Source organism: uncultured Stenotrophomonas sp. (assembly GCF_963519125.1).
In the GTDB taxonomy this organism is placed as follows: Bacteria; Pseudomonadota; Gammaproteobacteria; order Xanthomonadales; family Xanthomonadaceae; genus Stenotrophomonas.
The window spans coordinates 171105-282446 of the sequence record NZ_CAUQLJ010000002.1; the positions used below are offsets into that span (position 1 = coordinate 171105).

General features: G+C 64.3%; 113 protein-coding genes, 2 tRNA genes and 1 pseudogene (1 of these 116 cut by a window edge). 51 read left to right on the forward strand and 65 right to left on the reverse strand.

What is annotated here, in order from left to right; genetic code table 11:
- From RYM47_RS02215 to RYM47_RS02255, 9 genes are all read left to right on the forward strand, one after another.
- Positions 1-235: the 3' portion of a PTS sugar transporter subunit IIA gene (locus RYM47_RS02215; protein WP_315385810.1), read on the forward strand. It extends 218 nt beyond the left edge of the window; the window shows 235 of its 453 coding nt (coding positions 219-453); the start codon falls outside the window, past its left edge; it ends in the stop codon at positions 233-235.
- Entirely contained in the window at positions 232-1182 is a 951-nt protein-coding gene (hprK, locus tag RYM47_RS02220) for an HPr(Ser) kinase/phosphatase (RefSeq protein WP_315385811.1), read from the forward strand. The genes RYM47_RS02215 and hprK overlap by 4 nt, the downstream gene beginning before the upstream one ends.
- Positions 1179-2063: an RNase adapter RapZ gene (rapZ, locus tag RYM47_RS02225; RefSeq protein ID WP_315385813.1), complete on the forward strand. Its 885-nt coding sequence runs from the start codon at positions 1179-1181 to the stop codon at positions 2061-2063. The genes hprK and rapZ overlap by 4 nt, the downstream gene beginning before the upstream one ends.
- A 48-nt stretch (positions 2064-2111) precedes the next feature.
- Entirely contained in the window at positions 2112-2504 is a 393-nt protein-coding gene (locus RYM47_RS02230; protein WP_070206687.1) for a PTS sugar transporter subunit IIA, read from the forward strand.
- Positions 2497-2766 carry an HPr family phosphocarrier protein gene (locus RYM47_RS02235; RefSeq protein WP_315385816.1) on the forward strand — a complete coding sequence of 90 codons (270 nt, stop codon included), beginning with the start codon at positions 2497-2499 and terminating at the stop codon, positions 2764-2766. Before RYM47_RS02230 ends, RYM47_RS02235 begins: the two co-directional genes overlap by 8 nt.
- 2 nt (positions 2767-2768) lie before the next feature.
- Positions 2769-4538: a phosphoenolpyruvate--protein phosphotransferase gene (ptsP, locus tag RYM47_RS02240; RefSeq protein ID WP_315385818.1), complete on the forward strand. Its 1770-nt coding sequence runs from the start codon at positions 2769-2771 to the stop codon at positions 4536-4538.
- A gap of 125 nt (positions 4539-4663) precedes the next feature.
- Positions 4664-6025 carry a magnesium transporter gene (mgtE, locus tag RYM47_RS02245; RefSeq protein ID WP_068849782.1) on the forward strand — a complete coding sequence of 454 codons (1362 nt, stop codon included), beginning with the start codon at positions 4664-4666 and terminating at the stop codon, positions 6023-6025.
- A gap of 11 nt (positions 6026-6036) precedes the next feature.
- Positions 6037-6303, forward strand: a complete 267-nt coding sequence (locus RYM47_RS02250; protein ID WP_315385820.1) for a hypothetical protein — start codon at positions 6037-6039, stop codon at positions 6301-6303.
- Between the two features lie 67 nt (positions 6304-6370).
- A complete protein-coding gene (locus RYM47_RS02255; protein WP_315385821.1) occupies positions 6371-7171 on the forward strand; it encodes a prolyl oligopeptidase family serine peptidase in 801 nt (266 codons plus the stop codon).
- 10 nt (positions 7172-7181) lie between these two features.
- On the opposite strand, the gene RYM47_RS02260 is transcribed toward RYM47_RS02255, so the two are convergent.
- From RYM47_RS02260 to RYM47_RS02270, 3 genes are read right to left on the reverse strand one after another with little or no spacing between them, the layout of a single operon-like run.
- Entirely contained in the window at positions 7182-8132 is a 951-nt protein-coding gene (locus RYM47_RS02260) for an aspartate carbamoyltransferase catalytic subunit (RefSeq protein ID WP_315385822.1), read from the reverse strand.
- 17 nt (positions 8133-8149) lie between these two features.
- Positions 8150-8617 carry a Holliday junction resolvase RuvX gene (ruvX, locus tag RYM47_RS02265; RefSeq protein WP_070206694.1) on the reverse strand — a complete coding sequence of 156 codons (468 nt, stop codon included), beginning with the start codon at positions 8615-8617 and terminating at the stop codon, positions 8150-8152.
- Complete coding sequence (locus RYM47_RS02270) at positions 8610-9176, reverse strand: YqgE/AlgH family protein (RefSeq protein WP_315385824.1); 567 nt, start codon at positions 9174-9176, stop codon at positions 8610-8612. The genes ruvX and RYM47_RS02270 overlap by 8 nt, the downstream gene beginning before the upstream one ends.
- A gap of 79 nt (positions 9177-9255) precedes the next feature.
- Between RYM47_RS02270 and RYM47_RS02275 the strand changes: the two genes are divergently transcribed.
- Both RYM47_RS02275 and RYM47_RS02280 read left to right on the forward strand, forming a co-directional pair.
- Positions 9256-11046 (forward strand): DUF4153 domain-containing protein, encoded by a 1791-nt coding sequence (locus RYM47_RS02275; RefSeq protein ID WP_315385825.1) that lies wholly within the window; start codon positions 9256-9258, stop codon positions 11044-11046.
- Positions 11043-11585, forward strand: a complete 543-nt coding sequence (locus tag RYM47_RS02280; RefSeq protein ID WP_315385827.1) for a DNA-3-methyladenine glycosylase I — start codon at positions 11043-11045, stop codon at positions 11583-11585. The genes RYM47_RS02275 and RYM47_RS02280 overlap by 4 nt, the downstream gene beginning before the upstream one ends.
- Positions 11586-11628: 43 nt before the next feature.
- On the opposite strand, the gene RYM47_RS02285 is transcribed toward RYM47_RS02280, so the two are convergent.
- The 5 genes from RYM47_RS02285 to RYM47_RS02305 form a co-directional block, all read right to left on the reverse strand.
- The gene (locus RYM47_RS02285) at positions 11629-12336 is read right to left on the reverse strand and encodes a YitT family protein (RefSeq protein WP_315385829.1); all 708 of its coding nucleotides are present in this window, start codon (positions 12334-12336) and stop codon (positions 11629-11631) included.
- Between the two features lie 115 nt (positions 12337-12451).
- On the reverse strand, positions 12452-12667 hold the full coding sequence (locus tag RYM47_RS02290) for a DUF4287 domain-containing protein (RefSeq protein ID WP_315385830.1): 216 nt from the start codon (positions 12665-12667) through the stop codon (positions 12452-12454).
- Between the two features lie 106 nt (positions 12668-12773).
- On the reverse strand, positions 12774-13238 hold the full coding sequence (locus tag RYM47_RS02295) for a hypothetical protein (RefSeq protein ID WP_315385832.1): 465 nt from the start codon (positions 13236-13238) through the stop codon (positions 12774-12776).
- A gap of 251 nt (positions 13239-13489) precedes the next feature.
- Positions 13490-14632: a PilT/PilU family type 4a pilus ATPase gene (locus tag RYM47_RS02300; RefSeq protein WP_315385833.1), complete on the reverse strand. Its 1143-nt coding sequence runs from the start codon at positions 14630-14632 to the stop codon at positions 13490-13492.
- 100 nt (positions 14633-14732) lie between these two features.
- Positions 14733-15770, reverse strand: a complete 1038-nt coding sequence (locus RYM47_RS02305) for a type IV pilus twitching motility protein PilT (protein WP_315385834.1) — start codon at positions 15768-15770, stop codon at positions 14733-14735.
- Between the two features lie 119 nt (positions 15771-15889).
- Here RYM47_RS02305 and RYM47_RS02310 point away from each other — a divergent pair, with 119 nt between their 5' ends.
- Positions 15890-16567 carry a YggS family pyridoxal phosphate-dependent enzyme gene (locus tag RYM47_RS02310; protein ID WP_315385937.1) on the forward strand — a complete coding sequence of 226 codons (678 nt, stop codon included), beginning with the start codon at positions 15890-15892 and terminating at the stop codon, positions 16565-16567.
- Positions 16564-17385 (forward strand): pyrroline-5-carboxylate reductase, encoded by an 822-nt coding sequence (gene proC / locus RYM47_RS02315; protein ID WP_315385836.1) that lies wholly within the window; start codon positions 16564-16566, stop codon positions 17383-17385. Before RYM47_RS02310 ends, proC begins: the two co-directional genes overlap by 4 nt.
- Before the next feature lie 21 nt (positions 17386-17406).
- Here the strand turns inward: proC and soxR are convergent, their stop codons facing one another.
- A complete protein-coding gene (gene soxR, locus RYM47_RS02320) occupies positions 17407-17841 on the reverse strand; it encodes a redox-sensitive transcriptional activator SoxR (RefSeq protein WP_315385838.1) in 435 nt (144 codons plus the stop codon).
- A gap of 89 nt (positions 17842-17930) precedes the next feature.
- Between soxR and RYM47_RS02325 the strand changes: the two genes are divergently transcribed.
- The gene (locus RYM47_RS02325) at positions 17931-19292 is read left to right on the forward strand and encodes an MFS transporter (RefSeq protein WP_315385839.1); all 1362 of its coding nucleotides are present in this window, start codon (positions 17931-17933) and stop codon (positions 19290-19292) included.
- Between the two features lie 69 nt (positions 19293-19361).
- Here the strand turns inward: RYM47_RS02325 and RYM47_RS02330 are convergent, their stop codons facing one another.
- From RYM47_RS02330 to RYM47_RS02340, 3 genes are all read right to left on the reverse strand, one after another.
- Positions 19362-21302, reverse strand: a complete 1941-nt coding sequence (locus tag RYM47_RS02330; RefSeq protein WP_315385841.1) for an alpha/beta fold hydrolase — start codon at positions 21300-21302, stop codon at positions 19362-19364.
- Entirely contained in the window at positions 21299-22276 is a 978-nt protein-coding gene (locus RYM47_RS02335) for a DUF4105 domain-containing protein (RefSeq protein ID WP_315385939.1), read from the reverse strand. The genes RYM47_RS02330 and RYM47_RS02335 overlap by 4 nt, the downstream gene beginning before the upstream one ends.
- Positions 22277-22380: 104 nt before the next feature.
- On the reverse strand, positions 22381-22602 hold the full coding sequence (locus RYM47_RS02340) for a hypothetical protein (RefSeq protein WP_315385843.1): 222 nt from the start codon (positions 22600-22602) through the stop codon (positions 22381-22383).
- Positions 22603-22842: 240 nt separating this feature from the next.
- On the opposite strand from RYM47_RS02340, the pseudogene RYM47_RS02345 reads away from it, so the two are divergent.
- The 4 genes and pseudogenes from RYM47_RS02345 to RYM47_RS02360 all read left to right on the forward strand — a co-directional run.
- A pseudogene (locus RYM47_RS02345) lies at positions 22843-23181 on the forward strand (TonB-dependent receptor plug domain-containing protein); the annotation flags it as partial.
- A gap of 95 nt (positions 23182-23276) precedes the next feature.
- Positions 23277-24869 (forward strand): TonB-dependent siderophore receptor, encoded by a 1593-nt coding sequence (locus RYM47_RS02350; RefSeq protein WP_315385845.1) that lies wholly within the window; start codon positions 23277-23279, stop codon positions 24867-24869.
- 39 nt (positions 24870-24908) lie between these two features.
- Entirely contained in the window at positions 24909-26045 is a 1137-nt protein-coding gene (locus RYM47_RS02355; RefSeq protein WP_315385846.1) for a PepSY-associated TM helix domain-containing protein, read from the forward strand.
- Complete coding sequence (locus tag RYM47_RS02360) at positions 26042-26224, forward strand: hypothetical protein (protein ID WP_315385847.1); 183 nt, start codon at positions 26042-26044, stop codon at positions 26222-26224. Before RYM47_RS02355 ends, RYM47_RS02360 begins: the two co-directional genes overlap by 4 nt.
- A gap of 10 nt (positions 26225-26234) precedes the next feature.
- Here the strand turns inward: RYM47_RS02360 and RYM47_RS02365 are convergent, their stop codons facing one another.
- The 8 genes from RYM47_RS02365 to RYM47_RS02400 form a co-directional block, all read right to left on the reverse strand.
- A complete protein-coding gene (locus RYM47_RS02365) occupies positions 26235-27107 on the reverse strand; it encodes a LysR substrate-binding domain-containing protein (RefSeq protein WP_315385849.1) in 873 nt (290 codons plus the stop codon).
- 25 nt (positions 27108-27132) lie between these two features.
- Complete coding sequence (locus RYM47_RS02370; RefSeq protein ID WP_315385851.1) at positions 27133-28014, reverse strand: SDR family NAD(P)-dependent oxidoreductase; 882 nt, start codon at positions 28012-28014, stop codon at positions 27133-27135.
- 87 nt (positions 28015-28101) lie between these two features.
- Positions 28102-28482 carry a YbjQ family protein gene (locus RYM47_RS02375; protein WP_315385852.1) on the reverse strand — a complete coding sequence of 127 codons (381 nt, stop codon included), beginning with the start codon at positions 28480-28482 and terminating at the stop codon, positions 28102-28104.
- A gap of 49 nt (positions 28483-28531) precedes the next feature.
- Positions 28532-28993: a nuclear transport factor 2 family protein gene (locus tag RYM47_RS02380; RefSeq protein WP_315385853.1), complete on the reverse strand. Its 462-nt coding sequence runs from the start codon at positions 28991-28993 to the stop codon at positions 28532-28534.
- A gap of 117 nt (positions 28994-29110) precedes the next feature.
- Complete coding sequence (locus tag RYM47_RS02385; RefSeq protein ID WP_315385941.1) at positions 29111-29953, reverse strand: alpha/beta hydrolase; 843 nt, start codon at positions 29951-29953, stop codon at positions 29111-29113.
- Between the two features lie 213 nt (positions 29954-30166).
- A complete protein-coding gene (locus RYM47_RS02390; protein WP_315385855.1) occupies positions 30167-33190 on the reverse strand; it encodes a two-component regulator propeller domain-containing protein in 3024 nt (1007 codons plus the stop codon).
- A gap of 63 nt (positions 33191-33253) precedes the next feature.
- Positions 33254-33607, reverse strand: coding sequence for an AraC family transcriptional regulator (locus RYM47_RS02395; RefSeq protein ID WP_315385858.1), 354 nt, complete (start codon positions 33605-33607; stop codon positions 33254-33256).
- A 79-nt stretch (positions 33608-33686) separates the two neighbouring features.
- Complete coding sequence (locus tag RYM47_RS02400) at positions 33687-34079, reverse strand: hypothetical protein (protein ID WP_315385860.1); 393 nt, start codon at positions 34077-34079, stop codon at positions 33687-33689.
- A gap of 178 nt (positions 34080-34257) precedes the next feature.
- Here RYM47_RS02400 and RYM47_RS02405 point away from each other — a divergent pair, with 178 nt between their 5' ends.
- The 4 genes from RYM47_RS02405 (at position 34258) to RYM47_RS02420 (ending at position 39216) form a co-directional block, all read left to right on the forward strand.
- Positions 34258-34620 (forward strand): H-NS family nucleoid-associated regulatory protein, encoded by a 363-nt coding sequence (locus tag RYM47_RS02405; protein WP_315385861.1) that lies wholly within the window; start codon positions 34258-34260, stop codon positions 34618-34620.
- A 27-nt stretch (positions 34621-34647) separates the two neighbouring features.
- Positions 34648-35553: a hypothetical protein gene (locus RYM47_RS02410; protein WP_315385942.1), complete on the forward strand. Its 906-nt coding sequence runs from the start codon at positions 34648-34650 to the stop codon at positions 35551-35553.
- A 15-nt stretch (positions 35554-35568) separates the two neighbouring features.
- The gene (locus tag RYM47_RS02415; RefSeq protein ID WP_315385863.1) at positions 35569-36798 is read left to right on the forward strand and encodes a VCBS repeat-containing protein; all 1230 of its coding nucleotides are present in this window, start codon (positions 35569-35571) and stop codon (positions 36796-36798) included.
- A 111-nt stretch (positions 36799-36909) separates the two neighbouring features.
- Positions 36910-39216 carry an arylsulfatase gene (locus RYM47_RS02420; protein WP_315385864.1) on the forward strand — a complete coding sequence of 769 codons (2307 nt, stop codon included), beginning with the start codon at positions 36910-36912 and terminating at the stop codon, positions 39214-39216.
- Positions 39217-39307: 91 nt separating this feature from the next.
- Here the strand turns inward: RYM47_RS02420 and RYM47_RS02425 are convergent, their stop codons facing one another.
- The 16 genes from RYM47_RS02425 to RYM47_RS02500 all read right to left on the reverse strand — a co-directional run bounded on the left by RYM47_RS02425 (position 39308) and on the right by RYM47_RS02500 (position 52787).
- On the reverse strand, positions 39308-40246 hold the full coding sequence (locus RYM47_RS02425; protein WP_315385865.1) for an alpha/beta hydrolase: 939 nt from the start codon (positions 40244-40246) through the stop codon (positions 39308-39310).
- A gap of 222 nt (positions 40247-40468) precedes the next feature.
- Complete coding sequence (locus tag RYM47_RS02430) at positions 40469-41557, reverse strand: DUF5694 domain-containing protein (RefSeq protein WP_315385866.1); 1089 nt, start codon at positions 41555-41557, stop codon at positions 40469-40471.
- 166 nt (positions 41558-41723) lie between these two features.
- A tRNA-Val gene (locus tag RYM47_RS02435) sits at positions 41724-41798 on the reverse strand.
- Positions 41799-41863: 65 nt separating this feature from the next.
- Entirely contained in the window at positions 41864-42217 is a 354-nt protein-coding gene (locus RYM47_RS02440; protein ID WP_070208345.1) for a PilZ domain-containing protein, read from the reverse strand.
- Positions 42214-43170: a DNA polymerase III subunit delta' gene (locus RYM47_RS02445; protein WP_315385868.1), complete on the reverse strand. Its 957-nt coding sequence runs from the start codon at positions 43168-43170 to the stop codon at positions 42214-42216. Before RYM47_RS02445 ends, RYM47_RS02440 begins: the two co-directional genes overlap by 4 nt.
- Positions 43163-43831 carry a dTMP kinase gene (gene tmk / locus RYM47_RS02450; protein ID WP_315385869.1) on the reverse strand — a complete coding sequence of 223 codons (669 nt, stop codon included), beginning with the start codon at positions 43829-43831 and terminating at the stop codon, positions 43163-43165. Before tmk ends, RYM47_RS02445 begins: the two co-directional genes overlap by 8 nt.
- On the reverse strand, positions 43828-44895 hold the full coding sequence (gene mltG / locus RYM47_RS02455) for an endolytic transglycosylase MltG (RefSeq protein WP_315385870.1): 1068 nt from the start codon (positions 44893-44895) through the stop codon (positions 43828-43830). Before mltG ends, tmk begins: the two co-directional genes overlap by 4 nt.
- A 136-nt stretch (positions 44896-45031) precedes the next feature.
- A complete protein-coding gene (locus tag RYM47_RS02460; RefSeq protein WP_315385871.1) occupies positions 45032-46387 on the reverse strand; it encodes an aminodeoxychorismate synthase component I in 1356 nt (451 codons plus the stop codon).
- 100 nt (positions 46388-46487) lie between these two features.
- A complete protein-coding gene (gene fabF, locus RYM47_RS02465) occupies positions 46488-47750 on the reverse strand; it encodes a beta-ketoacyl-ACP synthase II (RefSeq protein WP_315385872.1) in 1263 nt (420 codons plus the stop codon).
- A 143-nt stretch (positions 47751-47893) separates the two neighbouring features.
- The gene (gene acpP / locus RYM47_RS02470; protein ID WP_005415509.1) at positions 47894-48133 is read right to left on the reverse strand and encodes an acyl carrier protein; all 240 of its coding nucleotides are present in this window, start codon (positions 48131-48133) and stop codon (positions 47894-47896) included.
- A 153-nt stretch (positions 48134-48286) separates the two neighbouring features.
- A complete protein-coding gene (gene fabG / locus RYM47_RS02475) occupies positions 48287-49030 on the reverse strand; it encodes a 3-oxoacyl-ACP reductase FabG (protein ID WP_070207938.1) in 744 nt (247 codons plus the stop codon).
- 25 nt (positions 49031-49055) lie between these two features.
- The gene (gene fabD / locus RYM47_RS02480) at positions 49056-50000 is read right to left on the reverse strand and encodes an ACP S-malonyltransferase (RefSeq protein ID WP_102944271.1); all 945 of its coding nucleotides are present in this window, start codon (positions 49998-50000) and stop codon (positions 49056-49058) included.
- Positions 50001-50082: 82 nt separating this feature from the next.
- Positions 50083-50865 carry a serine/threonine protein phosphatase gene (locus RYM47_RS02485; RefSeq protein ID WP_315385878.1) on the reverse strand — a complete coding sequence of 261 codons (783 nt, stop codon included), beginning with the start codon at positions 50863-50865 and terminating at the stop codon, positions 50083-50085.
- 66 nt (positions 50866-50931) lie between these two features.
- Entirely contained in the window at positions 50932-51909 is a 978-nt protein-coding gene (locus RYM47_RS02490) for a beta-ketoacyl-ACP synthase III (protein ID WP_315385879.1), read from the reverse strand.
- A gap of 55 nt (positions 51910-51964) precedes the next feature.
- Positions 51965-52162 (reverse strand): 50S ribosomal protein L32, encoded by a 198-nt coding sequence (rpmF, locus tag RYM47_RS02495; RefSeq protein WP_070207941.1) that lies wholly within the window; start codon positions 52160-52162, stop codon positions 51965-51967.
- Between the two features lie 115 nt (positions 52163-52277).
- The gene (locus RYM47_RS02500) at positions 52278-52787 is read right to left on the reverse strand and encodes a YceD family protein (protein ID WP_315385880.1); all 510 of its coding nucleotides are present in this window, start codon (positions 52785-52787) and stop codon (positions 52278-52280) included.
- A gap of 82 nt (positions 52788-52869) precedes the next feature.
- On the opposite strand from RYM47_RS02500, the gene RYM47_RS02505 reads away from it, so the two are divergent.
- The gene (locus RYM47_RS02505) at positions 52870-53442 is read left to right on the forward strand and encodes a Maf family nucleotide pyrophosphatase (RefSeq protein WP_315385881.1); all 573 of its coding nucleotides are present in this window, start codon (positions 52870-52872) and stop codon (positions 53440-53442) included.
- Positions 53443-53445: 3 nt separating this feature from the next.
- Here RYM47_RS02505 and RYM47_RS02510 read toward each other — a convergent pair whose 3' ends face one another.
- Positions 53446-55140 carry a hypothetical protein gene (locus tag RYM47_RS02510; RefSeq protein WP_315385882.1) on the reverse strand — a complete coding sequence of 565 codons (1695 nt, stop codon included), beginning with the start codon at positions 55138-55140 and terminating at the stop codon, positions 53446-53448.
- A gap of 33 nt (positions 55141-55173) precedes the next feature.
- Positions 55174-57015: a glycosyltransferase family 39 protein gene (locus RYM47_RS02515; protein WP_315385883.1), complete on the reverse strand. Its 1842-nt coding sequence runs from the start codon at positions 57013-57015 to the stop codon at positions 55174-55176.
- A gap of 40 nt (positions 57016-57055) precedes the next feature.
- Between RYM47_RS02515 and RYM47_RS02520 the strand changes: the two genes are divergently transcribed.
- From RYM47_RS02520 to RYM47_RS02535, 4 genes are read left to right on the forward strand one after another with little or no spacing between them, the layout of a single operon-like run.
- Positions 57056-58009: a MoxR family ATPase gene (locus RYM47_RS02520; protein WP_315385884.1), complete on the forward strand. Its 954-nt coding sequence runs from the start codon at positions 57056-57058 to the stop codon at positions 58007-58009.
- A gap of 36 nt (positions 58010-58045) precedes the next feature.
- Complete coding sequence (locus tag RYM47_RS02525) at positions 58046-58981, forward strand: DUF58 domain-containing protein (RefSeq protein WP_315385943.1); 936 nt, start codon at positions 58046-58048, stop codon at positions 58979-58981.
- Complete coding sequence (locus RYM47_RS02530; RefSeq protein ID WP_315385885.1) at positions 58974-60920, forward strand: DUF3488 and transglutaminase-like domain-containing protein; 1947 nt, start codon at positions 58974-58976, stop codon at positions 60918-60920. Before RYM47_RS02525 ends, RYM47_RS02530 begins: the two co-directional genes overlap by 8 nt.
- The gene (locus tag RYM47_RS02535) at positions 60917-61441 is read left to right on the forward strand and encodes a Slp family lipoprotein (protein WP_315385886.1); all 525 of its coding nucleotides are present in this window, start codon (positions 60917-60919) and stop codon (positions 61439-61441) included. Before RYM47_RS02530 ends, RYM47_RS02535 begins: the two co-directional genes overlap by 4 nt.
- A 41-nt stretch (positions 61442-61482) precedes the next feature.
- Here RYM47_RS02535 and RYM47_RS02540 read toward each other — a convergent pair whose 3' ends face one another.
- From RYM47_RS02540 to dnaX, 4 genes are read right to left on the reverse strand one after another with little or no spacing between them, the layout of a single operon-like run.
- Positions 61483-61833, reverse strand: coding sequence for a histidine triad nucleotide-binding protein (locus tag RYM47_RS02540; protein ID WP_315385887.1), 351 nt, complete (start codon positions 61831-61833; stop codon positions 61483-61485).
- An 11-nt stretch (positions 61834-61844) separates the two neighbouring features.
- Positions 61845-62441, reverse strand: a complete 597-nt coding sequence (recR, locus tag RYM47_RS02545) for a recombination mediator RecR (protein ID WP_102944192.1) — start codon at positions 62439-62441, stop codon at positions 61845-61847.
- A 2-nt stretch (positions 62442-62443) separates the two neighbouring features.
- Entirely contained in the window at positions 62444-62764 is a 321-nt protein-coding gene (locus tag RYM47_RS02550; protein ID WP_068849611.1) for a YbaB/EbfC family nucleoid-associated protein, read from the reverse strand.
- A gap of 6 nt (positions 62765-62770) precedes the next feature.
- On the reverse strand, positions 62771-64732 hold the full coding sequence (gene dnaX, locus RYM47_RS02555) for a DNA polymerase III subunit gamma/tau (RefSeq protein WP_315385945.1): 1962 nt from the start codon (positions 64730-64732) through the stop codon (positions 62771-62773).
- Between the two features lie 143 nt (positions 64733-64875).
- Between dnaX and RYM47_RS02560 the strand changes: the two genes are divergently transcribed.
- The 3 genes from RYM47_RS02560 to RYM47_RS02570 all read left to right on the forward strand — a co-directional run bounded on the left by RYM47_RS02560 (position 64876) and on the right by RYM47_RS02570 (position 68229).
- Positions 64876-64968, forward strand: a tRNA-Ser gene (locus tag RYM47_RS02560).
- 85 nt (positions 64969-65053) lie between these two features.
- Positions 65054-66529 (forward strand): site-specific integrase, encoded by a 1476-nt coding sequence (locus RYM47_RS02565; RefSeq protein ID WP_315385889.1) that lies wholly within the window; start codon positions 65054-65056, stop codon positions 66527-66529.
- 161 nt (positions 66530-66690) lie between these two features.
- The gene (locus RYM47_RS02570) at positions 66691-68229 is read left to right on the forward strand and encodes a restriction endonuclease (protein ID WP_315385890.1); all 1539 of its coding nucleotides are present in this window, start codon (positions 66691-66693) and stop codon (positions 68227-68229) included.
- Positions 68230-68421: 192 nt separating this feature from the next.
- On the opposite strand, the gene RYM47_RS02575 is transcribed toward RYM47_RS02570, so the two are convergent.
- Together RYM47_RS02575 and RYM47_RS02580 are read right to left on the reverse strand one after the other, a co-directional pair.
- The gene (locus RYM47_RS02575) at positions 68422-68595 is read right to left on the reverse strand and encodes a hypothetical protein (protein WP_311183976.1); all 174 of its coding nucleotides are present in this window, start codon (positions 68593-68595) and stop codon (positions 68422-68424) included.
- 208 nt (positions 68596-68803) lie between these two features.
- Positions 68804-70327 carry a MobA/MobL family protein gene (locus RYM47_RS02580; protein ID WP_311183975.1) on the reverse strand — a complete coding sequence of 508 codons (1524 nt, stop codon included), beginning with the start codon at positions 70325-70327 and terminating at the stop codon, positions 68804-68806.
- A 291-nt stretch (positions 70328-70618) separates the two neighbouring features.
- On the opposite strand from RYM47_RS02580, the gene RYM47_RS02585 reads away from it, so the two are divergent.
- Together RYM47_RS02585 and RYM47_RS02590 are read left to right on the forward strand one after the other, a co-directional pair.
- Entirely contained in the window at positions 70619-71314 is a 696-nt protein-coding gene (locus RYM47_RS02585) for a hypothetical protein (protein ID WP_311183974.1), read from the forward strand.
- On the forward strand, positions 71311-72204 hold the full coding sequence (locus RYM47_RS02590; RefSeq protein WP_311183973.1) for a hypothetical protein: 894 nt from the start codon (positions 71311-71313) through the stop codon (positions 72202-72204). Before RYM47_RS02585 ends, RYM47_RS02590 begins: the two co-directional genes overlap by 4 nt.
- A 327-nt stretch (positions 72205-72531) precedes the next feature.
- Here RYM47_RS02590 and RYM47_RS02595 read toward each other — a convergent pair whose 3' ends face one another.
- The 5 genes from RYM47_RS02595 to RYM47_RS02615 form a co-directional block, all read right to left on the reverse strand.
- On the reverse strand, positions 72532-73365 hold the full coding sequence (locus RYM47_RS02595; protein ID WP_315385892.1) for a hypothetical protein: 834 nt from the start codon (positions 73363-73365) through the stop codon (positions 72532-72534).
- 79 nt (positions 73366-73444) lie between these two features.
- Positions 73445-73909, reverse strand: coding sequence for a hypothetical protein (locus RYM47_RS02600; protein ID WP_311183971.1), 465 nt, complete (start codon positions 73907-73909; stop codon positions 73445-73447).
- 498 nt (positions 73910-74407) lie between these two features.
- Positions 74408-76177: an anti-phage-associated helicase HerA gene (herA, locus tag RYM47_RS02605; protein ID WP_315385893.1), complete on the reverse strand. Its 1770-nt coding sequence runs from the start codon at positions 76175-76177 to the stop codon at positions 74408-74410.
- Complete coding sequence (locus RYM47_RS02610; RefSeq protein WP_311183969.1) at positions 76174-77472, reverse strand: SIR2 family anti-phage-associated protein; 1299 nt, start codon at positions 77470-77472, stop codon at positions 76174-76176. The genes herA and RYM47_RS02610 overlap by 4 nt, the downstream gene beginning before the upstream one ends.
- A gap of 433 nt (positions 77473-77905) precedes the next feature.
- The gene (locus RYM47_RS02615; RefSeq protein ID WP_315385894.1) at positions 77906-78640 is read right to left on the reverse strand and encodes a hypothetical protein; all 735 of its coding nucleotides are present in this window, start codon (positions 78638-78640) and stop codon (positions 77906-77908) included.
- Positions 78641-79201: 561 nt separating this feature from the next.
- On the opposite strand from RYM47_RS02615, the gene RYM47_RS02620 reads away from it, so the two are divergent.
- The 3 genes from RYM47_RS02620 (at position 79202) to RYM47_RS02630 (ending at position 82286) form a co-directional block, all read left to right on the forward strand.
- A complete protein-coding gene (locus RYM47_RS02620) occupies positions 79202-80593 on the forward strand; it encodes a site-specific integrase (RefSeq protein ID WP_311183967.1) in 1392 nt (463 codons plus the stop codon).
- Positions 80594-80778: 185 nt separating this feature from the next.
- Positions 80779-81246: a hypothetical protein gene (locus RYM47_RS02625; protein ID WP_311183966.1), complete on the forward strand. Its 468-nt coding sequence runs from the start codon at positions 80779-80781 to the stop codon at positions 81244-81246.
- 35 nt (positions 81247-81281) lie between these two features.
- Positions 81282-82286 (forward strand): hypothetical protein, encoded by a 1005-nt coding sequence (locus RYM47_RS02630; RefSeq protein WP_315385895.1) that lies wholly within the window; start codon positions 81282-81284, stop codon positions 82284-82286.
- 461 nt (positions 82287-82747) lie between these two features.
- Here the strand turns inward: RYM47_RS02630 and RYM47_RS02635 are convergent, their stop codons facing one another.
- From RYM47_RS02635 to RYM47_RS02650, 4 genes are all read right to left on the reverse strand, one after another.
- Entirely contained in the window at positions 82748-83308 is a 561-nt protein-coding gene (locus RYM47_RS02635) for a DUF488 domain-containing protein (RefSeq protein ID WP_311183964.1), read from the reverse strand.
- Positions 83309-83404: 96 nt separating this feature from the next.
- Entirely contained in the window at positions 83405-83914 is a 510-nt protein-coding gene (locus tag RYM47_RS02640; RefSeq protein ID WP_311183963.1) for a DUF2867 domain-containing protein, read from the reverse strand.
- Positions 83915-84866: 952 nt separating this feature from the next.
- Entirely contained in the window at positions 84867-85268 is a 402-nt protein-coding gene (locus RYM47_RS02645; RefSeq protein ID WP_315385897.1) for a cupin domain-containing protein, read from the reverse strand.
- A gap of 477 nt (positions 85269-85745) precedes the next feature.
- On the reverse strand, positions 85746-86180 hold the full coding sequence (locus tag RYM47_RS02650) for a hypothetical protein (RefSeq protein ID WP_315385899.1): 435 nt from the start codon (positions 86178-86180) through the stop codon (positions 85746-85748).
- A gap of 159 nt (positions 86181-86339) precedes the next feature.
- On the opposite strand from RYM47_RS02650, the gene RYM47_RS02655 reads away from it, so the two are divergent.
- The gene (locus tag RYM47_RS02655) at positions 86340-87002 is read left to right on the forward strand and encodes a YoaK family protein (RefSeq protein ID WP_311183961.1); all 663 of its coding nucleotides are present in this window, start codon (positions 86340-86342) and stop codon (positions 87000-87002) included.
- A 108-nt stretch (positions 87003-87110) separates the two neighbouring features.
- The gene (locus RYM47_RS02660) at positions 87111-87566 is read left to right on the forward strand and encodes a hypothetical protein (protein WP_315385900.1); all 456 of its coding nucleotides are present in this window, start codon (positions 87111-87113) and stop codon (positions 87564-87566) included.
- 72 nt (positions 87567-87638) lie between these two features.
- Here the strand turns inward: RYM47_RS02660 and RYM47_RS02665 are convergent, their stop codons facing one another.
- Positions 87639-87806: a hypothetical protein gene (locus RYM47_RS02665; protein WP_315385902.1), complete on the reverse strand. Its 168-nt coding sequence runs from the start codon at positions 87804-87806 to the stop codon at positions 87639-87641.
- A 1593-nt stretch (positions 87807-89399) separates the two neighbouring features.
- Here RYM47_RS02665 and RYM47_RS02670 point away from each other — a divergent pair.
- The 5 genes from RYM47_RS02670 (at position 89400) to RYM47_RS02690 (ending at position 95482) form a co-directional block, all read left to right on the forward strand.
- Positions 89400-91175: a sensor domain-containing phosphodiesterase gene (locus RYM47_RS02670; RefSeq protein WP_311183958.1), complete on the forward strand. Its 1776-nt coding sequence runs from the start codon at positions 89400-89402 to the stop codon at positions 91173-91175.
- Positions 91176-91944: 769 nt separating this feature from the next.
- Entirely contained in the window at positions 91945-92238 is a 294-nt protein-coding gene (locus tag RYM47_RS02675; protein ID WP_315385904.1) for a hypothetical protein, read from the forward strand.
- 204 nt (positions 92239-92442) lie between these two features.
- Positions 92443-94161 (forward strand): diguanylate cyclase, encoded by a 1719-nt coding sequence (locus RYM47_RS02680; protein ID WP_315385906.1) that lies wholly within the window; start codon positions 92443-92445, stop codon positions 94159-94161.
- 781 nt (positions 94162-94942) lie between these two features.
- The gene (locus RYM47_RS02685; protein ID WP_311183954.1) at positions 94943-95197 is read left to right on the forward strand and encodes a cyclase; all 255 of its coding nucleotides are present in this window, start codon (positions 94943-94945) and stop codon (positions 95195-95197) included.
- Positions 95198-95203: 6 nt separating this feature from the next.
- Positions 95204-95482 (forward strand): hypothetical protein, encoded by a 279-nt coding sequence (locus RYM47_RS02690; protein WP_311183953.1) that lies wholly within the window; start codon positions 95204-95206, stop codon positions 95480-95482.
- 178 nt (positions 95483-95660) lie between these two features.
- On the opposite strand, the gene RYM47_RS02695 is transcribed toward RYM47_RS02690, so the two are convergent.
- Positions 95661-96656, reverse strand: a complete 996-nt coding sequence (locus RYM47_RS02695) for a CorA family divalent cation transporter (RefSeq protein ID WP_311183952.1) — start codon at positions 96654-96656, stop codon at positions 95661-95663.
- A gap of 159 nt (positions 96657-96815) precedes the next feature.
- Between RYM47_RS02695 and RYM47_RS02700 the strand changes: the two genes are divergently transcribed.
- The 5 genes from RYM47_RS02700 (at position 96816) to RYM47_RS02720 (ending at position 99649) form a co-directional block, all read left to right on the forward strand.
- Positions 96816-97097 (forward strand): hypothetical protein, encoded by a 282-nt coding sequence (locus RYM47_RS02700; RefSeq protein WP_311183951.1) that lies wholly within the window; start codon positions 96816-96818, stop codon positions 97095-97097.
- Positions 97098-97418: 321 nt separating this feature from the next.
- Entirely contained in the window at positions 97419-97811 is a 393-nt protein-coding gene (locus RYM47_RS02705; protein WP_311183950.1) for a hypothetical protein, read from the forward strand.
- 93 nt (positions 97812-97904) lie between these two features.
- Positions 97905-98402: a ferritin-like domain-containing protein gene (locus tag RYM47_RS02710; protein WP_070206328.1), complete on the forward strand. Its 498-nt coding sequence runs from the start codon at positions 97905-97907 to the stop codon at positions 98400-98402.
- Positions 98403-98445: 43 nt separating this feature from the next.
- A complete protein-coding gene (locus tag RYM47_RS02715; protein WP_311183949.1) occupies positions 98446-99084 on the forward strand; it encodes a DUF6766 family protein in 639 nt (212 codons plus the stop codon).
- A 1-nt stretch (position 99085) separates the two neighbouring features.
- Complete coding sequence (locus RYM47_RS02720) at positions 99086-99649, forward strand: isochorismatase family cysteine hydrolase (RefSeq protein WP_311183948.1); 564 nt, start codon at positions 99086-99088, stop codon at positions 99647-99649.
- A 42-nt stretch (positions 99650-99691) separates the two neighbouring features.
- Here the strand turns inward: RYM47_RS02720 and RYM47_RS02725 are convergent, their stop codons facing one another.
- The 6 genes from RYM47_RS02725 to RYM47_RS02750 all read right to left on the reverse strand — a co-directional run bounded on the left by RYM47_RS02725 (position 99692) and on the right by RYM47_RS02750 (position 105417).
- The gene (locus RYM47_RS02725) at positions 99692-100504 is read right to left on the reverse strand and encodes an OBAP family protein (RefSeq protein WP_315385909.1); all 813 of its coding nucleotides are present in this window, start codon (positions 100502-100504) and stop codon (positions 99692-99694) included.
- Between the two features lie 39 nt (positions 100505-100543).
- Complete coding sequence (gene ligD / locus RYM47_RS02730; protein ID WP_311183946.1) at positions 100544-103111, reverse strand: DNA ligase D; 2568 nt, start codon at positions 103109-103111, stop codon at positions 100544-100546.
- Positions 103112-103120: 9 nt separating this feature from the next.
- Positions 103121-103297 (reverse strand): DUF3606 domain-containing protein, encoded by a 177-nt coding sequence (locus tag RYM47_RS02735; RefSeq protein ID WP_315385910.1) that lies wholly within the window; start codon positions 103295-103297, stop codon positions 103121-103123.
- 108 nt (positions 103298-103405) lie between these two features.
- Positions 103406-103909, reverse strand: a complete 504-nt coding sequence (locus RYM47_RS02740) for a hypothetical protein (RefSeq protein WP_315385911.1) — start codon at positions 103907-103909, stop codon at positions 103406-103408.
- Positions 103910-103950: 41 nt separating this feature from the next.
- A complete protein-coding gene (locus tag RYM47_RS02745) occupies positions 103951-104853 on the reverse strand; it encodes a manganese catalase family protein (protein ID WP_070206334.1) in 903 nt (300 codons plus the stop codon).
- A gap of 54 nt (positions 104854-104907) precedes the next feature.
- On the reverse strand, positions 104908-105417 hold the full coding sequence (locus RYM47_RS02750) for a DUF892 family protein (RefSeq protein ID WP_311183943.1): 510 nt from the start codon (positions 105415-105417) through the stop codon (positions 104908-104910).
- A 206-nt stretch (positions 105418-105623) separates the two neighbouring features.
- Between RYM47_RS02750 and RYM47_RS02755 the strand changes: the two genes are divergently transcribed.
- Positions 105624-107411, forward strand: coding sequence for a YbhB/YbcL family Raf kinase inhibitor-like protein (locus tag RYM47_RS02755; RefSeq protein ID WP_311183942.1), 1788 nt, complete (start codon positions 105624-105626; stop codon positions 107409-107411).
- Positions 107412-107527: 116 nt separating this feature from the next.
- Here RYM47_RS02755 and RYM47_RS02760 read toward each other — a convergent pair whose 3' ends face one another.
- Positions 107528-107962, reverse strand: a complete 435-nt coding sequence (locus RYM47_RS02760; RefSeq protein WP_311183941.1) for a BLUF domain-containing protein — start codon at positions 107960-107962, stop codon at positions 107528-107530.
- 165 nt (positions 107963-108127) lie between these two features.
- Here RYM47_RS02760 and RYM47_RS02765 point away from each other — a divergent pair, with 165 nt between their 5' ends.
- The gene (locus RYM47_RS02765) at positions 108128-108376 is read left to right on the forward strand and encodes a hypothetical protein (RefSeq protein ID WP_311183940.1); all 249 of its coding nucleotides are present in this window, start codon (positions 108128-108130) and stop codon (positions 108374-108376) included.
- A 23-nt stretch (positions 108377-108399) separates the two neighbouring features.
- Here the strand turns inward: RYM47_RS02765 and RYM47_RS02770 are convergent, their stop codons facing one another.
- Positions 108400-108768 carry a response regulator gene (locus tag RYM47_RS02770; protein ID WP_311183939.1) on the reverse strand — a complete coding sequence of 123 codons (369 nt, stop codon included), beginning with the start codon at positions 108766-108768 and terminating at the stop codon, positions 108400-108402.
- Positions 108769-108922: 154 nt separating this feature from the next.
- On the opposite strand from RYM47_RS02770, the gene RYM47_RS02775 reads away from it, so the two are divergent.
- Together RYM47_RS02775 and RYM47_RS02780 are read left to right on the forward strand one after the other, a co-directional pair.
- Positions 108923-110065 (forward strand): PAS domain S-box protein, encoded by a 1143-nt coding sequence (locus RYM47_RS02775; RefSeq protein WP_311183938.1) that lies wholly within the window; start codon positions 108923-108925, stop codon positions 110063-110065.
- A 1-nt stretch (position 110066) separates the two neighbouring features.
- Positions 110067-110417 (forward strand): response regulator, encoded by a 351-nt coding sequence (locus RYM47_RS02780; protein ID WP_311183937.1) that lies wholly within the window; start codon positions 110067-110069, stop codon positions 110415-110417.
- A gap of 42 nt (positions 110418-110459) precedes the next feature.
- Here the strand turns inward: RYM47_RS02780 and RYM47_RS02785 are convergent, their stop codons facing one another.
- Complete coding sequence (locus RYM47_RS02785; RefSeq protein WP_315385916.1) at positions 110460-110894, reverse strand: hypothetical protein; 435 nt, start codon at positions 110892-110894, stop codon at positions 110460-110462.
- Positions 110895-111036: 142 nt separating this feature from the next.
- Positions 111037-111333, reverse strand: coding sequence for a transcriptional regulator (locus tag RYM47_RS02790; RefSeq protein ID WP_311184639.1), 297 nt, complete (start codon positions 111331-111333; stop codon positions 111037-111039).
- Positions 111334-111342 lie beyond the last annotated feature (9 nt).

The following is a 111342-nucleotide window of genomic DNA, read 5'->3' on the forward strand; positions in this document are numbered from 1 at the left end:
GCGCGGCGCCCTGCTGCGGCTGGAGCGTCCGGTGGACTTCGGCGGCGACGAGCCGGTGGACCTGGTGTTCGCGATCGCCGTACCGAGCCATTACACGCATCAACACCTGATGCTGCTGTCCGAGCTGGCCGAGCTGTTTTCCGAACCGGCCATCCGCCAGGCGCTGCGCGAAGCGCGCGACGCGGCGACCCTGCGCCAGGTCATCGAATTCCCTCCGCCGGCGAGCGCCGCATGAATACCAGCATCACCGCCCGTGAACTGTTCGAACAGCAACGCGACCGCCTCAGCCTTCGCTGGGTAGCCGGGCAGAAGGGCGAGCGGCGCGAGCTGGAGGCCGGCAATACGGTCTCACGGCGCCCTTCGCTGGCCGGCTACCTCAACGCGATCTACCCCAACAAGGTGCAGATCCTGGGCACCGAAGAGCTGTCCTGGCTGGACTCGCTGGACTCGCGCCAGCGCTGGGAAACCATCGAACGGATCATGCAGTCGCATCCGCTGGCCCTGGTGATCACCCGCAACCAGCCCTGCCCGGAAGACCTGCGCGCGGCCGCCGACGAGTCGCAGACGCCGCTGTGGATCTCGCCCAAGCGCGGCCACGAGCTGCTCAACCACCTCTCCTACCACCTGGCCCGGACGCTGGCGCCGCGGGTGATCCTGCATGGCGTGTTCATGGAGATCTACTCGATCGGCGTGCTGATCACCGGTGAAGCGGGGTCGGGCAAGAGCGAGCTGGCGCTGGAGCTGCTCAGCCGCGGCCACCGGCTGGTGGCCGACGACGCCCCCGAATTCACCCAGATCGCCCCGGACGTGCTCGACGGTACCTGTCCCGAACTGCTGCAGGACCTGCTCGAAGTCCGTGGCCTGGGCGTGCTCAACGTGCGCGAGATGTTCGGTGACACGGCGGTAAAGAAGAACAAGTACCTTCGGCTCATCGTGCACCTGACCAAGCCCATGACCGAACCCACCCCCCATGGCTACGAGCGCCTGACCGGCGATTCCGGCACCCGCCATGTGCTGGACCTGGATGTGCCGCTGATCACCCTGCCGGTGATGCCCGGGCGCAACCTGTCGGTGCTGACCGAAGCGGCCACCCGCCTGCACATCCTGCGCACCAAGGGCATCGACCCGGCCGCGATGTTCATCGCGCGGCACAGCAATCTGCTGGAGCGCCGCAGCCCGTGAACACCCCGCCCCCCACCGCCGCCACCCTGATCATCGTCAGCGGGCTCTCCGGATCCGGCAAGACGGTCGCGCTGAAGACCTTCGAAGACCTGGACTACTACTGTTCGGACAACCTGCCGATCAACCTGCTGCCCGACTTCGTGCGCAGCCTGCTGGCCGGCCATGAGGCCGACGCCCCGCGCCGCCTGGCGGTGGGCATCGACGTGCGCGGCCAGAGCGACCTGAGCCAGCTGTCGCACTGGCGCGAAGACGCCTTGGCGGCCGGACTGGACGCGCAGCTGCTGTTCTTCGACGCCACCGATGAGGCCCTGCTCAAACGCTATGCCGACACCCGCCGTCGGCACCCGCTGAGCCAGCTCGGCCTGTCGCTGCCCGAAGCGATCGCGCGCGAACGCGAACTCACCGCGCCGCTGCGCCGCGCCGCCGACGCGGTCATCGACACCACCGCGCTCAACGTGCACCAGCTGCGCCGCAAGGTGGTGACCGAATTCGCGCTGAGCCACGGCAACAAGCTGTCGCTGCTGTTCGAATCATTCGCCTACAAGCGGGGCGTGCCGGCAGAAGCCGACTTCGTGTTCGATGCCCGCGTGCTGCCCAATCCCCACTGGAACCCGGAGCTGCGGCCGATGTCCGGGCGCGAAGCCGGGGTGCGCGAGTACCTGGATGAGCAGCCGGACGTGCAGCGTTATGTGGCCCAGCTGGTCGACTTCCTCGATACCTGGCTGCCCCGCCTCGGCAACGACACCCGCAGCTACGTCACCGTGGCGTTCGGCTGCACCGGTGGAAAGCACCGTTCGGTGTACCTGGCCGAGCGCCTGGCCCGGCATGCGCGGGACCAGGGCTGGCCGGAAGTGGCCACGTTCCATCGCGAGCTGGATTAGCCCGGACAGGTGTATCCCCAATTCATGTTGGGATGTTAACGTTCGACAATGACCTGTGGCATTCTCCTTGTAACTCATCCCGGTGTAGGTACGTCCCTGCTGGACGTGGCTACCCGGCTGCTGCGGCACCTGCCGCTGAAGACCGAAGCTTTCGAAGTACCGTTCGACGCAGACCTGGATGTCCTGCTCCCGCTTGCCTCGGCCGCGTTGCGCCGGGTGGACAGTGGAGACGGCGTGCTGATCCTGACCGATCTGTATGGCGCCAGCCCGAGCAATCTGGCAGCGCAGCTGGCCCGCCTGGGTACCCCGGCACGCCGGGTCTCGGCGCTGAGCCTGCCGATGTTGTTGCGAGTGATGAATTATCCGGAACAGGGACTGGATCAACTGCCCGCCACTGCGGCGGCGGGCACTCGCAATGGAGCGATTGTCGACGATGCTTGAACGTGAACTCACCGTATCCAACCGCCTGGGGCTGCACGCCCGCGCCACCGCAAAGCTGGTGCAGGTGCTGGCCCCCTTCCGCTGCAACGTGACCATGGCCGCCAAGGGCCGCGAGATCAACGCCAAGAGCATCATGGGCGTGATGCTGCTGGCTGCCGGCCAGGGCACACCGGTCACCGTGCGCATCGACGGCGAAGACGAAGTCGCCGCCATGGAGGCCGTGGTGGCCCTGTTCGAGCGACGCTTCGACGAGGACAGCTGAGCATGCCGGGGCCACCGTCGCGCGCTGGCGCCAGCAGCACGGCACGGACCGCGTCCGGGGCCCTGCTGTTGACCGGCCACGGGGCCTCGCGTGGCAATGCCCTGGGCCGCGCGCATGTGCGACTGCCGCACGCGCTGGAAGTGGCCGAGCAGCGCATCCCCCCGGCCCAGGTGCCGGCCGAACTGCAGCGACTGAACCAGGCAGTGGAAGCCGCCCGCGCCGAAATGCACGACCTGCGCAGGCGCCTGCACGGTGCGCTGAACCAGGAAGCCGGTGAATTCCTCGACCTGCACGCGCTGCTGCTGGACGACCCGGAGCTGTTGTTCGGGCTGGATGAGCTGATCCGCAGCGGACCGTACAGCGCCAGTTACGCGCTGCGCGTGCAGCGCGACCGGCTGGCCAAGGTCTTCGATGGCATGGACGATGCCTACCTGAAGAGCCGCATGGACGACCTGGACCATGTGATCGGGCGCATCCATGCCTTCCTGCACAAACGGCCACCGGACGTGAAGGGACTGGCAGGTGAAATCCTGGTCTGCGACAACATCGCGCCGTCCGAGCTGGCCCAGCTGCAGGCACACGGCGTGGTTGGCATCGTGACCGCCGCCGGCAGTGCGCTCTCGCACAGTGCGATCCTCGCGCGCAGCCTGCACCTGCCGCTGATCGTCAACATACCGAACGTGCTGCAGAAGATTTCCGACGGTGACGTGCTCGGCATCGACGGCAGCACCGGCCAGATCACGATCAACCCGCTGCCGCTGGACCTGCGCGACTACCGCGCGCGCCTGCGCGATCAGGCCCGCGAGCAGCGCGAACTGGGTCGCCTGCGCAGCAAGCCCAGCCGCACCCGCGACAACGTCACCATCGCGCTGCTGGCCAATGCCGAATCGCGCGAGGACGTCACCGAAGCGCATGCGCTGGGCGCCCACGGCCTGGGCCTGTACCGCACCGAGTTCCTGTTCCTGCAGCGCGACGAGCTGCCCGACGAACAGGAACAGTTCGAGACCTACCGGGATGCGGCGCTCGGCATGAGCGGGCGGCCGGTGACCATCCGCACCCTGGACCTGGGCGCGGACAAGGCCGACCGCACCGGGTTGACCTTGAGCAACGAAGAAAACCCCGCCTTGGGACTGCGCGGCGTGCGCCTGTCGCTGGCCCGGCCGAAAGTGGCAGATACCCAGCTGCGCGCGATCCTGCGTGCGTCGGCGTACGGCAAGCTGCGCATCCTGCTGCCGATGGTCAGTACCCGCGAGGAACTGCTCTCGGTCCGCCGGCGCCTGGCGAAACAGACCGAGCTGCTGCGCGCCGAGGGCCACGAGGTGGCCGAGCACATCCCGTTCGGCGCGATGATCGAAGTGCCGGCCGCGGCGATCGCACTGGAGAGCTTCATCGACCTGGTCGACTTCCTGTCGGTCGGCACCAACGACCTGGTGCAGTACCTGCTGGCCGCCGACCGCAACAACGAAGCGGTCGGCGAGCTGTATTCGCCACTGCACCCGGCGGTGCTGCGCCTGCTCGCGCACATCCTGCGCACCGGCCGCGAGCACGACGTGCCGGTGGCGGTCTGCGGCGAGATCGCCGGCGACCCGCGCATGACCCGGCTGTTGCTGGCGTTGGGCCTCACCGAGTTCAGCCTGCACCCGGGCACCCTGCTGGAAGTGCGCCGTGCCGTACGCGACAGCGACCTTGCCGCATTGCAGGCAGCCGCGCCGAAGCTCCTTGCCGCCCGCGACCGACGCGGCATCGAACGCTGGATCGAAAGCAACCTGTAGGGTCGCGAATACGTCTTCGAGGCTGTGCACTGAAACAATGCCGCGCGATAATGACGCGCTGACCACCCCCTCTGCCGCATCCTGTCCGGAATAGCGGCTTTCATCTTTTGCCGCGGGAGCTGTGCATGGCCGAAGCCGTACGCCACGACAAGACGGCGCGCCAGTTGCGCCTGTTGTCCGATGCACTGGACAGCGGGCGGCTTGGGCCGGTGCGCCGTCTGGTCAACACGCTGGCGCCGGCCGAGATCGGCAACCTGCTCGAGTCGCTGCCTCCCGGCAAGCGCGAGGTGGTGTGGGGCCTGGTCGACCCGGAAGACGACGGTGAGGTGCTGGTCCACGTCGGCGAGGAAGTGCGCGAAAGCCTGCTGGCCGACATGGACCCGGACGAGATCATCGCCGCGGTCGAAGACCTGGACATCGACGACCTGGCCGACCTGGTCGAAGACCTGCCGGACACGGTCATCGACGAAGTGCTCAAGTCGATGGACCGCGAGAACCGCGAGCGGCTCGAGCAGGTGCTGTCCTATCCCGAGGACAGCGCCGGCCGCCTGATGAACCCGGACGTGGTGACCGTGCGTGCCGACGTCAACGTCGATGTGGTGCTGCGTTACCTGCGCCTGCGCGGCGAGCTGCCCGACCACACCGACCACCTGTTCGTGGTCAGTCGTCGCCACCAGTATCTCGGCCGACTGTCGCTGGCCTCGCTGGTCACCCACGAAGACAGCACCCCGATCAACCGCCTGATCGACGACGAACAACCGGCCATCGACGTGGGCGAAAGTGCCGACGAAGTGGCCCGGCAGTTCTCCGACCATGACTGGGTATCGGCACCGGTGGTGGACGACAACAACATCCTGCTCGGCCGCATCACCATCGATGACGTGGTCGACATCATCCGTTCGCAGGCCGAGCACCAGGCGCTGGGCGCGGCCGGCCTGGACGAAGAGGAAGACCTGTTCTCGCCGATCAAGCGCGCCGTGCGCGGCCGCGTGGTGTGGCTCGGGATCAACCTGTGCACCGCGTTCCTGGCGGCCACGGTGATCGGCCAGTTCGAGCTGACCCTGCAGAAGGTGGTGGCGCTGGCGGTGCTGATGCCGATCGTGGCCGGCGTCGGCGGCAACGCGGCGGTACAGGTACTGACCCTGATGGTGCGCGGCATCGCGCTTGGCCAGGTCGGCCAGAGCAACGCGCGCATCCTGCTGTGGAAGGAATCGCGGGTGGCGTTGATCAACGGCACCCTGATCGGCACCGTGGTCGGCATCATCGCCTACCTGTGGTTCCACAGTTTCCTGCTGTCACTGGTCATCACCCTGGCGCTGATCATCAACTTCTGCGCTGCGGCACTGGCCGGCGTGCTGCTGCCGCTGCTGCTCAAACGCATGAACGTCGACCCGGCCGTGGCCGGTACCGTGGTGGTCACGGCGGTCACCGACGTAATGGGCTTCTTCAGCTTCCTGGGCCTGGCCACCCTGATCCTGCTGCACTGAGCGGAGCTTGCATGGCACTGACCTTGGACAATTATTTTGCCGCCGGCTGGCGCGACCAGCCGCATACCTGCGCTGCCTGCGAGTGGAAAGGCACGGCACGCCAGATGGCGATGGAGCTGCACGAAGACGAGGCCGAGTTCGACTGCCCCGTGTGCGAAAACCCGATCCTGCTGGTGGTGCATCCCAGCCTGGCCCAGGTGCAGGCGGCCGCCGCCGACGGTCACCCGGAAGCGATCGAGCAGCTCGAGATCCTGGGGTCGGCGCCACGCCCCGACTGATGCACTGCAAGATGCCTGCATGCCCGCGCGCGCCTAGACTGAAAACGATTCCAGTCGAGGACAGGCCATGGTGCGAAAAGCGAGCGGTTGGTGGTGCGCGGTGCTGGCGATGCTCGTGTTGAGCGCATGCGCCTCAACCGGCACAGCGGACAGGGGCCACTTCGTGGAGCGCTCGGTCACGGTCGAGGGGCATACCTCGCATTACCAGGTGTTCGTGCCGCGCAACGCCGCTGCGCAGCGCGGCTCCTTGCCGGTGGTGCTGTTCCTGCACGGTTCGGGCGAACGCGGCAGCGACGGCGTCAAGCAGACCGAGGCAGGCCTGGGTCCGCACCTGCGCAGCCATGCCCGCGACTTCCCCGCCCTGGTGGTACTGCCGCAGGTGCCGGAAGACGAGGAGTGGTCCGGCATCAACAACCGCATCGCGCTCGCCGCGCTGGACGCAACCATCGCCGAATTCGGCGCCGACCCGCGCCGCCAGTACCTGACCGGCATGTCGATGGGCGGCTACGGCAGCTGGAACATCGCCCTGGACCACCCCACCCGCTTCGCCGCGATCGTACCGGTCTGCGGCGCGGTGCTGGCCCCACGTGCAGTGCGGGCGAGCCTGCTGGTGGAATCGGTGGCCAATGAAGCCGACCCGTACGCCGCCATGGCCGCACGGCTCAAGGGCACGCCGATCTGGATGTTCCATGGCGCCAAGGACGACGTGGTGCTGCCCGAAGACGACAGGCGCCTGAAGACGGCATTCGACCAGGCCGGTGCCGCCGACGTGCGCTACACCGAGTACCCGCAGGGCAACCACAACGCGTGGGACGCGACGTATGCGGACGCCGTGATGTGGGAATGGCTGTTCGCGCAGCGGCGGTAACGCCGGCGCCTCAACCCAACAGCGTTTCCAACACCGCCATCCGCACCGCGACGCCGTTCGCCACCTGGCGCAGTACCCACGACTGCGGACCGTCGGCAACCTCGTCGGTGACTTCCACGCCACGGTTGATGGGACCCGGGTGCAGCACCGCCGCGTCCTGGCCAGCACGCTTGAGGCGCGCAACGTTCAAACCGTACTCGGCGTGGTACTGCTCGATCGACGGTACCAGCCCTTCTTCCATGCGCTCGCGCTGCAGGCGCAGCATCATCAGCGCGTCGACGCCTTCCAGCATCTGGTCGAAGTCCTGGCCGACGATGCAGCCCTTGAGGGTCTCATCGTCCGGCAGCAGCGACTGTGGGCCACACACGCGGATTTCGCCCACGCCCAGCGTGCGCAGTGCGTGCAGGTCGGTGCGGGCCACGCGCGAGTGCTTCACGTCGCCGACGATCACCACCTTCATCTTCGAAAAATCGCTGCCCTTGGCCTGGCGCAGGGTCAGCATGTCGAGCAGGCCCTGGGTGGGATGCGCGCTGCGACCATCGCCGGCGTTGATCAGCGCCGTGCCCTCGCCCGCCGCAGCGGCCAGCTCGGCGACCGCGCCGTCGTCCGGGTGCCGCACCACGAAGCCGCGCACGCCCATCGCTTCCAGGTTCTTCAGCGTGTCGCAGGCGGTTTCGCCTTTGCGCGTGGACGAGGTGGACGCGTCGAAGTTCAGCACGTCCGCGCCCAGCCGCTGCGCGGCCAGCTGGAACGAGCTGCGGGTGCGGGTGGACGGCTCGAAGAACAACGTGCACACCGCCGAACCGGCCAGCACATGGCGCTTGTTGCCGACCCGGCCGACCGCCGCGTCGCGGATCTGGCCGGCGCGGTCGAGCAGCTGCAGCAGGGTTTCGCGGGGCAGACCTTCCAGGGTCAGCAGGTGGCGCAGGCGTCCGTCGGAATCGAGTTGCGAGGCGGTCATGGCTAGGGTCTGGGGGGTCAGGAAACGGGAGTGGCGTCGTCCGGCGAGGAGAGCCAGCGTTCGATGATGACCGCGGCGGCCACCGCATCCAGCGTGGCCGCGTCGCGGCGACGCTTGCGGCCTTCGGCGCGCTCGACGGCGAACCGGCGCGCGGCTTCGACCGAGCTGGAACGCTCGTCGACCAGCACCACCGGCAGTTTGAAACGTTCCCGCAGCTGGCGGGCAAAGCCCTGCGCACGCTTGCGGTTGGGCTGGTCCTGGCCGTCCAGGGTGAGCGGGTCGCCCACCACCAGGCCGTCGGGCCGCCACTCCTTGATCAGGCGTTCGACGGCAGCCCAGTCCGGCCCGTTGCCGTGCACGTCCACCACTGCGATGGCGCGGGCGTGGGTGCCGAACGAGCTGCCGATGGCCACGCCGATCCGGCGGGAACCGACATCGAAGCCCAGCACGGTGCCGTCGCGCCGGATGGTGGCCGGCTCAGACATGGCCGCTGTAGTCGGTGTGGCGGAACAGGTCCACGCCGATGCGTGAGGCCGCGCCCTGCCACCGCTCGTCCAGCGGGGTGTCGAACAGCAGCTCGGCATCGGCCGGCACGGTCAGCCAGCTGTTGTCGGCGATCTCCGCTTCCAGCTGGCCTTCGGTCCAGCCGGCGCAGCCCAGCGTGACCAGCGCGTGGCGCGGACCTTCGCCGCGGGCCATGGCTTCGAGGATGTCGCGCGAGGTGGTCAGGAACACGCCCTGCCCCACCTGCAGGCTCGAATCCCAGCCGCTGGCATCATCATGGATGACGAAGCCGCGCTCGGGATGGACCGGCCCGCCGTTCAGCACGACCTGGTCGCGCAGCACCACGTCGTCGGTCTGGATCTCCATCTGTGCCAGCACATCGCCCAGCGTGTACTCGGACGGCTGGTTGACCAGCACCCCCATGGCGCCGTTTTCGTCGTGCTGGCAGATCAACGCCACCGTGCGCGCGAAGGTCGGATCGGTCAGCGAAGGCAGCGCGACCAGAAGATGATGGGCAAGCGTGGTGGGCAGCGTGGACATGGGCCCATTCTAACCGCTGCGTCCGGACACGGGCGTGAGCCTGGGCTAGGATGCCTGCACTCAAGCAGGGATGCGCATGATGAACCACCACCCGTCATTGCCGCTGGCTTCGCGCAGCGCCATCGTACTGATCGCGCTGTTGCAGGGCCTGATGATGTACGCCGTGCAGGAAGCCGCCGGTCACTGGCCGTTCCACGAGTTCGGCAACCGTCTGTGCTGGTACGCCTGGGTGCTCACCGTGCCCACCGCGATCGCGCTGACCCTGGTCGAGCTGCGCGATCGCCGCCTGTGGCTGCATGCGGGGCTGGCCACCGTGCTGGTGCTGGGGCTGGCCGGATGGATCGGCTGGAACCTGGGCGGTCCTACGGGCGACCTGCGTCAGGGACCGTTGCTGGTGCCATTCTCGTTCTGCCTCGCGATCGCGGTGTTCGTAGCGTTGCCCTGGTGGCAGTTCCGGCTGCGCCACGGGCACTGGCGCGCACCGTACGAAGCGCTGTTCCAGCATGCATGGCAGAACGGCCTGACGCTGGCACTGGCGGCGGCGTTCACGGGGCTGACCTGGATGCTGCTGTGGCTGTGGGCGGCGCTGTTCGACCTGGTGGAGATCGAATTCTTCAGCGACCTGTTCCGCGAACACGCGTTCATCGCGCTGGCCACCGGAATGCTGGCGGGGTTCGGCGTGCTGATCGGGCGCACCCAGCACCGCGCGATCCAGGTCATCCGCCAGGTGCTGTTCGCGGTCGCTCGCGGGTTGCTGCCGCTGCTGGCCTTCATCGCGGTGATCTTCGTGGTGTGCCTGCCGTTCACGGGTCTGGAACCGCTGTGGCGCACCCGCTCTGCGGCCACCGTGCTGCTCACCCTGGTGCTGCTGCTGGTGGTGTTCAGCAATGCGGTGTACCAGCATGAAAGCGATCGTCCGGCGTATCCGCTCTGGCTGCGCCGACTGGTCGAGGCCAGCCTGCTCACGCTGCCGGTCTATGCAGCGCTGGCGTTGTACGCGCTGGGACTGCGCATCAGCCAGTACGGCTGGACCCAGGAACGCTTCTGGGGCCTGCTTGCGGCGCTGCTGGTGTGCGGCTATGCGGTGGGCTACGCGCTTGCCGCGCTGCGCGGACGCGGCCGTTGGCTGCAGCGGATCGAACCGGTCAACCGCTGGATGTGCTGGGTGGTCATGGCAGTGGCCGTGCTGGCCAACACCCCCGTGCTGGATCCGGTGCGGATCAGCCTTGCCAGCCAGCTCGCGCGAATCGAGGCCAAGGCGCCGGCCATCACCGCCGATACGGCCACCGAACTGCGCTTCAACTATGGCCGACGCGGCGTGCAGGCCCTGAAAAGCCTGCAGCAGGATCCACGCTTCAGCAGCGACAAACGCGCCCGCGCCCTGATCGCTGGCGTGCTGGACGTGGACGGGCGGCAGGTCCGCTACGGACGCTACACGGACCGCATCGGCGACGTGGACGTGCTGCGCCAGCAGGTCAAGCTGGCCAAGGGCAGCCCAGCCCCGGAGCTGGACTGGTGGCAGGCCGTGGTGGCCGGAAAGATCGAGGGCGGCAGCTGCCTGGAGCTCGACGAGCGCTGTATTGCCCTGCGCCGCGACCTGGATGGCGACGGCGTGGACGAGGTGCTGCTCTGCCACGAACCGCAGTGGGGCGGCGCGCAGTGCCGGTTGCATGCGCGCGAGGGCGCCGCATGGGCGAACGCCGGCAAAGTGGACTTCCCACTGCCCGCCGAGGCCAGCGGGAATCCCGACCGCGACCCGCTGCTTCAGGGTGAACTGAAGGTGCATGCCTCGCGCTGGCCGCAGTTGTCGCTGGGCGGCGGCCGTAAACTGGGCATCGACGAGCCCCTTGCCGAAGACGAGTCCCCATGAGCGGTTACTGCATCATTGCGCCGGGCCACCCGGTGCACGGTCACTACCATGACCATGAATATGGCTTTCCGCAGCGCGACGAACGCGAGCTGTTCGAGCGCCTGCTGCTGGAGATCAACCAGGCCGGGTTGAGCTGGGAAACCATCCTGAAGAAGCGCGAAGGTTTCCGTGCGGCCTACGACCAGTTCGACGTGGACACCGTGGCGGCCTACGGCGAGCGCGAGGTGGAGCGCCTGCTCAACGACCCGGGCATCATCCGCAACCGGCTCAAGGTGCATGCGGCGATCCACAACGCCCAGGTGATCCAGCAGCTGCGGGCCAGCCATGGCAGTTTCGCGGCCTGGCTGGACGCGCACCACCCGCGCGACAAGGCCGAGTGGGTGAAGCTGTTCAAGAAGACCTTCCGCTTCACCGGCGGCGAGATCACCGGCGAATTCCTGATGAGCCTGGGGTACCTGCCGGGCGCGCATGCCAAGGATTGCCCCGTGTATGCGCGGCTGGCGGAAATTCCGCCTCCCTGGGCTGTCTGCACGCGTTGATCGCACACACCGCCTGGGCCGGCCAGCGGCCAGCGCTACCGGCTCAGACGCCCATGTAACGGCCGGGGCGGTGGTTGAACATCAGCACCAGGCTCAGCACCACCGCGCCGATCGCCGAGTACAGCACCTTGTCCGGCGAGAGCACGAAGAACGCCACGCCCATCAGCAGGGTGTCGAACGACATCTGCACCTTGCCGGCGCTCCAGCCGCGGGTGCGCTGCAGGTACACCGCCAGGATGCCGATGCCGCCCAGGCTGGCGCGGTGGCGGATATAGAACAGGATGCCCAGCCCGGCCAGCGCGCCGCCGACCAGTGCCGAATACAGCGAGCTCATATGGGCGAAGTCGGCCCAGCGCGGCAGCAGGTCGACGAGCACGCCACGGGCGGTGACCGCGGCGAAGGTCTTGAGCGTGAACTCCCAGCCCATGCGGCGCACTGCCACCCAGTAGAACGGCAGGTTGACCAGCACGAACACGACGCCGAAGTTCCAGCCGAAGGCGTAGTGGGCCAGGAACGCCAGCCCGGCCATGCCGCCGATCATCAGGCCGCCCTTGGCGAAGATGGCCAGGCCCAGCGAGGCCACCAGGGTGGCCAGGATCATGCCCTGCACGTCTTCGACCACCGAATGGCGCAGCGCTTTCTCGTCGGCCAGGGTGCCCGCGCTGTCCGGTGGCGGGGTCAGCGGGCCGGCAGTGACCAGATGGCCGTCAGCGTCGTCGCACGGCGCGGGGCCATGGGATTCAAGGGACATGGGGGTGGGGCCAGACTCGTGGGGAGCGGTATTAGACACGATTGGCGTGACAGTTGCAGGTGAAATGATTCAGTTCCGCAACAATCGGCCGTATCTGGCCCGCTTCGGCCGGACCTCAGCCCCGCTGCCCCTTCAGGTGATGGGCCACCAGCGCGTTGGCATGACCGTGGCCCAGACCGTGCGCCTCCTTCAGGAAGCCGACCAGCGCCATGTGCTTCAGCCCGCCCTGGGTGGCCAATAGAGCCAGCCAATGACCAACCGGCTGACCATAGGTCTTTTCAATAGATGGGAAGTACGACGCGGGGCCTTTGACCGGGGCGGTGTCGTTCATGTCCGTTCCTCGCAGGTGGGTTCATCTGGTACGACGAACCCGGACGCTGGAAATCGACACGCCCCGGGGGCAGCGCACGACCGGGGGTCGTGCGGCCAACGATCGACTAGCGCCTGACGTCCGGGTTCATCGCCATGGCGATGAACACCAGCAGCAGGAACAGACCGCCGACGACCGTCACCAGGATGTGCAGCGCGCTGAACCGGTCCATCTGCGCCATGTCCACCCGTTCGTCCTGGTGGTAGCGACGCACCAGGCTGTTGACCGGCAGCAGCGGCACGAAGGCGAACAAGGCCAGCAACCACCCGGCGTTGGGCAGGCGGCTGGCAAGGTTGAGCAGGAAGTAGGCCAGCGCCAGCAGGCCCGGCGCAAACGCGAGGTCGCGCCGACGGTTGCTGGCGGCGTCGCGCAGTTGGCTGAAGCACAGGTACGCCCAGAGCGGCGAGAACAGCGCGCGCGCCCACGGCCATTGGGTGCCCCCGGTCTCACGTTTGATCGCCTGCCAGTTGCGCCAGAACCAGTACACGGGATACAGCCCCAGCGTGGTCAGCGACAGCGTCACCATCTTCATGGACGAGGGGGAGTAGTACGCAGCCGCGTCGGAGATCGGCTGTGCGTGAGGCCCCGCTTGGGGCAAGGCGCGCGGCAAGGCAGGAGGCGTCGGAAACGTGGCCGGCGCGCGGTACGGATCATGCAATTCCATGTGCATTTTTCTCTACGGTAACAGTGCTACCGGCACGGTGCCGGCCCCTTGAAGCACCACGTACAGCAAGGGCGCGCCGGCATTGCACCGCGCGCGCCCCGTTTTCCGGATCCGCCGTGTCAGCGGACTTCGGAAATCTCCACTCCGTCCAGGCCCTGCGACAGGGTGCGCGCGTCGCCGCCCTGGGACAGCTTGATGCGCAGGCGCACTTCGTTCTGCGAATCGGCGTAGCGCAGCGCGTCTTCGTAGCTGATCTCGCCGGCCTGGTAGAGCTCGAACAGGCTCTGGTCGAAGGTGCGCATGCCCAGCTGCACCGATTCCTTCATCACTTCCTTGAGCTTGTGGATCTCACCGTCGCGGATGTAATCCTGCACCAGCGGCGTGCCCAGCATGATTTCCATGGCGACCTTGCGCGACTTGCCATCCGGCGAAGGCACCAGCTGCTGCGCGACCACGCCCTTGAGGTTCAGCGACAGGTCCATCAGCAGCTGGTTGCGGCGGTCTTCCGGGAAGAAGTTGACGATGCGGTCCATCGCCTGGTTGGCGTTGTTGGCATGCAGGGTGCACAGCACCAGGTGGCCGGTTTCGGCGAACGCGATGGCATGGTCCATGCCTTCGCGGGTACGCACTTCGCCGATCATGATCACGTCCGGCGCCTGGCGCAGGGTGTTCTTCAGCGCCGCTTCCCAACTGTCGGTATCGATGCCGACTTCGCGCTGGGTGATGATGCAGCCCTCGTGCTTGTGCACGAATTCGATCGGGTCTTCGATGGTGATGATGTGGCCGGTCGAGTTCTGGTTGCGGTAACCGATCATCGCCGCCAGCGAGGTCGATTTACCGGTACCGGTGGCACCGACGAACAGGATGATGCCGCGCTTGGTCATTGCCAGCGTCTTGATGATCGGCGGCAGGCTCAGTTCTTCCACGGTCGGAATACGCGTCTCGATGCGACGCAGCACCATGCCGACCTGGTTGCGCTGGTAGAAGCAGCTCACGCGGAAGCGGCCGACACCGGACAGGCCGATGGCGAAGTTGCATTCGTGGGTCTTCTCGAATTCCTCGCGCTGTGCCGGGGTCATCACGTTGAGGACCAGGTCGCGGCTCTGCTGCGGCGTGAGCGGGGTCTGCGTGATTGGCGAGATCTTGCCGTTGACCTTCATCGCCGGCGGCATGCCCGCAGTGATGAACAGGTCCGAGGCGCGCTGGTGCGCCATCAGCTTGAGGAACGAAGTGAAATCGATGGTGGTCGCGGTGGTGTTCACGGCGGGCTCCCAATGGGGCATGTACCAGGAAACGGTCGGTGGAGGAAACGGCGCGGGAACGGCGGCGCACGGGCGCACGCCGCCCCGTTGCGGCCCCGCCTTACTCGAACAGGCGCTTGTCCTTGGCGTAGTCGCGGGCCTGGTTGCGGGTGATCAGGCTGCGCTTGACCAGGTCCTGCAGGTGCTGGTCCAGGGTCATCATGCCGTACTGCTGGCCGGTCTGGATGGCCGAATACATCTGCGCCACCTTGTCCTCGCGGATCAGGTTGCGGATGGCCGGGGTGCCGACCATGATTTCCCACGCAGCGGTACGACCGCCGCCGACCTTCTTCAGCAGCGCCTGCGAGATCACCGCACGCAGCGACTCGGACAGCATCGAGCGCACCATCGGCTTTTCGCCGGCCGGGAACACGTCGATGATGCGGTCGATGGTCTTGGCCGCCGAGCTGGTATGCAGGGTGCCGAACACCAGGTGGCCGGTTTCCGCGGCGGTCAGTGCCAGGCGGATGGTTTCCAGGTCACGAAGTTCGCCGACCAGGATGATGTCCGGGTCCTCACGCAGCGCCGAGCGCAGCGCTTCGTTGAAGCCATGCGTGTCACGGTGCACTTCGCGCTGGTTGATCAGGCACTTCTGCGAGGCGTGCACGAATTCGATCGGATCCTCGACGGTGAGGATGTGGCCGTATTCGTTCTTGTTGATGTAGTCGATCATCGCCGCCAGCGTGGTCGACTTGCCCGAGCCGGTCGGACCGGTCACCAGGATCAGGCCCTGCGGCTGCTGGATCACTTCGCGGAACAACGGCGGGCAGGCCAGGTCCTCAAGGGTGAGCACCTCGGACGGAATGGTACGGAACACCGCACCGGCGCCACGGTTCTGGTTGAACGCGTTCACGCGGAAGCGCGCCAGGCTGGGAATCTCGAACGAGAAGTCGACTTCGAGGAATTCCTCGTAATCGCGGCGCTGCTTGTCCGACATGATGTCGTAAACGAGCGCATGGACCTGCTTGTGGTCCAGGGCCGGAATATTGATGCGACGGACATCGCCGTCGACGCGGATCATCGGCGGCAGGCCTGCCGACAGATGAAGGTCCGACGCTTTGTTCTTAACGGAAAACGCCAACAGTTCGGCGATATCCATACGCTGCTACTCCCCATAGACTGCTGCGACTGGAAGGATCTTTCCCCGGTCGGCAGTATAGCCTCCCTGATCCACCGGGAAACTGCCCCATTGAGTACCTGCCCGTGACTGCCCTGCCCCTGCCCACCCTGTTGCTGAACCTGCACAACGCGGCCACGGCCGCCGGGCGGCCACCGCCGCGCCTGCTGGCGGTGTCCAAGACCCAACCGGCCGAGGCGGTGGCTGCCCTGGCCGCGCAGGGCCAGCGTGCCTTCGGCGAAAATTACGTGCAGGAAGCGGTGGCCAAGATCAAGGCGCTGGCGTCATCGGGCCTGGAGTGGCACCTGATCGGGCACCTGCAGTCGAACAAGGCCGAGCTGGCCGCGCAGCACTTCGATTGGGTGCAGAGCGTGGACCGGCCCAAGCTCGTCACTGCGCTGGCCGCGCATCGCCCGGACACGCTGTCGCCGTTGAACGTGCTGGTGCAGGTGAATATCGACGATGAAGACAGCAAGCACGGCTGTACACCGGACACGATGCCCGTGCTCGCCGACACCATCGCCGCACAACCACGGCTGCGCCTGCGCGGCCTGATGGCCATTCCCGCACCCTGGCCAGATGCAGCGCGCCGCCAGCAGGCCTTCGAGCGGATGCACGCCCTGTTCGAGACCCTTGCCGCCCGGTACCCACAGGTCGATACCCTTTCCATGGGAATGAGCGCCGACTACCCCGAGGCCATTGCCCATGGCGCGACCATGGTCCGGGTCGGCACCGCACTGTTTGGTGCCCGCCCCACCCCACACAAGGATCCTTCATGACCTCTGCTCCCATCACCTTCATCGGCGGCGGCAACATGGCCCGCAGCCTGATCGCCGGGCTGGTCCGCCAGGGCGTGGCGCCCGACCAGATCCATGTCGCCGAGCCGGTCGCCACCCTGCGCCAGCAGCTCAGCGCTGACTTCGGGGTCAACACCCATGCCGACTCCGCCGACGCCGCCGTGCAGGGCGCAGTATGGGTACTGGCGGTAAAGCCGCAGGTGCTGCGCGAGGTGTGCGCCACGCTGGCCGAGCCCGCCGCACGGCTGCAGCCGCTGGTGGTGTCCATCGCCGCGGGCATCACCAGCGCGCAACTGGCCCGCTGGCTGGGCGGCCATGGCGCCGTGGTGCGCGCCATGCCGAACACCCCGGCCCTTCTGGGTGCCGGGGTCACCGGCCTGTTCGCTACCGGCGGTGTCAGCGACGCACAGCGCGCGCTGGCCGACACCGTACTGGCGAGCGCCGGGCGCACGGTGTGGATCGACGACGAAGCGCGCATGGACGCAGTGACCGCGGTGTCCGGCAGCGGACCGGCCTACGTCTTCCTGCTGGCCGAGGCCATGGAAGCGGCGGGCATTGCGCAGGGGCTGTCGCCCGAGGCCGCACGCACGCTGGTGGTGCAGACCCTGCTCGGCGCCAGCCGCATGCTGGACGAGTCCGGGGAGGCCCCGGCCGAGTTGCGGCGCCGGGTTACCTCGCCGAATGGCACCACCCAGGCGGCGATCGAGAGTTTCCAGGCCGACGGTTTCGAAGCGATGGTCGAGCGGGCGATCGATGCCGCTACCCGGCGTGGGAAGACGTTGTCTGCGGCGAACGATTGAGCGCTTCAGCCACGCAGACCCTCACCCCCAACGCTGCGCGCCATCCCCCTGCTCGCCCAGCGCATCGCCCGGATTGGCCAAGCGGCACCGCTTCAGCGACAGACACCCGCACCCGATGCAATCGGTGAGCTGATCGCGCAACAACATCAGCTCCTCGATCCGCTGGTCCAGCTCGCCGCGCCACAGCGCCGACATCTTTCCCCACTCGGCACGGGTCGGGGTCTTGTTTTCCGGCAGCGCGGCAAACGCATGCGCCACCGCCTCCAAAGGCATGCCCACCCGCTGCGCCACGCGGATCACCGCCAACCGGCGCAGCACGTCGCGGCTGAAGCGGCGCTGGTTGCCGGCCGTGCGCAGGCTGCGGATCAATCCCTTGCGCTCATAGAAGTGCAGCGCCGATACCGCTACGCCGCTGCGCCGAGCCACCTCACCTACACTCAACTCCTGCGCGATCACTGCTTGACCTCAACCTTGGTTCAGGTGTCATCGTGCGGCACCTCGTGGCGCACCGCAAGCGCCACGCACCTTCGTTGCCTGGATTGCACATGTCTTCCGATGTCGCTTCACTGCCTGCCACCGACGCACCGGCGTCGATCCTCTCGCCACGCTACCGCGCCACCACCGTCGGCATGGTGGCGCTGGTCTCGCTGCATGCCTTCGAAGCGCTCGCGGTCGCCGCCGCCATGCCCACCGTCGCCCATGATCTGGACGGGCTGCGGCTGTATGCGCTCGCCTTCGGCGGCACCCTGGCCACCAGCGTGATCGGCATGACACTGGCCGGGCGCTGGAGCGACCGCCTCGGGCCGGCACGCCCGTTGTGGCTCGGCCTGGCCTGCTTCATCGCCGGCCTGCTGGTAGCCGGTTTCGCCCAGCACATGCCGGTTCTGGTACTGGGCCGGCTGCTGCAGGGGCTGGGTGCGGGTGCGATCTCGGTGGCGCTGTATGTACTGGTGGGGCGCACCTTCCCCGAGCCGCTGCGGCCGCGCGTGTTCGCCGCGTTCTCGGCCGGCTGGGTGGTGCCGTCGCTGATCGGCCCGGCGATCAGCGGACTGATCGTGCAGCACCTCGGCTGGCGCTGGGTGTTCCTGGGCGTACCGCTGCTGGCCATTCCGGCCGCATTGCTGCTGCGACCGGCGCTGCGCGCGGTGCCCTCGCTCGCCACGGGCGCTGGATCCAGCCGCACAGTGGTGCGCTGGGCGATCGGTGCCTCACTGGGCGCGCTGCTGCTGTACGTGGGCGGGCAGCAGGTCGGCTGGCCGGCGCTGGCGGTACTGGTACCGGCCATCGCGCTCCTGGCGTTGTGCAGCTGGAAGCTGCTGCCGGAGGGCACGCTGCGACTGCGGCGCGGGCTGCCGAGCGTGATCGCGTTGCGCGGCATCGCGGCGTCGGCCTTCTTCGGTTGCGAAGCATTCCTGCCGCTCCTCCTGCAGCGCGAACGTGGCCTGACCCCACTGCTGGCCGGCGTGGCCCTGAGCCTGGGTGCACTGGGCTGGTTCAGCGGTTCCTGGTTCCAGGGCCACCAGGGCCAGGGCGTGTCGCGGAAGCAACTGCTGGGCGCCGGTGCACTGCTGATGTGCACGGGCATCATCGGCACCGCGCTGGCGATCCAGCCCGGCGTCCCGCTGTGGCTGGCGCTGGCCGGATGGACCCTGACCGGCCTGGGCATGGGCCTGATCTACCCGAGCCTGTCAGTGCTGACGCTGTCGTTGTCGCCGCCCGCGCAGCAGGGCGCCAATACGTCGGCGTTGCAGCTGAGCGAAGCACTGGGCGTAGCCACCACGCTGGCGGTGTCCGGTTCGCTGTTCGCGTGGATGTTGTCGGTGGACGTGACCCTGGGCTACCTGCAGACCTTCGCGATCATGTTGTTGCTGGCTGCGGCGAGCGTGGTGGTCGCGCGGCGGGTATGACACCCCGGTAGAGCCACGCCCTGCGTGGCTGCAGTGCCGGCACCGCGCGCAGCGGGGCAGAGCCCCGCTCTAGGGCGTTTTCCGGTCGACCTGCTCCAGGTCCTCGCGCAGGATCCGCCGGATCTCCAGCACCGCCTGCGGCGTTTCCTGCACGCTGTGCCCGGAGATGATCACCTTCTCCGACACCGCCCCCGGCAGGTGTGCGCTCCAGTACGGCACCAGTCCATCGTCGGACTGTTCCAGCGGCACCGTGGCTTTGCGCTGGGCGATGATCGAGTGGTACTTCAGGCCGGGCATGATCGGCAGCGCCGAGGATGCCTTCACGAACGGGTCGCTGGCCTTCAGGTTGTCGATGCTGTTGGGAATCTGCAGCTTGGTCGCCTGCGCCGACTGCACTTCGGCCTGCTGCAGGGTCTGGAACACATCCTCGAACTTGCCCAGCAGGGTGATCGGCAGGCGCACCAGGCGGCCGATGAAGCGCCCTACCCGGTTGCCGGCGATATCGGTGCCCTTGTGCGGCGCGGCGATGAAGATGGCGCGCTCCACGTCCGGTTCGGCGTCGAAATGCAGCAGCGGGCCCAGCTTGGCCTGCACCCGCTTGAGCCGCTCGCCCTTCAGGTCATAGTTGGCCAACAACTGGTCCCACAGCGTTTCGCCGGAGCTGGTGACGAGCAGGCGCGCGAGCACCCCGCCCATGCTGTGGCCGATGAACACCATGTCCTTCGACGCCGGCGCGCTGCCGGTGGGATCGAAATGATGCAGCGTGTTGTTGAACGCCTGGTCGATCTCGTAGCGGTTCAGCGCGATCGGCGCATTGGTCGGGTAATACACCTGCCACACCTGGAAATGGCGGCGCAGTTCCGGGTCACCCAGGATCTCGTTGGCCACGTTCACCCACGCTTCCGGGCTGCTGCCCAGGCCATGCAGCATGAAGATGATGCGGCGGTTCGGGTCCCACGGCTGCATCAAATACATGTGCGGCGCAGCGATGCCTTCGCTCAACCCGAACAGGGTCCGCAGTGACTGCGTGGCGAATCCGGACTGGGCCAGCCACATGCCGTAGGCGGCGGTGAAGTTGCCGGCCAGCGGTACCTTCTCGCCATGCAGCTGCACGCTCTCGGTGGACTCGGGCGAGTACACGTCGAACAGCACCTGGGTCGTGTACAGCACCTGCTGCAGGGTGTCGCCCTTGAAGCGCAGCAGCGCGGTGGCATTGATCGAGGACATCTCGCTGTACTGCGGGATCTCCACCTTCTCGCCGTCGACCGGCGCGATCAGCTTGGGCGGGTCCATCACCACTACCAGCTCGGCGCCGAAACCGTCGCGCCGATACGTACTGCGCAGCCCGGCAAAGCTCACCGACGAGGCCGAGACCATGGTGGTGGGAATGCTGGTCAGGCGCAGCTGGTCGAAGTCCGAGGTCAGCGTCCAGCGCTCACCGGCCACGGCAGCGTTGTAGTCTTCGCCTTCCAGCGCGCTTTCGCGGCTGCGCTTGAACACCAGCGTGGCGGTCTGCTCGGCGGCGTAGTTGTAGTAGTCGCGCACCTGGGTCTGGCGGTCTTCGAAGGCGCGGTCGGACGGCGTGCGCCCGCTGAAGAACAGGTAGGCGTAGGCATAGCGGGCGGCTTCCAGCCAGGCGTCCAGCGCTGCCTCGGACATCGGGGTCTTTTCGCGGTCCTTCGGCTTGGGGGTCAGTGCCAGCGCATTCTTCACCCACAGCTCGGACAGCGTCGACAGGCGCTGCTCCTCGGGCAGGTCAGAAGTCTCCTTCAGGGTCTTCTCGCAGGCCGCTACATCCTTCTCGCACAGCGATACGTCCAGCCCGATCACGCTCAGCGTTTCCTGCGAAGCCATGCTGAAGCGACTGGAGGTCAGCACGTCGCCGCGCTTGTTGGCCAGGTAATCGGTCGGCGATACCTGCTTCATGGTCACCATCGCGCAGCCGCTGGACAGCAGCAGCGACAGCACCAGGGCCAGCAACGGGGCGCCGCGGCGCAGCCAGCGGCTCATCGCTGCGGCTCCGGCTCGATCCCGGGCACGCCCTTGCGGATCAGCTGGGAGAAGTGCGGATCGTCGCCGGCAGCGCGCGCGCGTTCGGTGATGCGTCCGCGCGCCTTCAACGTCGCGAAGTCCACGCCGGGCGTCAGTACGCCCAGGTCGCGCGCATATTCAGCGAAGTAGCCCGACACCAGCAGCCGGTAGTCCAGCGGCAGTCCCGGCGCGATCTGCTTTGCCAGTTCATAGACGATGGTGGTGCAGTTGCTGGTGAGCGTGTTGTAGAAAGCAGGTGCGGCGTCAAGTTTGCGCGCCTCGCCCAGATAGGACACGAACAGGCCCTTGAGCTGCTCGTGGGTCATGCCCGCCAGCCGGTACAGGTACACATCCTCGCCCCGCACATTGCTGCGCACGCGCACGATGTCGGTTTCCTCGGCCGCCACGAGGGTCATCTCGAACTTGCGGAAGAACCCGCCCAGCGCGGAGAACGACTCGCCACGTTCCTTGCGGATCTCCAGCGAGAACACCAGCTGGCGGCCGTCGGCGAACCCGAACGACACCAGTGTGTGTGCGATCAGCGGCCCCATCCAGTACGACAGCACCAGATCGGCCGAACGCAGCTGGTCCAGGTCATAGTCGCGGCGCTCCCAGCGCACGTCATGGTCGTCTTCGCTGCGCCAGGTGAAGTTGCGCACGTTGTCCAGCACCACATGGGTACCGTCGAACTCGACCACCTTCAGGCGTTGGGCGACATCATCGGCCCAGACCCGGTCCTGCCGTGGGCTGAGCAGCAGCCACCAGACCCCGCACAGGACCAGCACCGCCAGGAACACCGGTCCGGGCCAACGACCGGCCCGGGCGCGACCGAACGCGACTGCAGTGGTCAGCGCTAAGGCGCCCCAGACCAGCACCGCCACCCCTTTCAACCAACCCGGCCCGGGCAACTGGTACGCCAGGAGCCCCGCCACCCACAGTGCTGCGGCCAGCATCAACAGCGCCAGCCCCCATCGTCCTGCTGTCTTCACACATCGTTCCGTCGGTTGGTCGGGGCGCTAGTAAGCCACAACCCGATGTGTGGAACATGTTTGCCTGTTCAGGTACGGCGCGGCGCCCCGACCTTCTGCCAGGGGGCCATGCCCTTGCGTGCCCGCGGCAGTGCCCGGCGCATGGGCAGGCGGCGCGGCATGGGAATCCCCACGCCCGGAGCGGCGGAGTCGTCGCGGCGCAGGTCCTCGGCGCGTTCCCCGACCAGCAGGGCCGCCATTTCTTCCAGGCCATTGCGCATCGCCCGGGCGGCGGTCTGCAGGGTATTCATGGGCGTCTCCATCAGCGGCGTGGGGACGGTCTACGTTAGGCGGGCAAACGCGTACGGGCCGTGCAGGGGATGTTTCAGCCAGATGAAGTCGCCTCCGTACCTTTTGAAGCTGAGAGTCATTTGCGTTCGCATCCTCACCTCCCGATAATCCGGGCCCTCACTCCCGGAATCCTGACCATGCCTGCCCTGACGCGCCGTTCGCCCCTGTTGCTGCTGGTCCCCACCCTGCTCGCATCGGCCATGGCCCAGGCCCAGGACGCCAGCACTGCGCGTACCCTGGACGCGGTCAGCGTGGTCGCCGACCGCGCCAGCACCGCGACCAAGACCGACACGCCGCTGACCCAGACCCCGCAGGCGATCAGTGTGATCACCAGCGAGCTGTTCACCGACCGGGGTGCGCGCAACCTGCAGGAGACCCTGCGCTACAGCGCCGGCGTGACCGCAGACGCCTATGGCCTGGATACCCGCAGCGACGGCAGCACGGTGCGCGGGCTCGACCCGGTGCAGTACCTGGACGGCCTGCGCCGCAGCTACGGCTTCAGCCCGCTGGCGCGTACCGAGGTCTACGGTCTTGAACGGGTGGAAGTGCTGCGCGGCCCCTCCTCGGTGCTGTACGGCGCCGGCGCCACCGGCGGCATCATCAATGCCATGACCAAGCGCCCACCTATACCGACGTGGGCGGTGAGGTCGGCGTGCAGCTCGGCAACTTCGACCGCAAGCAGCTCCAGGGCGACATCGGCGGTGCGCTCAATGACGCCGGCACCGTGGCCGGCCGCGTGGTCGGCCTGGTCCGCGACAGCGGCATGCAGACCGACGAGATCGACGATGACCGGATCTACATCGCGCCCTCGATCAGCTGGCGCGGCGAGCGCAGCACCCTCACCGTCCTCACCAGCTACCAGCACGACAAGACCGCCTCGAGCCAGCAGTTCCTGCCGGTGGTGGCCACGCTGCACGCACCGGCCGGCACGCCGCGCCTGGACCCGTCCACCTTCCTGGGCGACAAGGACTTCGACAAGCTCGATTCGCGCGTGTACAGCGTGACCGCGCTGTTCGACCATCGCTTCAACGACAGCGTGAGCCTGCGCTCCTCGGTGCGCTACCTGGACGGCAAGACCGAGTTCCGTGAGCTCTACCCGGACGCCTACAGCAATCCGCTGGACCCGTTCATCGATGCCGACAAGCGCGTGGTCAACCGCAATGCGTATGGCGTGCGCCCGGACGTGCGTTCGCTGACCAGCGATACCGCGGTGCAGTTCGACTTCGCCACCGGCGCGTTCCAGCACATGCTGCTGGCCGGCGTGGACTACAGCGACTACCGCGAGGACGCGCTGCAGCTGGACGCCACGCCGACCCCGATCGACATCTACACCCCGGTCTCCACCGGCGTGACCATCAACGGCTGGAATCGCCTGCCCGACCAGCAGACGACCCAGCTGGGCGTGTACCTGCAGGACCAGATCCGCTGGGCCGACCGTGTGTCGCTGGTGCTGGGCGCGCGCCGCGACCATGCGCGCAGCAAGACCGAAGGCCTGCCGAGCCAGACCGACAACGCCACCACCTGGCGCGCCGGCCTGATCGGCGACATCGGCGCCGGGGTGTCGCCGTACATCAGCTACAGCGAATCGTTCCTGCCGGTCACCGGCCAGGACATCTACGGCAACGCGTTCAAGCCGATGCAGGGCGACCAGTGGGAAGGTGGCGTGAAGTGGCAGCCCGCCGCGAACATGCTGGTCACCGCCGCGGCGTACCGCATCACCGAAACCAACCGCCAGACCAATGATCCGGAAAACCCGCTCAACGTGGTTCAGACCGGCGAGATCGAATCCAAGGGCGTCGAACTGGAAGGCCAGTTCACCTTCGCACACGACCTCACGCTTACCGCCGCCTATTCGCGCAATCGCGCCAAGGTGACCAAGAGCAACTTCGAGATGGAAGTGAACCAGCGTCTCAATGACACACCGCAGGAGCTGGCGTCGGTCTGGGTGGCGAAGGGCTTCCAGATCGACGACGTCTCGCGCCTGCGTCTGGGCGTTGGCGGCCGTTACGTGGGCAATACCCAGTCGCTGGGCTTCGGCGGCTTCATCCGCACCCCGAGCTACACGCTGGTCGATGCGCTGGCCGAAATCCAGGTAACCGACTGGACCATGGCGTTGAACATCACCAACCTGTCGGACAAGAAGTACTTCGCGCCGTGCCGCAACTTCGGTGATTGCTTCACCGGTAATCCGCGCACCGTTACCGGGACCATCAGTTACCGGTTCTGATCAAGACGCACCCCTCTCCAGCCGCCGCCAGAGAACTCAATGCAACGCGCCACCATCAAAGCCTGGTTCCTGGTCCACAAATGGACCAGCCTGATCTGCACCCTGTTCCTGCTGCTGTTGTGCATCACCGGCCTGCCGCTGATCTTCGGCGAGGAAATCGACCACCTGCTCGAGCCGCATGCAGAACAGACCACCACCCCCGGACCGGCGCGCAATTACGACGAACAGGTGAGGACCGCGCTCGACCAGTACCCGGGCAACGTGCCGCTGTTCGTGGGCTGGGACCCGGAAGCCAACACGATGTACGTCAACACCGGTGAGCGCGCCGACACGCCGCCGCCGCAGATGAAGACCGCCCTGCTGGACAGCAGCAGCGGTGCCGTCGTGCCTGCCGCGCAGTTCAACGAAGGCGTGATGTATTTCATCCTGCGCCTGCACACCGACCTGTTCCTGGGCCTGCCCGGCATGCTGTTCATGGGCGCCATGGGCCTGCTGTTCGCAGTGGCGATCATTTCCGGGCTGGTGCTGTACGGGCCCTTCATGCGTCGGCAGCGCTTCGGCACCCTTCGCACCGGCCGCAGCCGTCGCCTGGCCTGGCTGGACCTGCACAACGTGATCGGCGTGGTCACCCTCGGCTGGGCACTGGTGGTGGGCATCACCGGCGCCATCAACACCATCGCCAAGCCGCTCGAGAGCGCCTGGCAGAGCGAACAGCTGGGTGAGTTCGCGGCCCGCTACGCCGGCCAGCCGCGACCGACCACCCTCACCTCGCTGCAGGCTGCCGTAGATACCGCGCGTGCGGCCGAACCGGAGATGCGTCCGGCCTTCGTCAGCTTCCCGGGCACCGGCTACAGCGGCGATCACCACTATGGCGTGTTCATGCAGGGCAACACCCCGCTGACCGAGCGCCTGTACCGCCCGGTACTGATCGACGCGGTCAGCGGCGAGCTCACCGCACGGCCGCAGCTGCCCACCTACATGAGCGTGCTGCTGCTCAGCCAGCCGCTGCACTTCGGCGACTACGGCAAGCTGCCGCTGAAGATCCTCTGGGCGCTGCTGGACCTGCTGACCATCGCAGTGCTGGTCAGCGGCCTGTATCTGTGGGTCAAGCGCGGCAGCACCGAAGCGCGGGTGACCGAGATCGAGCGTGCCGGGAACACCGGAGGTGCCGCATGAGCCGCCCTTCCGCCCCGAACGGAAGTCCCTTCGCCGCCCCGGCATGGATCGCCGCAGCGAGCGTGCTGGGGCTGGTCAGCGCGCTGGTCGGTGACGGGATCTTCGATGTCGTGTCGTGGGTGGTGTTCGCCGCCTTGATCGGGCTGGTGGTGCGCGCGTGGATCAAGCGGACCCGCTGAAGGTCCGTCGTCAGCTGCGATCCAGGAACAGCTTCACCGCCGGCAGTGATTCGTCCGAGCGCACACAGAGGTGAAGCTCGAATCCGGCATCGTCTCCCTGCAGATGCCGGTACGCGACCTCCTCGCTGCGGAATCCGGCCATGCTGGCCGGCACCACCGAGATCCCGGCTTCCACCGCCACCAGCGACAGCACCGCATGCATCCCGTGTGCTTCCTGCACTACGCGCGGGGTGAAGCCGGCAGCCGCGCACAGCCGCACCACCTGCGAGTGGAAGCCCCTGCCCTCGCGTGCGGGCCACAGCACGAAGGGTTCATCGGAAAGTTCGGCGATGGTCACCGCGTCGCCCTTCGCCAATGGATGCGCGCGTGGCAGTGCGATCGCCAGGCGGTCCATGTCGAAGGGCTGCAGCTGCATGTCCTCCGCATCGAACACCGGTGGAATGACCACGCCCACGTCCAGGCGCTTTTCGCGCAACATCTGGATCTGGCGGGCGGAGGTCGCTTCAATCAGCTCCAGGCGTACGTCCGCATTGGCCTGGCGAAAGTTGCGGATCACTTCCGGCAGGCGACCGTACAGCGCACTTCCCACGTAGCCCAGGCGGATGCTCCCGGTGCGACCCGCAGCGGCGTCCTGGGTGGCCAGCAGCGCACGGTCGGCCTGCTGCAGCAGCAACCGCGCTTCGTCCAGCAGCACCGCACCTGCCGCGGTAAGTCCCAGCGTGCGGTTACCGCGCAGGATCAGTTCGCTGCCGATCTCCTCCTCCAGCCGGCGGATCGCCGTCGTCAGCGGTGGCTGCGACATGTGCAGCCGTGCGGCGGCGCGATGGAAATGCAGTTCCTCGGCAACGGCGACGAACTGGCGGAGCAGGCGGAGATCGACCATGGGCGTCAGTATGACGTGGAAAACGCTAGCTGCGCGGTTCCACTGTCGGTGTAGCGATCTGCGACCATTGCGCGGCGATGTCCTCGATGCTTTCCGCTGTCGTGGCACGCAGGTCGCGCGGATAGGCCACATCCTCGGCTTCCACGCTGCGGGTGGCATGGAACTGTCCATTGCTGGCGCGCAGGATCCAGCCACCTTCGCGACACGCTGTGGAAGCCAGAAACGCAACGCCCGGTGCCACCGCATCCGGATGCAGCTCATCGGGCTCACCTTCCACGCCCCACATGCGGGTCTTGGCGACCGGCGAGATCGCATTGACCATGATGTTGTGCGGCGCGCCCTCGGCGGCCAGTACGTTGACGATACCTACCGCCGCCATTTTCGCCGCTGCATAGGCCGCCAGACCCTTCTGCACGTACTGCGGATACAGCGCGCGATCGGACGTGGTGAGTACGATGCGGCCGTAGTGGCACGCCTTCATCTCCGACCACGCCGCTTCAGCCAGCCACAACGGCGCCTTGGCCGCGATGGTCATCATGTAGTCGAAATGGTCTTCCTGCAGCGCATCGATCAGCTGGTACTCCACCCATCCGGCATTGTGGATGATGAAGTCGATCCGCCCCTGCCGCGCCAGGATCCCGGCAATCAATCCCCTACAGCCTTCGCGCTCGTCGATCACCGCGTGCGCGGCATGCACGTCCAGCCCGGTCCCGCGCAGCAGTGCCACGGTGGCATCGATCCGGTGCGGATCCTGGCCCTGCCCATCCAAACCGGCTCCTACGTCGTGCATCACCACCCGTGCGCCGCGCTGCGCCAACAGGCGGCTGTAGGCCAGCCCCAGCCCGCTGGCCGCGCCGGTCACCAGGCCGACCTGCCCCTCGAATGAAACACCGTCTTGCCTTTGCATCCCTACAGGATCAGGGCGCGGGGTCATCCGAGGCCAATACGAGTTGCAGGGGGCTGCGATACGCCGGGCATATCGCTCCGCCTGCGGTCAGCGCACGGGTTCCACCACCACCGCAGTGCCATAGCACAGCACTTCAGTGAGGCCGGTCATGATGTCGGTAGCGTCGTAGCGCATGCCGATGATCGCGTTGGCGCCCAGCATGCGCGCGTGCTTGGCCATGTCGCGATAGGTTTCCTCGCGGGCCTGTTCGCACAGCTCGGTGTAGATGGTGATGTTGCCGCCGAACAGAGTCTGGATGCCGCCCAGCAAATTGCCGACGATGGAGCGCGAACGCACGGTGATGCCGCGCACCACGCCCAGGTTGCGTGCGACCCGGTAACCGGGGAGCTCGAATGCCGTAGTGACCATGGAGTCGTCGAGACGGGGACCGCTCGGGGGACGTGCTGCGCTGTTGTAGGGGTCTGCCATTGCCTGGCTCGGTGCAAAGGGCGCGAGGCCCGTGGAATGGAGTGTCGGATCAGCGTGTCGTCGGGGGCGCCGCAGCCGGAGGTTTGGGCTTGGAATACCACAAGGCGTTGACGATGATCCACCGTTCGCCGAAGCGGCCCATATGGAAGTAGTCAACGAACCAGGGCGTCTCCAGGCGGACCGAAGCGGCGGTGTCGGTGACGTCCAGCACGCGGCAACTGCGGTCCCATTGGTCCTTGGGCGTTTTCAGGGCACCCTGCCGGGTCAGCCCCACCAATTCTTCTTTGCTCATCCGGCGCAGGCCAAGCCGTTCGTCCGGCGTCTCCCCCAGGACCATGCGCTTGGCCAGGTCAGGATGCAGCGATCGGGCAACCCGCGCCGGGTCGCCTTCCAGTTGGCCATCCACGTAGTCGAAGCACGTTGCTTCAATGGCAGCGACGGTACGGGCATCGGGCAGCGAAGGAACGTTCGTTGCGGCAGCAGCGGCAAACAGCAGGGCAAGTGCGGGCATGACCACTCCAGGCGGATGCTTGATGGAAGGCTTATAGCACGGGAAGGGTGCGAGGCTGCTGCCGTTGCAGGCAGTGCCGGGCACACGGGGCATGGGGCCCCGTGTGCCTTGGGTACATCAGGCCTTGATGAAGGCCAACAGGTCCGGATTGATCACGTCCGCGTGGGTGGTCAGCATCCCGTGCGGGTAGCCCTTGTACACCTTGAGCGTGCCGTTCTTGAGCAGCTTCACCGAGAGCTCGGCCGAATCGGCGATCGGCACCACCTGGTCGTCGTCGCCGTGCATCACCAGCGTCGGCACGGTGATCGCCTTCAAATCGTCGGTCTGGTCGGTTTCCGAGAACGCCTTGATGCCTTCGTAGTGGGCCTTGGCGCTGCCCATCATGCCCTGGCGCCACCAGTTCTGGATCACGCCCGGGTAGACGGTGGCACCAGGACGGTTGAAGCCGTAGAACGGGCCGGTCGGGAAGTCCACGAACAGCTGCGCGCGGTTGGCGGCAACACCGGCACGGATGCCGTCGAACACTTCGATCGGCAAACCGCCCGGATTGGAGGCGGTCTTCAGCATCAGCGGCGGCACCGCGCTGACCAGTACGGCCTTGGCGACGCGGCCCTGCGGCTGGCCGTACTTCGCCACGTAACGCGCAACTTCACCGCCGCCGGTGGAATGGCCGATATGCACGGCGTTGCGCAGATCCAGGTGCTCGGCCACAGCCGATGCGTCTGCTGCATAGTGGTCCATGTCGTGGCCGTCGCTGACCTGTGCCGAACGACCATGGCCGCGGCGGTCATGCGCGATCACGCGGTAGCCGTGCTGCACGAAGAACAGCATCTGCGCGTCCCAGTCGTCCGAGGACAGCGGCCAGCCGTGGTGGAAGACGATGGGCTGCGCATCGCGCGGGCCCCAGTCCTTGAAGAAGATGCGGACGCCGTCTTTGGTGGTGACGAAGTTTTCGGACATGTGCGTGGTTTCCGGTGTGGGGGACGAGGTGCGTGCGGTTGCGAGCGCCGGCAGCGCCATCACGGCGAGCGCGGAAGCGCCCACCTGGAGCACCTGGCGGCGGGTAAGCGTCAGCGTGTCCAGCTGGCGTGGGGGCATGGTGCGTCCTTCTCGGGGATGGCAGCGCACATGGAACCAGACGTGCACGCAGGGACGCTTGTACACCGTTGCGCTTTACCCGCGTGGCCGGGGCCGCATGCGTTTCAATACCGCGCGGATGCGGTCGCGCAGCCCTGCCATTCCGGGCCGATACGGCGATTCCCAGGCGAACGCAGCGGGAATCTGCAGGTCGATTCCGGTACCGCGACCGGGCCGACCGGAGAGAATCGCCAGGGTGCCGCCAGCGCGCGCCGCACGTTCATGCATGCCCGCCAGGCCCCAGTGCCCTTCCACCGCACCCGCCTCCTGGCTGAATCCAATGCCGTCGTCATCCACGCGCAGCCGGAAGGCATGCCGCCCGTAACCCAGCGACACCTGCACAGTGCCCGCCTTCGCATGCCGGAACGCATTGAGCATCGCCTCGCGGCCGATCATGTACGCCTCTTCGCTGGCGCAGCGCTGCATCGGCCGCGGCGTGCCCTCCACCACCAGACGCACCACCGGCGTATCCAACCCGTGCGACTCGTCCAGTACCGCCATCAGCGCAGCGCCGAGGTCGCGAGCGTGGTCCACGTCGCCGCGCAGGCCGCGCACGCGCTCGCGTCCATCGGCACCGACCCGCTCGGCCATGGTCATCGCCGCTTCCAGTTCCTGCCGGACCGGATCGGTTGGCGCCAGCTTGCGGCTGGACGCATGCAGCCGAAGGATAAGGCCCTGCGTGCTCTGCAGCAGGGTGTCGTGCAGTTCGCGTGCGATGCGCTCGCGTTCGCGGTGGCGCTCGTCCAGGCGCGTGCGGATGCGAGCGGCCAGCTGCCGCAACCGGGCCAGGTACAGCAGCCACAGCAGGGCCGCGGCGGCCACCACGCAGAGCAACCGGAAACAGCCGGTTTCCCAGTAGTGCGGCGCAACCGTCACCACCAGCTGCGCGCCCTGTTCGTTCCACACGCCGTCGTTGTTGCTGGCACGCACCTTGAACACATAGCGTCCGGATCCGGGGGCGTTGTACAGCGCCGAACGCGCCGCGCCTTCCATCCATTGCGAGTCGAACCCTTCCAGCTGATAGCGGAAGCGCACGCGCTCGGGTATCGACAGGCTCAGCGCGGTGTAGCGGATGCGCAGGTTGCGTGGCCCGGCCGGCAACTGCACCTGGCCGTCCCGGATGGGAACCATCGCGCCATCCACGGTCACCGAGAGGATTTCCACCGGTGGCGCCACCGGGTTGCGCACGATCCGCCGTGGGTCGATCGAGACCAGGCCGCTGGTGGTGGCAAACCAGAGGCGTCCGTCGCTGGTACGGGCGGCGGTAGGCAGGGGCCGGAACTGCGCCGCGATGCCCGGCAGTGCGTCCAGCGCGTTGAAGCGTTCGTAACGCGGGCCGCCGTGCCCGCCAAACAGCCCGGCGACATCGTCGGCGCGCACCCGCACCACGCCACGCGCACCGTTGAACCACACATCGCCCGTAGCATCGGCCACGATCCCGCTGATGCCGCGCAGGTCCTCGCGTACGTCGACCAGCACGTTGCGCAGGCGACCCGCGCTCACCAGCGCCAGGCCGCGCTCGCCGCCGATCCACATGCCGTGGGTGTCTTCGAACAGCGCAGTGACATTGCCCACGTCCAGTGGTTCACCGGTCCACGGCGTGGTCGCCTTGCAGTGTTCCAGCACCACCGCGATGTTGCGTGCGAAGCCCAGCCACAGGCGTCCCCGGGCATCGACCTGCATCGACAGCGGCGATCCGTTCGACGGCAGGTCGGCGATGTCCTGCAGATGCGTCCAGCTGCCCTGGTGCAGCCGGTACAGTCCCGGCGTGTTCAACGACAGCCACGCGGCACCGTCGGGCGTGGTCGCGATCGCCTGCACGCCCGAGCGCAGCGACACCGGCAGGTCTGAGACCTCCTCGAAGCTGCCGCCGTGCAACCGCCACAGACCTCCGGGGCCACCCAGCCAGATGCCGCCTTCGGCGTCGCGATGCATCGCGGTGATCGCCGCATGCAGCGGCAACGCCTGCCGCGATGCCATCCGCACACGCTGCAGGGCATGGTTACGGGTACCCACCAGCAGCGCATCGTCGTCGGCTGCGATGGCGAAGTCCTGCGCACCTTCCGGCATCGCCACCTGCACCAGGTTGGCGTGGCGGAAGCGGTCCAGGCCACGGCTGCTGCCCACCCACAGGTTGCCTTCCCGGTCTTCCAGTAGTGGCTGCAGATAGTCCGAGCTGAGCCCGTCCGCGCGCCGGAACGTCTCAAACCCCTCGCCTGCGCGCGCAGGCGAACGCCGCACCAGCCCGGTGCCCAGCGTAGTGGCCCAGAGCACACCGTCGCGGTCGAACAGCAGGCCGGCTGACGCGCCCGGTGCGCCAGGTTGAGCGGTTGACGTTGCGTTGCCCGGTGCCGTCAGGGGGCGCACGCCACCGTCCGCTTCGGCGACCCAGATCGCCCCATCCGGCGCCTGCGCGATCTGGCTTACCCGTCCCACCACGGCAGGCAGATGCTCGAATGTGCCGGCGCCACGGCGCAGTAACACCATGCCGTTTTCGGCGGCAATCCACAGCGTGCCGTCGCGGTCGGTGAACAGGGTGCGGGCCTGGCGGCCTGGATACCCCATCGCCACGGGTGGGCGCTGCCAGCGCTGCGCATGCAGCATGACCGGGCCGGTAAACGTGGCCGCCCACAAACGACCGCTGCCGTCTTCGGCGAAGCGGAACACCGTGCTGGTCGGCAACCCTTCGGCCTGCCCGTAATGCCGCACGTGGGCGCCCTCAATCAGGCTGACCCCGCCATAGCGGAACCCCACCCACAGTCCGCCACCGGGGGGCGCGTACAGGGTGGACACACTGGTGGCGGGAAAAGCCTCGGTGCCGGTGGGCGCAAAACGCGTGAAGCGCACGCCGTCGAAGCGGTACAGCCCGATCTCGGTACCCAGCCACAGATAACCGTCGGCTGTCTGCGCCAATGCAGTGACCTGGCCCGGCGCGCCCTGGTTGACGGTCCAGGCGGTGTGGTGGAACTGTCCTACCGCGCGCGCCGGGTCCAGCGCGTTCGCGCTCCCGGCAAGGAGCAGCAGAAAGGCAAGGGCGAGACTTCGAAGTGTGTACGTCATCATCGCCCCCCTGCCCGCGCGCGCGGCGCTACGCCAGCGCATGCGCCATCATACAAAAACGCCTTACTGGCAGGGGCGGTCGGCGCGGGCGTCCTGCAGGTACGCCGACGGCGTGCATCCCAGGCTGCGGCGGAACCAGCGGACGAAGTGACTCTGGTCGTAGAAGCCCAGCTCGCTGGCGATCTGGCCGATGCGCTGGCCGTCGGCGCGCAGCAGCTGCCGGGCACGCTCGATCCTGCGCATGCGCAGATACTCCATCGGGCTGAGCCCGGTCTGCTCGCGGAACATACGCGCGAAGTGGAACCGGCTCATGCAGGCAGCTTCGGCGATCGCACTGAGCTGCAGCGGTTCGGAAAGATTGGCCTCGATGTAATCCACGCCGCGTTCGACCGCGCGTGCCGCAGGGTTGGTGTGCACGGGGAACCCTCGCCGAAGTTGCCTTGTATGCTGCCGCTGCACCGCACGCGGCCACAGCCCCGATCGGCGGGGTGCCTGCCTACTCTTTCGGGTGATCGCGCCGGTCCGGCCCGCTGCGGCGCGTGCGCTGCGACGGCGGCAGCTCCACCACCCGCCGGCCGAACAGGACCGCGTCCACCGAGTAGGCGCCAGGGCCCAGCAGCAGCACGCTCGCCAACAGTCCGACGACCGGCCAGCCCTGCAGCCCGGGATCCAGGCAGGCCACGAACACCGCCGCCAGGATCCCCAGCGGAAGCAGGCTGCCGAGCACGATCAGCACCGCCGCCATCCACGCCCAGCCAAGCACGTCGCCGTGCGGCAACGAGGCACGCAGGCCCCACGGCCACACCAGCATCGAGGACAGCATCAGACGCAGCAGGAGCAGGCCCACGCCGGGCATGCGGTCAGGGAATGTTGCGTAAAGCAGCTGCACCGGTCGCCTCCAGCGTTCGATCAGGCCGCCGCCATTGGGGACCTGTTTCCGCCGGCGCGCATGCCCCGAAAGAGTAGTAAGCAGCGCTGTACAGGTCGCAGCCGGTGCTGGGAGGGCGCGGATTGATCACACCGGCATTTGGTATCGTGCCCGGGTCTGTCCTTCTTCCTGGAATTACATGTCCCGCACGTCATCCGCCTCCCCCTCCCCGCACGCCCTGCTGCGGGCCGCCACCAAGGAGGCGTATGAACGCGTCACCGTGCTGCTCACCACCAGCTACGCCGATTTCAGCCCCGAGCAGCAGCGCAGGATCCAGGCGCTGGTAGCCCGCGAGGGCGCGGCCCCCGCGGCGAAGGCCCCGAAGGCGCCCAAGGCCCCCCGACAGGAACTGCCGCCGCGTTACTGGCTGCCGCACACCCAGGAAACCTGGTCCGGGCGCGGTCGCGTTCCGCAGTCGTTTCTGGCTTGGGAAGGCACCGTGGCCCACACCGAGTGGAAGAAACGTCATCCCGACCAGCGCTTCCCGGCCTTCCCGGGCTGATCGACGCTGATGAGCCGTGATTTGAAGATGCGCCGTGCCGTGGGCATCCACGGCACCCTGCACCGCATCGAAGACCTGCAGAAGCGCCACGATACGAAGCAGACCCTGCCCACCCTGCTCTGCGACAGTGAAGGCTGCGGCGCGTCGGTCAGGTTCGTGCCCGGGCACAGCAGGACGCCCGTCGGCGGCGTGCCGATGGATGTGCCTGCCTTCATTGGCTTGAACAAGGGCGCACAGCATCAACCCGGTTGCCGGTACGACGCTCCTGCACGCCTGCAGTCGATCCTCACCGCGGGCACTGATGCGGCATTCCTGCCAGCGCTCGAGGACGGGAAGCACGAACTTCGGCTGCTGCTGCTCCAACAGGAACTCAAGCGTGGCGCCGCCGCCAATGCCTCCGAACCGTCATCCGACCGTTGCCTGGCGACGCTCGCCGACCTGCTGTCACTGCGCGCCCTGTGCGCGGACGACGCCCTGCTGGCGGCGCGGCTGACCCTGCGCCTCGGCAAGAAGAAGGTCGACTGGAGCAGCTTTTTCTACGCACAGGATCGGTACGACGACGCCTGGGAGCGGCTTGGCTCGAGTTCCACCGACCTGCCGATGGCACTGGTGGGCACGGTCCGGTCGCACCGCTCGCCGCAACCCGGCGCCGGCGCCGGGACCACCTATCTGAACTGCGCGCCCAAATATCAACGCACCGACGTCGCCGACCGCAGGGACTTCTACGAAGTCAGCGTAGGCCACGACGATGCAGCCTGGCTGCAATCCTTCCCGGTCGGCTCGGAGATCGTCATGTTCGGGCTGTGGCGGCAGGGCAGGACCAGCACCACGTCCCGGCCGCACCCTACCGACCCGCGCCGGACCATCACCAGCGTCACCTACAAACTGGCGTTGTGGCCCGTTTTCAAGCAGCAGCTGATCGAGATCCACTGATACGGAGCAGACACGATGCCTTCGAACGCCCACTTCCCTCTGTTGCTGGCCGCGCTCTGCGGCGCCGCGTTCAATGTCGGCGCGGCATCGGTGCAACCCCCGACCACGGCCTTCACCGACGTCACCGCCACCCACGTACCTGCCGATGCAGCGCTGCATGCGCTGGACGGTGCGATGCTGGACGCAGACGGTGATGGCGACCTGGACATCGCGGTCGCGGTGGAGAATGGCGCCAATCGGCTGTATCTCAACGACGGTACCGGCAAGCTCAGCCACGCATCCGGCGCGTTTGGTTCGATCAAGGGCGACAACGAACATGTGCGCGTGGCGGACTTCAATCGCGACGGCCACCCGGATGTGCTCTTCATCGCCGAAGACACCGAGCAGCATGCCCTGTTCCTGGGCGACGGCAAGGGAGGATTCAAACGCGTGAGCGAACGCCTGCCCGCCACCAGCCAGGCCAACGGCGTGGCGGTCGGCGACGTCAACGACGATGGCCTTCCGGACATCGTCATCGGCAACACCACCGAAGGCAAAAGCGGCGTCGCGCAGCCGTTCCTGTGGTTGAACGACCCGGCACGCCCGGGGCATTTCATTGACGCTACCCTGACCCACCTGCCCCGCATCGACGTACAGGCGCAGGGCATCGTGCTGGCAGATCTGGACGGCGATGGCGACCTGGACATGGCCATCGCCAGCCAGGATCCGATCAACCGCCTGCTGTTGAACGACGGCCGCGGCCGCTTCATCGACGCGACCGACCGGCTCGGCAAACAAGTGCCCACCGAGACCCGCGAAGTCCACGCGCTGGACGCCAATGGCGACGGACGGCTGGACCTGGTGTTCTTCAACCTGACCAGCAACAACCGTGAGTGGGACAAGGATCCGCAGACCCGCCTGTTCATCAACCAGGGCGACGCCCGCTTCAAGGATGAAACCGTCGCGCGCCTGCCCACGCACCGCTTCTCCAGCTGGGGCGGCACCGTGGTGGATTTCAATCAGGACGGGTATCCGGATCTGGTGGTGAGCGCCATCGAGGTACCCGGCTTCAAACCGCTGCAGGTCCGCGCCTGGCAGAACGACGGCAAGGGGATCTTCACCGACGTAACCGCCAAGGTGGTTCCCGCAGCGACTACCGGGCGCAGCTGGAGCATGGCAAGCGGCGACCTTGACGGCGACGGCAAACCGGACCTGTTCATAGGCGGGTGGCAGTCGCAGGCGCGACTCCTGTTGAGCGGCGACTGAAACGGCGCCAGCCGGCTAGGTAGATTTACTGGCCCGCGCTGCTGAGTATTTCGGATGCCGGCGTCGCTCCGGCTTGCCACCATCAGCCTTCATCGACTGCGGGGCAGGCTCATGGGTGACAACACGCGCGCCAGTGGCACACCGGACGTCCTGCCGCCGCCGGACTTCCATTTCCGCGGCGAGGTCGGCCGCACTTATCTCGATTCGGACCCTGCCGAGTTTCCACAGCCCGTGCAGGCGCCGCCCGGGTCCCCGAACATCGTGCTGATCCTGCTCGACGATGTGGGCTTCGGCCAGTTCAGCACCTTCGGCGGCGGCGTCCCCTCGCCCACCATGGACCGCCTGGCCCAGGAGGGGCTGCGCTACAACCACTTCCACACGACCGCGCTGTGCAGCCCCACCCGCGCCGCGCTGATCACCGGCCGCAACCATCACTCGGCCTCGTTCGCCGGCATCACCGAACTGGCCACCGGCTACGACGGCTACTGCTGCGTGCTGCCGCGCAGCTGCGGCACGGTCGGCGAGGTGCTGCGCCAGAACGGCTACATGACCGCGTGGATCGGCAAGAACCACAACACCCCCACCTGGGAGCTGAGCGCGGCCGGCCCGTACGACCGCTGGGCCAACGGCCTGGGCTTCGACTATTTCTACGGCTTCAACGCCGGCGACATGAACCACTGGAACCCGCTGCTGTTCGAAAACCGCGACCTGGTCCCGGCCTCCACCGATCCGGATTATCACCTCACCGAAGATCTGGCCGACAAGGCCATCGCATGGGTGCGCAAGGTCAAGAGCATCGCGCCGGACCGCCCGTACTTCCTGTACGTGGCACCCGGTGCCACCCACGCACCGCACCAGGCCCCGCAGGCGTGGATCGACAGGTTCAAGGGCCAATTCGACATGGGTTGGGACGCGTATCGCGAGCAGACCCTGGAACGACAGAAGGCGCTGGGTGTAGTGCCCAAGGACACACGGCTGACCGAACGCTCGCCCGGGCTTCCCGCGTGGGAAGGACTGAACGACGATCAAAAGCGCCTGTACGCGCGGATGATGGAAGTGTTCGCCGGCTACGGCGCGCAGGTGGACGAGGCGATGGGCCGAGTGATCGACGCGGTCAAGGCACTGCCCGATGCCGACAACACCCTCATCATCTACATCGCCGGCGACAACGGCTCCAGTGCCGAAGGCGGGCTCGAAGGCTCGCTCAACGAGAACCTGTTCTTCAACGGCTTCCCCGAAAAATGGCAGGACAACCTCAAGGTCATCGACGAACTGGGTGGGCCGAAACACTTCAACCACTTCCCTTCGTCGTGGGCGCATGCGATGAACACGCCCTTCCAGTGGACCAAGCAGGTCGCCAGTCATTTCGGTGGCACCCGCAACCCGATGATCGTCAGCTGGCCGCAGCGGATCACCGACAAGGGCGGCCTGCGCGAGCAGTTCCTGCATGTGATCGACATCGTGCCCACGCTGTACGAACTGTGCGGTATCACCGCACCCCGTGAGCTCAACGGCATCGTGCAGAAGGACATCGAAGGCGTCACCTTCGCGCACACGCTGGACGACGCGCAGGCGCCCAGCCACCGTCGCACCCAGTACTTCGAGCTGGCCGTGAACCGCGGCCTGTACCACGACGGCTGGATGGCCTCGGCGCCCTCGTTTGCACCGTGGATGCCGGTGCGCCCGGACGACTGGGACCCGGACAAACAGGTGTGGGAGCTGTACAAGCTGGACGATGACTTCTCCCAGGCCAATGACCTGGCCGCACAGCACCCGGAGAAACTGCGCGAGCTGCAGGACCTGTGGTGGGTGGAGGCGGCCAAGTGTCAGGTACTGCCGCTGGACTGGCGCGCCACCATCCGCATGAATGCCGAAGCCATGGGTCGCCCCAGTCTGGTCGGCAAGCGCACCAAGGCTGTGTATTACGAAGGCATGCGTGCGCTGCCGGACGCAGCCTGCCTGCCGATGCTCAACAAGTCGTGGACGATCAGCGCCGACATCGATGTAGACGCCCCGGACAGCGCCGAAGGCATGCTCATCACCCGGGGCGGTTCAGAGGGCGGCTACGGCCTGTACCTGCGCAACGGCAAGCCCACCTTCGTCTACAACTTCCTGGGCGTGGAGCGACCCACGTTCGTCGCCTCCAGTGCCGTACCGAAAGGCAGATCGACGGTCGAAGTAAAGTTCACCTACGACGGCGGCGGCATGGGCAAAGGCGGCGCGCTTGCCTTGAGCATCAATGGCACGCAGGTAGCCGAGGGCCGGCTGGAGCGCACCGTGCCGATCCAGTTCTCCATTGGTGAAGGCCTGGATATCGGCCTGGACACCGGCTCGGCCGTGGACTGGACGTACACGCTGCCGTTCGCGTTCAACGGCCGCATCGCACAGGTCGTCGTCGAGGTATTTCCCGATCGTTGAGCGCCCGCTGCAACCACTTCCGCGCAGGAATAATCCCTGTCCAACCCGGGTTCCGACCTGCCCACCGGAGGCGCCTACGGGGCTGAGCCGATCAGCCCTGCTTACCCAGCAACCATGCCAGTATGTCCTGGTGCAGCGCCTCGGTTTCCTTCGCGGTGGGCGTCCCCCATAAACTGTGGCCCATTGCTGGCACTTCCCGGTAACGGAACACAACGCCCGACCCCTTCATGCGCTCCGCCAGACGTCGCGCTGAAGCCACGGGCACCGAGAGGTCGCGTTCACCGTGCACCACCAGCAGCGGAGCGTTGAGATCGCGCAGGAGGTTGGCTTCGACCGCATCCAGGCGGCTCGCCCATGCAGCGTAGGTGTTGGACTCCCCCATCCAGTCACGCGTGGGCACCGGCGCCTTGCGGATCTCGTCCATCTGGGCCCGGGTAGCCGCCCGGCACTCGGCATGCTTCTCGGGCACAGCGCATACCATCGCTTCCATGGAATCAGCCATGGTGCTTCCGCCGCCGAATCCCACCAACGCGACCGAACGGGTGTTCGGGTAATAGGCAGCCAGCTGTGCGCCGATCCTGCCTCCGTCCGAGAAACCCCAGACCAGCAGCTCGCCGTTCCACCACGCGGCTTTTCGATTCAGATGCTGCAGCACGCGCAGGTGATCGAGCACCCGCTGCTCGATGGTGTAGTACCGGCGAAACTCCTCGCTGCACTTGAACTCCGGCCCGATCTCGATATCACCCTCTTTGTTGAGAGGCGGATTCGTCGGGCCTGGCTTCTCGATCACGGCCAAGGCAAAGGGAGACTCTTCCTGCAACCGAGTCTGCAACCATGCCACGCTCTGGTTGTAGGTCGAAGGAATGCACAGGGAGCCGTCGATGTAGACCAGCAGTGGCACTTTGCCCTGTGTGGATGGGCGCTGCAGATGTACTTGCAGTGGGCTGCCATCTACGCGAAGTATCTGGAAACGTTCCTGCGGAACGGCGTTGCCTGCACCCGCCGCCGCAGGGAGCAGGGTCAACAACATCCAGGCGGCTATCCAGCGGGGTACGGAGGAACGTCCTTTTCCAAGTCGCACGTCAGGGCTCGCTTGTTCAGTCGTTCGTCCGATGATGCTGCGAAGAAGGAACGTTCGCAATAAGCGGATCTCAGATACCACCACGCTATCGATAATCTCTCTTCGATAGTCCCCTTCAATTGATTCCGACAGTTCCGAACCGTAGCCCCTCGTCGCATTCGGCGTGCAACATCAACGCAGGGCGCCCCCAACATCCACCAACTGCACGTCGTGCATCTGGTTGAGATAGGCCTCGTAGTAGCCCTTGTGCGAGGCACCGACAATGGCCAGCAGGCGCTTGCCAGGCGCCTGGCCCAGCACATCGCGGATGTTGGCGACCATGCGCAGGTTGCGGGTTTCCCAGTAACCCACATAGCCGCGTCCGAATGCCTGCGGAGACGGCTCCGTCAGCGCAGCGCCGAAATCGCTGTGGTACGCCTGCAGTGCCGCACCGGGTGCGTTGTAGTCGCGGTACAGGGCCAGCATGGCGCCAGGCTTCCCCAGGTTGGCCTGCAGCGCCGCGTCCGCATCGGCGCGCGCCTTGGTGTACGGGTTGTCCCAGGCCTTCATGATCGCCTCGACCGAGGCCTTCTCGACATCCTTGGGCGTGGGCGAATCAGCGGTGTGGTCGTCTACCGCCCAGACCCGCTCCAGACCCAGGCGCGCGGCCAAGGTTGCGCCGACCAGGACGGACTCATCGTTGCGCTGCAGGCGTTTGTCCAAGTAGCTGACGAGTTCCGGCGTCAGACCATCGGCGGCGGTCCGCTCGACCGTGGGCAGGCGCAGCCACTGCACCACTGCGGAATTGCGCTCGCCGGCCGCCAGCCACACGGCGGCCAGCCGTCTCCGTTCTGCCGCGGTCGGCGACGCCGGCCACGATGCAAGCAATCGTTCTGCCTCGGCGTTCGCCGCCGGCACGTCCAGACCTGTGGCCGACTGCGCTGGGCCTGTATCCATGCAGTAGCTGGCGACGCTTTCGGCGTAACGTGCGGGATTGCGACGCATGAAGTCGCACTGCAGGCCAGAGACTGCCTCAACTGCAATCGCTTCGGGCTTCCAAGCTTCCAGCCGCGACAACAGCGGCTCCAACTGATCGGGCGCAAACGTCTTCGGCAGCGCGGACAGGTGCGGCGAGCCCAGTACAAGCACCTGGTTGGGACGACCCGCCGGCGGGCCCTTCAACTGGTCTGGATGGAAGCTGGGTCTGTATTCAGGAGTGCCGGCCAGCGCAGTGGTACTGAAAAGCCCAAGAACCAGCAGATTGCCGATGTGTCCGAACACGGTGCCCCCTTCAAAAGTGATTGCCTTGTCTGTGCTGAATGCTGGCGTGCGTGGCCGCCTGCAGAGAACTCCCGTTGGTCATTGCAACCTTTTGCGCACTTGATGCATCGCACGTCGCCCAAACGCAAAAAAGCCCCCGTTTCCGGAGGCTTTTTTGTCTGGATCATGGTGGGCGGTGCAGGTTTCGAACCTGCGACCCTCGCCGTGTGAAGGCGATGCTCTACCGCTGAGCTAACCGCCCGATGCTGCTGAGCTGCCCATTATAGGGCGGCATTTTTTTACGTCAACGGGTTTCGCTGAATTTCTTCACATCGTGTGCGTGGGCTTGTCCGAGTTCAGGGTGCCGGCCAGCGCGGTCTCGATCTTGTTACGCACGTTCTCGCCTTCCTGGCCGTCGGCCAGCTGCACGCCGATGCCGGCCGCGCGGTTGCCCTGGGCACCGGCGGGGGTGACCCAGACCACCTTGCCGGCCACCGGCAGGCGCTCGCTGGAGTCCGGCAGGGTCAGCAGCAGGAATACCTCGTCGCCCAGGAAGTAACGCTTGGGCGTGGGCACGAAGATGCCGCCGTTCTTCACGAACGGCATGTAGGCGCTGTACAGCGCCGCTTTGTCCTTGACGGCCAGCGACAGGATGCCCTGGCGGGCGTTGGTGGCGCTCATGCTCTATTCCCCTTTGCGTGCCGCTCGTTGACCTTGTTCCAGGCCAACAACAATTCCACCACCGCCAGGTCGGCGCGCACGGTAGTGCGCAACAGATCGCGGGTACGGTTGGCGGCGTCGAACCAGGCGCCCAGCTTGTGCAATCGTTCCGGATCGGTCAAGCCACCGCCGGTGGCCTGGGCCAGCGCCAGGTCGGCAGCATGGCGCAGGCGCAGCGCGGCATGGTCGTCGGCGGTCCAGCGCTGGGCCAACTCCACCGCGCCGGAGCGCCCGGCCACCAGCGCCTCCAGGTCGCTGGCCACCTGCCGGCGCAGGGCCAGGCCGTCATTGCGCAGCCAGTCGTCTGCCAGCCCCGGATGGCCGCGTGCGGCCTCCAGCGCTTCGCGGGCGCTGGCCTCGCTGTGGCCCTGGGCCTGCAGCCAGGCAAGGCTTTCCTCGCGCGGTGGCAGCTTGAACTCCAGCCGCTGGCAGCGGCTGCGCACGGTGGCCGGGAGGCGCGCCGGGTCGCTGCTGATCAGCCACAGGTAGCGGCCGGGCTGCGGTTCTTCCAGGGTCTTGAGCAGGGCGTTGCAGGCCGCGCGATTGATCGCGTCGGCCGGGTCCACCACCACCACCTGGGCGATGCCGTACTGCGGGGTGAGCGAAAGCTTCTGCGAAATCTCGCGCACCTGCTCGATGACGATTTCGGTGCGCGGCTTGTCGCCGGACTTGTTCGGAATGAACGAGACCAGCTGCAGGTCCGGGTGGGTTCCGGCGGCGATCAGCTGGGCGCTTCGCTGGGCTGCCGCCGGTTCGCCGCGGGTCAGCACGTGGGTGGCCATGCGCAGCGCCACTTCACGCTTGCCCAGCCCGGCCGGGCCGCAGATCAACAGGCCGTGGCCGAGCCGGCCGGCGTCGAGCGCGGCGATGGTCTGGTCATAGGCGCGCTGCTGCCAGGGGGAGAACTCAGCCATTGGCCCCCTCCCTGGTCAGGTATGCGTTGATGGCGAGAACCACCTGGGCAGCCACGCCGGCCTGGTCCTGCGCCGCGTCGATGAGATGGAAGCGGGCGGGGTCGGCTTCGGCGCGTTGGCGGAACACCGCACGCACGCGCTGGAAGAAATCGTCCTGCTCGCGCTCGATCCGGTCAGGGCCTGCTTCGCGGCCGCTGGCGCGGGCACGGCCCACGGCCACGTCCACATCCAGCAGCAGGGTCAGGCCGGGCAGCAGCCCCACCGCGCGGCGCTCCAGCTCGGCGATCCACGCCGGGTCCAGCCCGCGCCCGCCACCCTGGTAGGCGTAGCTCGAATCGGTGAAGCGGTCGGTGAGCACGTAGTGGCCCTCATCCAACGCCGGCTGGATCACGCTGCGCACGTGCTGGGCGCGGCCGGCGAAGACCAGCAGCAGCTCGGCTTCGGCACTGAGTGTCTCGCCGGCGATCTCGGCGTCGGGAGTCAGCACCATCGCACGCAGGCGCTCTGCCACCGGCGTGCCGCCGGGCTCACGGGTCACCAGGACGTTATGGCCGTGCGCGGCCAGCGCATCCACGATGGCGTTCAGCGCGGTGGTCTTGCCCGCCCCTTCCCCGCCTTCCAGGCTGATGAAACGGGCGTGTCGCTGCAGTGCGGTACTCATTGCGGCGCCGCCTGCTGCTGTGCGCGCTGCTGTCGCAGCTGCTGCAGGTACTTGGCCACGGCGGCGTTGTGGTCGGTGTAGCTCGACGAGAACACGTGCGCGCCGCTGCCGTCGCCCACCGCTACGAAGTACAGCGCATCGCCTGCGGCAGGCCGCGCGGCGGCCTGCAGCGCGTCGCGGCCGGGCATGGCAATCGGGGTCGGGGTGAGGCCGGCCCGGGTGTAGGTGTTGTACGGCGTGTCGGTGGTCAGGTCGCGCTTGCGGATGTTGCCGTCGTAGCTGCTGCCGATGCCGTAGATGACGGTGGGATCGGTCTGCAGGCGCATGCCCATCTTCAACCGGCGGGCAAACACGCCAGCGATCTGCGGGCGCTCGCTGGGCAATGCGGTTTCTTTTTCGATGATCGAAGCCAGGATCAGCAGCTCGTACGGAGAATTCAACGGCAGGTCGTCGGCGCGGCTTTCCCAAGCGGCAGCCAGTTCCTTTTCCATCGCAGAATGCGCGCGTTTGAGCACGTCCACGTCGGTGTCGCCGCGCTGGTAGACGTAGGTTTCCGGCAGGAAGCGGCCTTCCGGGTGCTGGCCGGGGAAGCCGAGCGCCTTCATCAGCGCGGCGTCGTCCAGTTCATCGGTGGTGTGGACCAGCGGTTCGGCACGCTTGAGCGCCGCGCGCAGCTGGCGGATGTTCCAGCCTTCGACGATGGTGACGCGGTGCTGCAGGGTGCGCCCCTGGCGCATGCGGGTGAGCAGTTCGCGCGGGGTGAGTTTCGCATCGAGCGCGTACTCGCCGACCTTGAGCTTGCCAGCCGCATCGAGCTGGCGTGCGAGCAGTTGCCACTGGGTGTCGTTGCCTTCGTCCACGCCGGCGTCGCGCAGCTTGCGCACCACAGTGTTGAGGCCATCGCCCGGGGCGATGACGACGCTGGTCTGCGCCGGGGTGATCGGGGCGTCGGCGAAGCCGCGCTGGGAGTGCCAGAACCATGCGCCGGCGGCGGCCAGGAGGCCTGCGCCGAGCAGCAATACCGCCAGGAGGGTGAAACAACCTCGTTTTACTGCGCCAGCCATGCATACCTCGGTTGGGGTGGTGGAGCCACGCAGGGCGTGGTCCTACCGGTTTCGTTTGGTTCTGCGGGGACACGCATGGCGCGTCCCCCGCGATGCCTGAACGGCGCGTACGGCCCGCCCCACAGCATACCTTGGCTCAGTCCTGGCGGCCGAGCGCGCGCATCAGGCCGCGGGCCTTGGCGCGGGTTTCGTCGAGCTCCTTGACCGGGTCCGAATCGACCACGATGCCGGCGCCGGTGCGGAAGGCGGCGTGCTGGCCGGCCACTTCGGCGGTGCGGATCAGGATGTTCAGGTCCAGGTCGCCGTCGCGGTTCAGCCAGCCGAACGCGCCGGTGTAGGCACCGCGTGCGGTCTGTTCCAGTTCGGCGATGATCTGCATGCAGCGCACCTTGGGGCAGCCGGTGATGGTGCCGCCGGGGAACGTCGCCGCAATCACCTGGCCGGGGCTCACTCCGGGACGCAGGCGGCCGCGCACGTTGCTCACGATATGGTGCACATGGGCGTAGCTTTCCACGCTCATCAGTTCGTCCACTTCCACGCTGCCGGCGGTGCAGATGCGGCCAAGATCATTGCGTTCCAGGTCGATCAGCATCACGTGTTCGGCGCGCTCTTTCGGATGCCCGACCAGTTCGCGGATGCGTTCGGCATCGTCGTCGCCTTCGAAGCGCGGGCGGGTGCCTGCAATCGGGCGGGTCTGCACGTCGTCGCCGTGCACACTCACCAACCGCTCCGGCGAAGAGCTCACCACTGCCCTGCCCTGCGCGATGAACAGGCCGGCGAACGGCGCGGGATTGGCCACGCGCAACTGGGCGTACAGGGCGTGCGGCGACAGGTCGGCCTCGAACCGGGCCAGCCACCGACGTGAGAGGTTCACCTGGAACACGTCGCCGGCGCGCAGGTAGTCGATGACCCGTTCCACGCCATCGGTGAAGCGTGCGGGTGCGTCTTCGTCCATCTGCGCGGGTGGCTGCCACGCGGGCAACGGGGCCTGCATGGCGACCGCCTCCAGGTCGGCCTGCAGCACGTCCAGCAGTGCTTCGCAGCCGGTTTCGCACACAGCGTGGTACTGGCCAAGCACGCGGTCGTGCAGCACGGCGGCAGGACAACGCAGCGCGAGCGCGGAAGGCAGGCCGTCGGCACGCACGTGCAGGGCCAGTACGGCTTCAATCTGGCCGGCCAGTTCGTAGTCGAGCATCAGCGCCCAACCGCCGCGGAATGGCAAACCGGTCTCCTCTCTTGGCAGGCGCGCGGCCTGCCATTGCCGGTCCAGCACCTCCAGGAACGTGCCGGCATGGGCGTTGCCGTGGTGGTCGCGCACCACGCCGTCGGCCTCCAGCGCCAGCGAAGGGCCGCTGGCCATCAGCAGCAGGTCCCAGCGGCCCTGCGCACTGTTGCTGGCGGTGGACTCCATCAGCAGCGGGTAGCGCTGCGGGGCCACGCGCTGCAGCGCGGGAAGGTCGGTGGTGGCGGGCAGTGGACGGGTCTGGAACATGGCAATGGATGCGTCAGGTTGAAGTGCGGGGCCGGCCCCAGATGCACCGAGGCCGCCCATGAAGGCGGCCCGGGTGGTGAAGCACGTTACGCGGACGTCCTCAGACCCGCTTGAACACCAGCGTGCCGTTGGTGCCACCGAAGCCGAAGCCGTTGGACATCACCACATCCACCTTGGCCTCGCGTGCCGTATTGGGCACGTAGTCCAGGTCGCAGCCTTCGCCCGCTTCATGCAGGTTGATGGTCGGCGGAATGATGTTGTCGCGCAGTGCGAGCACCGAGAAGATCGCTTCCACGCCGCCGGCCGCGCCGAGCAGGTGGCCGGTCATCGACTTGGTGGAGCTGACCATCATCTTGTAGGCATGGTCGCCGAAGGCGGTCTTCATCGCCATGGTCTCGCCCAGGTCGCCCAGCGGGGTGGAGGTGCCGTGCGCATTGAGGTAACCGACCTGGTCCGGGCTGACGCCCGCGTCCTTCAGGGCCATGGTCATGCAGCGTGCGGCGCCTTCGCCGTTCTCGCTCGGCGCGGTCATGTGGTACGCGTCGGAGCTGGCACCGAAGCCGGCGAGCTCGCAGTAGATCTTCGCGCCACGCGCCTTGGCGTGTTCGTATTCTTCCAGGATCAGGATCCCGGCACCGTCACCCAGCACGAAGCCGTCGCGGTCCTTGTCCCACGGGCGCGAGGCTTCAGCCGGGGCGTCGTTGCGGGTGCTCATCGCCTTCATCGCGCAGAAGCCGCCCAGAGCGGTCGGCGAAGAGCCGCGCTCGGCGCCGCCGACCACCATCACGTCCGCGTCGCCGTACTGGATCATGCGCATCGCGGTGCCGATGGAATGATTCGAGGTGGCGCACGCCGACACCGCCGAGAACGACGGACCCTTCAGGCCGGTGATGATGCTGAGCTGGCCCGGCAGCATGTTGATGATGGTCTTGGGCACGTAGAAGGGCGAGATCTTCTTGCCCTCGTGGAACTCGATGGTCTGCTCTTCGATGCCGAGCAGGCCGCCGATGCCGGCGCCGACGATGGCGCCGATGCGTTCGGCATTGGCGTCGGTGATCTCCAGGCCCGAGTCGTGCAGGGCCATGAACGAGGCACCGAGGCCGTAATGGATGAACGGGTCCATCTTCTTGGCATCCTTGCCGCTGACCCGGAATTTGCCGAACAGTTCATTGTCGGCGGTGATGTCGAATCCCTTGACCTCACCTGCAATCTTGGTGGTGAACCGATCCAGATAGGCATCAGAAACGTTGGTCAGCGGACCGATGCCCGAACGACCATGGGTGATGCCTTCCCAGCTGCTGGCCAGATCATTGCCCAACGGCGAGACGATACCCAGGCCAGTTACGACGACGCGACGCTTCATTGCTGATTCTCCTGGCCCGGATGGTTTCAACGGGCAACTCGGTTTGCTTCGGTGTGATGCTCAAACACACGGGGCCGCAACAGCGGCCCCATGGGGTGCGGTGCGCGGCGAGCGTGAACCCGCGCGCGCACTGCCGTCTGACATCAGGCCTTGACGTGGGCCTTGATGTAGTCGATGGCGGCCTGCACGGTGCTGATCTTCTCGGCTTCTTCGTCCGGGATCTCGCACTCGAATTCTTCTTCCAGGGCCATCACCAGCTCGACGGTGTCCAGCGAGTCAGCGCCCAGGTCATCGACGAACGATGCGCTGTTGGTGACTTCTTCTTCCTTGACGCCAAGCTGTTCGACGACGATTTTCTTGACGCGTTCTTCGATGGTGCTCATTGGATATCGCTCCAGATGGAGTAGTGGTTCAAAAGTGACGCCATCATTGTGGCGATGGCCGTTGGATAGTGTAGTGGAAACCGAAGGCGCCTTGCATTCTAGCAAAACTCCATTTGGATCAACCACTTGCGGTGCAATCCCTGCACCACATGCTTACGGCATGTACATGCCGCCGTTCACATGGAGGGTTTCGCCGGTGATGTAGCTGGCCGAGGGACCGGCCAGGAACGCCACCGCGTTGGCGATGTCTGCCGGTTCGCCGAGGCGTTCCAGCGCGATCGACTTGACCAGGCCGGTGCGCTGCTCTTCGGGCAGGGCCTTGGTCATGTCGGTGTCGATGAAGCCCGGGGCCACCACGTTGACGGTGATCCCGCGCGAGCCGATTTCCTTGGCCAGCGATTTGGAGAAGGCAATGATGCCCGCCTTGGCCGCGGCGTAGTTGGCCTGGCCGGCATTGCCGGTCACGCCGATCACCGAGGCGATGTTGATGATGCGGCCCTTGCGCGCCTTCATCATGCCGCGGATGACCGCCTTCGAGGTGCGGTACACGCTGGTCAGGTTGGTGTCGAGAATGGCCTGCCAGTCCTCGTCCTTCATGCGCAGCAGCAGGTTGTCGCGGGTGATGCCGGCGTTGTTGACCAGGATGGTGATCGCACCGAATTCCTTGGCGATGCCGTCCAGTACGGCGTCCAGCGCGGCCGGGTCGGTCACGTTCAACGCGCGGCCGTGGCCGCCCACCGCCGCCAGGCGCTCGCCGATGGCAGCCGCACCGGAGTCGGTGGTGGCGGTGCCGATGACGGTCGCGCCCTGCGCGGCCAGTGCGTCGGCGATCGCCGCACCGATGCCACGGCTGGCGCCGGTGACCAGTGCGATTTCACCCTGAAGGGGCTTGCTCATGCTCAGTATCCTCGAACGAAATGCTTCAGGCGGCCCACGTTTCGCGGGCGGTCTCGAAGTCGGCGGGCGTGGACAGGGTGCGCGCGTCCAGGCTCTTGTCGATGCGCTTGATCAGGCCGGTCAGCACCTTGCCGGGGCCGCACTCGGCCACGCGGGTGACGCCACGGGCGGCCAGCGCTTCCACGCAGCCGGTCCACTGCACCGGCAGGTACAGCTGCTGGACCAGGGCGCTGCGGATCGCATCGATGCCGTCATGCACGCGCGCGTCGACGTTCTGCACCACCGGCAGGGCCGGCACGCGCCAGTCCAGGCCGGCCATGGTTTCGGCCAGGCGGTTGGCGGCTTCGCGCATCAGCGGGGTATGCGACGGCACGCTGACGGCCAGCTTGACCGCCTTGCGCACGCCCTTTTCGGCGAGCAGGGCCAGGGCGCGGTCGACCGCTTCAGCGTCGCCACCGATGACGATCTGGCCGGGCGAGTTGTAGTTGGCCGGGACCACGACCTGGCTGCCCGAGGCCTGTTCACAGACCTCCTTGACCAGCGCGTCCTCGGCGCCGAGCACGGCAGCCATGGCGCCCACGCCGGTCGGTGCGGCGTCCTGCATCAGCTGGCCGCGCAGGCGCACCAGATGGGCGCCGTCACGCAGGGACAGCGCCCCTGCCGCGACCAGCGCGGTGTATTCGCCCAGGCTGTGCCCGGCCAGGACCACCGGCTGGGCGCCGTGCACGGCCTGCCATGCGCGCCACACGCCGATGCTGGCCGCCAGCAGGGCCGGCTGGGTGTATTCGGTTCGGTTGAGCATCTCTTCCGGGCCGCCCTGCGAGAGCGCCCACAGGTCCACGCCGGCGCCATCGGAGGCTTCGGTGAAGGCTTCACGCACCTGCGGGTGCAGTTCAGCCAGTTCAGCCAGCATGCCCAGCGACTGCGAGCCCTGCCCGGGGAACACGAAAGCGAGATTGGAATCGGTCACGCGGAAATCCGCCTGCTAAAAACGAACGGCGAATGATAAGGGGGTTTGGCGCCCTTCGTCTGTACTGGCGCGTATTGAGGACTCAGACAAACAGCTGCAGGATGTCCAGGTCGCCGTCGCTGAAGAAGTCGAAACAGATCGCCATCAGCATCAGCATGCCGAGCGTGGTGGCGCCGTGCACGATCAGGATCGCGTGCGCCAAGGCCCGCGCCGAGCGGCCCATTTTCATGCTGTAGCGGGCCAGGCGCTGCAGGCGGCCGGAGACCTCATGGGCATGCGCCAGCACCGGCGCCTGTTCGCCATCCATCGCCGCTGCCATCAAGGCCTGCAGTCGCTCCGGACGGTCTTCGTAGTACCTGGCCACGCCGTAGCCGAACATCAGCCAGTCGCGCGCCTGGGCCTGGGCCAGGTCCATCACTTCCAGCGGGTCTTCCTCGAAATCGATGAAGCCGATCTGCTGGCCGTCCCAGGTCAGGTTGCGCGGCAGCGGCTGGCCGAAATAGGCGCCCTTGGCATGGGCGGCGGCGATGGCATGCATGGCGGTCGAAACCAGCGCGTCGCAACCGGCTTCATCGGCCTGGCGCAGGCAGGTGTTGAAGGAGCTGCCGTTGTCGCCCAGTACCAGCGAGGCGCGGCCGGTGCCGAGTACCTGCGGCACGTTGACGCCCTGCGCCTGCAGTTCCGCCAGGCGGCGCGCTTCAGTCTGGCGTGCGGCGTCGCCACCGCGATGCGGCGGCGGGCGCAGCGCGTCAAGCTGGAAACGGTGGGCAACGAAGTTGAGCAGGCCCAGCGCGACCGCGCGGCTGCTTTGACCGTATTGCTTGAGCCAGGCGCGTTGGCCGTGGATGACGATCTGCTCGACCATGGGGTACTCCAGAAATGCAAAACGGCCCCGTCGGGGCCGTTGATGATGCAGGTGCCGTTTAACGCATTAATAACGCAGCAGAGCGGAACCCCACGTGAAGCCGCCACCGAAGGCCTCCAGCAGCAGCAGCTGGCCGCGCTGCACGCGCCCGGAGCGCACCGCCACGTCCAGCGCCATCGGCACCGAGGCCGAGGAGGTGTTGCCGTGCTTGTCGACGGTGACCACGACCTGCTCCATCGACATGTCCAGCCGCTTGGCGGTGGCTTCGATGATGCGCAGGTTGGCCTGGTGCGGGATCAGCCAGTCCAGATCGGCCTTGCTCAGGCCGTTGGCGTCGAGTGTTTCGTCGACGACCGAGTCCAGCGCCTTGACTGCGTACTTGAACACGTCGTTGCCCTTCATCAGGATCGCGCCGCGGGCTTCTTCGCCCTCGCCGAAACCTGCCGAGACACCGACCGGATTCCATAGCAGTTCCTTCTTGCTGCCGTCCGAATGCAGGTGGGTGCTCAGGATGCCGGTGTCTTCGTCGGCCTTGAGCACCACCGCGCCCGCGCCGTCGCCGAACAGCACGCAGGTGGTGCGGTCGTTCCAGTCGACGATACGGGTGAGGGTTTCCGCACCGATGACCAGCACGTGGCGTGCATCACCGGAACGAATGAATTTGTCGGCCACGCCCAGCGCGAACACGAAGCCCGAACAGGCCGCGTTGACGTCGAAGGCAGGGCAGCCACTCGCACCGAGCTTGGCCTGGATCAGGCACGCGGTGGAGGGGAAGATCAGATCGGGCGTGGTCGTACCCACCACGATCATGTCGAGCTGCGAAGCGTCGATACCGGCCGCTTCCAGCGCACGCACCGCGGCGTGATAGCCGAGGTCGCTGGTGGTTTCCGTATCGGCGGCGATGTGCCGCTCACGGATACCGGTGCGCGTCTGGATCCACTCATCGGTGGTGTCGACCATTTTCTCCAGATCCTGGTTGGTCAACACTTTTTCGGGCAAATAGCTACCAGTGCCCGCGATCCTCGAGTAGATCCGCTTGCTCATTGCATGTCCTGTAAGAGGTAAAGGCCGCTGTCCGACGGACAGCGGCCCTCACGAATCAATCTTCTTCGACGGCCGAGTTCGACTTGGTCGCAATCACCTTCTTGCCGCGGTAGAAACCGTCAGCGGTGATGTGGTGACGCAGATGCACTTCACCGGTGGTCGGATCGGTGGACAGCTGCTTGGCGCTCAGGGCGTCATGCGAACGGCGCTGGCCGCGGCGGGACGGGGTAACACGGGATTTCTGCACAGCCATGGGATTGCTCCAAACTCGGTTCGATTTGCTTCGTCGTATCGTCGCGCAGGACGCCAGCGCCCAGCACACTTCGCTTTCGCCGCAGCCGCCGACGACACTCCGGCTGCAATTGTTTCTAGGGTTTCTTCAGCGCCGCCAACGCCGCGAACGGATTGGCCTTGCTCTGTTCTTCTTCGGTCGGCGCCCAGTCCCGGTTCACTGCCTCGCCCTCGGGCGACAGCGGCACTACCGGGACCGCCAGGACCAACTCGTCCTCGACCAGGTCCAGCGGGCGCAGGATGCCGTCTTCCGGCACCAGCATCGCCTCGTACTCCTCCGGCAGCGCCGACTCTTCGTCTTCGTTGCGGATCAGGCCAAGCCGCTGCTTGATCGACACCGGCAGCAGGAAGCGCTGCAGGCTGCGCTGACAGGTCAGCGGCAACGCGGTATCGATCGACAGGTCCACATAGGATACCCGCAGGACGTCGTCGTGGCCGAACTCCAGCGCAAAGCTGCACTTTCCTTCGGTATCGGCAACCAGGCCCTGCAGGCGGGTCAATTCAGCCAGTTCTACCTGACCGTCGAAGCACCTTCGTGCTGCGACCATCCGCCAGGCATCCAGCGTTTCGGGCACGTTCGCGGACATAAGCCGCTGAATGTTAAGGACGCCATCGACCGTTGTCAAATGCCGTAGAGTTCGCCCACCCCTGCTGCCCCGGTATTGTCGCATGCTTCCCCTGCTGCTGGCCTCCACCTCCCGCTACCGCCGTGAACTGCTGGAACGGCTGGGCCTGCCGCTGGACACCGCCCGTCCGGAGGTCGATGAGTCCCCTGCCCCCGGCGAGGCACCGCGGTCCCTGGCGGTGCGGCTGGCACGGGCCAAGGCCGAGGCAGTGGCGGCACGTCACCCCGGCCGCTGGGTGATTGGCTCGGATCAGGTTGCAGACCTGAATGGGAGCCCGCTGGGCAAGCCGGGCGACATCGCCGGCGCCAATGCGCAGCTGGCCGCCATGTCGGGGCAGACCGTGGCCTTCCACACCGCGATCTGTCTGGTCCGCGACCAGCAGGTGCTGGAGGCCTGCGACCTGACCCAGGTGCGGTTCCGGACACTGATGACGGACGAGATCGGGCGCTACGTGGCCGCCGAGCAGCCGCTGGACTGCGCCGGCAGCTTCAAGTGCGAAGGATTGGGCATCACCCTGTTCGAGGCGATCGACAACCGCGATCCCACCGCACTGATCGGGCTGCCCCTGATCGCGCTGTCCGGGCTGTTGCGCCAGGCCGGATACACCCTGCCCTGACCCTCAGCGGAGCTGCAGGGCGCCCAGGCAGGCCGCGTCCAGCGGACCGGTCGCCCAGCCTGTCCAGCGCGCGCCCTCCCGCAGCGCCATGCCCACCGGGCGGTTGCCACACTGCAGGACCAGCCGCGGCGCAGGGCTGTCGGCATCGAAGGCGATGCGCCAGGCCTGGCCGTCGAGCAGGTTCTGCACCGGGGTGAGTTCTACGCTGCGGATCGCCGCGACCGTGCCGGCCAAGCCCTCGCGTTGACCCTCCAGATAGCGCGTTTCGGGCCAGGCGAACATCGAAACGTGCCCGGCACGCACCGCCGGAAGCGCTGACTGGAGCTCTGCCAGCACGTTCTCACCCTGTACCTGGGCCGGGTCCAGCACGCCGGCAGCCACCGCCGTGGCCGTGCCATGCGCCACCCGCTGCGTGCCCAGCCCCACCTTGCCCATCCAGGCCGTACTGGGCACCAGGGCAAGCGCCAGCAGCATCACTGCCGCGGCTGCACGGCGCGGTCGGCGCGGCCCAAACCGGACCACTGACCACAGCGCCAGCCCGGACCAGAACAGCCACGACCAGAGCACGTAGCGCGGGGCGGACAGCTGGGCGGGGTAGTCGACGAAATAGGCCATGCGACCCAGCGCGATCAACACGCCTACGGCCAGGCCGAACCAGGCCATGGCCAGGGCAACGGATTCGCCCGCACTCGCAGCGAGGCCGCGTTGCCAGCTGCGCCAGCTCATCACCAGCAGCGTGGCCACGCCGATCGCCCCGATGACCAGGTGCGGCCAGCGGGCGCCCATCACCGGGCCGAACAGCGACTGCCAGGTACCGGCAACGCCGTGCGCGGCACCGCGCAGCGGCGCCACCGGCAATTGCTGCGCAATGGCAGGGTCCAGCAACGGCCAAGCCGCATAGATGAACGGCGATGCAAACCAGCGCAGCACCAGGTCCAGCTGCCGCACCGGCGCGATGGCGAGGTCGGCCTGCATGCCGGTGCTGCCCATGCCCAGGTGCAGGCCCACCGCCAGCACTGCGCCGGCGAGCAGGGGCAACCAATGCGACACGCTGGCCCGGCGCACCGCCAGTACCGCCTCAAAGCCCACGAACACCGCCACGCCACTGCCGAAGGAGAACGTGGCGGCCACCCCGCACACCGCCGCCAGCACGCTTCCCAGGCGGTCACCGCGCAGCAGCAGCGCCACCCCGCCCATCAGCAATGCGGTGATCAGGTAGGCATGCACCGTTTCGTTGGCATGGGTCAGCACACGCTGGTTGCCGAGCCAGAACAGCGACAACGCACCGACCAGCGCGGCGGCCGCACGCACCGGCGGCGACAACGCATCGTGGCGCAGGATGCGCACCAGGCCCCATAGCGACCCCACGGCCAACAGCATGCCGACGACGATCTGCAGCCACTGGTTACCCTGCAGCCAGCTGAGCTCCGCAAAGCGCACCAGGTTGGGCAGGATTTCGCGATGACCATTGTCGGAGGCCAGCACATTGCGCGGCCACGGCTGCTCCAGCAGTTTCTGGGTGAAGCGCCATGGATCGGCATACAACACACGCGGCGCGAGCCACGCCATGGCGGCAAGGCCCACGACCATGACCGAAAGTGCCGCACACCACAGCGTGGCGGTCACCGCCGGCAGCGAAAGACGCGAAGGGATTACTGAAGGAGGCGAGTAAGCAGCAGCCGGCAACGCATCACGCATGCAGCGATCTTCCTTGAAAAAGCGATGGCGCGGTCAACGCGCGGGTACGGTGAAGGATTGTTCCTGCCACTGCTCCACGCTGCCATCCCTGCCATACAGGGTCATGCCCAGCCAGTGGCGGCCCGGGGCAAGCTGACGGGTGTCGAGGGTGGCATCGAAGGCTACATGGGGATGCTGCGGATCGGTGGAGATCTTCCACGCTGCGGTGATGTCGTAGGCTCGCCCGTACACCGCATCGCCGACAGGTTTGCCGTCGATCAGCAGCTCGACGCGCGACAGCCCCACCCCATCCTTGAAGGCCCAGCCACGCACCTGAAGGCTGTCGCCCACGACTTCGTCCTGCACAGGCGCATCCACCCAGGCCATGGCCGGCGTCACGCAGGGGCCATCGACGCGCGCGGCCGGCAGCTTGAACAGCAGGAAGCGCTGGTAGCCATGATCCTGGCTGACCACGCGCGGCGGCGGCAGCGGACCGACCTGCCGGCAGATGTCGTGGTAGCGCTCCAGCAGGTCGCGGTAGCGCTGGTCGCTGGGCGAGAGCACCAGCAGCATCGGTGCATCGCGCTCGCCATCATGCAGCAGGCCCCATAGACCCAGTTGTGCGGTGCGGCCGTGCTTGTCGTTGAGCGGATGGTGCAGCACTTCGATGCGCGGGTCGCGCAGCTGGAAGCCCAGTTCCGCGCCGACCTTGAAGTTGCCGGCCAGCACGCGGGTACCGGCCGGCATGCCGGCCAGCTCGGCGCGCACCTCGTCCGCCAGCGGTGCCCAGCCGGCGAAGTTGCGCGGGTAGAACTTGTTCCCGGCCAGCGTCGCGCGCAGGTCGGGGCTGGAGGCCACCAGGTAGGAACCGAAGGCCAGTGCCAGCCCGGCACCGGCCAGCCACCAGCCGGTGCGGCGCAGCCAGCGCGGCCAGCCATTGAGCACGACGGGGACGGCCACGAGCAGGGCCAGGTAGCCCGGCAGCGGCCAGTGGAAGCTGATCCGCTCGACATCGGTGAAGAAGCCCAGTGCGAAGATCGCCAGCGTCGATACCGCCCCCACAAGACCGAAGTACCGCCACTGGTCACGCGCACCGCCGCCCGGACGCGTGGCGGCCAGCGCTACCTTCCACATCGCGATGCACAGGATCGGCGTGACCAGCATCGGCTGGATCACCAGGAACCACAGACCACTCCACTGGAAGGCCCAGGGATGGCGATCCACCACCTGGAACTTGAGCCCGGCATCCTGGTTGTCCGCATTCCACGCCACCAGCGGCAGCCACGCCATCACCCCCACCGCCAGCGCCACCCACACGCGCGGATCGCGCAGCGTGCGTCGCCCCTGTGGAAGCAGCATCAAGGCAATGAAGCCGACAAGGATCACGCCAATGAAGCGGTAATGGCTCAGCGCACCGATCACCAACCCGAGCGACAGCTTCACCGCCGCCGCTGCGTCCACGTTGCGCAACAGCCGCGCGCCGGCGTCCAGGCACAGCACCGCCGCCAGTGCCATCGGCACATCGGGTACCGCCAGCATGCCCAACGTCGCCGACAGCGGCATCAACACGGTCAGGCTGCCGGCCTGCCAGCCGGCGACAGCACCGAACCAGCGCGTGGCGATGCGTGAGACCAGCCACGGCAGCATCGCGCCGATCGCCAGGAACGGCAGTCGCAGCGCCAGCACATGGTTGCCGCCCAGCTCCACGCCCAGTCGCGCCAGCCAGGCGGTCAGCCCGGGCAGGTCCGAATAGGCCATCGCCAGGTGCTGACCTTCCTGCCAATAGAATGCTTCGTCCACGAACAAGGGCAGACGCGCAGCCACCACCAGCTTCACAGCCGTGATGAGCGTCCATAACACCAGAAAAATTGTGCGTGCGCGTTGTTCGCCCTGCATTGCTCTATAGAATCGAAAGAATCATCGACACGAGACGGACATGGAAAATTCGCCCCGCGTGCCCGCCATGCTACCCGAAGAACTGCGACAGGCTTTGCGCAATGCCCAGGACCAGGTCAATGGACTGGTGCTGGGCAAGGCCCAGGAAGTCCGGCTGGCGTTCGTTGCGCTGCTCTCCGGCGGCCACCTGCTGATCGAAGACCTGCCTGGCCTGGGCAAGACCACCCTCGCCCACGCGCTGGCCTCCAGCCTGGGACTCGGCTTCCAGCGCGTGCAGTTCACCTCGGACCTGCTGCCCGCAGATGTGCTCGGCGTCTCGGTTTACGAGGCCACCACACGCCAGTTCCAGTTCCACCCCGGTCCGGTCTTCACCCATGTGCTGCTGGCCGATGAAATCAACCGCGCACCGCCGCGTACGCAGAGCGCGCTGCTGGAAGCCATGGCCGAACAACAGGTCACCCTGGACGGCGTGACCCACCCGCTGCCCGATCCGTTCTTCGTGATCGCCACGCAGAACCCGGTGGACCTGTCGGGTACCTTCCCGCTGCCCGACTCGCAGCTGGACCGCTTCCTGCTGCGGCTGGCGCTGGGGTATCCCAATCCGGAATCCGAACGCGAACTGCTGCGCGGCACCGATCGCCGCCACCTGATCGCGCAGGCGACGGCCTGCCTGGACGACAACCAAGTACGCGCATTGCGCGACGCGGTGAACCAGGTGCATGCCAGCGAAGCGCTCATCCAGTATGTGCAGTCGCTGCTGGCACGCAGCCGCCAGCATGCCGGTGTACGCGTGGGCCTGTCGCCACGCGCAGGACTGTCGCTGCTGCGCGCGGCCAAGGCGCATGCACTTCTGTTGGGGCGTGGCCACGTGGTGCCCGAAGACGTGCAGACCCTGTTTGTCGCCGTGGCCGGTCATCGCCTGGTGCCTGAAGCAGAAGCCAGCGGCGGGCCGGCACTGACCCGCGCCATCCTGCAGACGGTCGCGGTGGACTGAGTGCGCAGCGGCTGGGGAGACCGCTTGAACGAGGCGATGTCGGCCGCCAACCGGCGGTTCACGCGGCCGAAACTGCCCGAGAGCCTGCCGCAGCGGCTGGGGCGGCGGCGCATCTACGTGCTGCCCACGCGCTTCGGCCTGTTCGTCACCGTGCTGCTGGGCGCGATGCTGCTTGGTGCGTTGAACTACAACAACAACCCCGCCCTGCTGCTGGCCCTGCTGCTGGCCGCAGTAGCGATCGCCAGTACGTTCAGTGCACACCTGCAGCTGTCCGGCCTGAAGGTCGTCGCGGTGTCGGCCGAACCGGTCGTGGCTGGCACGACGATGCGACTGCGCATCAACCTGTCGCGCGCCGACACCCGGGCGCGCCGTGGCCTGGTGGTGTCGCTGGGCGATGCGGTCGCTTACGGACACCTGGTGGACACCGACCAGATCGAGGTCGACCTGCCGCTGCCCACGCAACGACGCGGCTGGCTGGACCTGGAGCGCATCCGTCTGTCGACCACGCAGCCGCTGGGCCTGGTGCGTGCGTGGTCGTGGGTCTGGCCGGATGCGCCGCTGCTGGTCTATGCCGCGCCTGAAACGCAGGCACCGCCCTTGCCCACCGGCGATGGCGATCCCCTGCATACGCGCGTGCATGCCAGCGGCGACGAACTGCACCAGCTTCGTCCCTACCGCGCTGGCGATGCGCCGCGCAGCATTGCCTGGAAGCATTCGGCACGGCGCGACACCCTGCTGGTCCGCGAATATGAAAAGCCGGTGGGCGTGGACATCCTGCTCGACTGGCGCCAGCTGGCGCCGCTGCCCGGCGAGGCCCGCATTGCACGGCTGGCACGCTGGGTCGACCTGGCCGAACGCGAAGGACGCCGCTACACCCTCAAGCTGCCGGGCCAGCCGGAACTGGGCCCGGGCCAGGGCAGCAGCCACCACCACCTCTGCCAACGCGCCCTGGCGCTGATGCCCCATGGCTGACCTTCCCGCTTCCCTGCTCGCGCCCGCCGCCCGACGCTGGACCCTGGCCAGCGGCGCGCTGGCACTGCTCCCGCTGCTGCTGCAGTTGCCGCCACTGCTGGCCGGCGTGTTCGCCGTGGTCGCGGTGATCACGGCATTGGCCTCGGGGCAACGGGTACTGCCGGCGCCCGTGCGCGTCCTGCTGGTCCTGGGCATGTTGGCGGCGGTGTACTGGCAGCTCGGCGCGCGTCCTGGCCGCGATACCGGCTGCGCGTTGCTTGCGGCGATGCTGGCGCTCAAATCCAGTGAGCTGCGCAGCCTGCGCGACGCACGCAGCCTGCTCGGCTTCGCCCTGTTCGCACCGTTCGCAGCATTCCTGCTGGACCAGGGCCCGTTGACGATGGGCCTGGCAATGCTGGCCGCTTTGGCCACCCTGCTGACCCTGCAGCGACTGGCGCGCGCCGAAGGTGGCGCACCCAACGCGCCGCTCCCTGGCCAACTGCGCGGCGTCGGCAGGCTGCTCGCGCTGGGCCTGCCGCTGGCGTTCGCCGCGTTCTGGCTGTTCCCGCGCCTGAGCGAACCGCTGTGGGGCCTGCCAGATCGAGCGGTCGGTAAGCCCGGCCTGTCCGACCGCATGGACCCGTCCGAGTGGCTGGACCTGATGGCCGACGATGCGCCCGCCTTGCGGGTGACATTCTTCGGCGCCGTACCGAGCCCGGAACAGCGCTATTGGCGCGGCCCGGTGATGACCCACTTCGACGGCCGCCGCTGGGAACGCGATCCGTACAGCGACCGCCGCCCACCCGCGCCGGTGACCCGCGCGGCGCCGCAGTGGGAGTACCAGATCGACTACGAACCCACTGATCGACGCCAACTCGTGGCATTGGATCTGCCACTGCATGCGCCAGCGGGTGCCACGCTGGGCGCCGACTACAGCCTGCGCAGCACACAGAGCCTGTCGTCGCTGACCCGCTGGCGCCTGCAGTCGGCACCGGCAGCCCGCTACATCGAGCCGCTCACCGCGTTCCAGCGCCAGGTCGCATTGCAGCTGCCGCCGGGCTTCAATCCGCGCACGGCGGCGCTGGCCCGGCAATGGCGCCAGGAGGCGGGCGACAACGATGCCGCCATCGTGTCGCGCGCGTTGGAATGGGTGCGTTCGACCTTCGCCTACACCCTGTCCACCGAGGCGGCGGGAAGGGACAGCGTGGATGAGTTCCTGTTCGACCAGCAGGCCGGCTACTGCCAGCACTTCAGTTCGTCGTTCGTGGTGCTGATGCGCAATGCCGGCATTCCGTCGCGGGTGGTGACCGGCTTCGCCGGCGGCCAGCGCAACCCGTATGGCGACTACTTCGTGGTGCGCCGGATGGATGCGCACGCCTGGGCGGAAGTGTGGCTGCCGCAACGCGGTTGGGTGCGGGTGGACCCTACCGCCGCAGTGGCGCCCGAACGCATCTACGACACCCTGGAAGACCGCCTCGGCGCAGGCGCTGACACCACACTGGAAGGACGCTGGCTGCAGCTGGGACAGGTGGGAGACTTCCTCCGTCGGGGCTGGAACGACCTGGTGCTGTCGTTCGACGCCACCCGCCAGCAGCAGCTGCTGCGCCCGCTGGGCATCGACACACTGCAGCCCGCGCAGCTGATCGGCATTTTCATTGCCTTCGCAGGCGCTGCGCTAGGCTGGATGGCATGGCTGCTGGCCCGCGGGGAACGCGAGCGCGATCCGCTGTTGCGGGCCTGGCACCGGCTGGGACGGCGTTACGCGCGGCATGACCTGGCCAGGGAACCTGCAGAAACCGCCACGGACTGGGCGCAGCGCGTCCACCGGCAGCGCCCCGACCCGGCGCTGATTTCGCTCAGCCAGCGTTTCGTTCAGGCGCGCTACGCTGGCGCAAAGCTCGACCCTTCTCTCGTGCGTGACCTGCACAGGCATCGCCCGTCCACTGGAGCAACATCATGAACGCCAAGATCCTGCTTCCCCTTGCCGCGTCGCTGGCGCTGGCCGCCTGTGCCACGGCCCCCAAACCGCTGCAGGGACAGTTCAGCGTGGTCAGCCCGCGCGATTCGGTCGCCACCCAGCAGGTCGGCACGCCGGTGCGCTGGGGCGGCCGCATCATTGAAACCACCCCGGGGCAAGGACAGACCTGCTTCCAGCTGCTGTCGCGCCCGCTCAACGGCAGTGGCCGCCCCAACACCACCTCCAATGACGCCAGCGACGGTCGCTTCGTGGCCTGCCGCGCCGGCTTCTACGACCCGGCCGTGTTCGAGGAAGGGCGTGACGTGACCTTCATCGGCAAGATCGCCGGCTACGAAAACACCCGCATCGGCGACTACGAATACCGCCTGCCGAAGCTGGAAGCGGACGTGATCTACCTGTGGCCGGAACAGCGCCAGGTCGATGTGGTGCCGGTCTACCCGTATGGCCCGTGGGGCCCGGGTTGGGGTCCGGGCTGGGGCTACCGCGGCTGGGGCTGGTGGTAAACGATTCAGAAAAAAACGCCGCTTTCCAGCGGCGTTTTTTTTCAGGTTCCGAAGTGGCCCAGCTGCGCGCCTGCCAATAGATGCAGGTGGATATGGAACACCGTCTGCCCGGCATGCTCGCGGCAGTTCATCACGATGCGGTAGCCGTCCTGTGCGAACCCTTCACGGCGGGCATATTCGGCTGCGGCCATCGCCAGCTTGCCGATCAGGTGCGCCTGCGAAGGCTGCACGTCATCCAGCGTGGGGATGGCTTCATTCTTCGGAATGAACAGCACGTGCACGGGCGCCTGCGGCGCGATGTCCTTGAACCCCAGCACCTCTTCGTCTTCGTAGACGATATTGGCCGGAATCTCGCGGCGGATGATTTTTCCGAACAGGGTGTCCTGGCTCATGAATTACCTCGTCATTCGACTTCGGTACGGCTACCGAATGCATGCGACAACGTGCCGCGATCCACATACTCCAGCTCGCCGCCCAGCGGCAGGCCCTGTGCCAGCCGGCTCGGCCGCACCTTGTGCGCCCGGGCCAGCTGCGCCAGGTAGTGCGCGGTCGCTTCGCCTTCCACGGTGGCGCTGGTGGCGATGATCAGTTCCTGCACCTCGCCCTGCCCCAGCCGCGCTTCCAGCTGGTCCAGCCCGAGTTCGCGCGGGCCGACGCCGTCCAGCGGCGACAAGCGTCCCTGCAGCACGAAGTAGACGCCGCGGAAGCCGGTGGCGGTTTCAATCGCCAGGCGGTCGGCTGGCGACTCGACCGCGCACAGCTGCTGGCGTTCGCGGCTGCCGTTGGCGCACACCGCGCAGACCTCGGTTTCGCTGAAGTCGCGGCACTGCGCGCAGTGGCCAATGCGTTCGATCGCCTTGGCCAGCACCTCGGCCAGCTTCTGGCCACCGGCGCGCTCGCGTTCGAGCACGTGGTAGGCCATGCGCTGGGCGGTCTTCTGGCCGACCCCCGGCAGGACCCGGAAGGCCTCGATCAGCTGTTCGAGCAGGGGCAGGCTCACGCTTAGAACGGCAGCTTCATGCCGGGCGGCAGCTGCATGCCGGCGGTGGCCGAGCCCATGCGGTTCTTGGATTCGGCGTCGATCTTGTTGGACGCGTCGTTGAACGCGGCCGCCACCAGGTCTTCGGTCATTTCCGCATCGGACAGGATCGACGGGTCGATACGCACCTTGCGGCACTCCTTGGCGCCGGTCAGGGTCACGCTGACCATGCCGCCGCCGGCAGTGCCGGTGACTTCCAGCTTGGCGAGTTCTTCCTGGGCCTTCTGCAGGTTTTCCTGCATCTTCTGGGCCTGCTGCATCAGTTGGGCGATGTTGCCGCGCATGTCGTATTACTCTTCAAAAGGACGGATGGAATCGGTCACGACCCGCGCGCCATGCTGCTGGATCAGCAGCTGCACCGACGGGTCGGCCATGAAGGCGGCCTCGGCCGCCTGCTGTCGCTCGCCACGCTGGCGGTCGGAACGCTGGTGCAGCGTTTCGGCCTCGGCGTTGCCATGTTCGATCACGATCTTCGGGGTCGTCCCGAGCGGGCCGGACAGCGCCTCGGTCAACGCCGCCAGCGAACGGTCCGAACACAGGTACTCAAATCCGGGCGATACCGCCAGTTTCAAGACACCGTGCTGGAATCCGACGAACGCCGCATGCGCGGCCAACTGCCGGGAGGGGCCGTTCAGCTGGCTCTGGGCGATCAGCTCCAGCCAGGTTTCCGCCGAGGTCAGGGCGACCGTGCCGCCCTGCGGGGCAGAAGCGCTGGTCGACGCCGGCGTCAGGGAGATGCCCTGCGGGCGCTGTGGCGGCACCGGCACTGCGGCGGGGGCCGGCGCTGCTGGTCGCACCGGCGGCGCTTCCCACGGCGCAGCCATGGCCGCGTCGGGACTGGCCAGCTCCACGGCCAGGGCCTCGTCGCGCTCGTCGGCGCCGGCCTGGTGCCACGGCGGCAGGTCGTCATCCGCGGCCGGCTCGGCCATCGGTGCGGGTGTCGGTTCCGGCTCAGCGGGTGCAGCGACCGGGGCGACAGGCGCCACCGCCACTGCAGGCGCAACTACGGGCGCTGCTGCGGCCACCGGTGCATCCACCGCGATCGGTGCCGCCACGGCAGCCGGCGCAGCGGCGATGCCGCCCTGCTCGCTTCCGCGCGAACCGGCGCCCGCGTCGGTACCGGCACCCGGATCACGCGGGACCGGCGGCACCGCGGCGGCCGGGCGGAACGCCAGCATGCGCAGCACTGCCATTTCAAAGCCCGCGCGCGGGCTCGGCGCCAGGTGCAGGTCGCGGCGGCCGCCCAGGGCCATCTGGTACCAGAGCTGGACCACTTCCGGGCGCAGGCGCTGGGCAAAGGCGGCGGCGTCGATGCCTTCGCCGTCGGCCTGCGCGCCCGGCACCAGCTGCTGCACCTGGATCCGGTGCAGGGCCTCGGCCAGTGCTTCCAGCACCCCGCTCCAGTCGGGCGAGAACTCGGCCAGCGCCGCCACCACCTGCAGCAGGCGCACGCCGTCGCCGTCGGCCAGCGCGTCCAGCATCGCCGCCACCTGGGTCCGGTCGACCGTGCCCAGCATGGTGCGCACGACGTCCTCACGCAGCGCGCCACCGGCATAGGCAATGGCCTGGTCGAGCAGCGACAGGCCGTCGCGCAGGCTGCCGTCGGCGGCCTTGGCCAGCTGCACGATCGCGGTCGGATCGGATTCGATCTCTTCCGCACTGAGAATGCGGGTCATCTGGCCCTGGATCTGGTCCTCATCCAACCGCTTCAGGTTGAACTGCAGGCAGCGCGACAGCACCGTCACCGGCAGCTTCTGCGGGTCGGTGGTGGCCAGCAGGAACTTCACGTGTTCCGGCGGCTCTTCCAGCGTCTTCAGCAGCGCATTGAACGCCGCCTTTGAGAGCATGTGCACTTCGTCGATCAGGTAGACCTTGTACTTGCCGCGCGAGGGCATGTACTGGGCGTTCTCGATCACCTCACGGACATCGTCCACGCCGGTATTGGACGCGGCGTCGATTTCCAGCAGGTCGATATAGCGCCCGGAATCGATGTCCAGGCAGGCCGGGCACTGGCCGCACGGGTCGGCGCTGGTGCCCTGCTCGCAGTTCAGCGACTTGGCGAAGATGCGCGCGATGGTGGTCTTGCCCACGCCGCGGGTGCCGGTGAACAGGAACGCGTGGTGGACCCGGCCGCTGTCCAGCGCATTGCTGAGCGCACGGACCACGTGTTCCTGGCCCACCAGCTCGGCAAAACGCTTCGGACGCCACTTGCGGGCGAGGACGAGGTAGGACATCAGGCCACCGTTTTCCATCGGATGTTCCATTGTGCCATGCCTGTCCAGCCCCTCGCCTCCGGCACGTCCTTCGCAGGCTCCTGGCTGGGGTGCTTGTGAAGTGCCGCGCAGCCCGCTAGAATCTGCGCCCCTGCTGAGGCGTTTGCCGATGACAGGGATCCGGAGAGGTGTCCGAGTGGTTGAAGGAGCACGCCTGGAAAGTGTGTAAGCGTCTAAACCGCGCTTCGGGGGTTCGAATCCCCCTCTCTCCGCCAGACAACGCAAACCCCCTGATTTTTCAGGGGGTTTTGCTTTTCTGGGGTGACCGGATGCAGGACACAAATCGGGACACATCTCACGATGCGCATCCCACACCATCTTGTTCGCTCACCCACTGGGCTCTGGTCGTTCCGGCAACGGGTCCCCACCGATCTTCAGGCCATGATTGGCCGACGCATCTTCAAACGCACCCTTCGCACGTCCGAGCTGGCCGTGGCCCAGCTGCGCGCCCTCGGCCTGGCTGCGCGTTATGCTCAAGCCTTCGACGTGTTGAGGGAACAACGCATGGGAACGAAGGACGAAGACATTGGAGCGCTTCTAGATCGCCTGACCGGTGGTGACCCGCTCCAAAAGCTAACGTTGAACCGGACCAAGGCAGCCGACGGGACGGTGACTGAGCATTGGCAAATCGATACCCCCGAGGACGTGACGCTCTACCGGCAGATGATGGAGCTTTCGGCCTCCCAGCCCAGTGCGCTGAGCGAGTTGATCCACGAGGGCGTGCCGCCCATGCCGGTGGCCCGTCGGGTAACCAAGCCTGCCGTGGAGACCATCACCCTGGGCAAGGCTCGCGACGGGTGGCTGGCCAGCATCCAACCCGGCTGCCTGCCCAAGACCTACACCATCAAGAAGACCGCCATCGAGGCGCTGGTGTCCTTCCTGGGCGACAAGAGCAAGCTGCACTCACTGACCAGGTCCGACTTAGCCCGCTGGTATCAGTTCATGCGAGATGGCGGCGCAGCCACCCCCACCCTTACCAATAAACAGTCCTATATCGGGGGCAAGGGCGGGTTTTTCGAGTGGGCGATGGCCTCCGGCCACTACCCCAAGGGCGACAACCCGGCTTCCGGCCACGTCACCTATTCGACCCGGGAAAAGCGCGCTCGGAAGAAGTTTGGCTTCAAGGCCTACGATGCCCACCAGATCCAAGCATTGTTTGCGCCGGCCGCGTTTGAGGAGCTGGCATTGTCCGCCCGCTGGGCCTCGCTGCTGGGTCTCTACACGGGTGCCCGGGCCTCAGAGGTCGGCCAGCTCCTGGTCGAGGACGTTTTCGCGGTGGAGGGCCTGCCCTGCATTAGGATTTCTGACGAGGGCGAACATCAAAAGGTGAAGACCGAGGTCAGCCTGCGCACGATCCCCGTGCATCCGGACCTCATCGAGCTGGGATTCTTGGATTGGGTGGACACCCTGCGCGCCGACAAGGCCCCAAGGCTCTTCCCTGCCGCGAAGGCGAACGCAAAAAACGGGGCAGGCAACTGGATCACCAAGGCCTTTGGCCGGCACCTGGAAAAGGTCGGGGCCAACTGGCCGGAGGCAAAAAGGGGCTTCCATTCTCTCAGGAAAACACTGATTCAGGAGCTTCAAGGCGCTGGCGTGGTCTCCGAACTCCGGGCCCAACTGGTGGGCCATGAACTGGACGACGAGCACCATGCGACTTACAGCCGCAGCTTCACGGCACGGGAAAAGCTGCAAGGGCTCAAGGACGTTTCGCCCGGTCTGTCAGTGCTGTCGTATGGACTGAACCTGCCTGTCCTGAGGAGCCTTCTGAGCGTCTAGATTCAGCGAGAATACCCAGCGGCAACGAGTGAACTATTAGTCAATTCGAGTGCTCGTAACTAGGAGGTTGTATGGGACGGCGAAGCGGCTTAGAGGGGTTTTTGCGGGCAGCCGGCCGGGCGGCCGCAGCGGCGGAGCGAGAAACCAAACGGAAACAGCGGATGCAGGCGACGCAGCAAAGGCAGCTGGAGCGCCATGAGCGTATGGCCGCAGCCCAGGTGCTGCGTAAGATTCGCGCCTCCGAGTTGACGGAAAGGGAGGCAGCCCGCCAAGCCAAAGCGGGATACCTTGAAGACCGGCAGACCGAGGTCGATGACCTCAATGCCGAACTCAGGGACCGACTACAGGAACTTGAGGGCTTACTCGGCCATACCCTTTCGGTGAACGACGCCATCAGTTTCGATGGCCTACGTCACACCGCCTCACACCCCACCTTTGAGGTGCCGAGGGAGTTGGTGCCCGGCTTCGCACCAGCCGCTGTCGAGCTCGTCCCACCGACGGGCCTTGCCCGCTTTTGGCCGGGAGCCGGGAAGAAGCACGGGGCGGCAATGGCGGCGGCGCAACAGGCGCACCAGCAAGTCCTGGACCAGTTCCAACAGGCAGAGACGCTAAAGAAGCAAAAGCTGGCTGACCTGCGTGCCCAGCACGAAGCTGCGCGCGCCCTCTACGAGGCGGATGTGGCCCGCCGAAACGGGGAAATTGACGAGTTCCAACGCGCCTACTTAGCCCATGAACCTGATGCCGTCGTGGCCTACAACGACATGGTTTTGGCACGCTCGGAATACCCAACCGAGGGATTCCCTCAAAGATTCAAGCTCGCGTATGCAGAGGCGTCGAAGGAACTGGTCATCGAATACGACCTTCCCGAGCTTTCGGTCGTGCCCACGGAGGCCGACTACCGCTACGTCAAGACCCGGGATGCTATCGACGCCAAGGCGCGTAAGGCGAGCGACATCAAAGCGCTCTACCAGGACATCATCGCCTCGATCACGTTGCGCACACTGCACGAGGCGTTCGAAGCCGACCAAGCGGATGCCTTAGGATTGGTGACTTTCAATGGGCTGGTCGATGCGCACGACCCCACCACAGGGCAAGAGGTCCGCGTTCCCGTGGTGTCGGTCCGCGCGACCAAGGCCGCCTTCCTGCAACTGCGGCTCGAGCGCGTTGAGAAGGTCGCCTGCCTTCGCAACCTTGGCGCCCAGGTCTCGAATAGGCCTGACGAGTTGCAAGCCATCAAGCCAATCGTCGAGTTCAACATGGTCGACAAGCGCTTCATCGCACAGTCGGATGTGCTGTCTGGATTGGAATCCCGCCCGAACCTACTGGACTTGACTCCAGGCGAGTTTGAAGCGCTAGTGTCCAATCTTTTTAGCAAGATGGGACTTGATACCAAGTTGACCCGTAGCTCCCGAGACGGGGGTGTGGATGCCGTGGCCTTCGACACTCGACCTGTGTTGGGGGGCAAGGTGGTTATCCAAGCGAAACGCTACAAGGACACAGTCGGCGTGAGCGCGGTCCGAGATCTCTACGGAACGATGCTTAACGAGGGTGCAAGCAAGGGCATCTTGGTCTGCACGAGTGGCTATGGCACGGCTGCGTTTGACTTTGCCAAGGACAAGCCCATCGAGCTTATTGATGGGGGCGGGCTGCTCTACTTGCTCAGAGAGCACGCTGGCTTGGACGCCCGCATTGCGGGTTAACAAGCAGCGCACCGGCATTTGATTACGCTTTTCCAGGACTGCCCACCCTTTCGCAAGAGATGATCGCGCACAGGGTTGGGCCAAGCCTAGGCGTTGGAAGGCAACTTCGATATTTGTGAACCAGCGCAGATTCCCTCCCTTGCGGATTTCGACATCGCTGCTTCGATGTGGGGACCTTCCACACATGGACCCTCAATGCCCGCCAACGTAGAACTTCGAATCGCCAGTCGCCTCCTTCCCGCTCTGATGGCGCAGAGTGGGACGCGCGACATCGCTGACCGGGAAGCCGATATTCAACACGCGCTCGATGCTGCAGCCCTGCTGATGCGTCGCTTCGCCGCCTCTCCCGCTGGGCAGGTGCAGCACGCTTATGTTCCCAGTAGCGGGAGCCGCTCGGCCCCACGCGCTGCTGCGGTGGACCGAGCCCAAGTCCCACCAACGTTTCCCTCTCAAGAAGAATGGCGTAAATCTCGCGGACTTCCCCCCGCCCCAACTCCTCAGGCCGCTCGGCAGCCCTTCCCTGGACTGTCTCCCCGCTAAAAGACAAAGCCCCGCTCAAGCGGGGCTCTTTCTTTCAGTGCAAGGCTGGGGGCTTTGGCTTCGCGGTCGGCAGCACCTGCTGCTCTTCGATGTGAGTCAGTTCCTGCTGCTGTGGTAGTAGTTCGCCCGGTGAGGCCAAGCTCTCTAGCTCGGAGGCACGGCGGACAACGTCGGCATCCACCTCTGCCAGAGCCCCATCTGATCCACGAAGCCTCGCTTTTTCAAGCTCTTTGGTCCGTTGCTCTAGGACGGACAGGCGGCGCTCCCGGCGCCTTATCCACTCTGGGCGAGAGTAGCAAGCAGAGCCGAGTGGGTAATCGGAGTTGAATCGCTCCCACTCCTGCTGGGCGATGTGATGCAACCGCTGTGCGCGTCCCAACGCCAGCAGGCGCATGGATCGTCCAATGACGGCGTTTCTCAGGGCTCGAACCTGAAGCACTGCTTTTGTTAACCACTGGCGGATGGCCACGGTTTCCCCTACATCAGCCAGTGCGTCCCGAGCCCACTCCAAGCCGGCTCGGATCCGGTGCAAGGAGAGATCCGCCCTGACGCGGGCGATGTCCTGAAGATCCCGCAATGCCTGCGTAATGCGCTCGGTAAGACTGATCGGCTCTTCTGCTTCAGTGCCCTCCCGGTGCCGGCCGATGACTTGGGCGAGACGAATCCCTGAGACGCCCCGGATTTCCAGGCCCGGCGCCAAGTGGGGCACCGACGCCCTGGAGCCCCACTCGCGACCGGTCGTCTGGCTGGCTAGCGGGCTCGTATCTCGCCCTGCCTGATGGGACAGCATATCCAGCTGCTCTTGGTTGCTCGCTTCGATGGTCTCGTTTTCGAGAGCAAGGCGGCTCTCCTGACCTTTGCGTGCCAGCGCTGTGGCCGACTTGCCCAGGTGCTTGGTGGGTTCCCTGGTGAGGGCGGCGGCTTGGAGCTCATCCCCTCGGTCGGCGGCCGATCGGGCTTGTTCGGCCAAGCTACGATGGTCGATGGTCACAGCCAGGCCCGCGGCCTCTAGGTGAGCGTTCGTGGTCTCAGCGATCATTTCCCTGACCCACTGGACCTGGGACTTCCCCGAGGCCCCGCCATCTAGCTCCCTCGTTTTCTCGCCAAAGCCCTCAGGTCCAATGCGCCTCGTGCTGGCAAGGACGTGAACGTGGTGGTTGAGCCCGTCTGGGGTGCCCGGAGAGTGGATGCTCGCCTGGACCGCGAATTGGTATCGGTCGACCAATGCTTCAGCGATGGCGAACGCGAGGTGCGCCCGCTGCTCGTCGGAGAGCTCATGAGGCAGCGAGAGCTCGAACTCACGCGCCACCGTCGAGTCCTTGCGACGCTCGGCGGCCTCCGCGACCGCCCAGAGTTCGCCGGGCACCAGCGCCCAGTCGGGGGCGTCAGGGGGCGCGAGGCAGAACGTCTCAACGACGCCGCTCCTGCGGCGGTAGTCGTGCTGCTGCCCGGTGATGAGGTCGGCAAGCAGAAGCCCGCCCCGGTAGGCGGCTGCGGCGACGGCCGATTGCCCCTTGGCTCGGCTAAAGGTTTTAACTGCGGTGTGGTAGATGGCCATGAAAACTCCTAGGAAACAGGAGTCTTTATGGACCAGCTTCTGCTTTTGGCAAGCCTCGCAGAGGCTTGGGGTTCCAGGGGCGCAGCCCTTGGCGCACGCATCCGTCAGGATGCCTAAGTGCGCTCTTGCTTTTGGTCCGAGAGCGGGCATCATTCGCCTGTGCGCAGCTGGTTCACCCCGCTTCGTCCGCATGGAGAGGTGAGCAAGAGCTTTCCACTGACATGTCAAACCTGGTCGAACATTGGATATCCTAAAGTCGCCCATACGAACCACCTGTAACGAGAACTCATCATGACAAATGCATTAGAGCCGCACGAAGCTGAGGCTATCTCCAACATAATCGACTCGCACTGGGCAACCTTTAAAAAGCCAATAGCCTTGGCGAACGTAGGCCATCAACTGAGCGCACGGGGCGAAGATGTCAAGGCGATTCTGAAGGGTCGAAAAATGGGGGAGCTGATAAAACAGGCGTTTGATGACAAATATGCTATCCGAGAACGACCTGGCGTCCTGTTAACCTGGGAAGTCTATCCGAAAGGGAAGGAGGAAGATCCGGCTAAAAACAATGCTACAGATGCGGATACGAAACCCAAAACGATAATTCCTCGGATGCCATCGCCCGTTTGGCATGCCTTCACCAAGGAAATATCATCAAACCGGCGAAGAGAGGTCACACTCTCCCCCTTCAGATTTATGGATAGGAAAGAACAGGACAGCATTGATGAAGCCAACCTCCTCATAGAAGGTCAGTATGTGATACCAAGAGGATCACTTACGGCAGGTCAACATGCGTCTGAAGTGTGGGCCAGCATCCAGCGCTGGTCTGAGTCCCAAGGCTTGGAAATCATGCGAATTCTCGAGCGCCAAAACCACAGCAAGGTAGAGTCAGTCCTAAACTTGATGATCAAGTCTCTCTCGCAAGATCAGCTCAGCCGGGTTCAGCTTCCGCTTGATGTTGTCGCAACCCTGAGAGACTCCAATGCATGAAGCATATCATTTGCTATACGGGGATTCCGCACGCAGACTTTGATTTCATACAGCGCAGAGCAAGAACCATCACAGGCTCCGACACGGAGTTCTACGGTCGAGGGCTCAAGAATAATCAACACCAGTATCTAGCTAAAGACGCGAAAGCCATCATGCAGTTTTTCGCCGACCGGATAAGGAAAGACAAGGCTAAACAGTCAGAATATTCTTACTCAGTTATATATATTGAGAACGACACGATTAATTCGACCATCCTGAGAGACGGCCTTTTCCCAAACTTTTTCGCAACAGGAGCCGCATGGACCTTTCAATACGGCTCAGTAACTGAGCGCGAGCAAAATAGACAAGACCTAGTAACAGCTCTTGTCGAATCAACAAAGAAAGTTAAGCGAGCGCTGCCCCACCTACGCAAAGAGTTCACCGAACGCTCAAACAAGACCCCCCTTCTGTTACCCCTGCAGAACTTCGAGGCTAATGAAATCTCAAACCTACTATCCAACGTCAGTAATGGCATTCTAGACGCCATCGACCCTACCGCTACGATTCGCGAGCTGGTTGCGGATTTTGAGCGCAGGTTTCCGCCTACCCTCGACTGGACCAGAAAGCCGCCGCAGACTGTCTTTACAAACAATGCAGGTATTAGGTTCCGAGCGCCTGGAAATGATCGCCACGGATCCGCCCACCCCGAAACAGAAGGCCATCCGGACGATTGTGTGATTGCAGCCTTTAAGCGCTTAGGCGTGACATATGATCCGCATTTTCATTACGACTGCACACGACTAAGCCAGTCGAAGCTCTCTGCTGAACTTCACAACTGCCACCTCCCACGCGACTGGATGACCGCAAAGAAATCTCATTTGAACATTGCGCCCAATGATGCGGTCCGCTAAAAAGCAGTTGGCCGGCTTGCGCCGGCCAAAGCCATACAGGATGCTCGCCACTGAGAGTCTTTCCTCTCAACATGCCTCATGGTCCTTGGTAGCCATACTGAGGTAGACGAGCATTTAGCAGCGCCGCGCAAAGTATTCAGCCAACAAGCCAACCTCATCTCGCTCGCAACCTTGGAAGCTGTAGAGAGGTTCTCGTGAAGCGCCTACTCCTACATAGCTTGTAGAACCGGCGCACATGGGGCGAACAGCTATGTTCCATGAAACATTTACGCTTGTCAAGTGGATCAAGGACGCGCCTACTTTACCGCAGAAGAAGCCTAGCCTGGCTCAGTTTCCGCCTTCTAAGGTGCCTCCTCTGTCCGCCAAGGCAAAGCTCGCAAAGTTCAACAAGGAAACCGCCCGCAGAGCGTTCGTTTCCGAGCCATAGCTGTAGTCCATGCCATGAAGCACTTTGTGCCGGTTTAGACCCGAGAAGTCCGCCGGCAGGGTGTCGATTGCCGAAGAAAGGGGGGACTGGGTGCGAAACACCTCCCAAAGGTGGCGATTCAAATCGCTGGTCTCTAGGCCGTCGATAAGCCCTCCGATCCCCTTAGTCTGTCGGGTGCTATACAGCTGCCGCCCCCGCTCATCATGGGAAATTCCATCGGCCTGACTGAGCATCACTGGAATACTCAACAGGTAGTTCCCCAAACGGTGCGCGTTGAACGCGGCCGCTAGAACATGTGCCCTCTTCGGGTGCCGGCTCAGAAGTCTCTCCTCGATCACATCGAGGTTCTGCCGAAAATAGCTCTCAAGCTCCGCACTAGCTTGGTCAGCCGCTCCACCCTCGAACGCATCATTGAGCGAGCGAATGCCTGTCAGCGGCATCTCAGGATCGATATACCAACCATGCTGAGCTAGCCTCAACAGCTGTGTCTGGAACCGACCTGGGAACTCCGCCACCAAAATGAGAGTCTTGCGCAGGGTCTCGACCATCTCCTTCGTCGCCGGGTTCTCAGACCAGGCGTTGAATTCAGTTCGAAAACGCTCCAGGTGATCGTGGAGTTGTCTCTGGACCCGCAGCGCAGGTTCAGTCGCCCTCTTCAACTCCTCGGTCCAGCCTCGATAAGTTCCGAACAAATCGTCAACAACGTCAAAGGGTCCTTTCGGGAACTCCGTCATCGTCTTTACTCCTCAGTGACGAGAAACAATCGCACAGATGCAAAGTCAACGATTGGCGCAAAAGCCCAATGCCAAGATTTCACGGGCTGTCTCCCAACAGTCTAGAGACCCAGCTCATCCAGCCCGATTCCGAGTAACCGGCAGCGGCCCTAAGGCCCATGCCCGCTGGGTGGACCGTCAGCGACGACAGCTCATCTCGAGACTGGAGAAAGAAGGGGCCATCGACCCCCATCACGTGGTGGTCGCCCTGGAGAGCATCGCAGTGGGAACAATGGTTAGCCCAATACTTGACGCCGGCCGTCTGCGACTGTCCGACACGCATGAGCGGCGCGTCTTGGACGATGACCGCCGCAACGGCAGGATCCAGAGATTCGACGTATTGAAGAACAGCAGCATCAGCAACCTCCAGTTCGCCCTCCTCATCGAGCTCTTTGAGGCGAGGAACCCAGATCGCAGTGACCACGGTCTCTAAGCCACACTTCCAACAGACCATGGGAGCCTGGAGCAAAGCAAAGCTAGGCGCTTGGAGATTGAAGTCAGTCACGGCCAGAATCCAGGTAGTCTCCACGGTCCCAAGATCGGTAGCGCCAAGGGAGGACCTCCTCCAGGGCTGTTATCCGCGGATCTGGCATCAGTGATAGCGCAGCAGTGCCCAAACGCAAGCGCTCTAAGCGATCGTTAGGCACGAACAGCCACGGCCGAACCGTCCAATCGGCTGGGATACCGCAATCCCTGGCTAGGGCTGTCCGCAGGCGTTCCCAGTGTTCGTCCCAGCTCCTCAACCGATTCAGGAGGGTTGGTAGGCGGGCCGCATAGGAGATTTCGCATAGGTAGGCAGCCCGGTCCCGGACGTTCACAGCGACCGCGTCGCAATACCAGTGGGGCCCGCTGGTGTCCGGATTACTGCCCGGATTCAACTGAATGCAGCACTGAGGATTGACGAAAAGCCTGCGGTCAGCCCGCAGGAAGTCTAGAACTACCCCTTCGAAATGATCCACGTTGCCTTGCCTCTGATGCTTACTGCTACTTGGACCTAGCCACCCTACAAGAATTCGTTTACGTCGAGCCCGTCGTCGAGACTATCAGCCCATTGGTTGAACCGCCCGTCCTCCGAACGAGGCAGCGGGTCCGCAGTCGGAGCCCGGATCAGGGTAGCCAACTGTAGGCTGCCACCAAAGGCCAAGGCATTCTGACGGGCTAGACCGGCGATGCGCCGGACCTCCCGTTTGTCCGCCCACTCACTGGCAGACTGAATGGCCGAAAGGTCCTTCTCCGACGACAGCCGGAAGGACACCCAGGTGTTGCACTGCGAAAGCACGGTTGGAGAGATCTCCGAGGGGCGCTGGGTGCTCAACCAGAGCGCCAGCCCGAACTTGCGCCCCTCTTTGGCTAGGCGCTCATATGCCAAGGCGTTGTTCACGGCCTCGTCGCCGGTTCCCATCTGGCGTAGGTAGTGGTGCGCCTCCTCCAGCACCAACAGGGTCTCTCGTTTGTTCTCTTGGCCACGACTAAAGAGCTCAAATGCATAGAGCTCCAAAACAGCACCCAGGACAAAGGGGGTCAGGTCATGAGATACACGGCGGAGGTCAACGATGTGCACCCGCCAGTCGACCTCATCACCGCCAAATAGTCTTTCCACGACCGCCTTTGACTCGTTGCGCCAGCTGAGTGGGCCGCCGCAGCCCGCGCCTCCCGCCACGTCAACGACATCTTTAAACATCTCATCGTCAGTGAAGCGGGCAATGCGTGTAATGAGGGGAGAGATGTTGCCGTAGTTCCAGGCATTGCGCTCCAATCCTTTGTTGCTTGGCGAAATGGCGTGGCTATCTGCTATCAGCGGCCCCATCGCCTGCATGGGCGGCCATGCTGAGGCGACGGGAGCCGTTCCTGTTCTTAGGCATTGAATAATGGCTTGAGCATCCAACACCCTGTCGCCTCTGCAGTCATCAAAGAGCGAAGCCTGTGTGTCGCTCTCTAGGCCTGCACCCTTAGAAGACGCAAACCACTTAATCTTGTTCAAATGGTCTAAGGCAAAGGTCAGGGCGGGCCGTTGAGTCTTGTCACTTGGCAACAAAAGACGTTGCAGGCCAAGGCGACCCAATGCGTAGTAGGGGATGCGGTAGCTGTCCGAATCCGACCCACCGATCCGAGTGACCTTGATGGCATTCGGAGGGTAGCTGCTGGCGGGGAAGGCGTCTTCGTATTCACCGTTGATATCGAAGATGACGACGCGCGCCTTAGGCATCTTCGCGATCTGCTGGAGCACCGCAGCCGTAAAGCAGCTCTTGCCTTGCCCTGAGCTGCCGAGCACCGCCACATGCCTAGACACTAAATTCTGTAGATCAATGGTCAGACGGCCGCCACCTCGGAGGTCATCCCCTAAGTGGATGTCCGCAGGCGTGGCTGCGTCGCCCCCCAAGATCGATGAGAGCTCGTCGTCGGTGAGCGGGAAGGCCTCAGCACCGAGTGCCGGCGAGGAAAGCGAATCCGACACGAACGTTAGTCGTCCAGAATCGCGGCGCAGTCGACCGACCACCAAGCCCGTAAGGTGACGCAAGGGCTCGGAGGACACCGAAGTCCCCGAAAGTCCGACTCGGTGAACCTCTTTGGGCTCTGCAAACGACAGGGATTGAACCTTCATAACCAGCAGGCGCCCGCCGGATTCAATCCCCAGGAGGCTGCCGACTTCAGTGACGACCGAGACGCCATGCACGTGAGCAGCCAACTGCCCCCTATGGACATCCATCAGGTTCAGCGTGATGTCCACGCCATCGATTTGGACAACGTAGCCTACGGCTTGACGGCTTCTCATGCGAAACCTTCCTCTGGCGCGTCGGGCTTCTCAGCCATCAGTCGCCTGCGCAGATCTGCCAGCTCCTGGTCATAGACCGTCGGGTCAGGGAGATCGGCTGCCAATGCGCTGGTATAGGCCCTGGCGCCGCCACCTACGATAGTCAGTCGAGGGGTTTGCAGGGCCAGCAGTCTCCGCACGGTCTGTGGGAGCTCCGCCCTCGCAGGGTCTCCTTTGAACTCTGGGAGATACACAACCACCTGGAGCGTGGGATTGAGCAACGCGGAGCGAATGAGGCGGTTGATGTGCTCATCGCCGAAGCCGTAGCCATTGATGATGAGCGCAGTCTGCGGGCGTGCCATGAACTCCGCGAATCGCCGCAGCAGTTCGCCCATGACATATCCAACGGTCTGAAGATACTTGGCTGCACGCGGAAGGACTAAGTAGCTCAGCTTGTCAGTGAAGCCGGTCAAGAACTCATCAATATCGCGCCAAGCCTCAGACGCCGGCACCTCATACAAGTTGTGGTCAACCTCTTTCCAAGTCAGCGAGCCGTGGAGCTTGGCTAGGTAGATGTTGTAGACGCCGAAACGAGCTTCTCCCTTGGCCTGGGCGTTGCGGAACCCGAGGTCGAAGCTCTGGGGTGAGAAGCGGCGGCTATGCACGCCCAAGAAGCCGTTGATGATCTGAAGGTCAACCGACTCCGCTGCCCACTCGATTGCTAAGTCATAGTTGGTGGTGAATACCCATGGCGCGGGCTGGCCGGGCTGTCGTGCGGCAGTGATTTTCTGGAGGATAGAGCGGTGGGCACGGAGCTCGTCAGCCAAGTCGGCTCCCAAGGGCGACTCCCACCACTCTTCCTTTAGCGTCGCTGCCGATACGACTGATCTGAAGAGAGCCGTCCTGACCTCTTGCGCTTCAGCGAGCTGCGGACTGAGCTGCCGCTCCCATTCCAAGATTGCGATTTCAAGCCTGTCTAAGAGGACTTCAAAGTTTGGCAGGCTTGCAGTGGGGACCGGGATAAACGGGTTGGGCGGGATCGGCACAGCGCCCGGCGGGAGCGGAGGAGGAGGCAGCGGCAATCTCTTTTCGTCCTCCGTGATGAACTTCTGGGCAAAAAGCCAATCTGCCTTGGTCGAATTTCTTGCCAGGAAGCTAGTCCACAAAGTCCTCATCGTTTGCCCACCAGCGGAGCACGATGCCCCAGCCCCCAACAACAGACCCACGTTCTCCAGTCGCAAAAGAGATGCGAGATAAGCCTGCAACTCCAGTTCGTCCGTGATTTGCTTCCCGCCGCGATACGCAACAATGCTCATCTAACCCCCTGTTTCGTCCTTGTCCTTCCCCACCCGCGTCGCGCAGGATGAGGTCGCCTATTCGAGTGGAGCTAAGGTTGGACCCGCAGCCTCTGGCGACTCACCCACTTTGTAGTCCGTCACCAGCCATCCGTAGACGTCGGATAGAGCGTCAGGGATGGACGCTATGTCGGTGCAGGCAATCTCCACTTCAGACGGAAGATCCCCCGATGCGCCCTCCACGCTCCACACGATGTCGTATACCCGAAAAGTGGTCACCTTCTCTCCTTGGCCATGCCTCTGCCAGAGCTTAGCTCAATGGCTGGACGCATGGAGGACGCCAGCATGAGGTGTGGCTGGCGTCACCGACGTCTTGAAATGAGCGGACGGTAACGGTCTGCTTCAGGACGTATGTAACCGCAACCTGCCCTGCTCACGTCGTCCCAGCCGATTGTTACCGTCCATTGGCTTGGTCGATAAGATGATGCAGCGCCAAGGCCCGGTCTTGCCAAGTGTCGATGTTCCAGGAAGGATGATAGACCCAGGTCATGAGGGCTGAGCCTCCCGTGTAGTCGAGCGACCAGATGTCCCGGCGCTCGATATAGCGCCGACGGCCATTGAGCCGATTCACATCGCGCGCCAGAAATGGGGGCAGGCCCTCTTCTCGCTTGCCGTGGCGGAGAAGTCTCCACGTGGTCTGGCCCAGAACCAGGACAACGGTGGGCTTGAGTGTTGGAAGTATCTCCTCCACCAACACGTCGCCGCCTGCCAGGAGCTCTTCGTTCCGGGGGCGCTGATTCGCTTGAGACCCTGCGAAGGCCTGAGAGAGGTTCGCGAAGGCCACCCGCTTCCAGGCGTCGGCTGCGTCTTGGGCGTCCGGCTTCCCGTCAGCAGTGAGCGCCGAATCCAGGGCCTTGAAGAAGGGTCCGTCGTCGGTGTGCCGGATGGGCTCCGCCATCCCACGGAAAACATCCCTGGTGAACGGCCTGGTTACTTCCAGCGAGTCGCTCATCCCCTCTTTTCGGTAGTGCGATTCGCCCAGCAGGAGGATCCGCTGGCCGTCTATGCCATCCCAGTAAAGGTCTCCCCAGTAGGGAAGGAAGCGAACAGTGTCAGGCCACTGGTGCTCGTCAAGATTCAAACCCGGCCAGCCAACCGACCGTGGCCGAACCGATGCAATCTCACTCATCGTGATTCCCTGGCTTTGGCGCCTGAAAGAGACCGGCACCGACTGATGCCGGTCCGTGGAACTACTTCTTTCCTTTCTTCCCCTTGTCGGGGGCCTGGCTCAAAGCTGACCCGGCTGCCGTCTTAGACTTGCTGCTGGTTCGAGCGTCACGCAAAACATCACTCGCAGCCTTTGCTGCCTTGGGGCTTGTCTGTTCGTTTTTAGCCATGTCGTCTCTCCCTACCACCATCTGATGGCCACGAAAGCATAAGAAAAGTGGGAATTAAACCTAACAAAGAGACGGCGGCGTTTATCCTACATTCATATTCAGAGTGCGCTTCGTTAGTTTATGTCAGTTAAACAGTACGGTAATGACTCCGAGAAATTCGCCCCACCATTCTCTCAAACCTTTGTTTTCATTGCGGTTTCCACAAATGGACCGGCGGAATGATCGCGCCGCGGCCGGGCCGAAAAGGGCCCTCCCAGGCGAGGCCTGAGGCGTTGCAAAAAGTCTCGAAATTCGATTGACGATTTTGCAGCCTGTCGTATCCCTACTTCCATCTTTCAGATGGAAGCAACGCAGTGAACAACGCCACTCAGCACTACCTCAAATCGTATTTGTCGGACTCCACCGGCACGCTCACGCTCACCAATGTTCGCATCGGTCGGGTCCGCATCGGCGAGATGATTGTCAGCGGACGTGAGGCCGCCATCCACGCCCAGGAAATCATCAACGATGCCTGCGAACGCGCCCGGCGGGCACGTCTGGGCAAGAACGCAACGCGCTATCCAGAACCGCTTCCCATCGCTGCTCCTGCTCGTCTGCTGTCAGTAGAGATCAGAGACTACTTGGCAGACCGCGAGCGCATGGGCTTGGTGCGCGACACCATCGAAGCCACAACCCGCACCCTCAAGCTGCTTCAGATGGCCTGCGGCGACATCCCCGTCTCTCGCATTGATCACACCCACATATATCGCCTTTGGGAACTGATGCGCTGGACGCCACCGTTGTTCTTCTCCAACCCCGTCTATCGCGGCTGGACCTTCGAGCAAGCCGTGACAGAAGGCAAACGACTGCACGTCAACCCACCGGCGCGCGCAACCGTTGAGAAACACCGTCGCTTTTTGGTCACGTTCTTCGGGCGCCTAGAGGATGCCAAAGCGATCCCGGGCTCCCCAATGAAGTTCTTTGCCGAGGTGAAGAAGGACTTAGTGGTTGACCCGGACAAGGCCGAACGCTTGTTCGATGAGGCAGATCTCCAGCGGATCTTCGCGCCCCAGACGTTCATCCCCTGGGCGATGAAAGCGCCTCATCGGTGGTGGGTTCCCATGATTGGACTTTACACCGGGGCACGCATCAACGAAGTGGCTCAGCTCAAGTTGGCAGACGTGGTTCAGGAGAGTGGCGTGTGGTGCATCCGCATCCAGAAGACGGTTGATGCCGACCTTAGCCACAAGGACAGGAATCGAAGCCGCCAAAGCCTAAAAGGCAAAGCCGCTATCCGGACGCTTCCCATCCCACAGCCGCTGCTGGATGCAGGTTTTCTGGCGTTCGTGGAGGACATCCGAGCGTGCGGGCACCACAGGCTCTTCCCACACCTTTCCGCGGGTGTTCGTCGTGACACGGGAGAGCCGAACGCACGATACAGCCAAGGCATCTTGAGCCAGTTCAGCACTTACATGAAGGGCCTAGGCTTCGGAAAAGGCGTCGGCTTCCACGCCTTCCGCCATACCATTGCCACAGAGCTCCACCACAAGGGAGTAGCCGACGAAGACATCGCACTCGTGACCGGGCATTCCATCAGCAAGAAGGTGCCGGTGCTGCATGAAGCGTATTTCCATAAAAAGCCGGCGTTGGCACGAACGAAGCAGATCGCCGTGCTTGACCAGTATCGCCCGGATGTCGAGCTTCCCACCTACAAGACAGGGCAGTTCAAGGCGCAGCTGGCTGACCCGAGGAAGTTCTATCCATGAGGAAGAAGCAGTGAGACGAGTGCGGGAATGGCAGGGGCGCTGCAGAGCGCCCCGCGTCAAAGATCGAGACTCTGCATGCCAATGCTCGCTCAGGCAGAGCCTTAGAAGCCAAGATCTGGGCCGCCCAAGGGGTTGACTATCTGATTACCTGATCTAGTGTTCGTCACCCCACCCCCGAGATTCCCATGCGGATTCCCAGCGCCGAAGAAACGGCCCATTATTTCTTGCAATACGGCTTGCATATCAGTCCTGCCGATCTCCGGTCTAGCAGAGGCTGGAAAGTTGCTGCGCCAAATCTCCCCCTGGATGAACGCACTTTCCCATCGCTTGGCGCGCTGTGGCTGGAGTGGATGGACTACGCCGCCGAACGACTAAGCATCGAGAGCAAAGTGAAGCGCTTCGTTGTGCGCTTTGAGAGTTCCAGCCCAGAAGAGCGCAAGAACTTGCTGAGTGCTTTGGCTAACTATCCAGATACCTCGACAGGATCTCTAAAGGAGATGTTCGAGGACCTGCCCCCACCTTCCACGGACCACCTCCCTGAAACTTGGCAGAGCGATTTTGATCAGATCTGGAACGACCGAAGGTCCGGCTTCTGCTTTGTCGCAAGGGCAGAAGCCGCATTGGATAGACTGCTGATAAGCGCCTCCGCCTAGGCATACTATGGGTCTTCCCCACGGAGGACTCTTGGATGACAACCCCCTCTCTGCTAAACGCTTCGCTCGCCGCCGCTGTCGACACACTGGAAGGACTCTGTCGTCTCAACACTGAAAGCGAGGAGACGTTCACTGGCGCGTTTATGGGTGCCATTGCAGCCTCAAGCAACCTTCTCGCTCAGTCCGGCTTGTATAAGGATAATCAGAGCCCGATTTGGTGGGGTTCATTTAGCAAGAATCGGGGCTCAGACATGAAGGTCACGGAGCCCGGTAGCGGCGCGGACTTTGCGTTGTGCCTGCTCCCCCCATCGGGCCAGGCACGCTTGATCATTTTCCAAGCTAAGAAATCAAGTTTCGATGTTAGCAGCGGACCCAAGCCTAGTAGCTGGTATGCCGACTTAAATAGAATCCCCAAAGATCGCGAAGATGGGACAACGCGCGACGCTCAGATCTTCGTGCTCGCTGAGACCGGTCGGCGCATCCAAGCCCTCAGCAAGGGGGAAGCCTACACCGCCAAGCAGTCTAAGGAGGTTCTTAAGCTACTCCAGGAAGCCGGAACGGACCCCGCTACTGTTGGAGAGCTTGGGGGCTTGAGCTGGATCCACTACCTCATCTACACCTTGGGCGAGCCGGTCTGCGTTCCCCTAAGCAAACTTGGATCTGCCTACAAGAAGGAACTGGACCGTGACCGCTCTAAGACGAAGTATCCGCTTCCAGGCGAGTCGGAGCCCGTATTGCCCTTGTTAAAGAGAGGGGCCCAAAACGATTCCTCAGGATGGCTGCTAATTGATCCCGAGATCGCAGTAGCTGAACTACCCTCCCTTACACCGCTCATGCAGGTCGTGGTCGCCGATGCGAGCGGCAGATTCGGCCCCGCCTTGCAAGCAAGTCATCAGTTCACTCAGATGGTTATCGCGCACAAAAATGCCGAGCTTTGGAGAGCCTTTCGCGCTCCCAAGCCTCCTCAAGAACCCGCGCCGCCCTCTCCCGGCGTTCAAAGCAAAAACTACAAGAGCAGAGGCGATTTCTCACCCTATTGAAGAGCCCGATCGCACATCCAGCGCCTGTGCGCGGAGAGATCCGCGCATCCCTGCCTCATCCGCGCCAGCTTGGCTGCCGCTCCTTTTCAAGATGAGAGCCTCGACATCGCCCAGCTCCAACAGCAGCTCGGCCGCACGACGGGCAGCATTGAAGTGATTGCCAACTTCAATCTCCGCTCTTTCGCTCCAGCTATCACTCCCCCATCGAACCGCCCCGAGAATAGGTGAGCCCTAGTTTCCTGTCCTGAAATACGCGCTCAGCCGGAAGTCGCGTTAGCCCTCCTCGCGTAGCTTTCAGCGTTGCAATAGGCATCTAGCAGTGGCGAGGCGGGGCGATGCGCTAACGAAATTTTTTCTCTGGGGAAGTTATAGGGAGAGAACTTGGGATGTTCACTATCCCCATCCGCCACCACTGCCCCGTCATTACACGTGCTTTCCCTTCTACCGGGCGCGAAGTCGTCTTAGAACAACGCAGCCTGCGCCGGCGGATAGATGAGATCCTGCCCCACCCCAAGCGCCATCGGGTTCAGCGGGTGGGGTTTGGGCTCAGCGCTCGACACGATATGCAAGACCTCATGACCTCGGTGCGTGAGCAAATCGCAAATAAGGCGCCGGTGGCAGCGCCACCAAGGTGCCTCTGCGCACATGAGCGCAGTGCGGTTTGTCGCCGCCAGCGCTAGCGCTTTCTCCAGTCCCTTGGCGAACTCGGACGACGCCATGTGGTCGGCATAGCCTTGGAAGGCGGCGGTATCCCATGCCCCATTCGGCGAATTGGGTTGCACCTTGCGCCGACCACCCAGTTCCGGAATCCACTGATACTCCACACCGAGAACCGGCAAAGCGCTCGCCATCTGCTCCGATGCAAACCATGGATGGCGGCGCGAGCCTGGAAACCGGCGCACGTCTGCGATCGCAGTTATCCCATGTTCGGCAAGGAGCTGCAAAAACGTCTCCCAAGGCCGAGTGGAATGGCCAATGGTCCAGATGGTCAGCGCGTTCGTGGCAGACGGATCGCAAGGCATGGGCCGATTAGATACCGGTTTGGATAAACGCCGCGTCGTCATGCAACACCCAATGGGTAGCAGCAACCGACCCCACACTTAAGACAAAGACCGGGCTCATTGACCGCCAAGCCGACCAAGCAGCAATGGCATGATCAGACGGTGTGTTGGGGCTACGGGGACCATGTAGGCCCTACCGAACGCGTTGTGGACGTGCACAACGGTCGAGATGATCAACTCATCTTGGTTCAACGAGGAGCCCCACCGCAGTGCGAGCTGAACTCTCAAGTGCCTGTCGTTGTCCTCCAGCAGCAAACAGTCATCATTGGAGGACAGCACTGTGAAAATTCCGGCGCGGTGCCCTGGCAACACCGGCGCATTCCGACTGACCGCGCCGAGAGAGCCTAGGTCCTTCATTCCCACCGCCTTCATGCCGGCGTTGCGAACGCGCATCAGCACGTCAAACCAAGCGGGCATGACTGCGGCGAGGTCCGCATAGGCATCGGAGGCGCTGCGGCCTCTGCGCGGCAACTTGCGCCTGACTGAATGCACAAAGTCTGCGTCTTTGCTCGAGGAATAGAGGGGATCAGCGTTGAAAAGGCAATCGTCTGAGGTGACTGGACCCAAGCAGCGGGTGCCCTCCTCCGGCTCTACGTTCCTATAATCAACCGAGTCCCTCGTCCTGCAAATCCAAAAAGGCAGTCTAAGAACCGCGGCCGGCCTGTCAATCCGACGTAAGCAAGAGGCTCGATGCCGCGATAGACGAGGAGAGGTCGGCCGCCCAGGGACACAGGTGTAAGGGGCATTCGTCTTTGATCCCCTGACTGAACATTTCAGCTTAGGCCTATGCCGAAGGGCATCTACCGCTCAGGTGAACCGTTGCTACACTGCTTATAGGCGTTTCCACAGGGGAAGTGGGTGTATATCGAGATTTATCGTGCGCGCGGTATTTGGGCGCATCTCACGGGAAGCAGCGGTTGGCGCTGGAGGCTCAAGACGCGAGAGGGCGTGGTGCTGATCGATGCCCGCGAGACCTTTGACGAGCGGGACACATGCCTTAGCGTGGTGTCTCTGTTGACCGCCGGTGTCACTGCGGCCGTGGTGGATGCAGAGTCCCGGTGCGTCCTTAGACCCGTGGCCGGGCGCTGGGAGAAAGGAGAGGAGTTTGCGCGTTAGCAGCCGCGTTCTCTGCCGAGGGAAGGCGGTTGCGCATGCTCTTTCGTCGCGTCTGATGCTGGTGAGATGTTTCCCACGGTCATTCGTCGCCCTCCGTCGGACTGTATGGCAGGAGGTGACGCAGCGGCGCCATCCCGTCCAGGGGCGTTACCGGGCGCTGCGATACTGAGCGAGGCGCCAGGGATTCGGTGAAGCGTTGCAAGCTTGGCTTGGGCGAGCGCTCACTGCGCAAGTCGCCCACAACGTTGCTGACGCATCTTTTCCGACGAGTGCCGTTGCATCACCGTCACTTGAACAACTCAGTAAAAATACCGTGCTGGGCCTTCCCAATCTACGAACGGCCCTACAGAAGGCGGTGTCTCTCACCGTCGAAGCGATTGCGGCATACCGACGCGTCAAGCGGCTAAGGGAGCTCAAGCCCGTCCACAAAGACGGTGCGCGCGCTCCGTCCCTCCATGGTCAAGTTGACCGTGCGACCCACAGCGCGCGTTCGGTGCACCGTGCCTGCAGGAATAGTGACGCACTGCCACGGTCCGAGTGCGAATCCAGGCCCGGAGCCCAAATCAATGTGGAGCTCGCCCTCGACGACTAAGAAGACTTCGTCGCTGTCGGGATGCAGATGCCACCGATACTCCCCATGGAAAACCGCCATCCGAATGCAGCTGTCGTTGAACTCCAGCAAGACCTGGTTTCGGTATGAGCCAGTGACCTCGTGTTGCAGGGACTGGACATCCAAGACCTGCAGCGCCCCATGACGGGGTCGTTCGGCCGCATACTCTTCAGGTGAGGGGAAGTCAGTTTTCATGAGGGTCAGCGGTGGAACCAACGCGTGGCGAAAAGGCCACGGGGTGAGTGCCCCGAACTCTAACGTGCACTCTATGTTTGTGCGGACGATAGGTTGAGCGAAAACGCGCGGCCTCCCGGATACGCAGGTGGCAGCCCCCGCTGCACTTCTGCGACCCACCTAAGCGCCTCGTGACGGTCAGCGGCGGCATTGGCTCGCTCTCGTCCACTTAAGCTGCAGGGTATCGAGCGCATGACCCGCGTCATGCTCCAACACCTGCTGGGTCACCTGCAATATCCGGGTTCCTTCCTCTTGGAGACACCCCTAAAGGGTGGCGTCTCCCCCGTCGTTGAGAGCAATTTGCTCGCGGGCGCGTGAATGGCGTGAAAAGAAATCTCGTTAAACCGTTGAAGGGTGGTCTTGGGCTGCTGCAATAAACGCCTAACGGCTTAGCCCTTACTGGCGGCAAAGCGCTGGGGCACGCGCATCGGAGACGGGTCAGCGCTGCGCTGATCGCCTCAGGTAGTCCGCGAGCAATGGATCGTTGGACTCCATGGCGAAGGCCAGCGCTTCCCCCTCCTCCAAGTCGGCCCCGAACCTCAACAGAAGCGCGGCCACGGCGATCTTGGTGTCGGTGTCCAACGCGTCTGCGGTGATCAGCCATATCAACGGAGGCTCATCCGTCTCGTCTTCGGTGTAGGGATAGGAGTTCGCGCCGATTCCTGCCTGCAAAAGCGCCTCTACGAGCTCCAAATCGCCCGATCGGCATGCATGGTGTAAGGGCGGGTAGTCCAGCGCCCGCCCCCTCTCGACAAGGGTCGACGGCAACTGATCAACCGCGGACATCATCTGCCTAAACGTTTCGCGGAACTCGGGAACGGTCATGTAAAGCTTGCCCCACCCCAGCGCAACGGCTTTCGGCAACGCATCCATCACCACATCTCCTATCCAACCCACTCAGCCCAAGACGGGCCTGTGAAGATTCTATACTCACCAGGCAGCCCAGTCGCCCCCGCACCAGGTGATGGCAAGCAGCATGCCACTGGCGCCGCCGATGAGGGCCGGTCCCATTCATTGAACAGGAGTTGTCACGTGGGCATAGAGGTGCCGCGAATCGTTTGGGTCGGAACCGGCTTGCTTGCCTTTGCAGCCGGCGTGGTCAACGCGGTCGGCTATTTGGGGTATGAACACCAGGCCTTCAGCCACATGACAGGGACCGTGACCCTTCAGAGCATTGCGCTCGAAGGTCGCAACTGGGACGCTGCTCAGCAGCTGCTCGCGGTAGTGGCCGGGTTCGTCGCCGGCTCGTTCGGTGCCGGCACGCTGCTTCGAGACCGCAGCCTTTCTGTCGCCTACGTGGCACTCCTGGTCGTGGAGGCCGCGTTCTTCGCCGTCGCGGCTGCCCTACTGGCCGGCGGCACCGGTTTCGGTGCCTGCTTTGCTGCTGCAGGCTGTGGGATGCAAAACGCCATGACCTCTTTTTACAGCGGCTCCGCCATCCGAAGCACGCATCTGACCGGATTCTTTACTGACTTTGGCCTCGTTCTTGGTCAGATCTGCCGAGGGAACCCTGCTCCCCGCCGTCGCCTAGGCATGTGGGGGCTGGTGTTGGTGGGTTTCTCAGTGGGCGGGGTGGTTGCAGCTATCGCCTTCCATCGACTGGGGTTCCTCACGTTGCTCTTTCCGTCGGTCACGGCCGCTCTGTGTGCGTTGGGGCTGTGGCTCCATCTGCATCGAGCCAAGCTGCGGCAATAGGATCGCGTCCGCGCCATCTCATCGTGGGGATGCGGGGCCCCTGCGCTTGAATGCACCGCAGTGAGGTGACACATTGCCCGGTGTGGCAGGCGATCAGGGCAGGAGCTCATGGACCTTCAAACGCGGCTGGATTTGTTGGCGGACCTCAGCATGGCGGCCCAGGGATTTCGCCCCTCCCCCGGGCGATTGCTTCGGCTGACTTCGCTGGGATTGATGTGGCTTCACCCGTCCAAGCCCCCTGTCACCGGCATGACAGAGGAAGGCAAAGCATCTTTCCTCTCCTTGCTTTGCGAGGGGTCAGGAATCGATCCGGTTTCCTTGTTGGCTCCAGCACACCGTTTTCACCCGTCCGTTGAGCAGTTCAATGCTGGGACGTCGTTCCTGGATACGTTGGAGGCGGAGGCCCGCTCGGGGACGAAGGTGACCCCGACCGTGGACAATGCACTGTTCGCACTGTGGCTCTGCCGCCGTCTGCCCCCACAGCCGCCGCCGTTGGCGGACTCGGCCGTCGATAAACCTTCGGACGTGCAAGACACGGACCCAGCGACCGGCTGCGGCACCTAGACCAAAGCTCGGCATCTAAAACGAGAGAGCCCGACCTCAGGCCGGGCTCTTCTGGCGCTTCGGAAGCAAGCCTCACTCCGCCTCTTCGTCCTCCCTGCCCCCCAGGTCACGGACGCTCTCGGAGTCCTCCTCCCGGCTCTCCTGTCCTTGGGATTGGCGCCGCTCGTCACTGTCCCGTTGGTTCTTCTTGTCCTGCTCATCCTGATCAGGATTGGTGTTCGGCTGATTCTGGTTGCCCATGGCTGTCTCCGATAGTCGGCATCACCGTGAGGCCGATGAGCAACAGTAGGCCGTTGTAGGTAACGAATCCGTTGCGAAACCCGCTGCATTGGGAGACACCATCGCTACTTAGCTAAATGCTTCAGGGCACGGGTGCGTGGGACGGCGCCTAGGCGTCGCAACGGCAGCGGAGAAATAGCCCTACTACATCGGAGCGACTGCACTAAAAGGGGTCGCCGAGCCATAAAATCAATGAGTAGCTGCCCATCGTTCCAACCGTGCCACTGTGCCCAACCACAAGGGCCAAGCCCCTATCAAAAAGATCTTCGCGGAGAACCGGCTACCGCGGGCATTTCTGCAACGACGCTAAGGGGTCGGTGCCTGCGCCATCGCTGTCCGCACTCAGGTATCGATCGCCGGTCCCGGTGCCTCTAACTGTGACCGGGACAAGTCCCGTGGCCACCTCCACGTAGAACGCCCACTCGCCCCGCTCAATGCCCGCCATGGCCGCGTCGGCGGACAATGACCACCAGCGCCCGTCCGGATGAAAACCCCCGATCATTCCGGCACGCGCAGACGTCGTGTCAGGGGATAAGGTGACGCAACTGACGATCCGCTTGCTTGCCATAGCGACTCCCAAGGCTCTTAGCGAATCTACACCCCAGGCATTGGTCAGCAAGATGCCCTTCTGAAGGATTCATGTTTGAACGCCCCCAGCGCCGAGGGAGGGGCAATTGAGCTACTTCTTCGCCACGTCTTCGAGCGTGACCCCGTCTCGCGGGATCGTGCTCATGGTGAACACGTAGCCCTCCTTGGTCAGAAAGTCCCTCATTCGCAGCTCAGCACTGCGCGGTGAGGCCAACCGCTCCGGCGCGTAAAGGCCGTAAACGCAGGCACTGCTGCCCAAAACATCGCGCCTCACAGCGCAGCGGCTGGTTTGCGTCGCGTAAGACCAGGCCTCTTTAAGCTTGCCAGGCGCAATCGACTGACCGCTACGAAGACGAAAGCTCAACCACCGTTTTCCGATTTGTTCCGACTGAACCACTTGCTCTGCTCCTGCCTCTCTCCTCAGGTTACGCCCGAACCCACGCGGAAGGAAACTTGAACAGGCGGCGATGGCGGTTGATCGCCGGCGGGTGCCGCACGCAGGCAACGTGGGTCCATAAAAAAACCGGTCACGACGATGCCCCAATCGGGGGCGTCGACTCAACCATGGAAGAACACTAGTGTTCCGTCAGCTATGGCGAGTCCCGGCATCGCAAGTGACTGCATCACTTAGGATTGCCCGAAGTTGGCGGACCTCGGGGTCGCTCTACTATGCCACGTCGGCGCGCAGGATGTTCACCTGGAGCGGCGCTGTTCAAGCTGGAGGGGCGCGGGTATTTCATGCCGATTGAGCTTGGAGGCCGAACTCTCCTCGGATGCTTCGGCAAAGAGAGCGGGTTAAGCCGTCGGCACTAGCGAAAGGCGCTGAACGCTTCAGGAGTGGATCGGGCCTCCCCTGTAGATGCTGCTGCGGCAGCCGATACCGATGACACGCCTTCTGGTTAGGGCGTAATCTGATCCTGTCCCAGAACGCGTTAGCCCATGCCTCCTACTGGAACCGAAGAACGATTGACCGCCCTAAGCAACCTGCAGGCGTTGGACGAAGCTGCGGGCGTGTCCTTGGATAGGTTGACAGAACTGACTGCCTACACGTTTGAAGCCCCGGTCGCCTTCGTCTCAATGATTGAGGTCGACAAGCAAAAGTTGATTTCTCGCCTCGGCCTACCGATGGCGGAGACCCATATCCGCGAATCGATCTGCTCTCACACCATCGGCTCCGATCAAGTCCAGGTCGTCCCTGACCTGCGCGAGGACCCGCGGTTTCGGGACAACCCCTTGGTCATCAAACCGCCCCATCTGCGCTTCTATGCGGGTGCGCCATTGATGGCCCAAAACGGAATTGCCATTGGCGCGCTTTGTGTCATGGACACGGTGCCCCGAGAGTTCTCTGACGCTGATCGACGGCAGTTGGAGACGCTCGGCCAAAGCGTGATGCATCAACTTGAGCTCCGAGCATTGTCGGGCCGGCGCGAGCCGGTCAGCGGGCTGCCGAACCGGCACCAGTTCGCCATCGACTATGCAAGCCTTGCACGGCGCGAGCCTGGCAAGCGCATGTATGCCGTCTTGGTGGACATCTTGGACATTCCCCGCGCAAACGAGGCCGGACAAGTTCTTGGCATGCCTCCGCTGGAAGCGCTGATAAGACGTGCCGGCGTGCGCCTGAAACTGGGCCTAGACGGGATAGCGGACGTTTACCACGTGGGCGTCACACGGTTCGCCTTCCTGGTCGACCTGCCAGGGCCTGAGGATCTCGAATCGTTGCTCACCGAGATCCAGAAGCGGATGATCCGGCCCCTGATGGCGGGCGCCGTCCCGATGGCACCCATGTTCCACGCAGGCGCGTGCGCCGTCGACCTGGGGGTGGACGAGGCCCAGGATGTCATCCGAAAGATTCTTATCGGCTTGCATTCGGCCATTTCCTCCCAAGGCCTTGTCTGTTGGTATTCGGAAACAAGAGACGAAAGTTTGCGCCGTGGCTACCGCTTGGCCGCCGACGCCGAACGCAGCTTGCGCCAGCAGGACTTCCACCTCGTCTACCAGCCCCGGTTTCAACTTTCCGACTTGAGCCCCCGGTCCGCAGAGGTCCTGATTCGGTGGAACCATCCTCAACTGGGACCGGTGAGCCCCGCCGAGTTCATTCCAGTCTTCGAGCGCACCGCCCTCATCGGCAGCGTCACCGCTTGGGTCCTGGCCAACGCGCTTGAACAGCTTGCGATTTGGAAGCGAAGCGGCATCGAGCTGTGCCTTTCGATCAACCTCTCGGTGAAGGATCTGGCGAAGGCAGGGGCCGCTGCCCAGATTCTGGCGATGATTGAAGGCAAAGGCCTTGCGCCGGCTGATGTGGAGGTGGAGATCACTGAAGGCGAATGGCTAAGAGCGAGTTCGCTGCCGGGTGAGCAAATCTCGGAACTGGCTGCCGCTGGCGTTCGAGTAGCGATTGACGATTTTGGCAGCGGTTATAGCAACTTTGGCTACCTCACCGAACTGCCGATCCATACCCTCAAGCTCGACAAATCGTTGATAGACAACATTGTCGAAGACGAGCGGGCCTTCCTGAAAGCCCAAGCCATCGTGCGCCTCGCCCAGGATCTGGGGTATGTGACCGTTGCCGAGGGAGCGGAAACCCTTGAACAAGTAGGCCGCTTGAAAGCATTGGGGTGCGACGAGATTCAGGGGTATGCGCTCGCTCGGCCCATGCGCCCGGAGCACCTGAGCGCCGCTTTAACTAAAGCGAGTGAGGTGTTTCCTTGGCGAGGCGACGCCGGCGAGACTACGAGCGGTTAGTGCAAAGGCCGACGAGCACCGCTCCAAGATTGCGGCCCTGCCAAGGCGAGGGATCGCTGCCCACCATCGGGGAATCGTCCCTGAAGCCGCGCACGCTTGGCTGGCTCCTCAGGGACGATTCTGATGGGCCACCGCAGCACAAGCCAGGCATCGGCAAAGTTCCCTCCTGCGCGCGGGTCTTTGAAAACCTAACGAATAAGCGCAGGATCGAGTCGCAACCCACTGAGTCATTCTAGGCTTCCAACCGCCGTAGGGGCGAAGAGCCGTGGGCGGTGAAACGGTGCAAGAGCGCGTGGGCGACTACGGCTGGATACAAGAATGGACGCCGAGGCGTCCATTCGTGCATTCCACCATTGCCTCAGCACAGCGCGACCACCACTAAGCGCCGCTAATCCGCCGTTGAATCACTACGGGGCGTAGCACAACAACATTCACTGACAAGAGCATGCAAATAGCTGGCAACCCCCTGCCGCCCTTCGCGCTCATCATGGAACCTTAAGTTCGGTTCATTCAAACGTCAACCCCGTGATGGGGAACCACGGCGTTGAGTTCCGTGCGACCCGCTCCTTATTGACCTAGAAAGGGCAACGTTTTGATCGGTGGCCCCGAACGAAGCAAGCGTATTACCGTCAGCGCGGCTGCCTCAGCCCCCGTTTTTTGGCGACGATGCTGCAGGCGATGACGCGGTGGTCAAAGGCCAAGGACAGAAGGCAGGCTCTCAGCCGTTACCCGCTGCTACCATAGAAACAACAACACTTGGTTAAGGACGATGGATCTTTCAAACCTGCATCTTATCCAGGAGCGTATTCGCGGCATCGAAGGACAGCTCGAGATCACCTTGGCACACTTGAAGGCGCTGGAGGTCTCGTTGCGACTCTCCATTGCCACCCACACCGATCCCACGAGCCTACTCGCGGCGCTGGACATCTACGAGGAAGGGACAGACGGTCAAGGACCGGTGGGCCTAGGTGAATACTCGGACGGCTACAGGCGTGCTTTTAGCGAGGGAATCGCAAGCGTTCGGAAAGAAATCTTGCTTTTTCAAGAGAGGCGGGCGGATTGAGGACCGATCGACGCGCAGGCTTTTGGGTCGAAGTTCTAATGATTGAGGCGTGGAAGGGCTCACGTGGGTTGCCAACGCGCCAATCCGGGGTCCCCTTCGCCGGGGATAGGTCACGGAGACGGGCCGGAGGTGAGTGTTGAGCCTGAATGGTCCATACGCGTCGTTCACTTCGCTGCGCCATGGAGGATCGTAAGCTTCGGCTCGGTGAGCACTGATCCCATGAGGACCAAAGCGATGATCGAGGCGGACCGCCTTTCCACGCTCAATGCCCTGCGAATCCTGGACTCCGATCCGGAGCCGTTCTTTGATGCACTGACCCAAGCGGCGCGAACGATGACGGGGATGCCCATCGCTCTCATCTCGTTGGTCGACGGGGACAGGCAATGGTTTAAGTCGCAAACGGGACTGTCGGGGGTGCAGGAAACCCCGAGGGCCATCTCTTTTTGCACGTGGGCGGTCCAGTCCGACGTGCTGTTCGAGGTCGAGGACGCCGTCGAGGACCCCCGGTTCGCGAACAACCCCTCGGTCGTGGGACCGCCGTTCGTCCGGCACTACGTTGGCGCCCCCATTAGCGCGAAAGGCGAGAGCGTAGGGACACTGTGCCTACTCAGCCCTGAGCCGGGAACGATCTCCCAAGCGCACGCAGAAGCGCTGACTTGCTTGGCCCAAGCCGCTGCGGTGGGTATGCAGCAGCGGGCCAGGTTGCTCGAACGGGTCGCGGAGTCCCATGCCCTGCACCGTCGGCTTCAACGAAGCCAGTTCTTCTTGGAGCGCACCAATTCGCTGGCGAAGGTGGGAGGCTGGGAGCTTTCTCTGGCGACCAATGCGCTGAAATGGACCAAGGAGACTCACCTTATTCACGGCGTAGCAGAAGATGCGAAACCTTCTTTCGACGCGGCGGTGGCGTTTTACTCAACCGAAGCCCGCCAACGCTTGGAGTCGGCTTTGACCGAATGCACGCGGCTTGGGACCCCGATGGATTTGATCCTGCCCTCCAGCAAGGCCACGGGAGAGCGCATCTGGGTGCATGTCGTGGGTCAGCGGGAGGATACGGAAGGCGGTGGACGCTTGATAGGAGCCATCCAAGACGTTACCGAGCAGCGGACTGCGCTGGAAGCCCTGGGGCGCAGTGAGGCACGTTACCGGCGGTTGTTCCAGCACAGCCTGGGCCTCATCTGCACGCACTCGCTCGACGGGACCATCACCTCGGTCAATCCTGCCGCGTCGCACTCGCTGGGCATGCCCGAAGGCGCGTTGATTGGCCGACGCCTCGTAGAGGTGATCCCGAAAGAAAAACGTGCCTCGTTTGAGGACTACCTCAAGCGCATCGCGGAGAACGCCAGCGACTCGGGGACAATGGAACTGGTGGCACACGACGGTTCTCGCAGGGTCTGGGCTTATCACAACGTGCTGGACACCGAGGCCGATCCGCCCTACGTGCTCGGACATGCCCAAGACATCACCACGCAGCACATCCAGGAAAAGCAACTTCATGACTTGGCAACCCGTGACCCACTCACGCGCGCCTTCAACCGCCGCTACCTAAGTGAATTAGCCACCCAGCAGCTCGACGGCTGGGGATGCTTGGTGTTCGATTTGGACCACTTCAAAGAGGTCAATGACACCCAAGGGCACGCGCGCGGCGACAAAGTCCTGGTGGACTTCGTCGCGTTTCTCTCTGATCCACTAGAGGGCGAAGAGGCAGTGGTCCGCCTCGGGGGCGATGAGTTCCTGGTGTTCGTGCCAGGCGCAACGATGCGCCGTCTCCAAGTATTGGAGCAGGTCTACCAAGAACGTGCTGGCGAAGCTCCGATCTGCTTCTCGGGCGGTTGCGCGATCGGGCGGCCCTTGGAATCGGTGGCAGACACCATCAACAGGGCAGACATGAAGCTCTACGACCGCAGGAAACGACAGAGAAGTTAGGCACCAGCGGCTTCCCCTGACATCACGCGAGCCACCCTTCAGCGCTGCTTGGGAGCACGTCAGCCCGCCCAGGTGCGACCGGCGTCGGATACCAGCCTCGGCTGCCAGTCACTTGGGCAACCATGGCACTCCTAGAACTGCTCTGCGGCCTTCAAGTCCTCCGGCGTTCCTTGTGCCGGGCGAACGCCTGGATGGCTGGAGCATCGCTCAAAACATCCTGAGCGACCCGCTCAGCGGCTTCAAGGGACGACTGGCAAGACGGATAATCTTTTCGAGCGGGTTGCACGGGAGGCAACCCGTGGACTTCTACTGCGAGCAGTCGCCATTGAGAACCATTGGCCCTCCAAAGGTCAGCAGTATACGTTGCCCCATCAACGGACAGCGTTACGCTGTGAAACGAGTCTGGAGCATCTGCAACCGCCACCTTTCTGCCTCTCTGAACTGGTAAAGCTGTCACCGCCGGCTGCACCGGCTGGAGGCCAGTCTGCACCGCGTGCCGCCTCCCTTCAATACCCATGGCGTGAAGGCGATGACGTTGTGTCTGGAGCCAACCCGCTTCCTACCGTCGCTTCGCCACAAAACCATGGCCCTAGCCCGCGAAGAACAACGGGTCCCTTGTCGTCGACGTTCACATCGCTCGAGTGGGCGGCTCCCGATCATGTTAAACATGGCGATAGGATGTCTGGAACCGCCGGAGCAGCTCGCTCCTGCAACCGGCGGTGCGCCGACCACCCGGGGCCGCCCTTGGCATCGAACTAGTTGCCTAACTAAGGAAAACAACATGGAAAAGCGGGTCTGCTTTGACTTCGAGATCGATTTCAGCAACGGCGGGGGCATCCAAGGCCAAGGCTTCCGCTTGGACATTCCCGGGGACGACATCACTGACGATGCGCTGGCCGATTACATCGTGCGCGACATGCGGCTACTGATGGTGGGTGAGGTTCGCATTCTCAACAAGCAAATTATTGAGGAGCCGCACAAGCGCCGGACAGGCGACCAAGTCGAGCCGACGGTTTCCGACCAAAGGGTGGGATGAACGGTCATGCATCCTGATGTTCTTGGCTGGGCCGCAACCGTCGTGCTCATCGCCACGCTGGTCCGGCAGATGATCAAACAGTGGCAGTCGCCCCACCCCGAAACCGTCTCCAAGTGGCTGTTTGTCGGTCAGATGACCGCGTCAACCTTGTTCACGATCTACAGTGCGCTCTTGGGTTCGACCGTGTTTGTCGTGACCAATGCCCTGCTGCTGCTCACGGCGGTCATAGGCCAAGTCTTGGCTTGGCGTCGACGGCAGCGAACCGGTCCCGTGCCGCCAGGATGAGCCCGATAGTAGCTTGCTTCCTCTGGCGGCGAAGGCAGGGGACCGGCGACGTTGCGTGCCATCGACTCAAGGCCCGACCCCCTCGCGTGACGTCCAGCGCTGTCTAGGCGCTCCCATCTCCATTCCGACCCCAGGGAGCGTGAGGGCCGAGGTCGCCCATATTTCCTACGGAGTATTACTACAACCACCCTCGTCTGCGGCCAACAACAATGGACATGAGCCCAAGCCCTACCATCGCCGCCACTGCGATCCAGAAGCCCTCGGTTTTCAGGCTAAAGAAGTTCGCGTCGAAGTTCATGCCCAAGGCGCCGGCGATGACCGCCAACAGACCTGTTACAACAGTAACAAAGGTCAGCAGCTTCATGCGCTCGTTCGTTTGGAGTTCGGTCTGGGTGCTGAAGAGCTGGAAACTGCCCACAACCAGCTCCCGGGCGTTTTCCACCACGTCCAACGCTCGTTCGTAGCGGTCGTCCAGCTCGCTTAGATGCCGGGCCACTTCTTCGGCCCCGTCGGGCACGAAGTCCGGCCGGGAGAGCCCGTCGAAGACCACCCGATGCGGTGCAAGCATCCGCCGCAAGCGCGAGGCGGCACCCCGAAGCGCGCACAGCTGAGGCAACGCCGACCGGCCCGGCGGCTTATCGGACAAGATGCGGCTCTCCAGGCGCTCGATCTCGACCTCAAACAGCGCTACTGCGGAAAAATAGGTCGAAAGGTGCCAATCCAGCAGGGCAGCCACGAAACTCGCTTCGCCTAGGCAACCGATGTCGCAAACGGTCTCCGGCTCACGGACTCGCATGTCCGCCAAGAAATCAATGTCGTCCACGTGGTGCGTTACGACAAAGTTATCCCCCGCGACGATAGTCAGGACCGCGCCCTTAAAGTTCAGGTTCTGACCGGGCAGCACCGCAACCACCCGAGCCATGAAATGGTTAGCAAACTTCTCAAGCTTAGGGTTGGTCGAGATTGGACCTGTCGGCAACGCCCCATGCTCCAAACCCAAGGCCTGCCAGACCCGCTCCACGTCCGCGTCGCTGGTCCCGCAGAGATCGACCCACAGCAACTCGTCGTCGTTGGGCGCGGTATTCGGCAACTCTCCAATATCCAGCGCACAGCTGCCCTCTTCCTGATAAAGAGTAATGGTGACACCCGTGGTGCACGTTAGAGGCATGTCCATAGCGCCATACTGCGGCGGTAAACTTGGACCCAGCGTGAAGATGGGTTTAGGATAGTCCTGAGGATCCAGTCGACCGTGCGGCCTCTGATTAGGTCGTGATTTTATCCCCGTGTGAGCTTTTCAGCGCCATTTCTCTTGTTGGGACGACAGGAGTTCGACATGCCGAATATCGGTTCCTTTTATTTATTTGAGGTGGATTGCAACGGCCTGACGGCTTCCGGACCGGAAGCGGTCAAGGTGCACTGGTTGTATGCTCAATGCACCCACTGCGGCCAGAACTTCATGGGCACCTGTCCGCCCACTCTGGTGAACCTCCCCGACGGCGGCACCGTGGTCGAGTGTCCCAACTGCGCTTCCCGGCAGGCTGTTGCCGGGCAAACGTTCGTTGACTTCATGGATAGGTTCCCCACTGGGTTCAGCGGGCCCATTCCCGCGCCCTGACGGCCCTACCTTGGGGGCTGGCTGTGAGCCGTTCGCAGCCCTCTGACCTTCCGAAGGTCCCGCCCATTACCGGCCTCTGACGCGCCTACAATCGGCGAGAGGCCCTGCGCGTCCATATCACTAGCGTTTGCGAGCGAACTGAACGCGGCATTTGCGCTGTGGTCTTTGCTAGGGACCGGAGCCGCCCCAGGGAGGTGCCAACACTGGCAAAGGCCGATCGGGCCTTCCGGACGGCGGTGCCGCCCACGCTCGGGACGGCTTCTTGAGATCCCGATCACGCGTTGAGGCTTAGGGTCCAGAGAACCCATTCGTAACGCTCCCATGTCTTCCATCCACGCCTATCCCGCAGTCCACGGCAACCTTCTAGTGCTCGAAGATGACTTGGACTTGGCTCCGCTTCTCAAAGAAGTCCTCGTCATGGCTGGCTATGATGTGCACCTCGTGCGAACCGTAAGGGATGCAAAGGTCCGCATCGGGAGAGGTGCCCTGGCTGCCGCAGTGCTCGACTGGGGGATTTTCGGAGGGAATGCAAAGGAGGTCGCAGACGAGCTGCGCACAGCAAGGGTGCCCTACGTCTTTGCCTCCGCTTCCAATCCTTCAGAGCTCCCCGCTGACCACCGTTGGGCGCCCTTCTTCTCCAAACCCTACCCCATCACCTCCCTCATCAACGCAGTGGAGGAAAGCCGCTTGAGTGGCGTCCCGATTCCCGGGTGACGACGCACTTCCACCTGAGCACAAGCCTTCACGCTTCTTGCTCCAAGGCAGGCGCATGGTAGGTATCCGATCCCCTGAACGAAGGTGCCTTGCATGGCAATCAAGACCGCAGAAGAACTGTTTGTGCACGAGCTGTCGGATATCTACAGCGCCGAGAAGCAGCTGACCAAGGCCCTTCCCCGCCTGGCCCGCGCCGCAGAGAACCCGGACTTGGCCGCTGCGTTTGAAACGCATTTGGAAGAGACCCAGGGCCAGATCGAACGCATCGATCAGGTGGTGGAGGTGCTCGGCATTCGCCTCAAGCGCATCAAGTGCGCCGCCATGGAAGGCCTGGTTGAAGAAGGCAAGGAAGTCATTGAAGAAATCGAAAAGGGCCCGGTGCGCGACGCCGCCCTCATTGGTGGTGCCCAGAAGGTCGAGCACTACGAAATCGCGTCCTACGGCACGATTGCCGCCTTGGCCAAGCAGCTGGGCTACAAGGACGCCCTGCCCTACCTGCTGGAGACGCTGGAAGAAGAAAAGGCCACGGACGAGAAGCTCACCTTGCTCGCTGAGCAAGGAGGCAACCAGAGCGCGGCCAAGTCGAAGTAAGTTCTGGCGGGCCTTCGGGCCCGTCTTTTCTAGGAGCGGAAAGATGTGGCGTCGAAACGGTCTATCGTTGGTGCTCTTTGGCCTGATGGCCGTGTTCCTAGCGGCCCAGGCCCTGACCGGGTGGCACGTTTACAACGAGGAACTTAACCAGCATGGGGTCGCCTCCATCGGGCTGTGGAGCTACTTGTCGTCGGGCCACTTCATCAGCGCCACGTTTGAGAACTGGGAAAGCGAGTTCCTCCAAATGGGGATGTATGTGCTGCTGACCGTCCGCCTCCGCCAGCAGGGCTCTGCCGAGTCCAGGCCACTGGACCCTGAGGAAGAGGAGACCCGTATCGAACCCGGCCCCACCCCTCTTCCCGTGCTCAAGGGCGGGCTCTGGAAAGCCCTTTACAGCCACTCCTTGGCAATCGCGTTCTTCGCCCTCTTCTTCGTTTCTTTTTCGCTTCATGCGGTGGGCAGCTGGGAGGCCAAATCGGCCGAGGATCGGCTGAGCGGGCTCCTGCCTCCCACCTTCACCGAGCACCTTTTCAGCAGCGACTTCTGGTTCGAGTCGATGCAGAACTGGCAGAGCGAGTTCTTGGCCGTCCTTGCCCTGGTGATCCTGTCGATCTTCCTGCGCCAAAAGGATTCGCCCCAGTCCAAAGCGTTGGAGGCCCCTCACTCTCAGACCGGGGATTGAGATGGCCCGCCCCGCCCTTCTCATCATCGACCTCTTCTCACGCTTCGACTTCCCAGACGGACCACAACTGGCCCCCCTAGCGCTCCAAGCGGCGCGGAAGGTCCGACGGATTCGGGAGGCCTTTGACGAAAAAGACTGGCCGGTGATCTACGCTAACGACAATTTTGGCGACTGGAAGTGCGGCTTCCACCAGCTCGCCGAGGTTTGCCGACATGAAGATGGCGCGCCCGGTCAGATCGCCAAACTGCTGTTCTCAGGCCCGGATCACTACACCGTCCTGAAGCCCAAGCACTCCGCCTTCCTCGCCACACCATTGGCCGTCCTCCTCGCGAAGCTCGACGTGGGCCAGCTGGTCCTCGTTGGCATGGCGCTCGACTCGTGTGTGCTCGCCACCGCATTGGATGCAAACTCGCGCGAGTTGCCATCCGTCGTCGTCTCGGACGCCACCGCGTCCCTGCCCCACCGACGATCGGCCGCCCTCAACGTCCTCCGCCACACCGGGGGAGTCACCGTGCACTCCACACGTCAGGTAATGGCGAGCATTGCGGCCAATCAGCCGTTTTAGCCCAACTGGATGTCTTCTCGGGCAGAGCCAGAGAAAGCACCGCTATTGCTTTGTGTCCGACCCTTTGGATGTCGCGTTTTGGTCCGGGACCACCACCTCAATGGCTTTCCTCTCCCGGCCGTGAAGATGGCCACCAGCCGGATCCTCGATCTGGATCACCGTCCCCTTTTGCCAAGCATCTGCGCCTGGAGCAATTGCGGGCGCCGCAATCTCGGCACGTTGTTTGCGCTTCTCGTCGCTACTTACGCCGAGCCGGCTATCTCGAGCGGCCACCATGGCAGGATCCGCCTGACCATCGGCCGTGAAGCCCATCATCAACTGCGGCATGCCTCGCGGTAGGTCCTTGTCCAAGTCCGTGTGCCACGTGTGCCACGTCTTTCCATAGGTCCGGATGAGCTTCTCCATGAGTTCCTGCTCGGCAACCTCAGGGATACCCGGCGCGATCAGCTGCCCGGATTTCACTTCCTGGACGTGGCTGTGCCAGAGCGCTTTTTCCTGCTCGGGTAGGCCGGCAAACAACGCTTCACTGATGATGTATTCGACACCCATCAGCTTGGCGTCCTTTACGTTGCCGTCGTAGATCGTGCATTGAATGACATCTTCGTTGAGGATGGAGCAGTAGTGATGGGCCTCCATCTGGACGCTCATTTGGCCATTGTAGAAATGGAAGCCATCCAGGTAGGCGTTGATGGCGTCGATCGGCGGTCGGTCCTGCAGGATGGCAGCCCCAGCGTCCAAGGCCTTGGTTTTTGCCGTCTCCTCGGCGCCAGGGGCGCGCACACTGGATTCGGTGTTGCCGCCACCACAGGCTGAAAGAGCAAGCGCTGCGGTAGCACAGAGGATGGTTCGTCGCATATTGGTGTCTCCATAAATCTGCAGATGCGCCGCGGTGGATCAATCTTCCTGTGCCCACCGGGCAAGGTTTTGCTGGATCGTGTTGATGTCCGCCCAAGGGTCCTTGCGGCGACGCCTCAACCGCGCTGGCACGTCCTTCATGGTGAAGGCATCTGCACGGTTCAACTTGGCAAGCTCGCTCCAGGCGAGCGGCAGGGCCACCGGAGCACCTGGCCGGCCGCGCAGGGAATAAGAAGCGACCGCCGTCGCCCCCCGCCCGTTTCGAAGGTAGTCCACAAAGATGCGCTTGTTCCGCAGGCTCTTGGTTGAGGTCGCCAGGAACCGAGTCGGCTCAGATTGGGCCAGCGCCTCTGCAAACCCTTTGGCGAAGCGCTTGGTCAGGTCCCAGTCGCACCCGGGGTTCAACGGCACCACCACATGCAGTCCTTTGCCGCCGGAGACGCGCAGGAACGACTCCAGTTCCAGCTGCGCAAGGAGCTTGCGAATGTCCACCGCTGCCTTCTTGACCTCGGAGAACGGAACCTCTGGGCCCGGGTCGAGATCGAAGACGACCCGATCGGCCCGATCCGGCGCCTCTGCGTGGCTGCCCCACGGGTGGAACTCCAGCGCGTTGAACTGCACCAGCTCCAGCAGGCTGGGCGCGTCCCTCACGACCAGGTAGTGCGCGTTGATGCCACTGTCCTCCTTGAGCCGAACCGAGTCCACGAGCTCCAGTCCTGCGGTGTGGTGCTTCTGAAAGAAACACGGTTTCCTGGTTCCACTGGGGCAACGGATGATAGACAACGGTCGGCCGATGATTTCGGGCAGCAGGTGGTCCATGACTGCTGTGTAGTAGTCCCAGACATCCTGCTTGGTGGCCTTGATGTCCGGGAATATCACCTTGGTGGGGCTGGAGAGCTTAGTAGCGTGCGGGGGCTCGCCGGCCGTTGCCGCTGCTGGCCGCCGGGCGCTCTTGCTCGCTTTGCCAGCCGCGTTTGATTTCGTCCCTTTCCCAGCGTCTGTGCTCCCCCCAGCCCTGTCCGAGTCCATCAAGTCGGCCACGTCTTTATCGCGCCTCACCGCCTTGAGGGAGGGCTGACGGAGGAGTTGCTGCCCCCCGACGCCGCGGTAGAACACCTCCACCACGAACCGGGGCGCGAACCAGGTCGCCGACCGGAGGTCCGTCTCCTGCGTGGGCACGTGGGCCGTGGGGGTCTTCCCACCCGCTCGCCCGATAAGTTGGGTCAGATCTTTGATAAGGACATCGGAAAATCCAGAGCCCACGCGGCCCACGTAGAGCCACCCATGCTTTGGGTCGGGCTTGGCCAGCAGGAGAGAACCGAAGCCCGTGCGGCTGCCTTTGGGCGCCGTGTAACCGACTACAGCGAACTCGTCGCTGGCCAGCTGCTTGGTCTTCTTCCAGTCCTCGCTTCGGCCTCCGTGATAGGCCCGATCTGCCCGCTTGGAAATGATGCCTTCAAAATGGCGCTGGCCTGCTAGCTGATACGCCGATTCGCCGTCGCCCTCGATGTGGGAACTGTAGGCCAAGTGACCGGTAGATCCTTCCAATAGCGCCTGCAGGAGGGCCTTGCGGTCCAGCAAGGGCGCATTGGCGATGTCGACCCCATCGATGTGGAGCAAATCGAACATCGCATAGGCCAGGGTGCCTTGCCGCTCCCCGGACAAGGTGGCCTGAAGGAGGTTGAAGTCTTCCTTTGTGCCGCTGCCGGCGATGAGCTCGCCGTCCAGCGCCCCCGACTTCAATCCTAAAGCGGCCACGGCGTCACGGATTTCAGGAATCTTGTCCGTCCACTCCAAGGCGTTGCGGGACCATAAGCGCACCTCGCCGTCGTTGATCGTTGCGAGGATGCGGTAGCCATCCCATTTGATCTCATGCACCCACTGCTCCCCCTTCGGGGGCGCGTCGCCGAGCTTGGCCAGTTGAGGCTCGAACGGCCCATCGGGAGGCTCTGCTACCACTGCACCAGGCAACGCCAACGCCTTCTTCGCCCAGTCCTTTTTGCGGGGTCGCTTGGCCGGAACAGCGGTCAGCTTCTTTTTGTCGCTCTTGCCCGCCCCCGCTCGCTTGAGATCTTCGGCAGGTGCGGCTGTCACATCGGCCAGGAGATCGTCTGCCTCCAGATCGCCTGCAAATGCATCGTCCTCCTTGAACAACAGCCACTGCGGCTGGCGTGCGGGCTTGCCGGAGCGGACCAAATGCCAGCCGCCTTTGAGCTTGGTGCCGAAGAGCTCAAAGCGCAGGTGCCCTTTTGCGAGCTGGGCTTCCGGGTCGCCGTTCGTGGCCCAGACGCCGTGATCGAACTGCGCCACGTGACCGCCTCCGTATTCGCCCTTGGGAATCTCGCCCTCAAAGGAAGCGTAGTCCACGGGGTGATCCTCGACCTCCACGGCCATCCGCTTGACCTTGGGATCGTAGCTGGGCCCCTTGGGGACGGCCCAACTCTTGAGGGCGTCGCCCACCTGCAGCCGGAAGTCGTAATGGCGTCGGCTGGCGTGGTGGAGCTGGACGACAAAAATGGCCCGCTGCCCGGCTGGCAACGCCTTGCCGGGCTCCGGTTCCTTGGTCTGATCAAAGCGGCGCTTGCGGCGGTATTCGACCAAGGACATGGCGGCGGCCTACTTGCCCAAGTGTTGCCGAACCGCGGCGGCCGTCGGCCCCACTGCCTTAACGGCTTCACGCAGCTCGTCCGCTGAGACACCCAGGGCCTTGGTCCAGTATTGAAGTTCGTAGTCTTCGTTGACGTTGATGCGGTCGCGGTCCGGGCCGCCGGTCTTGCTCTTGTCGTCTGTCATGCTGGAATCCTCTTGTAGTGATTGGAACCGCAGAAGAGCACGGATACTCGTTCCAAAGGCCGTTCTAGGACAGCGCGCGTTGCCGCGCTGTGAACCAGCCGGCGTCCATCAGGGAAGGCGGCTCGCCAAAAGCGCGGCGCGAAACTCTGCAACCCACGGCATGAGGACCAGGGGAACGGGCGGCAAGATGAGCGCTGCCCAGACCGATATCGGTTTGCTGTCCCACGTCAGTGCCCATGTCGGGTCAGCGGTGAAAGCGGTAAAGGCGGCAAAACCCCAGGGTGCGATGTCCAGGACGCTGTGAACGTGTTGCTCAACGGGCGCCACGTGCCGGGTCGCATCGGCAACCTTCGTGTCTGCAAAGGCCGCTGTCGCATGAAGGACCGCCAGTCCACCCAATAGTGCGGCGACCGCCCATGAACTCTCAAACACCGCCCACACCAGCACCCCTATCCCCACGAAGAATATTTGGACGCCGTGCAGCGCGCTCTCCCTGACCCCGGAGGTCTGAGGGAGTGCGGCGCGGCGGTGGATGATAAAATCCGCCAAACCAAAGCCCAGCCACCCTAGGTAGGCAGCGTATGCGACGCCTTGGCTCGACGGGGTCCACATGGGGTCCGCCTACCCGGCCGACTCGTTGTAGTCGACCATGCTCATGGCTCCCTAGCTGGACTCTTCGTTGCTCCGGCGCCTTCCCCGGTGGCCAGTTCCGCGCCAGTGAGCGGATCTTCCTCGGGATCCGAAAGCGTGCGCAAGCTGACTGCCTCCAGCGCAAGTTTTTCCCGCTCAGAGAGGCCCACAGAACAATCGCCGTCGCCGCCATCCAACGCTGCCTGGGCGTCGCGATCGCTGACTTGCTCCCACAGATCACCGCTGTTCCAGCTGCCGGCGGCGTCGCCTTCTCCCTGAGACATGTCCATGTAGAGATCAGTGAACGCGGGGTCGCCGGGCATCTTTCCGGGCGGGAAGTTGGGGCGAATGCTGTAAAGCGCCTTTTCGAACGACTTCTGGTGCGCGATCTCACGCGTCATCAGGAAGCGCAATGCATCCTTGATACCGGGATCGTCGGTGACGTTGATGAGGCGTTCGTAGACAATCTTGGCACGGGCCTCGGCGGCGATGTTCGATCGCAGATCCGCAGTGGGCTCGCCAATGGAGTCGATGTAGGCTGCGTTCCACGGCACGCCGCTTGAGTTCACAAGTGCGGGGCCGCCCCCGTAGAGGATCTGCTGCGTGTGACTGGTGCTGTTCCCGCCCAGGTTGCGCATGTCTTCCACCTCAGCCATGCCCTCGGACTGAACAGCCTTGGGCCCCTGGTTGAGCATGGCAATGATGGTGCCGATGATTTCCAGGTGGCTGATCTCTTCGGTGGCGATGTCAAAGAGAAGGTCCTTTCTTCCCGGATCGGTTTCGCCCAGCGCTTGGGTGAAGTAGCGCATCGCGGCGGCTAATTCGCCTTGGGGGCCGCCGAACTGTTCCAACATGAGGGTCGCAAGGGCGGGGTCAGAGCGCTCGACCCGGACGGTATACATCAGCTTCTTGTGGTGCAAAAACATGGGGTAGTCCTCTAGCGATGGCTGGGACGTGGCTTGCGCGCATGCGCAGGCCGATTACTTCTTGGCTTCGACGCCGGGCGTGGCGTCGCGAACCATGAACTCCTCAGTGATTTCCGGAAGGTGTGCGGCCAACCAATCGGCCATGGCTTCTTCCTGCACGAGGATCTGCTCGCAGACCCGGACCGTTTCGGAGTCGCCGGCCGTTTTTGCGGCGGCGATGAGCGCAGTGTAGGAGGCGATTTCGAAGTGTTCGAAGACATACCCCGCCATCGCGCCCTTGACGATCTCGTCGGAGGCGGTCATTCCACCAACGGCTTGGCCGAACGCTGACATCTTGCCCATCACGTCTTTGATCGTGGAGGGAGAGCTGCCCAAGCGCCTGATGCAGCCTTCCAGCAACTCGCGCTGACCGATGGTTTCTTGAATATGTTCTTCAATGCGGGCCTTGAGCACCGGGTAGTGTTCGATCCGAGAGGCTTGGCCCTTGAGCATCGTTTCCGCCTGTTGCTCCATTGCATGCGCGTCGCGCAGCCAGTCCAGGAGGTTCTCTTTAAGTTCGGCCATGGCAAATCTCGTAGGTGGATGGAACTTCAACCTAACGCTGCTCCCATGTGTGTGGGGCGAGGTCACCGTGAAGGCAAAGCGAGGGCGAGCAGTGCAAAAGGGTTAGGGCAGGAATCCAACCTGGTTGAGCCAGCAGCGCCCATAACGCGGCGCATGCATCCTGTTCTCGAGGTGTTGATCGTCCCAGGCGGAAGCTGAATGCCCCGATGCGCCTGGACCTGACAATGAATCGATCTGCGCTACTGCTGCTTCTTCTCTCCTCCCCCGCAGTGTTCGCCCAGCAGGGCGATGGCACCGACGTGCAGGCTGGCGTCCATACCTTCAAGCCGGCCAAGGTGGACGCCACGCCCAACCGGATGCAGGCCTTGAAGGTTCCAAACGGGTTTCAGGTTCGCCCCTTAGCCCAAGGCCTCCAGAATCCCCGCATCATTGCCGTTGCTCCCGACGGGCGTATTTACGTGTCACGCAGAGACCAAGGGGATGTCTTGCTTCTCGAGGACCAGAACGAGGATGGCACGCTCGATTCAGAGCCCAAGGTCGTTTTCACTCGGCCGGGCGCTCACGGCTTGGCCGTCGCCAATGGCATGTTGTATGTGGCCACGGTGAATGATGTCTACCGCGCCCCTATCCGTCCGGACGGCACGCTGGGGCCGGAGGAGCGCATCATCAGTGACCTGCCCGACGGGGGTCAGCACCCCAATCGGACCTTGGCGTTTGGACCGGACGGGATGCTTTACATCAGCGTCGGGTCATCCTGTAACGCCTGCAATGAGACCAATCCGGAGCACGCCACCCTCCTCCGCTCTTCCCCAGACGGAAAGTCCCGCTCCATCTTCGCCAGTGGGCTGCGCAACACCATTGGCTTTGCTTGGGACCCGAAGACTGGGGAGCTGTGGGGGATGGACCACGGCATCGACTACTTGGGCGACAACGAGCAGCCCGAAGAACTCAACCGGATCCAAAAGGGGAAGCAATACGGATGGCCCCACATCTGGGGCAAAGGCGGGGAGAACCCCCAAAGCACGCCGCCGGGGCAGATCAGCAAGAAGCAATGGGCGGCGATGAGCGAGCCCATGGTGCTGGGCTACACCGCCCACGCGGCCCCGATGCAACTCGTGTTTTACAACGGCGGTCAGTTCCCCGCCGCGTATCGCGACGACGCGTTCGTGACAATGCGAGGGTCTTGGAACCGCAAACCGGCTTCGGGCTACGAGGTCGTGCGGGTTCGCTTCGAAAACGGAAAACCGGTGGGATTTGAGCCGTTCCTGACCGGGTTCCTGGTCGACGGCGGGAAGGCCCACATCGCACGCCCTGTCGGGTTGGCCATGACCAAGGGCGGTGCGTTGCTGGTGGGTGACGATGCCAATGGGGTCATCTATCGCGTGAGCTACGGCGCAGCACCGTCAACCACTGTTGCGCCCAAGACCGTTCCCGCAGACGTCTTAGCAGCCCAGGTCCAAGCGGGCTCGGGCGTTCCCTTGGCGTTGCAACGGGTGGGGAACGTCGGAAAGACGGACGTGCGGTCGTCGGGCTTCGTCTCGGGCCAACCGCTGCCCCCTCGCTTCAGCGCCTATCACGACGATGCCTCTCCGCCGCTGTCCTGGGCCTCGGCGCCGAACGCCAAGTCGTATGTGCTGATCATGGAAGACCCGGACGCCGCGGACCCCAAACCGTTCGTGCATTGGGTGGCTTACAACATCCCAGCGACCGCCAACGGACTTCCCGAAGGCCTTCCCGCGGACCCACGCCTCCTGAAGCCTGCAGGCATGCTGCAAGGGAAAAATAGCCGCGGCTCGATTGGTTACTTTGGGCCTAAGCCCCCCGTCGGCGATCCGCCGCATCACTATCACTTCCAGCTGCTGGCCCTGGATGCGCTGCTGGATCTGAAGCCCGGGGCGAGCAGAGACGAAGTGCTTGAAGCGGCCAAGGGCCATGTAATCGGCGGAGGCGAGGCCATCGGCACCTACCAACAGACGACGCCCCCCCTTAAATGACGCTCGCTACATTCGGCGCCGCTCGCAACACACGGGGAGCGGCGCCGGTGTGTAGGCATCTTTTCAAATCGGGGCGGTGCCTAAGGCGACGATTCGTCCGGCGGTGGCTTCAGCGGCTAAGCCACCGCCCCGGCGATGTAAGGCTGAACGTAACGATGCAGGTGCTCCATGGCCGTGACTGGGTCGTTCTGCCGCGCGTCGGAGCGAACGAACCCCGTCCAGTCGGCTTTCACCATCGTTAGCACGTGGCTGGGGTCGGCCAGCAGCCACCGCATGCTCCAATACGGCACCAGGCGCCGCCCCACGGGGCCCCGCGCGAGCTCCATGACATTGGAGTGCAGCAACGAGCTCTGGATCCGTTGATATGCGACCGAGACGCCATCCTCAGGCCCTTCGAAGTATTGAAGATAGCGTTGGCCGTCGAAGAACAAGATCCCCGTTACGCCTGCTTGGACATTGAACGCCGCTGCCCGCTCCACCATGGATTCCACCTCGGCTCGCTCCCAAGGCTGGTCGGCTTCACTGACGTAAGCGATGGCGCGCAGGGGCATGTTGGACTCCAGGTAAAGCGACAGCCCCACCCTACCTGCCTATTAAGAAACGTCCGGTGATGGAGGGTGCGGCGTGAAGGCCCCGTGCAGCCCCTTCATGACTACGCTAACGCCCCAATCATCCGGGTTCCCTCATGCTGCGGATACTGAGACAGGGGGCAGCGCATGAACACCATTGGATTATTTAGCATCGAGCGGTTCGAGGCCGTCTTCAATGCCGCCGGCGGCGTGGATCGTGTGACAGGGGTCACGCTGAACTGCGGCCGCTGCGACAGGGCGTCCACTTCAGACGACCATGCGTTGGTCCATCTGCCCGGAGGCACCTTGGTCCGCTGCGAACATTGCGGCACGCACCAAGCCGTCAGCAACGCAAAGATTGCGGAGTGGGATCGACAGTCCACCCTCGAAGCCTAGGAAGGATCAGCGGTGACGCCCCGCTAGAGCGATTGCGCCAAGCGATCCAGCATCTGACCGATGTCGCGCAGCCTGAACGGCTTTTCCAAGAGGTAGCCGCCTTGGAAACGCTCCGGCAAGTTGTTCGCACCAAAGCCGGTGGTGAAAACGAAGGGGATGCCTCGGGCGATCAGCGCGTCAGCAACCGGAAAAGAATCCTGGCCATTGAGGTTGACGTCCAGCACTGCTACGTCGAACCCGCCTGCTGCGGCCTTGCTCAACGCGTCTTCCAAGCGTTCGGCGCGTTCCGTCACGCTGTGGCCCAACTGGGTGATCGTCTGCTCGACCACGTCCATCAACGTCGGCTCATCCTCCACCAGGAAGACATGGAGCTTTTTGTTAGGGAGCAGCATGGTGGATCTCCACTGAGGCGTGAGGTCGGGGGCAACGCCGGAGTCTGACCCATACAGCCTAGTGTAAGGACTGGGTGAAGGAAGCGTCAAACCTGCTTCTTTACGAATTTTTTACAAGTCGGCCACTACCTTGGCGGCAACCCGAGGATGTCCAGTGACCCCACGTTCGACCACGCCACACGGCCTCAACGACGAATCGCGCCAGTTTTCGCTGTTGGTGAACTCTGTCACAGATTACGCGATCTACATGCTCGACCCGGAGGGGGTCATTCGCACTTGGAATCCAGGCGGGCAGCGCATCAAGGGCTACCTCGCCGAGGAGGTCATAGGGACCAACTTTGCACGGTTTTATCTCCCCGAGGAGGTCGAGGCAGGCCTGCCGCAGCGAAACCTGCAAACCGCTGCAACCGAGGGTCGCTATGTCGATGAGGGGTGGCGCTTAAGGCAGGACGGGACCCGATTCCGGGCCAGTGTCGTGATTGACCCCATTTATGAAAATGGCGAATTGTTGGGTTTCGCCAAGATCACGCGCGACATCACCGAGCGGCACACGGCCCAGGAGCAGCTTGAGGAGGCGCAGCAGAGCCTGCTGCAGGCCCAGAAGATGGAGGCGATCGGCAAGTTCACCTTGGGCCTGGCCCACGACTTCAACAACCTGCTGACCATCATCGCTAACTGCCTTGATCTGCTCAGCCTTCGCGTCAAGGACGGCGCGTTGGCCACTTTGGTGGACACCGCGCAGCGGGCCATTGAACGCGGTGCCCTGCTGACCCGGCAGTTGCTGACCTTCGGCCGCGGCCAAGCGCTGGCGCCCGAGGAATTGACGCTGGCGGGTCTGTTGGAGGACATCCAGCCGCTCCTCCAGCGGGCAGCAGGCGGGAACATTCGGCTGTCCGCAGCCGTCCCCGCTTCTCTTCCCGCCCTAGAGTTGGATCGGTCGCAGTTGGAGGCGGCGATTCTTAATCTGGTGTGCAACAGCCGGGACGCGCTCCCCCACGGCGGGAACATCGAGATCACAGCGTCTGCGCAGCAGCTACGGGATCCGTCTCGACCGGATTCGGCGCTTCAGACCTACGTCTGCGTGGCCGTTACAGACAATGGGGAAGGCATTTCCCTGGCCGACCAAGCTCGCGTGTTTGAGCCGTTCTTCACTACCAAGCCCGTCGGGCGTGGCAGTGGTCTCGGGCTCAGCCAAGTGTTCGGCTTCACATCCCACTCCAAGGGCTTCACCCAGCTCGCCAGCACGCCAGGCCAAGGCACGCAGGTCACGTTGTGCTTCCCGGCTCAAGAGGTCTGAAATGGCTATTAATGTTCTCTTTGTAGAAGACGAGGACGACCTGAGGTCGGTTGTTGTGGAAGCCCTCGCGGGCCAGGGCTTCGCCGTTACCGCAGCCAGCAATGGGGTCGAAGCGATCGCAAAGCTCCGAAGCGAGACCCGATACGAGGTCGTCGTGACCGACGTTTGCATGCCTGAAGGCGTCTCTGGTCTTGAGGTGGCCGCCGAGGTCGTGAATACCCAGCCACAAGCCCGCGTGCTGGTGGTCTCTGGCTTCCAAAAGGCGCAGCTCCCCCCCATCCCGCCAGGCGTGCGCTACCTTCCCAAGCCCTATCGCTTTACCCAGCTCATCCGTGCTATACGGGAAGAATGAGCAGGTGCAGGCGCGGCCGGCCCGTCCTGCAAAGGTTAATTCCTAACCGGTCGGGCGCTCCAGGCCATCCTCGACGTCAACGATGCGGACATACGTCTCGACCATCGATTCGCTGAGCTCCACTCCGCAGCGAAACCCATTCATAAGGGCCCCGACCAAGTAGCGGTGAATGTCGCTGCGACCAACCTCCACGTGGGATTCGTCATCGCGATTGACGTGCTTGACCGAATTGCGAAGGCCAACCATGTCGTCCTCGATTTCACGGTAGCGCAGGTCTGGGCGAGTCGTCAGTTGCCTCGCATATTGCAGCATGTGCTCACCCACGGCAGGGGTGTCGTTGGTCGCGGGGAGGCACCGAAACATGTCTTCCGCTGTCCCTGCCAAGAGCACGACGCTCGCCGGGTGGGCATCTGCGAGATACAGCTCACAAGCCGCCTGCAAGTGACCGATAGCCATTTGTAGCTTGGTAAGGCGCATGGGCTGCCAGTGGAAGGTGAGAGCGAAATCATACCCGGACCGCCTTTCGCCCGACATTCATGCGGCGCTTGCACACCGATTTCGGCTGATCAAAAAGTCTGAAGCGCAGGACGCGTGTCGCGAGCAGGCTGGGAAGGCAAGACTACTGCGCTTGGCTCAACTGCTTTGCTAACTCAACGCGCTGGCTGGCCGTGAGCTTGGAGAGCGCCAGCACGACGGCGGCCGTCGCTTCGTCTTCGGCGACCAGATAAGCCATTGGGACACCAAGCACGCCCGCCAACTTCCCCAGCCCGTCCAGGTCGATGCCACTGACCTCGGTCTCGTAGCGATTGACCCGGCTGCTGGCCAGCTTCTTATCGAGGCCCATCAAAACCCCCAGCGCTCGCTGACTGGCGATGCCGCGCAGTTCTCGGGCCTGTTTGAGGCGGGCGGCGAACAGGGAACGGGC

Coding starts and splice junctions, on each gene's coding strand:
- hprK (WP_315385811.1), top strand. CDS start 232: ATGAATACCAGCATCACCGCCCGTGAACTGTTCGAACAGCAACGCGAC.
- RYM47_RS02230 (WP_070206687.1), top strand. CDS start 2,112: ATGACCTGTGGCATTCTCCTTGTAACTCATCCCGGTGTAGGTACGTCC.
- RYM47_RS02235 (WP_315385816.1), top strand. CDS start 2,497: ATGCTTGAACGTGAACTCACCGTATCCAACCGCCTGGGGCTGCACGCC.
- ptsP (WP_315385818.1), top strand. CDS start 2,769: ATGCCGGGGCCACCGTCGCGCGCTGGCGCCAGCAGCACGGCACGGACC.
- mgtE (WP_068849782.1), top strand. CDS start 4,664: ATGGCCGAAGCCGTACGCCACGACAAGACGGCGCGCCAGTTGCGCCTG.
- RYM47_RS02250 (WP_315385820.1), top strand. CDS start 6,037: ATGGCACTGACCTTGGACAATTATTTTGCCGCCGGCTGGCGCGACCAG.
- RYM47_RS02255 (WP_315385821.1), top strand. CDS start 6,371: ATGGTGCGAAAAGCGAGCGGTTGGTGGTGCGCGGTGCTGGCGATGCTC.
- RYM47_RS02260 (WP_315385822.1), bottom strand. CDS start 8,132: ATGACCGCCTCGCAACTCGATTCCGACGGACGCCTGCGCCACCTGCTG.
- ruvX (WP_070206694.1), bottom strand. CDS start 8,617: ATGTCTGAGCCGGCCACCATCCGGCGCGACGGCACCGTGCTGGGCTTC.
- RYM47_RS02270 (WP_315385824.1), bottom strand. CDS start 9,176: ATGTCCACGCTGCCCACCACGCTTGCCCATCATCTTCTGGTCGCGCTG.
- RYM47_RS02275 (WP_315385825.1), top strand. CDS start 9,256: ATGAACCACCACCCGTCATTGCCGCTGGCTTCGCGCAGCGCCATCGTA.
- RYM47_RS02280 (WP_315385827.1), top strand. CDS start 11,043: ATGAGCGGTTACTGCATCATTGCGCCGGGCCACCCGGTGCACGGTCAC.
- RYM47_RS02285 (WP_315385829.1), bottom strand. CDS start 12,336: ATGTCCCTTGAATCCCATGGCCCCGCGCCGTGCGACGACGCTGACGGC.
- RYM47_RS02290 (WP_315385830.1), bottom strand. CDS start 12,667: ATGAACGACACCGCCCCGGTCAAAGGCCCCGCGTCGTACTTCCCATCT.
- RYM47_RS02295 (WP_315385832.1), bottom strand. CDS start 13,238: ATGAAGATGGTGACGCTGTCGCTGACCACGCTGGGGCTGTATCCCGTG.
- RYM47_RS02305 (WP_315385834.1), bottom strand. CDS start 15,770: ATGGATATCGCCGAACTGTTGGCGTTTTCCGTTAAGAACAAAGCGTCG.
- proC (WP_315385836.1), top strand. CDS start 16,564: ATGACCTCTGCTCCCATCACCTTCATCGGCGGCGGCAACATGGCCCGC.
- RYM47_RS02325 (WP_315385839.1), top strand. CDS start 17,931: ATGTCTTCCGATGTCGCTTCACTGCCTGCCACCGACGCACCGGCGTCG.
- RYM47_RS02330 (WP_315385841.1), bottom strand. CDS start 21,302: ATGAGCCGCTGGCTGCGCCGCGGCGCCCCGTTGCTGGCCCTGGTGCTG.
- RYM47_RS02335 (WP_315385939.1), bottom strand. CDS start 22,276: ATGCTGGCCGCAGCACTGTGGGTGGCGGGGCTCCTGGCGTACCAGTTG.
- RYM47_RS02340 (WP_315385843.1), bottom strand. CDS start 22,602: ATGAATACCCTGCAGACCGCCGCCCGGGCGATGCGCAATGGCCTGGAA.
- RYM47_RS02355 (WP_315385846.1), top strand. CDS start 24,909: ATGCAACGCGCCACCATCAAAGCCTGGTTCCTGGTCCACAAATGGACC.
- RYM47_RS02360 (WP_315385847.1), top strand. CDS start 26,042: ATGAGCCGCCCTTCCGCCCCGAACGGAAGTCCCTTCGCCGCCCCGGCA.
- RYM47_RS02365 (WP_315385849.1), bottom strand. CDS start 27,107: ATGGTCGATCTCCGCCTGCTCCGCCAGTTCGTCGCCGTTGCCGAGGAA.
- RYM47_RS02370 (WP_315385851.1), bottom strand. CDS start 28,014: ATGCAAAGGCAAGACGGTGTTTCATTCGAGGGGCAGGTCGGCCTGGTG.
- RYM47_RS02375 (WP_315385852.1), bottom strand. CDS start 28,482: ATGGCAGACCCCTACAACAGCGCAGCACGTCCCCCGAGCGGTCCCCGT.
- RYM47_RS02380 (WP_315385853.1), bottom strand. CDS start 28,993: ATGCCCGCACTTGCCCTGCTGTTTGCCGCTGCTGCCGCAACGAACGTT.
- RYM47_RS02385 (WP_315385941.1), bottom strand. CDS start 29,953: ATGTCCGAAAACTTCGTCACCACCAAAGACGGCGTCCGCATCTTCTTC.
- RYM47_RS02390 (WP_315385855.1), bottom strand. CDS start 33,190: ATGACGTACACACTTCGAAGTCTCGCCCTTGCCTTTCTGCTGCTCCTT.
- RYM47_RS02405 (WP_315385861.1), top strand. CDS start 34,258: ATGTCCCGCACGTCATCCGCCTCCCCCTCCCCGCACGCCCTGCTGCGG.
- RYM47_RS02410 (WP_315385942.1), top strand. CDS start 34,648: ATGCGCCGTGCCGTGGGCATCCACGGCACCCTGCACCGCATCGAAGAC.
- RYM47_RS02415 (WP_315385863.1), top strand. CDS start 35,569: ATGCCTTCGAACGCCCACTTCCCTCTGTTGCTGGCCGCGCTCTGCGGC.
- RYM47_RS02420 (WP_315385864.1), top strand. CDS start 36,910: ATGGGTGACAACACGCGCGCCAGTGGCACACCGGACGTCCTGCCGCCG.
- RYM47_RS02425 (WP_315385865.1), bottom strand. CDS start 40,246: ATGTTGTTGACCCTGCTCCCTGCGGCGGCGGGTGCAGGCAACGCCGTT.
- RYM47_RS02440 (WP_070208345.1), bottom strand. CDS start 42,217: ATGAGCGCCACCAACGCCCGCCAGGGCATCCTGTCGCTGGCCGTCAAG.
- RYM47_RS02445 (WP_315385868.1), bottom strand. CDS start 43,170: ATGGCTGAGTTCTCCCCCTGGCAGCAGCGCGCCTATGACCAGACCATC.
- tmk (WP_315385869.1), bottom strand. CDS start 43,831: ATGAGTACCGCACTGCAGCGACACGCCCGTTTCATCAGCCTGGAAGGC.
- mltG (WP_315385870.1), bottom strand. CDS start 44,895: ATGGCTGGCGCAGTAAAACGAGGTTGTTTCACCCTCCTGGCGGTATTG.
- RYM47_RS02460 (WP_315385871.1), bottom strand. CDS start 46,387: ATGTTCCAGACCCGTCCACTGCCCGCCACCACCGACCTTCCCGCGCTG.
- fabF (WP_315385872.1), bottom strand. CDS start 47,750: ATGAAGCGTCGCGTCGTCGTAACTGGCCTGGGTATCGTCTCGCCGTTG.
- acpP (WP_005415509.1), bottom strand. CDS start 48,133: ATGAGCACCATCGAAGAACGCGTCAAGAAAATCGTCGTCGAACAGCTT.
- fabG (WP_070207938.1), bottom strand. CDS start 49,030: ATGAGCAAGCCCCTTCAGGGTGAAATCGCACTGGTCACCGGCGCCAGC.
- RYM47_RS02485 (WP_315385878.1), bottom strand. CDS start 50,865: ATGGTCGAGCAGATCGTCATCCACGGCCAACGCGCCTGGCTCAAGCAA.
- RYM47_RS02490 (WP_315385879.1), bottom strand. CDS start 51,909: ATGAGCAAGCGGATCTACTCGAGGATCGCGGGCACTGGTAGCTATTTG.
- rpmF (WP_070207941.1), bottom strand. CDS start 52,162: ATGGCTGTGCAGAAATCCCGTGTTACCCCGTCCCGCCGCGGCCAGCGC.
- RYM47_RS02500 (WP_315385880.1), bottom strand. CDS start 52,787: ATGTCCGCGAACGTGCCCGAAACGCTGGATGCCTGGCGGATGGTCGCA.
- RYM47_RS02505 (WP_315385881.1), top strand. CDS start 52,870: ATGCTTCCCCTGCTGCTGGCCTCCACCTCCCGCTACCGCCGTGAACTG.
- RYM47_RS02510 (WP_315385882.1), bottom strand. CDS start 55,140: ATGCGTGATGCGTTGCCGGCTGCTGCTTACTCGCCTCCTTCAGTAATC.
- RYM47_RS02515 (WP_315385883.1), bottom strand. CDS start 57,015: ATGCAGGGCGAACAACGCGCACGCACAATTTTTCTGGTGTTATGGACG.
- RYM47_RS02520 (WP_315385884.1), top strand. CDS start 57,056: ATGGAAAATTCGCCCCGCGTGCCCGCCATGCTACCCGAAGAACTGCGA.
- RYM47_RS02525 (WP_315385943.1), top strand. CDS start 58,046: ATGTCGGCCGCCAACCGGCGGTTCACGCGGCCGAAACTGCCCGAGAGC.
- RYM47_RS02530 (WP_315385885.1), top strand. CDS start 58,974: ATGGCTGACCTTCCCGCTTCCCTGCTCGCGCCCGCCGCCCGACGCTGG.
- RYM47_RS02535 (WP_315385886.1), top strand. CDS start 60,917: ATGAACGCCAAGATCCTGCTTCCCCTTGCCGCGTCGCTGGCGCTGGCC.
- RYM47_RS02540 (WP_315385887.1), bottom strand. CDS start 61,833: ATGAGCCAGGACACCCTGTTCGGAAAAATCATCCGCCGCGAGATTCCG.
- RYM47_RS02550 (WP_068849611.1), bottom strand. CDS start 62,764: ATGCGCGGCAACATCGCCCAACTGATGCAGCAGGCCCAGAAGATGCAG.
- dnaX (WP_315385945.1), bottom strand. CDS start 64,732: ATGGAAAACGGTGGCCTGATGTCCTACCTCGTCCTCGCCCGCAAGTGG.
- RYM47_RS02565 (WP_315385889.1), top strand. CDS start 65,054: ATGCGCATCCCACACCATCTTGTTCGCTCACCCACTGGGCTCTGGTCG.
- RYM47_RS02570 (WP_315385890.1), top strand. CDS start 66,691: ATGCAGGCGACGCAGCAAAGGCAGCTGGAGCGCCATGAGCGTATGGCC.
- RYM47_RS02580 (WP_311183975.1), bottom strand. CDS start 70,327: ATGGCCATCTACCACACCGCAGTTAAAACCTTTAGCCGAGCCAAGGGG.
- RYM47_RS02585 (WP_311183974.1), top strand. CDS start 70,619: ATGACAAATGCATTAGAGCCGCACGAAGCTGAGGCTATCTCCAACATA.
- RYM47_RS02590 (WP_311183973.1), top strand. CDS start 71,311: ATGAAGCATATCATTTGCTATACGGGGATTCCGCACGCAGACTTTGAT.
- RYM47_RS02595 (WP_315385892.1), bottom strand. CDS start 73,365: ATGACGGAGTTCCCGAAAGGACCCTTTGACGTTGTTGACGATTTGTTC.
- herA (WP_315385893.1), bottom strand. CDS start 76,177: ATGAGAAGCCGTCAAGCCGTAGGCTACGTTGTCCAAATCGATGGCGTG.
- RYM47_RS02610 (WP_311183969.1), bottom strand. CDS start 77,472: ATGAGCATTGTTGCGTATCGCGGCGGGAAGCAAATCACGGACGAACTG.
- RYM47_RS02615 (WP_315385894.1), bottom strand. CDS start 78,640: ATGAGTGAGATTGCATCGGTTCGGCCACGGTCGGTTGGCTGGCCGGGT.
- RYM47_RS02625 (WP_311183966.1), top strand. CDS start 80,779: ATGCGGATTCCCAGCGCCGAAGAAACGGCCCATTATTTCTTGCAATAC.
- RYM47_RS02630 (WP_315385895.1), top strand. CDS start 81,282: ATGACAACCCCCTCTCTGCTAAACGCTTCGCTCGCCGCCGCTGTCGAC.
- RYM47_RS02635 (WP_311183964.1), bottom strand. CDS start 83,308: ATGCCTTGCGATCCGTCTGCCACGAACGCGCTGACCATCTGGACCATT.
- RYM47_RS02645 (WP_315385897.1), bottom strand. CDS start 85,268: ATGAAAACTGACTTCCCCTCACCTGAAGAGTATGCGGCCGAACGACCC.
- RYM47_RS02650 (WP_315385899.1), bottom strand. CDS start 86,180: ATGGATGCGTTGCCGAAAGCCGTTGCGCTGGGGTGGGGCAAGCTTTAC.
- RYM47_RS02660 (WP_315385900.1), top strand. CDS start 87,111: ATGGACCTTCAAACGCGGCTGGATTTGTTGGCGGACCTCAGCATGGCG.
- RYM47_RS02665 (WP_315385902.1), bottom strand. CDS start 87,806: ATGGGCAACCAGAATCAGCCGAACACCAATCCTGATCAGGATGAGCAG.
- RYM47_RS02675 (WP_315385904.1), top strand. CDS start 91,945: ATGGATCTTTCAAACCTGCATCTTATCCAGGAGCGTATTCGCGGCATC.
- RYM47_RS02685 (WP_311183954.1), top strand. CDS start 94,943: ATGGAAAAGCGGGTCTGCTTTGACTTCGAGATCGATTTCAGCAACGGC.
- RYM47_RS02690 (WP_311183953.1), top strand. CDS start 95,204: ATGCATCCTGATGTTCTTGGCTGGGCCGCAACCGTCGTGCTCATCGCC.
- RYM47_RS02695 (WP_311183952.1), bottom strand. CDS start 96,656: ATGGACATGCCTCTAACGTGCACCACGGGTGTCACCATTACTCTTTAT.
- RYM47_RS02700 (WP_311183951.1), top strand. CDS start 96,816: ATGCCGAATATCGGTTCCTTTTATTTATTTGAGGTGGATTGCAACGGC.
- RYM47_RS02705 (WP_311183950.1), top strand. CDS start 97,419: ATGTCTTCCATCCACGCCTATCCCGCAGTCCACGGCAACCTTCTAGTG.
- RYM47_RS02710 (WP_070206328.1), top strand. CDS start 97,905: ATGGCAATCAAGACCGCAGAAGAACTGTTTGTGCACGAGCTGTCGGAT.
- RYM47_RS02715 (WP_311183949.1), top strand. CDS start 98,446: ATGTGGCGTCGAAACGGTCTATCGTTGGTGCTCTTTGGCCTGATGGCC.
- RYM47_RS02720 (WP_311183948.1), top strand. CDS start 99,086: ATGGCCCGCCCCGCCCTTCTCATCATCGACCTCTTCTCACGCTTCGAC.
- RYM47_RS02725 (WP_315385909.1), bottom strand. CDS start 100,504: ATGCGACGAACCATCCTCTGTGCTACCGCAGCGCTTGCTCTTTCAGCC.
- ligD (WP_311183946.1), bottom strand. CDS start 103,111: ATGTCCTTGGTCGAATACCGCCGCAAGCGCCGCTTTGATCAGACCAAG.
- RYM47_RS02735 (WP_315385910.1), bottom strand. CDS start 103,297: ATGACAGACGACAAGAGCAAGACCGGCGGCCCGGACCGCGACCGCATC.
- RYM47_RS02740 (WP_315385911.1), bottom strand. CDS start 103,909: ATGTGGACCCCGTCGAGCCAAGGCGTCGCATACGCTGCCTACCTAGGG.
- RYM47_RS02745 (WP_070206334.1), bottom strand. CDS start 104,853: ATGTTTTTGCACCACAAGAAGCTGATGTATACCGTCCGGGTCGAGCGC.
- RYM47_RS02750 (WP_311183943.1), bottom strand. CDS start 105,417: ATGGCCGAACTTAAAGAGAACCTCCTGGACTGGCTGCGCGACGCGCAT.
- RYM47_RS02755 (WP_311183942.1), top strand. CDS start 105,624: ATGCGCCTGGACCTGACAATGAATCGATCTGCGCTACTGCTGCTTCTT.
- RYM47_RS02760 (WP_311183941.1), bottom strand. CDS start 107,962: ATGCCCCTGCGCGCCATCGCTTACGTCAGTGAAGCCGACCAGCCTTGG.
- RYM47_RS02765 (WP_311183940.1), top strand. CDS start 108,128: ATGAACACCATTGGATTATTTAGCATCGAGCGGTTCGAGGCCGTCTTC.
- RYM47_RS02770 (WP_311183939.1), bottom strand. CDS start 108,768: ATGCTGCTCCCTAACAAAAAGCTCCATGTCTTCCTGGTGGAGGATGAG.
- RYM47_RS02780 (WP_311183937.1), top strand. CDS start 110,067: ATGGCTATTAATGTTCTCTTTGTAGAAGACGAGGACGACCTGAGGTCG.
- RYM47_RS02785 (WP_315385916.1), bottom strand. CDS start 110,894: ATGCGCCTTACCAAGCTACAAATGGCTATCGGTCACTTGCAGGCGGCT.